The following is a 103,088-nucleotide window of genomic DNA, read 5'->3' as shown; positions in this document are numbered from 1 at the left end:
GTGTTGCTGGCGGTGGGGCGGTGGGTTTTAGGTGGGGGGGCTTTGCTGGGTTTTTCTGCTTGCTCGGTTTGCTGATTTCGCTTGTGCCCGTTTTCTGTGCTCTATATAGAGCCCGTGCCTGGTTTCTTTGTTCTATATAGATATAGGCAGCGCCGCCATTTCGGGGGGCGCTGCCTGTATTTTTTTCGGGGGCGTATTTATTGGGGTTGTATGCCTGAGATCTTGATCCACTCCTTCCAGCGGACCGTGTCTTCCTTGACGAAGGTGTCGAAGCGGGGGGTGTCCATGGCTTCGGGGGTCAGGCCCAGGGCGCGGAGTTTGTCGGCGGTGGGGGTGTCTTTTACCGCGGCTTGAGTGGCGGCGTTCATTTTGGCGACGATGTCGGGCGGAGTGCCTGCGGGGGCGGAGATGCCTAGCCAGCCGGCGACGATGAAGTCGGGGTAGTAGGTGGACATGGTGGGGACGTCGGGCCAGGCGGGGTGGCGTTTGTCGGCGGTGACGGCCAGGGGGGCCAGGCCTTTGCCGTCGATCTGGCCCATGGCGGTCAGGTAGTCGACGAAGGCGAAGCCGATTTGCTTGCCGCGCAGGTCGGTGATGATCTGGGTGATGTTCTTGTAGCCGGCGGCGCCGATGTCGATGCCGGCGCGCTTTTTGAAGAGTTCTGCGGGGACCTGGGACGACGAGCTGTAGTAGCCGAAGAAGACTTCGCCGGGGTGCTTTTTGGCGTAGTCGACCAGTTCGGGCACGGTGCGGTAGGGGCTGTCGGGGGCGACGATGCCGACGGTGCCGAAGGTGCCGAGCATGCCGATCTGGACGAAGTCCTTCTGGGCGTCGTAGGGCAGGCTCTTGTACAGGAACTGGTTGGCGGCGTGGGTGGAGTTGGTGGACAGGAGGAACGTGTAGCCGTCGGCGGGCGCGTTCTTGGCGGCGTTGGTGCCGACGATGCCGCCGGCCCCGGGGCGGTCTTCGACGATGACGGTCTGGCCGGTTTGCTTGCCCAGGAACTGGGCGAAGGTGCGGGCGGTGAGGTCGGCGGCGCCGCCGGCGGCGGACGGGACGATAAGGGTGATGGGTTTCTCGGGCCAGCCGGCCGCGTGGGCGGCGCTGGCCAATAGCAGGGTGGCGCTGACGAGCAGGACGCGCAGGGCGGGACGATGCAGCGAATGGCGCTGCGGGGGCGCGGGGCGATGGGAAGGCGTGCGGGTCATGCTTGTCTCCTGGCGGCGCCGGCGGGCGCCGTTATTGTTTTGCCTTGGGGGGCTTTGTTGGTGAGTGCTGAGTGCGGGGGGGCTGGGTGTCCGTGCGGGGGGTCAGCCGAACCGCTTGCGGTGCCAATCCAGAATGACGCTCGCGCTGGCTCGCCAATCGTCGCCGTACATCATGCAATGGGGCTGTCCGGCCAGCACGGCGTGGTCAAAGCCGAACAGCCGGGCAATGGCGCGGTCCTGGCCGGGTGGGTGGCGGTCATGGGTGTCCAGGCCGGCCTCCAGGCACAGGCCGGGAGCGGTGATGGCCGCGGGGTCGACGGGGACGCGCAGCAGGTAGCGGTCGTTGAGCACCTGAGGGCTTTCGGGCGTGATCCGCCGCATCACGGCGCTGACGTCGCGCTCGGGCGACGTGGCCAGGAAGCGGGCGCGGATTTCGGTGTCGGCGGGGGCGCGGCGGACGGCATCTTCGGGAACCGGCGGCAGGGCAAGGGCGCCCGGCAGGTTGGCGGGCGGAGACGGCGCCATCAGGATGACGCCGGTGACGGGGCGCTGGGTGGCGGCGAGCAGGGCGGGCAAGGCGCCCATGCTGTGGCCGACCACGATGACGGGGCCGTCCAGCACGTCCAGCGCGGCGATGACGTCCTGGGCCAGGTCAGCGATGCCGGCACGGATGAAATCGGCGTGCTGCGGCAAGGGGCCGTGACCACGCACGTCGACGGCGGCGCACGCCAGGCCGGCGTGGGCGAAATAGTCCAGGTAGTGCGCGAAGCACCAGGCGCCGTGATAGGCGCCGGGGACGAACAGCAGGCCGGGGCGCGCGCAGGGGCCTGATGTGAAAGCGTCAGCGGCCTTGCCGATCAGCAGGCGGCCCTGTCCGGCGGGGCGGGTGGCAAGCCGGTCGGCCAGGCCGAAATCCAGCGGATCGATGCCGAGGGATGCGGCGGGAGCGAGAGTTGCGGTAGTCATTGCGGCCATCTTAAGTGGCGCCCTATGATGAGAAAACTTTATTTTTCCTATGAATTGATAAGTTCTTCAAATCAGACTGATCCATGCCCGCATTGCCCGAACTGTCCATCACGCACTATCGCCATTTCCTGCTGGTGGCCGAACTGCGCAGCTTTCGCGCGGCGGCGGCGCGGGCTTTCCGCTCGCAGCCGGCGCTGTCGCTGTCGATCCGCGAGATGGAGCAGCGCCTGGGCCAGCCGCTGTTCGAGCGCGGCAACGGCAATGCGCTGACGCGCTTCGGGCAGGACTGCCTGCCGCTGGCGCGCGAGCTGGTCGAGCATCACGACCGGGTGGCGGGCACGCTGTCGGGGCTGGCCAGCAATCAGGCCGGCACCCTGACGATGGCATCGGTGGCCACGGTGGCGACGCATTGGCTGCCAGAACTGGTGGCGGTGTATCGCGAGCGCTATCCGGCGGTGGCGCTGCGCCTGTTCGACGACAACTCGGAAGGCGTGGAACGCATGGTGCTGGCGGGCGAGGTGGAGCTGGGGGTATGCAGCCCGGTGCTGCGCGACCGGCGGCTGTCGTTCGAACCATTGCTGCGCGATGCGTTCGGGCTGGTCTGCCACCGCGGCCATCCGCTGGCAGGCCGCAAGTCCGTGACCTGGCGCGAGATCGCCGGGCTGCCGCTGGTGGGCACGGTGGCGCACCGCCAGCTGGCCGGCTATCCGCAGGCGGCGTTCATGATGGAGCGGCAGGTGTTCGTGTCGAACATGATGTCGCTGTTGGCCATGCTGGAGCGCGGCGTGGGCGTGACGGTGCTGGCGCGCCTGGGGGTGCCGCCGGACTCGCCGGAGCTGGCCTTCGTGCCGCTGGCGCGGCCGCGCATCGAGCGCGAACTGGGCATCACGCGATTGGCGGGCCGCAGCCTGTCTCCGGCGGCGGCGCGCATGGAAGAATTGCTGCGCGACAAAGCGATGCGGCGCGGTGGCAGTGTCGTTTGAAACCAACGCATTTTTGCGCGATTGAGCGTTAAAGCAGGCGCTTTGCGCGACGGACTGTTGCGCAATTGCACTTGGCGCGGATCGTCGTTGATTCTTCACAGGCGCCTCTTTAGAGTGCGTGATGTTTGCTGCGCGAGGGGCGTGCCGGTCTGAGCGGCGCGGCGCGTCGACAGACGTGTTGAGGAAGTCATGAGCAGTGTGTATTTGCGTACGGCGGGCGTGGTCTGCGCCGTGTTGATCCTGGGTGGCTGTGTCACCCGGAAACCCGCCAACATTACCGAGGCCCAGCCGGAAGGGCCGCCCAAGCCGATGGCCTGTGTGCCGGCCAAGAGCGGCGATCCCATGGTCGGCACCTGGTATTCGAATTCGAAGCCGCGCGGCGTCAGCGGCGATTTCCAGGCCTTGACGGTGCTGTATGCCGACGGCCGCATGGCCTATGAAACCCAGCTCAAGATCGGCCGCAAGACGCGGCCGGCGCTGCGCGAAACCGGCTGCTGGAGCGTGGTGGACGGCATCTACACGATGCAGACCACCCAATCGAACGGCGAAATCGTCGATGCCGCCGACCCGATCTACGTCAACCGCTATCGCGTCGAAAAGGTCGAGCAGGCCAAGCTGACGTTGCGCGAGCTGAAAAGCGGCGGCCAGGTCGTGACCGCGCGCCGCATGCCCCAGGGCTACCGCCTGCCTTATTGACGCGTTGCGCAGGGCGGACAGGCGCTGCATTGCGGCGTCGCCAAGCGGGCCGGGCTGCGGTAAGGTGCGGGCTTCGCCTTTCCATCCGCCGCCGGTCTTTCATGCCCGCCCTTTCCTCTGAAGCACGCGCCATCGCGCTGCTGGCCCTGGCTGCCTTCGTCAGCGCCAGCGCCTTCCGCATTTGTGATCCCATGTTGCCGCAGCTGGCGTCCGAATTCGGCGCCACGACGGGCCAGGCCGCGCGCGCAGTGACGGCGTTCGCCGTCGCTTATGGCGTGCTGCAGATGTTCTTTGGCCCCGTCGGGGACCGCTACGGCAAGTACCGGGTCGTCAGCGTAGCGACCTTTGCCTGCGCCCTGGGCAGCGCCGGCGCGGTCCTGGCCGAGACGCTGGACATGCTGGTGATCTGCCGCGCCTTGTCCGGCGCGGCGGGCGCGGGCATCGTGCCGCTGTCGATGGCCTGGATCGGCGACACCGTTCCCTACGAGCGCCGGCAGGCCACGCTGGCGCGCTTCCTGACCGGCACCATCCTGGGCATGGCGGCGGGCCAGCTGGCCGGCGGCCTGTTCGCCGACACGCTGGGCTGGCGCTGGGCCTTCGCCGCGCTGGTCTGCGGCTATCTGATCGTCGGGGTGCTGCTGCACCAGGAAGTGCGCCGTCAGCGCCGCTTGGGCCTGGGCGTGGTGGATCCGAACGCGCCGCGCCAGGGCTTCGTGGCGCAGGCGCGGCAGGTGCTGGGCACGCCGTGGGCGCGGGTGGTGCTGGCCACCGTGTTCATCGAGGGCCTGCTGGTGTTCGGCGCGCTGGCCTTCGCGCCGTCCTATCTGCACGAGCGCTTCGATATCTCGCTGACCGCCGCCGGCGCGCTGGTGGCGGTGTATGCCGTGGGCGGGCTGCTTTACACCGTGGTGGCGGGCCGGATCTTGAAGCGCCTGGGCGAACGCGGCCTGGCGGTGGCAGGCGGGCTGGTGCTGGGCGTGGCCTTCCTGTCGTACCTGCTAGGGCCGGTGTGGCTCTGGAGCCTGTTGGCCAGCGTGTTGGCCGGGTTTGGCTACTACCTGCTGCATGCGACGTTGCAGACCAATGCCACCCAGATGGTGCCGTCGGCGCGCGGCACGGCGGTGGCGTGGTTCGCGTCCTGCCTGTTCATGGGCCAGGCGGCCGGCGTGGCGCTGGCCGGCGCGGTGGTGGACGAGGCCGGGGCGGCGGTGCTGTTCGGCGGCTCGGCGGTGTTGCTGCCGTTGCTGGGTGCGTTCTTCTCGCGCGCGCTGAAGTTCCGCCCGGCCGCCGCCTAGCCTCTTTTTCCGAACGCGGCGCGCCATGGCGGCGCGGGCCGCCAAAAACCTGCCCCGGCGCGGCGCAGCGCCGGATGCCGTAAAAAAAGCCCCAGCCGGCGTTGCCGGATGGGGCTTTGCTTTGCGGGGCCGGGCGCGGGCCCCGCAGGCCAGGATCAGATCGCGGCCAGGCGCTTTTGCACGGTGTCCTTGCCCAGCAGCGCCAGCACGGCGTCCACTGCCGGCGTCTGGGTCTGGCCGGTCACGGCTACGCGCAGCGGAATCGCCAGTTGCGGCATCTTCAGGCCGCGGTCGGCCAGCACGGCCTTGATCAGCGCCGAGATGGCGTCGCGGGTCCAGTCGGTGCCAGCGGCGCGCTGGGCGAAATCGGCCAGGGCTTCGCGGGCGGGGGCGGTCAGGTGTTGCTCGACCAGTTCCGGCGCGGCCGGCTTGAACTCGCCGCAGAACAGCATGGCGCCGTCAGCCAGTTGCTCGAGCGTTTCGGCGCGGTCTTTCAAGAGGCCCATGACGCCCGGCAGGTCGATCTTTTCCGGGTGGCCGCCGCGGTTGGCCACGCGCGGGGCCACGCGTTCGGCCAGCTCGGCATTGTCCATCTGCTTGATGTAGTGGGCGTTGACCCAGTTCAGCTTCTTGGGATCCCATTGCGAGGCGGACTTGGACAGGTGGCGGGTGTCGAACCACTGCACCAGCTGTTCGCGGCTGAAGAGCTCGTCGTCACCGTGGCTCCAGCCCAGGCGGGCCAGGTAGTTGATCATGGCCTCGGGCAGGTAGCCCTCGTTGTCGTATTCCATGACGTTGACCGCGCCGTGGCGCTTGGACAGCTTTTCGCCGTCCGGGCCCAGGATCATGGGCACGTGGCCGTATTCGGGCAGGGTGGCGCCCAGCGCGCGCAGGATGTTGATCTGGCGCGGGGTGTTGTTGACGTGGTCATCGCCGCGCAGCACGTGGGTGATGCCCATGTCCCAGTCGTCGACCACGACGCAGAAGTTATAGGTCGGGGTGCCGTCCGGGCGCGCGATGATCAGGTCGTCCAGTTCGGTGTTGTCGAAGCTGATCGTGCCCTTGACCATGTCGTTCCAGGACGTCGCGCCTTCCTGGGGGTTCTTGAAGCGCACCACGGGTTGGCGGCCGGCGGGGATGGCGGGCAGCGTCTTGCCGGGCTCCGGGCGCCAGGTGCCGTCGTAGCGCGGCTTGTCGCCGCGGGCGCGGGCGGCTTCGCGCATGGCTTCCACTTCCTCGGGCGAGCTGTAGCAATGGTAGGCGGTGCCGGCGGCCAGCATCTGCGCAACCACTTCGCGGTAGCGGTCCATGCGCTGCATCTGGTAGAAGGGGCCTTCGTCCGGCTGCATGCCCAGCCAGTCCATGCTGTCCAGGATGGCCTGCACCGCTTCCGGCGTGGAGCGTTCGACGTCCGTGTCTTCGATGCGCAGGACGAACGTGCCCTGGTGGTGGCGCGCGAAGGCCCAGGAGAACAGCGCGGTGCGGGCGCCGCCCAGGTGCAGGAAGCCCGTGGGCGAAGGCGCGAAGCGGGTACGGATGGGGGTAGAGGCGTTGGAAGTCATAGGTGGCAATGATAGCGGCTGCGGCGCCACAAAGCGGCGTCAGGCAGGGTCCACGTCAAGCGGACGGCGGGGTTGTCTTGTTACGATGAACGGTATTTTAGATTAGCGCCCGCCCACGACATGCTGCGACACGCACTTGCCCCGATGTTCGAACCCAGTTCGCTGGTGATCGTTGCCGACCGGCCCCTGCCGGCGGCGGGCTCCCTGTCGCCGGCGCTCAAGGCCCGCACCACGGTGGTGGCCTGCGAAGTCGGCGCCGCACCCGACTTGCCCGAGACCTTGCAGGGCCTGGCCGCCGGTGAACGGCCTGATCTGGCCCTGGTTTGCGTGTCGCCCGCCGTGCTGCCCGAAACGCTGCGCCGGCTGTCGCCGCTGGCGCCGCGTTCGGTCATCCTGTTGCCGCATCCGCTGCCCGATCCCTATCCGCGCGGCACGCTGGCGCTGTGCCGGGCCTGGGCCGAGGAAAACCGCTGTGAATTGCTGGGCCCGCGCTCGTTCGGCGCCCAGCGGCCCCATGCCGGCCTGAATTTCAGCCAGCATCCGGTGCTGGCGCGCGCCGGCCGCGTGGCGCTCCTGGCGCAGTCGCGCTCGATCATGGCCGCCGTGATGGACTGGGCCGAAGACGTGCATATCGGCTTTTCCACCGCGGTGTCGCTGGGCGACGAGGCGGTGGTGGGCCTGTCCAAGGTGCTGGACTACCTGGCGAGCGACCCCCGCACCGACAGCATCGTGCTGTACCTGGAAGACGTCGGCCCGGCGCGCGAATTCATGAGCACGCTGCGGGCCGCGGCCAGCGTCAAGCCGGTGATCGTGCTCAAGGCGGGACGGGCGGATACCGACAGCGCCGACGCGATCTTCGATGCCGCCCTGCGCCGCGCCGGCGCGGTGCGGGTGCGCTACTTCGTGCAGCTGTTCTCGGCCGTGAAGGTGCTGGGCTACACCCGCCGCCCCAAGGGCCGGCGGGTGGCGCTGATCTCCAACGGCAGCGGGCCGCCGCAGCTGGCCATGGACCTGATCGGTCCGGACGCCGCCGTGCTGCGCGCCGAGCTGGCGCCGGCCACTCAGCGCGCCTTGGCGGCGATGCTGGAGCCCGACGCGGCCACGGTCAACCCGGTCATCACCTATACGCCGCTGACGCCCGAGCGCATCCGCACCATGCTGGACGCGGTGCTGGACGATACCGGCGTGGACGGGGTGCTGGTGCTGCTGGCGCCCGACGCGTTGGCCGACATGCCGGCCGTGGCCCGCGAGCTGGCGCTGATCGCGCCCAAGGCCAAGAAGCCCGTGGTCACCTGCTTCATGGGCGATGCCGGCATGCGGCCGTTGCGGCGCATGCTGGACGACGCCGGCACGTCCGCGTTCCGCACGCCCGAATCCGCCGCGGATGCCTTCGGCGTGCTGGCCTCGCACCACTACAACCAGCAACTGCTGCTGCAGACCCAGCCGCCCGAGCCCGCCACCCACGTGCCCGACCTGGCCACCGCGCGCGAGATTCTGGCGCGGGTGCGGGCCGATTGCCGGCGCGAACTCAATACGTCTGAAATCCGCGCGTTGCTGGCGCTGTTCTATGTGCCGCTGCGCGACATGCCGGTGGACGTGGCCCTGGGCGAGCCCGAATCCCGTCCCATGGCGATCCGGGTGCGGCGCGACCCGCAGTTCGGCCCGGTCGTCCGTTTTGGCGCGGGTGGCCCCGACGCGGTGCTGTCGCAGTCTGACCGCGGCATCGACCTGCCGCCGCTGAACGGCTTCCTGGCCCGGCAACTGATCGAACGCAGCCGGCTGTGGCGCCGGGTGCTGGCGCCGCGCGTCGGCCATCTGGCCGCCGAGGCGCTGCAGCAGGCGCTGGTGCTGGTGTCCGAGCTGGTCTCGGAACTGCCCGACATCGAAACGCTGGACATCGACCCGCTCTACGCCGGCGAAACCCATCTGCGCGCCGGCGGCCTGCGCATGACGCTGACCGAAACGCCGGGCTGCGAATCGCCGCAGACCGCCGGCTATCCGCACATGGCGATCCATCCGTACCCGGCGCGCCTGGTGCAGGTGCGCCGCTTTGCCGACGGCATCCCCTGGGTGCTGCGGCCGATCCGCCCCGAAGACGCGCAGCCGCTGCAGGAATTCATCCGCGGCTTGTCGGAACGTTCGCGCTACATGCGCTTCGTGTCGATGATGCGCGAGCTGACGCCGCGCATGGTGTCGCGCTACACGCAGGTGGACTACCACCGCGAGCTGGCCCTGGTAGCCGCCACCCAGGTGCCCAATCCGGCCAATCGCGGCCATCCGCGCGAGGTCCTGGTCGGCTTCGCGCATTATTTGCGCAATCCGGACGGGCGCGGCGCGGAATACGCGCTGGTGATCGGCGACGACTGGCAGCGGCGCGGCCTGGGCCGTCAGCTGATGTCGGCGCTGATCGACGCGGCGCGCGAGCAGGGGCTGGAATACATCGACGGGCTGGTACTGTCGACCAACCGGCCGATGCTGTCGCTGATGACCAGCCTGGGCTTCACCAACGACGCGGACCCCGAAGACCCGACCATGCGCCGGGTCTGGCTGAACCTGGGCTGACGCGGGCGGCCGGTGCCGCGGCGCGCCGGCCCGGGGCCCGCTGTCAGGCCGTCTTGCGCGCCGCCTGCGCCGGTTGCAGGCGCGCCGCCGCCTCGTCCACCGACAGCACGTCTCCAAAGAACAGCAGCCAGCCGTGCAGCGCGTGTTCGTGCTCGGTCGGGGTCACGGCGGCCAGCGCGTCGTCCACCATGATGGTGCGGAAGTCGCGCATCATCGCGTCGCGCGCGGTCGACTCGCAGCACACGTTGGTGACCGTGCCGGCGATCAGCAGCGTATCCACGCCCAGTCCGCGCAGCAGCGGCTCCAGTTCGGACGAGCCCGGCGCCATGGCGCTGTAGAAGCGCTTGACCACCCGCAGGTCGGTATCAGCGGGCCGCAGGTCCGGATGCAGCGCGAAGCCCGGCGCATCGCGCCGCAGGGTTTCCAGGCGCCGCGCGCTGCGTTCGGGCGTCAGCATCACGCCATGGTGGTGCGACCAGAAGGCGTCGGCATTGTCGGATGCCGTCTGCACCCACACCACGGTACCGCCCGCGCCCCGCACCGCATCGCAGAGCCGGTTGATGGGTTCGATGATGCCGCGCGCCGGGGCGCATTCGCCCTGGTAGCCCGGTAGGGTGAAGTACTGCTGCATGTCTATCACCACCAGGGCGCAGCGGGCGCCGGGCAGGGTGTCGTAGGGGTGCAGGCAACCTTGGCGGGCGATGACCCGGTCCTGGACCCATTGCGGGATCTGCATGGCGACTCCTTATCCGTAGCGCCGCGCCACCGCGGCTTCGATGCGGTACACCACCAGGTACATCACGCTGGAGATCAGCGCGAGCATGGTGATGGCGGTCATGACGATGTTCAGCTTGAAGACTTGGCTGCCGTTCATGATCAGAAAGCCTAGCCCCGAGTCGGCCGACTGGAATTCCCCCACGATGACGCCCACCAGCGCCAGGCCGATGTTCATCTTCACCGCCGCGATCAGGGTCGGCACGCTGCCGGGCAGCACGACCTTCACCAGCACCTGCCAGCGGCTGGCGCCGAAGGTGCGGGCCAGCTTGACCTTGTTCAGGTCAATGCCGCGAAAGCCCGCGTACACCACCATGATGGTCACGAACACCGCAATCGCCACGGCCATGCCGTACACGGCGTAGTCCGACCCCAGCCACAGGTAGAAGATCGGCACGAAGGCGATCTTGGGCATGGCGTTGGCCACCACCAGGAACGGGTCCAGCACCTTGTACAGAAAGTCCGACCACCACAGCGCGGCGGCCACCACGATGCCGATGACCATGCTCAAGGTAAAGCCCACCAGCGTGGCCGACAGGGTGGTCAGGATGTGGTGCGCCAGGTTGCCATTGGCCCACAGGTCGATGAAGGTGGGCCACAGCGCGCTGGGATAGCTGGTCAGGAGCGGGTTCACGATGTGCAGCCGCGGCAGGATCTCCCATGCGCACAGGAACACGACCAGCAGCAAGGCCTGGGCCAGGCGGATATTGCGGCGGCGGGCGCGGTCGCGCCGCAGGTAGTCCAGGTATTTCTGGCTGGGCGCGGGTACGGCGCGCAGCGGCACGGCATTGGCGACGGGTGCGTTCATGGCTCAGCCCTCCACGTGAACGTCCAGCTCGTCCCAGAGCTGTTTGAAATAGGTGTTGAATTCCGGCCGCGAGCGCGCCTGGAACGGCGTGGGGCGCGCGCCGTCGCCGTAGTGGATGCGGTATTGGCTCTTCAGGCGGCCCGGCCGGCGCGACAGTACGATGACGCGGTCGGTCATGGCGATGGCTTCGCCGATGTCGTGCGTGACCAGCACCACGGTTTTGCCCTCGCGCCGCAGGATGTCCACCACCTCGTCGGAGATCGCCAGCCGGGTCTGCGAATCCAGCGCCGAGAAGGGTTCGTCCAGCAAGATCACGTCGGGCTCGGTGGCCAACGTGCGCGCCAGCGCCGCGCGCTGGCGCATGCCGCCCGACAGTTGGCGCGGCGTGTGCGTCAGAAAGGCGCCCAGGCCGCATTTCTCGAGCAGGTGCACGGCGCGGGCCTCGCTGCGCGCATCGCGCCGGCCCTGGATTTCGGCGCCCAGCATGACGTTGTCCAGGATGGTGCGCCATTCAAACAGGTAGTCCTGCTGCAGCATGTAGCCGATGCGCGGGTTTGGCTCGGTGACGGCGTGGCCATCGATCATCACCGCGCCGGACGTCGGCGCGATCAGCCCCGCGATCAGCGACAGCAGCGTGCTCTTGCCGCAGCCGCTCTGGCCGATCAGGCTGACGAACTCGCCTGGAGCCAGCATGAACGACACTTGCGACAGGGCCTCGGTTTCGCCTTCCGGCGTGAAGTAGCTCAGGCAGACGTCGCGCAGCTCGATTTTCGCGCTGGCTGTCTCGGGCTTCAGGTTGCGGACGACGGCGCTCATCACGGCACCTTCCGGGCAAAGTCGGCGATCACCACGTCTTCGTACTTGACGCGTGCGCCTTCCTTCATGACGGCGCTGGCGATCAGCATGTCCTGCAGCTGGTTCATGGCCTCGGCCGTCACCAGGGGCGTGGTCTTCCAGATCTGGTATTGCTTGTAGCGTTCGATCGCGTCGGTCACCGCCGCCGTGTCCATGCCCGGGAAATACGTCATGATCTGCGGCGCGAGCGTGGCGGCCGGCGTGTCCTTCACGTATTTCTCGGCGCGCGCCACCACGTCGGTCCACGCCTGCACCACCTTGGGGTTGTCGCGGATGTATTTGTCGGTGGCGGTAAAGACCGTGTAGTCCACCTGGCCGACCTCATGGCCCACCGAGGCCACGATGTAGCCCTTGCCGTTGCGCACCAGTTCGCCGGCTTCGGGCTCCAGGAAAATGCCGTACTCGCCCTGGCCCGCCATCCAGGCGCCTGCGCGCGCCGGAATGCCGATGTTGTTCAGCAGCTTGACGTCCTTTTGCGGATCCAGCCCGTGTTTGCGCAGGGCGGTCTCCAGGAACACGATGGGGTTCGACCCGGGCCGGAAGCCGATCACTTCCTTGCCGCGCAGCATGCTCCAGTCGAACTTGTCGACTGGCTTGCGCGCCAGCAGGAAAAAGCCGTCGGTGGCGGTCAGCCCGGCGAAGATCTTCGGTTTGACCGGCGATTCGCTGTTGTGCACGTAGATCGACGCCTCGGGGCCGATCAGCACGATGTCGGCGCTGCCCGACAGCAGGGCGGTCATGCCCTTGTCGGTGCCCTGCGAGGTCTTCATCGAGACGTCCAGCCCCGCGTCCTTGAAGTAGCCCTGCGACAGGGCGATGTACTTGGGCACATAGAGGATGGAGCGCACCACCTCTTCGTAGCGGACCTTCACGGGGGGGGGGAGCGCTTCGCCGTGGGCGGGGAAGGGGACAAGCGCGGGCGCAAGCGCGGCGAGCAGCGCCACGGCTGCCAGGCGGGGCAATGGCAAGGGCTTCAAGGGACTTTCTCCTGCGTCTGTATGCCTCGCCGAAACCCGGCGCGACACGGCCAATGGGGATGGATCGACTGCAACAACAGGGAAGCCCGAACGCTAGCTGCCCGGGCCGATAAGGCGTGGTTTGAATACTATATTCAATACCAGGGGGCGACAAGGATTTTGGGATTGGCGTTTTTCCCTAGGAGAGGGCGCCGGTCAGCCCCGAAGAACTCGGTGCTGAAATACTACTTGGTATACCAAAAGGGGAGTGCCGGCCGCCGGGCGTCCGGCGGCCGGGCGGGCTTATCCGGCCAGCACTTCGTTCAGGAAGCGGGAGATATCCGCGACTTCTTCGGCGCAGACCGAATGCGGCATGGGGTAGGTGTGCCAGCGCACGTCGTAGCCCAGGCGTTCCAGTTCGGCCAGCGAGGCCTGGGCGCGCGGCAGCGACACGACCGGGTCGTACTGGCCGTGGGCCAGGAAGATGGGCGTGCGCTGATTGGCCGGGGCGCGTTCGCCCTCGGCGGTATCCAGCAGCGGCAGGTAGCCCGACAGGCCCATCATGCCCGCCAGTTTTTCCGGCAGGCGCAGGCCCGTATGCAGGGTCATGGCGCAGCCTTGCGAAAAACCCGCCAGGACGATGTTCGAGGTGGGGATGCCACGCGCGTTCTCACGGGCGATGAGCTTGCGGATGGCGGCTTCGGACGCGCGGATGCCCTTGGCGTCTTCGACCCGCACCAGGTCCATCACCAGGATGTCGTACCACGACCGCATCGCCATGCCGTTGTTGATGGTGACGCGCTGCACCGGGGCATTGGGGAACACGAAGCGCACCGCTGCGCCGGCCGGCAGGTCCAGTTCGGGCACGATGGGCGCGAAATCGTTGCCGTCCGCGCCCAGGCCATGCAGCCAGATCACGGCATGCGTGGGGGTGGGGGCGGTTTCGATCTCGATGCAGTCGAGCAGGTCGGTCGGTGCGTTCATGGAAAGCGGGAATCAGAGGGTAAGGGTCTTGAGCGCCTGGAACAGCGCGCGATAGTGCTTCTTTTGCGGATCCTGGCCCTGCAGCAGCGCGGCGTTGGCCGCCTTTTCCTTGCGGGCGGCGCGAATCAGGGCGCGCAATTGCTGCACATCCGCCTGCGGATTGTCGTGCAGCAGCTTGGTCAGCGCGTCGTCGTCGTCCAGCAGGCGATCGCGCACGGCCTCCAGGCGGTGCATGGCGGCGGTTTCTTCGCGCGAGCCGTTTTCCCAGACATCGAGCTGGGTGCGGATTTCGTCCGCGGGGGCGTCGCGCATCAGCTTGCCCACATAGTGGACCTGGCGGCGCAGGCCTTCGCGGCCGGTCGTGCGTTGCGCCGTGCGGATGGCCTCGTAGAGGCGTTCGGCCAGGGGCAACTGCTTGAGGCGTTCGGGGGACAGGGCGATCAACTGCTTGCCCAAGTCCAGCAGCGCGTGCATTTCGCGCTTGATCTGGGACTTGCTGGGGCGGTCGTAGCCGTTCTCGTCGTAGCCTTCGTCGACGGATTCTTCTTCGGTATGGGAATTCATGGAAAACTGCGCAATGACAGACTTAGCTATGATAACCGTCTCTGCAAATTGGACAGCAATGGTCAAATCCTCCTCCTCCTTGCCGCTGGCGGCCAATCACGCGCGTTTTTCCGAATTGGTCGAGCAAACGCTGGCCTACGCCCGCCAGATCGGTGCCTCGGACGCCGCGGCCGAAGTCTCTGAAAGCCTGGGCCTGTCGGTGTCGGTACGCAAGAACGACATCGAAACCGTCGAACAGACCCGCGACCGCTCGCTCGACCTCACGGTCTATGCCGGCCAGAGCCGCGGCTCCGCCTCGACCTCCGACTTCTCCGAAGCGGCCCTGCGCCAAACGGTGGAAGCGGCCTGGCACATCGCGCGCCATACCGCCGCCGATCCGGCCGCCGGCCTGCCCGACGCCGACCAGTTGGCCACCGAATTCCCCGACCTGGACCTGCATCGCGCCTGGCCGGTCTCCACCGAGGAAGCCGCCGAACTCGCCCTGCGCGCCGAGCGCGCGGCCCGCGATGTCGATTCCCGCATCACCAATACCGACGGCGCCACGGTGGGCACCTATGAAGGCCAGTTCGTCATGGGCAACACCCGCGGCTTCCTGGGCGGCTACCCGTATTCGCGCCACAGCCTGTCGGTGGCGCCCATCGCCGGCCGCGGCAACGGCATGCAGCGCGACTATTGGTACACCTCCGAGCGCGATCCGGCCAAGATGGCCTCGCCCGAGGCCGTGGGCCGCTACGCTGCCGAGCGCACCCTGTCGCGCCTGTCGGCCCGCCGCATCCGCACCGGCAAGTTCCCGGTCCTGTTCGAGGCGCCGTTGGCGCTGGGCCTGGTTGGCGCTCTGACGCAGGCCGCCAACGGCGGCGCGCTCTACCGCAAGGCCAGCTTCCTGCTCGACGCCCTGGGCAAGCCCATTTTCCCCGACCACATCAATCTGGCCGAAGACCCGCACATCCGCGGCGGCATGGGCAGTTCGCCGTTCGACGACGAAGGCGTGCGCACCCGCAAGCGCAGCGTGGTGACGGCCGGCGTGCTCGAAGGCTACTTCCTGTCTTCGTACACCGCCCGCAAGCTGGGCATGCAAACCACCGGCAATGCTGGCGGCTCGCACAACCTGACCTTCTCGTCCACGTTGACGCGCCGCGGTGACGACTTCGAAGCCATGCTCAAGAAAATGGGCACCGGCTTCCTCGTCACCGAACTCATCGGCCAGGGCGTGAACTATGTCACGGGCGACTACTCCCGTGGCGCGTTCGGCTACTGGGTCGAAAACGGCCAGATCCAGCACGCGGTGCAGGAAATCACCATCGCCGGCAATCTGGCGGACATGTTCCGCCAGATCGTCGCCGTGGGCGCGGACACCATTTCGCGCGGCACCAAGACCACCGGCTCGATCCTGATCGAGCAAATGGCGATCGCGGGCACCTGATCCGCCAGGCCAACACAGCGCCCGTCCGGGCGGGGCCTTCGGGCCTGTCCGGACGGGCGTTGCCGTTTGCGCGCCGGGCATTTCCGCCAGCGGGCGCGCCATGGTTTGGCGTCTTTGCAATCCTTTAACGCTGGGGAATTCCTCTAGCCGCCGAGGGCGATGCCAGCGTGTAATATCCGGCGAGTATTGCTCAAACAAGTATCGCGGTAGAGGAGCAAAGAGATGCAACGACGTTCATTCTTGAAGCAGGCCGGCCTGGGCGCCGTGGCGGCGGGCGCGGCGGTCAGCGCACCCGCCCTGGCGCAGGATTCGCCCTCTCTCAGCTGGCGCCTGGCGTCCGGCTTTCCCGCTGCCCTGGACCTGCGCGTGGGTGCCGGTGCGGCGTTCTGCAAATTCGTGTCCGACGCCACCGGCGGCAAATTCACCATCAAGCAGCTGGCCGATGGCGAGATCGCACCCGCGGCCGACCTGATGGATGCCGTTGGCGCCGCCAAGGTCGAATGCGCGCATGTGTCCTCGGGCATCTACTTCGCCAAAAACCCCGCCTTCTGCTTCGATTCGGCCGTGCCGTTCGGGCTGGACGCCACCCAGATGAACGCCTGGATGTTCGAAGGCGACGGCCTGCGCCTGACGCGCGAGCTGTTCAAGGCGCAGAAGATCGTCAACTTCCCGCTGGGCAACACCGGCCCGCAGATGGGCGGCTGGTCCAAGCGCGAAATCAAGCGCGCCACCGACCTGAAAGATCTGAAGATGCGGGTGGACGGCCTGGCCGCGCAGGTGCTGGCCCACCTGGGCGTAGCACCGCAGCAGGCCGATCTGGCCAAGCTGGCCGAGGCCTTCGAGAAGGACGGGCTGGAAGCGGTGGCGGGAACGGGCGCCGTCGAGGACGCCAAGCTCGGCCTGAACAAGGTCGCCAAGTTCTATTACGGCCCCAGCTGGTGGGCCGCCGGCGAACAGCTGTCGCTCTATATCAACGAAGAAGCCTGGGCCAAGCTGCCCAAGCACTACCAGGCGGTGGTCGAGGCTGCCGCCCTGGCCGCGCACGCCAAGGCCAGCGCCGCTTTCGACGCCCGTAACCCCGCCGCCCTGGCCCAATTGGCCGCTGCCGGCGCCCAGGTGCGCGCATTTCCGCGCTCGGTCATGGACGCCGCCTTCGAGGCCGCCCAGCAGGTCTACAAGGAATTGAACGACAAAGACCCCAAGTTCAAGGCGCTCTACGACAGTTACATGGGCTTTCGCGACAACGCGATGCCCTGGTTCCGGCTGACCGAAGGCGCCTACGACCAATATCTGGGCGTGGCGCTGTCCGCCCGCAGTTAAGGCAGTTCCGGGTGCCGAATGGCATTCGGCAGGAGGTGGGGTTTTCGCTGATAACCCCGGTTTTTTTACAAAAAAGTGGGCGGTTTTGATCCTTTTGTTGAACGGCATTCGAGTTTCCGCCTGATACAAAGGAGTAATATCCCGGGTCTTGACGCGCAAACGTGGCGCCTTTAGGCGGCATTGGACGCCAATCCGGCGGGATCACTCCAGCCCGGATAACCAACATTCCGAGACAGACTTTAAGGTGGTATCAACCATGCAATTCAAGACCAAGAAGCTGCTGGCCGCGCTGATCGTTGCCGGCGTCGCCCCGGCTGCGCACGCCGCTGACATCAAGCTGGGTGTGGCTGAAGCCCTGTCGGGCGGCGCTGCCCAGTACGGCGTGTCGATCCGCAACGGCTTTCAGCTGGCGGCCGACGAGATCAACGCCGCGGGCGGGATCAACGGCAACAAGATCGTGCTGGTGGTCGAGGACGAACAAGGCAAGAAAGAAGAAGCGATCAACGTCTTCAAGAAGCTGATCTTCAAGGACAACGTCCTGATGGTCTTCGGCCCGACGCTGTCGAACTCGGCTCAAGCCGCCGACCCGATCGCCCAGGCCGCCAAGACGGTCGCCTTCGGCACGTCCAATACCGCCGACGGCATCACCTCCATCGGCAACTACGTGTTCCGCAACTCGGTCACCGAAGCCGACGTGCTGCCGGCCACCATCTCCACCGTCAAGGCCAAGACCGGCCTGAAGAACGTGGCGGTGCTCTACGGCAACGACGACGTCTTCACCAAGAGCGGCTACGACAATTTCAAGAAGGCCCTGGAAGACCAGAAGATCCCGGTTACCACCACCGAAACCTTCGCCAAGGGCGACGTGGACTTCAAGGCCCAACTGACCAAGATCAAGGGCACCAACCCCGACGCCATCGTGCTGTCGGCGCTGTTGGCCGAAGGCGCCCCGATCATGGTGCAGGCCCGTCAACTGGGCATCAACGTGCCCGTCATCGGCGGCAACGGCATGAACTCGGTCAAGATTTTCGACCTGGCCCCTGGCGGCGCGTCGAACAATCTCTGGATCGGCAGCCCGTGGTCGATCGAGAACAAGGCCCCCGAGAACGTCAAGTTCATCGACGCCTACAAGGCCAAGTTCAACGGTTCGCCCGACCAGTTCGCGGCGCAGTCGTATGACGCCATGTACATCGTGGCCCAGGCACTGAAGAACACCAAGATCTCCGGCGAACTGACCAAGGACCGCGCAGCCCTGCGCGACGCCTTGCCCACCGTGACGTGGACCGGCGCCACCGGCGCCTTCAAGTTCCGTCAGGCCACCGACCGTGCCGGCAAGCCCGCCGGCTACGACGCCGACCAGGCGCCGATCGTCAGCGTGACCAAAGACGGCAAGTACGTCATCGAGAAGTAAGCGCTACGCATCCCCGCGCGGGGGGATGCGCCTTGCGGACGGCCTGGCCGTCCGCAGGGCGCTTTTGATTTGGAAAGTCCCATCATGTTCGAACAACAATTCGTCAATGCCTTGTCGCTGGGCTGTGTGTATGCACTGTTCGCGCTGGGCTTCACGCTGATCTTCGGCGTGCTCGGGGTGATCAACCTGGCGCATGGCGCCGTATTCATGGTTGGCGCCTACGCGGCACTGTTCGTGGTCCAGCAATTCGGCCTGCCCCTGTGGGCGGCGCTGATGGTCGCGTTCTTCGTGGCCGGCTTCACCGGGGTCATCATCGACTACCTGGTGCTCAAGCCGCTGCGTAAGCGCAACGCGCCCCACCTGATCCCCATGATCGCCACGATTGGCGTGGGCATCATCCTGAATAACGGCGCCCAGAGCATCTTCGGCGCCAGCAACCTGCGCTTCCCGCACGGCACCGTGCCCGAAGACGTCATCGAAATCGCCGGCCTGCACCTGACCGTCATCGAACTGGGCATCATCTTCCTGTCGTTCGCGCTGATGGCCGTGCTGATGTTCGTCATGCGCCGCACGCAGTTTGGCCGCGCCCTGCGCGCCATCGCCGAATCCCCCAAGGCCGCCTGGCTGCTGGGGATCAACGTCGAAAAGCTGTTCGTGACGACCTCGTTCGCCGCCGCCGCCCTGGGCGGCGTGGCCGGCGTGCTGATCGGCCTGTACTCGAACGCGCTGTTCCCGCTGATGGGCCAGCCGATGCTGCACAAGGGCATCGCGGTCATCATTCTGGGCGGCATGGGCGACATTCGCGGCGCCATGCTGGGCGGTCTCTTCCTGGGTTTCGCGGAAGTGCTGTCGGTGGCCTACATCGGCTCCACCATGCGAGACGCGGTGGCTTTCGGCCTGCTGTTCCTGATCCTGCTGGTGCGCCCGCAGGGTCTGTTCGGCAAAGTGGTTCAACGCAAGGCTTAAAGAATGAGCGGATTCGAAAACTTCTGGGCCATCTACGGCAACCTGGTGCTCACGCTGGGCACCAACGCCTTGCTGGCCCTCTCCATTTGGCTGACCCTGGCCTGCGGCATGCTGGCCATGGCCAACGCCGCCTTCATGGGCATCGGGGCGTACACCGCCGCGCTGCTCACCATGAACTACGACGTCTCGTTCCCGGTCGCGCTTGCCGGCGGCATGGCGGCGCCCGCCCTGGTGGCGGCGCTGATCGGCTTGCCGACCTTGCGCCTGTCGGGGGTCTACCTGGCCATGGCCACGCTGGGCTTCGGTGAAGTCGTCCGCGTGACCATCCTGAACACCGAGTCCCTCACCGGCGGCGCGCTGGGCCTTAACGGCATTCCGCAGCTGACCCAGTGGTGGCACGTGGTGCTGGCGGTCGTCATCGTCCTGTTCGTGCTATGGCGTGTGCGCGCCTCCAAGATCGGCCGCTCGTTCGATGCCATTCGCGGCGACGAAACGGCGGCGGGCCTGATGGGCATCGACGTGCGTGCCAACAAGATGCTGGCCTTCGTGGCCGGCGCGATGATCGCGGGCCTGGCCGGCGCCTTGAACGCGCACCTGACTTTCTTCATCGGCCCCAATGAATACGGCTTTGACCGTGGCGTGGAAATCCTGACCATGGCCATCCTGGGCGGCATCGGCGGTCTGGCCGGTCCCGTGCTGGGCAGCTTCATCATTACCGTGCTGCCTGAATTGCTGCGCGGTTTTGCGGATTTGCGCTTGATCGCGAACGGAGTGATCCTGGTGGTGATTGTGTTGTTCCTGCCGCAAGGCATCTGGGATCCGGCGCGCTTCAAGCGCTGGATGCGTCAAGGCCGCCAAGGAGGAAAGCGCCATGCTTGAACTTTCCTCCGTCTCCAAGAGCTTTGGCGGCCTGCATGTGCTGCATGACGTCAGCCTGTCCGTGCCCGAAGGCTCCATCTTCGGCCTGATCGGCCCGAACGGCGCCGGCAAGACCACGGTGTTCAACCTGATCACAGGGCTGTTGCCGCCCACCGGCGGCACCATCACGTTCAACGGCGAAAGCGTCCTGAACAGGAAGCCGCACGTCATCACCCGCATGGGCATCGCCCGCACCTTCCAGAACATCCGTCTCTTCAAAGAGATGACGCTGCTGGAAAACGTGGTGGTCGGCGCCTACCGCCACATGAACTACGGCTTCCCCAGCCTGCTGCTGGGCCTGCCGGGCTATCGCGAGCACGAAAAGCGCGCCCGCGAGCGCGCCCACGAACTCCTGACGTGGATGCGCCTGGATCACAAGGCCAATGACCTGGCCGACAACCTGTCCTACGGCGAACAGCGCCGCCTGGAGCTGGCGCGCGCGCTGGCCACCGAGCCCAAGCTGTTGCTGCTGGACGAGCCCGTGGCAGGCATGAACACCGGCGAACGCGCCGAGCTCATGCGCGAAATCCTGGCCATCCGCGACCGCGGCTACACCATCCTCATGATCGAGCACGACATGCGCTTCGTCATGGGCCTGTGCGAGCGCATCGCGGTGCTGAACTTCGGCAAGATCATCGCTTGCGGCGGACCCGAAGAGATCCGCAACAACGAGCAGGTCATCGAGGCCTACCTGGGCCGCGAAGACGAAGACGACACCGAACACGCGGAGGCCGCAAAATGAGCAGCGCAATGCTGGAAGTCCGCGGACTCGAGGTCAACTACGGCCATATCGAAGCCGTCCGCGGCATCGACCTGGACCTGGAAGCCAAGGAAATCACCGCCCTGGTCGGCGCCAACGGCGCCGGCAAGTCGACCACGCTGCTGGCCCTATCGGGCCTGTTGCCCAAGGCGCGTGGCAAGATCCTCTTCGAAGGCGAAGACATCACCAACCTGGCGCCGCACCAGCTGGTCGCGCGCGGCATTGTCCAGGTGCCGGAGGGCCGGGCCATCCTCACCACCATGACCGTGCTGGAAAACCTCGAGCTGGGCGCTTACCGCCGCGGCTTGAAGAACGTCGGCAACGATCTGGAATACGTGTTCAACCTGTTCCCGCGCCTGAAAGAACGGATCACCGGCATCGCCGGCAACCTGTCGGGCGGCGAACAGCAGATGCTGGCGATCGGCCGGGCCCTGATGGCCAAGCCGCGCCTGCTGCTGCTGGACGAGCCGTCGATGGGCCTGGCGCCCATCGTGGTACAGGAAATCTTCCGCTCGCTGCGCGCCATCAACGCTGACGGCCTGACGCTGTTCCTGGTGGAGCAGAACGTGCGCCAGGCGCTGAAGATCGCCCAGCACGGCTATGTGCTGGAAAACGGCGCCATGGCGCTGGCCGGCACCGGCCGCGGCCTGCTGGGCCACCCGAGGGTGCTGGAAGCCTACCTGGGCGCCTGACGGGCTTCTCCGGGAACAGGGGCATGAAACGGGGCCGGCAGGGCGACGTTCATGTCCCTTTTTATTTACGCAACAGCCGTTCCCTGGGGAGCGGCCGTCCCCCAGCCTGGATCGCTGTCCACTTGCCCATTTTTTGAGCATCCGTGGTAGAATTTCAGGCTTTCCCTCATTTTGACCATTGCACGGGCGGGTAATAACGCTTAGGCGGGACGTCGATAGAGGTTGCGAGATCAGGTGACTGCGCAGGTAACCCCAGCGGATTCATCTCTGTTTTTTGCAGCCTAGTTGGGGAAAAAACCTGGCCGGATAGTCCAGCCAGACATTTTTTTACTTAGGAACCATCATGAAGACCTTTGTGGCCAAGCCGCATGAAGTCCAACGTGACTGGTTTGTGATCGACGCCAAGGGCAAAGTCCTCGGTCGTGTGGCCAGCGAAGTCGCACGTCGTCTGCGTGGCAAGCACAAACCTGAATTCACGCCGCACGTTGATACCGGCGATTACATCGTCATCATCAACGCTTCCGATATCGTCGTTACCGGTACCAAGGCGAAGGACAAGAAGTACTTCCGCCACACCACGTACCCGGGCGGTATCCGCGAAACGAACTTCGAGAAAATGCAAGAGCGTTTTCCCGGTCGCGCCATTCAGAAGGCCGTCAAGGGCATGCTGCCCAAGGGTCCTCTGGGCTACGCCATGATCAAGAAGCTGAAGGTCTATGCCGGTGCCGAGCACCCGCACACCGCCCAGCAGCCCAAGACGCTGGATATCTAAGGAAACGCCATGATCGGTAACTGGAATTACGGAACCGGCCGTCGCAAAACTTCGGTGGCTCGCGTTTTCATCAAGAAGGGCACCGGCAAGATCGTCGTCAACGGCAAGCCCGTCGACGAGTTCTTCGCTCGTGAAACCGGCCGTATGGTCGTGCGCCAGCCGCTGGAACTGACCGGCCACCTGGAATCGTTTGACATCAAAGTCAACGTGCACGGCGGCGGCGAAACCGGCCAGGCCGGCGCAGTTCGTCACGGCATCACGCGTGCCCTGATCGACTACGACGCGACCCTGAAGCCCGCCCTGTCGCAAGCTGGTTTTGTGACCCGCGATGCCCGCGAAGTCGAACGCAAGAAGGTCGGCTTCCGCAAGGCGCGCCGTCGCAAGCAGTTCAGCAAGCGTTAATCGCTGCGAAAAAAGCCCGCTTCCGAGCGGGCTTTTTTTTATCTGGCCGCTTTATTCTGCGGTCACCACGAAGTTGACGCTTTCGCGCTTCAATTTATACGATGAACATCGTATAATTTAGGACGGGAGCCCAGGATGGCGCAGCCGCAGGGATTCAAGGCGGTCAAGCGGGCTGTCTTGGCCGCGCTTCACTGCGGTGATTATCACCACGAGGCTCGTAACCATATCAACATAAAGAACTTACTGGCCACGGGTGAGGTCAGCGCACAGGACGTCGCCGACGTCATTCGCCGCAGTGATGGTGCAAGTTACGTCTGCAGTCGCTTGCACGCAGATCTTGCGATCGACTGCCACGTCATACGGACCCGCGGTTGGTATGTGAAGTTCTACTTCGCGGATCCCTCCACCATATTTATCAGTGTTCACCGTTGAGCGTGTCATGAAAATCTTTCGGGAAGGCGATAAAGGCACCGCGGTCTGCCATGACTGCGCCGCACTGGTGAAGACGACATTTCTGCGCCGTGACGTGCCGTTCAGCGATGGATCCGGGTCGGCAAGGAATATCCTGGTCGGCGTGTGCGACCTTTGCGGGCGTACGGTGTCTCACCCAGCCCAATCCACGCCCGCGATCAGCAAGGCGCGCAAGCAGGCTCTGGAGTCGATCGAAACGAATCTGCCCGCGGTGTACGTGGATATCCTGGATTACGCCGTGCATACGATCGATAACCAGGCTTCGACCGATTTTCGCCGCGTGCTGCTCTCCTACTTCATGCATAAGGCTGCCCAGAGCGACAAGGCTCCTCAACTGCTGAGGGCCGCGTTCGACAAGGCTGTCGCCAGATTCCCGGAGACGCGCGGCGCCCCGCGGCGCCGCTTATCCATGAAGGTCCCCGTACGGGTAGGGGAAGCCCTGCGCCGGCTGGAGGCCAGCACTGCACTCAACAAGACAGACCTGATCAAGTCCGTCGTCCTGGATATTCAGGACAAGGTGTTGGACCAGCCCAGGCCAGGCCTGATGGAAGAATTGAGAGCACTGTCCGCCATTTCGGCGTGATCAGGCAACGCGGGGCCCACGGATCCCGATTTTTCGAGCGCGGAACTCCGCGTTCTTCGCGCGGTCGGACGTTACTTGGCAGTCGCGTTGCCTCACGAGGGCCCGACGCAGTCTAGTATTCTCTGAGCGATACAATCCACTTTCGTTCTACGAAGAGTTCATACCTATCATGGCCCAAGCATCGAACACCCGTATCAAGGTTGGTATCGTCGGCGGCACCGGTTATACCGGCGTCGAACTGCTGCGCTTGTTGTCGCAGCACCCCAATGTGGAATTGACCGCCATCACTTCCCGTAAGGAAGACGGGCTGCCCGTGGCTGATATGTATCCGAACCTGCGCGGCCACGTGAAGATCGCTTTCTCCGCGCCGGAAAAAGCCAACCTGACCGACTGCGACGTGGTGTTCTTCGCCACGCCCCATGGCGTGGCCATGGCCCAGGCCCAGGAACTGATCGCCGCCGGCACCCGCGTCATCGACCTGGCCGCGGATTTCCGCCTGCAGGACATTCCTACGTTCGAACGCTGGTACAAAATTCCCCACACCTGCCCGGACATCCTGGCGGAATCCCAGTACGGCCTGGTCGAACTGAACCGCGAAGCCATTTCCAAGGCTCGCGTCATCGGCAACCCCGGCTGCTATCCCACCACCGTGCTGCTGGGCCTGGCCCCGCTGCTTGAGGGCGGCAAGCAACTGGTCGACACGCAAACCTTGATCGCCGACTGCAAGTCGGGCGTGTCCGGTGCTGGCCGCAAAGCCGAAGTCAGCTCGCTGTTCTCGGAAGCGTCCGATAACTTCAAGGCCTACGGCGTGGCGGGTCACCGCCATCATCCGGAAATCGTCGCCCAACTCGAAAAGATCGCCGGCGGCAAGGTCGGCCTGACCTTCGTGCCGCACCTGGTGCCGATGATCCGCGGCATGTTCTCCACCATCTACGCCCGCATCCTGCCCGAGGCGCGCGACACCGACTTCCAGGCGCTCTTCGAAGCGCGTTATGCCGACGAGGCCTTCGTCGACGTCATGCCCGCCGGCAGCCTGCCCGAAACGCGCTCGGTGCGTGCCTCGAACAACCTGCGCATCGCGCTGTCGCGCCCGGGTGGCGGCGACCAGCTCATCATCCTGGTCGTGCAAGACAACCTGGTGAAGGGCGCGGCGGGCCAGGCGGTGCAGAACATGAACCTGATGTTCGGCGTCGACGAAACCGTGGGCCTGGACCAGGTCGCGATCCTGCCCTGAGGCCCTGCCGGGCTGGCGGCTTGCCGCCGGCCCGCTTCCCATGTCCAACGATTCGTCCGCAACACCTCGACTTCCTCGCGCGGGCTCCGGCCTGCGCGTCGCCGCCGGCATCGTGGCCGGGCTGCTGTTGGGCGTGGCGGCGGGTTACTTCTACGCCCGCGGCATCTACCAGCCCAAGGATGCGGTGGTGCTCAGCACCGCGCAGGTCGAGGCGCGCGACGAAGCCGTGCGCCAGCAGGCGGCCGAGCTGCGCTATCTGCGTGGCCAGCTCGACACGGCCGACGGCGAGCTGGTCATCGAGCGCTCCGCCCGCCAGGAGCTTGAAACCCAGCTGCACGCCGCCCAGGCCGAAGTCGGCCGGGTCCGCGACCAGCTGGCGTTTTTCGAACAACTGCTGCCGCCCGGGCCTGAAGGCTCGGTGGATATCCGCGGCGCCGAGATCACACGCGACGGCGCCGGACTGCGTTACAAGGTGCTGTTGATGCGCAGTGGCCGCAACGGCGCGGCCGCGTTCGCGGGCACGCTGCGGTTCCAGGCCACGGGTACGCTCAAGGGCGAAACTGTCACCGTCGACCTGGCGCCGTTGCAGGTCAAGGCCGAATCCGGGCCCGTGCCCGCCACGGGCGAAACCACCACCGCGGCGTCGCTGGCGCTGCAATTTGACCAGTATCAGCGCAGCCAGGGCGTCCTGGCCGTGCCCGAGGGATTTGTCCCCGAAAGCGTGACCATCAGTGTTCTCGAGGGCGAGACTGTCCGCGCCTCCCGCAGCGTCAAGCTCGAACTTTGAGTCTGGGCAGGGCCTGCGCTATAGTGCCTATATACGAGCGGCGACGCCGCTCACCGGAATACGGCCGTACCGGCCAGGAGTGAATCATGAATGCAGTGACCGAAACCGTCGACCTGCAGGCCGCGCCGCCTGCTCCCTTGGTGTTTACCGACTCGGCAGCCGCCAAGGTCAAGGACCTGTTGGCGGAAGAAGGCAACCCCGAGCTGAAGCTGCGCGTGTTCGTGCAAGGCGGGGGCTGTTCGGGTTTCCAGTACGGCTTCACGTTTGACGAGGTCGTCAACGAAGACGACACCGTGCTGGACAAGGCTGGCGTGCAGTTGCTGGTCGACCCCATGAGCTTCCAATACCTGGTCGGCGCCGAAATCGACTACAAGGAAGACCTGGAAGGCGCGCAGTTCGTCATCCGCAATCCCAACGCCAGCACCACCTGCGGCTGCGGTTCGTCGTTCTCGGTGTAAGCCGGCGGCGATAGCGCCTGTCTCGCGTGCGCGCGGGCCGGCGCTACGGCAGCTGCCGCAAGAAATCGTTGCGCGTGGTCATGAAAAAGCCCTTTGGTATACCGAAGGGCTTTTTGTTTGGCCAACGCCTTTGGCCGAGTCATCGGGCCGGACCGTCGGGCTGTGCCCTTGGATCGCTTCTTTGGATCGCTCTGGCGTGCCCGCTCAGGCGGGATACAGCGCGCCCAGCACACGCGGGCCGCGGGCGCCCGTGACGGCGGGTACGCCGGCCGGCCTGCGCGCCAGGAAGGCCTGCGCCAGCCAGGCAAAGGCCAGCGCTTCGACCTGTTGTGCCGGCACGCCCAGCGCATCGGTTGCGTGCACCGGACGTTGCAGGCAATACGCCAGTTCGCGCATCAGCCCGGCATTACGCGCGCCGCCGCCGCACACATAGACCTCGCGGGTGCCGGCCGCGGCTGCGTCGATGGCGTTGGCCACGGTGCGGGCCGTGAGCCGCTGCAGCGTGGCCTGTACGTCCTGCGGGGCGGGCGCCGGGCCGTCGTAGGCAGCCAGCCGGTCGTCCAGCCAGCGCATATTGAACAGGTCGCGGCCGGTGGATTTGGGCGGAGGCAGGGCGAACCAGGGTTCGCTGGCGATCAGCTGCTCGAGCAGCGGCGCCAGGACCTGGCCGGTGGCCGCCCAGCGGCCATCCATGTCGAAGGCTTGGCCCAGGTGGCGTTGGCACCAGGCGTCCAGGAACACGTTGGCCGGGCCGGTGTCGAAACCGCGCGGCGGCTGGCTGGGCGTCAGCAGTGTGACGTTGGCGATGCCGCCCAGGTTCAGCACGGCGCGGCCTTGCGGCGCGCCGAAGATGGCGGCGTGGAAGGGCGGCACCAGCGGCGCGCCCTGGCCGCCGGCCGCGACGTCGCGGCTGCGGAAGTCTGCCACCACGTCGATGCCGGTCAGTTCGGCCAGCAGGGCGGGGGCGTTCAGCTGCAGCGTATAGCCGCTGTCGGGGCGGTGGCGTACCGTCTGTCCATGGGCGCCGATGGCGGCGATGTCCCCGGCCGGGAGGCCTGACTGGCCGAGCAGGCCGGTCACGGCTTGCGCGTACAGGCGGGCCAGTTCGTTGGCGGCCAGCGCGGCGCGCGCCAGTTCGTCCTGGCCGGCCTGGTTCAGCGCCAACAGTTCGGTGCGCAGGGCGGCTGGCATGGGCAGGCTCACGCTCGCCAGCACCTGCGGCGGCTGGCCGTCCTGCAAGCGCGCCAGCACGCCGTCGACCCCGTCGACACTGGTGCCTGACATCAGCCCAATGAAATGTGACCCCCCACGCTGCCCCCGCTGCTGCGGGCTTGCTGCCCCCTGAGGGGGCTGCTCCGCCTTGGGGCGGCCCGGCGGAGTGCGCGGGCCCCCACGCTGCCCCCGCTGCTGCGGGCTTGCTGCCCCCCGAGGGGGCTGCTCCGCCTTGGGGCGGCCCGGCGGCGGAGCGGGTTCATCTGAGAGGGAGTTAGGCGCGTTTTGGTGATCGGTCATGAATAGGTCCGCCTAAGAAAAAAGCGGCCCGGCATCGAGATGCGGGCCGCTTTGCGGGTGCGCCATGCGGACGGGGCTGCTTAGCGGCTGGCCACGTTGGTCAGCGCGTCGGGCAGGGTCTGCTGGAACTCGGTCAGCAGTTGGATCTGCTGTTTGTACGGAGCCACGGCCTGGTTGAAGGCGCGGACTTCGGCGGGTTCCAGGGTGCGGGCAACGGGCAGGTCGACCGACAGCGGGTCGATGGGCTGGTTGTCGACGCGGAACTCGTAGTGCAGGTGCGGGCCAGTGGCCCAGCCGGTGGCACCGACGTAGCCGAGCAGCTGGCCCTGCGAGATCTTGGAGCCCTTGGTGATGCCTTCCGCGATACGGCTTTGGTGCGCGTACAGCGTGGAGTACTTGCCGTAGTGCTTGACGATGACCACGTTGCCGTAGCCGTTCTGCCAGCCCGAGAATTCCACCGTGCCGTCGGCCGTGGAGTGGATCGGCGTGCCCGAAGGCGCGGCGTAGTCCACGCCCTTGTGTCCCGTCCAGGTCTTGTGGATGGGGTGCATGCGCATGCCGAAGGTGGAGCTGATGCGGCTGAACTTCAGGGCGGTGCGCAGGAACGCGCCGCGCAGGCTGGTGCCGTCGAAGTCGTAATAGGAGCCGGTCTTGTTGTCGGCGCTGAACCAGACGGCGGTGTGGGTCTTGCCGCCGTTGATGAATTCCAGGGCCAGCACGCGGCCGGCGCCGGCGTAGCGGCCGTCGTGCGAACGCACTTCGTAGACCACGCGGAATTGGTCGCCCTGGCGCAGGTCGCGCAGGAAGTCGATCTTGGCGCTGAGGATGTCGGCCATCTGCATGGTGACCGAATCCGGGATGCCGGCGGCGTCGGTGGCGCCGAACAACGACGAGCGGATCGTGCCCACGGCGACGCGGGTCTGGCGATCGGTGCTTTCGGTGACTTCCTCGGCCTTGTAACCATCGCCGGTGCGCGCCACGTGCAGCATGCGGGTGACGACCTGGCCGTCAGCCTCGTTGCCGGGGGTGTGGATGTAGCGCAGCCAGATCAGGTTGCCTTCCGCGTCGGTCGCGGCCTGCACGGAGCGGCCCGGGTACAGCTTGTAGATGCTGCGGGCGCTGGCGTCGTGGGTCAGGAAGGTTTGCAGATCCGGCGAATCCAGTTCCAGGCGCTGCAGCACGGCGGCCAGCGTGTCGCCCGCGCGGATGCGGGTTTCGCTGATGTACGGCGCGGCGCTCGGCGTGCTGACTTCGACCTGTTCGGAGGTCAACGGCAGGACGCTCTGGATGATGCGGGAGGGGGGGAGTTCGCTGCGGTCGGGTTGCTGCACCATGCCCAGGGCGGCGGCGCCGGCAAACAAACCGATGGCGGTGACGAGGAGAGTGCGGCGGAAAAGTCCCGAGCGATGGGGCTTGGGTTCGACGGGCGCAAACACGGCAGCAACTTTGCGCTTGATGCTGCTCGCCAGGTCGTGGAGGCCACGATTCATCGTGAAGATACCCTCTCAGGTGGCATGAGCTCGCAGGGTGCGTGACACGAACGGCCCCCGCGCGCCACATATTTCAGGGGCAGGGGCTGGCGCGGGGCGCAACTTGTGAACAAACGGGTGGTAGACCGAAGCGCAACTGCGTATATATGACAGTTGCGTATGATTAGGGCGGTATCCTAGCTGATTCGGCTAGAATTTTCGATAGTTTTCGTCACTTTTTACACCTTTTTATCGGCTAAAGCCGTCGCGGCCCCCCTGAAAATGTCTCCCTCCGAAGCCCCCATTACCCCCGAAGTCGAAGCCGATCTGCGTATTGCCAAACGCGGATGCGATGAGCTGCTGGTCGAATCAGAGTTCGCCCGCAAGCTGGCCCGAAGCCGCGCCACCGGCGTGCCGCTGCGCATCAAGCTGGGGCTGGACCCGACCGCGCCGGACATCCACCTGGGCCACACGGTGGTGCTCAACAAGATGCGCCAGCTGCAGGACCTGGGCCACGAGGTCATCTTCCTGATCGGCGACTTCACCTCGACCATCGGCGATCCCAGCGGCCGCAACAGCACCCGCCCGCCGTTGACCCGCGAGCAGATCGAGGCCAACGCCAAGACCTACTATGCGCAGGCCAGCCTGGTGCTGGATCCGGCCCGCACCGAGATCCGTTACAACTCCGAATGGTGCGATCCGCTGGGCGCGCGCGGCATGATCCAACTGGCCTCGCGCTACACGGTGGCCCGCATGATGGAGCGCGAGGATTTCACCAAGCGCTTCAAGGGCGGCATCCCGATCTCGGTCCATGAATTCCTGTATCCGCTGATGCAGGGCTATGACTCGGTGGCGCTGAAGTCCGATCTGGAGCTGGGGGGCACCGATCAGAAGTTCAACTTGCTGGTCGGCCGCGAGCTGCAGAAGGAATACGGCCAGGAGCCGCAGTGCATCCTGACGATGCCGCTGCTGGTGGGCACCGACGGCGTAGAGAAGATGTCCAAGTCCAAGGGCAACTACATCGGCATTTCGGAGTCGCCCGATTCGATGTTCGGCAAGCTGATGTCGATCAACGATACGTTGATGTGGCGCTATTTCGAACTACTGTCGTTCCGCTCGCTGGAGGAGATCGCCGCGCTCAAGCAATCGATCGACGACGGCCGCAATCCGCGCGACGCCAAGGTCATGCTGGCCCAGGAAATCATCGCGCGCTTCCATTCGGCCAAGGCGGCCGACGACGCGCTGGCCACGTTCGAGGCGCGTTTCCGCGACGGCGCGATTCCCGAAGACATGCCCGAAGTCAGCATGGGCGGGGCGCCGGTGGGCATCCTGAAGCTGCTGCGCGAGGCTGGGCTGGTCGTGTCGGGCTCGGAAGCGCAGCGCAACGTCGAGCAGGGCGGGGTGCGCGTCAATGGCGACCGGGTGGAAGACAAGTCGCTGCAACTGCCCGCGGGCACCTACGTCGTTCAGGTGGGCAAGCGCAAGTTCGCACGTGTAACGGTGAACCCGTAATCGCGTAGGGTTGTGAACCCGTGATCGCGCAGTTTTTGATACGCTGGAGGCACGGTCAGGGGCAGGGACGCCTTTGCGGCACTTCAAGGAGCACGACATGAAACTTTCGAGTTTGTCTTTTTCCGATCACGAGTCGATCCCGGAGCGCTACGCCTTCGGCAAGATCGATGCGCAATCGCACGTCGCGCTGGCAGACAATTACAACCCGCAATTTTCCTGGGACGACGTGCCCGCGGGGACGCAGTCGTTTGCCCTGATCTGCCACGATCCGGACGTGCCCTCCAAACCCGACGACGTCAACCAGGAAGGGCGCGAGGTTTCCGCGGACCTGCCGCGCGTGGATTTCTTCCACTGGGTGCTGGTGGACCTGGCCGCCAGCATGCGTGACATCGAAGAGGGCGCCTTTTCCAACGGCATCACGCCGCGTGGCAAGGGCGGCCCGCTGGCGCCGCTGGACGCCCGCCAGGGCATCAACTCGTATTCGTCCTGGTTCGCCAATGACCACGACATGAGCGGCGACTACTTCGGCTATGACGGCCCTTGCCCGCCCTGGAACGACGCGCTGGTGCATCGCTATGTGTTCACGCTGTACGCGCTGGATGTCCCGACGCTGAACCTGCAGGGCGCCTTCACGGGTGAAGACGCGCTGCGGGCCATTCAGAAGCACGTGCTGGGCCAGGCGTCGGTGACGGGTACCTACACCCTCAATCCGAAGCTGGCGCCCAAGCAGATCGGAGCGACCTCGGCGTCCTGATCGCGACGCTCGGGTAAAAAAGGGCCACATTTAATGTGGCCCTTTTTATTGGCGGCGACGACGTAAGTGTCCATCAGCCGGTCGCGCGCTTCAGGCGCAGCAGCGCCACCCCGAAGGCGACGAACACCGAGCCCACGGCGCGATTGATCCATAGCACTGCGCGCGGCTGCTGGAACAGGCGGCGGGCGCGCCGCGCCAGCAGGCCATAGGCCAGCAGCGACGGCAGCGACATGGCCATGAAGATGCCGGTCAGGATGAAGAACTGCGGCAGCAGCGGTTCGGCGGCGTTCAGGAATTGCGGGAACAGCGCCGTGAAGAACAGAATGGGCTTGGGATTCAGGCCCGCCACGAATGTGGCTTCCAGGTACAAGGCCCAGGCGCCGCGGGGCGCACGCCCCTGGGTATCGGGCGGCGGCGCGGCTACGCTGCTGCGGCCCAGCAGGTGGCGCAGGCCCAGGTAGATCAGGTAGGCGGCGCCGGCGATCTTGAGCGCCGCGAACAGCAGCGCGGACGATTGCAGCACCACGCCCAGGCCCAGCATGGCGGCGGCGGACAGCAGGAACAGGCCGGTGACGTTGCCCAGCGAAGACGGCAGCACCGCGCGCAGTCCGCCGGCCGCGCCATTGCGCATGGCCAGGATGCTGGCGGGGCCGGGGGTGACGACGCTGACGGCGGCGACCAGGGTGTAGGCGATCAAGGTCTGGGTTTGCATGAAAGTTTCTCAAGTCGGGTTGAGTGCGTTTTCCGGCTGCGGGCGGGATGCCTGAAATTTCGGATCCTTGCCGGGAATTTTGCCGCCATTCGGGGCATTTTGGCGACAAGAGTAGCGGCGTGACGCGGTAAACTATTCGTCATTATCCGGGTTTACCCGCCCGGGCGCAGTTTCCTTTCTTCGCAGTTTCCTCTCATCCCGCTTCAGGAATCCCCCGTCATGTTTGACCGCAACCTCACCCTCTCCAAGGCTGACCCGGACGTCTGGGCCGCCATCCAGAAGGAAGACGTTCGCCAAGAGCAGCACATTGAGCTGATCGCTTCGGAGAACTACGCCAGCCCGGCCGTCATGGAAGCCCAGGGTACGCAGCTCACGAACAAGTACGCCGAAGGCTACCCGGGCAAGCGCTACTACGGCGGTTGCGAATACGTCGACGTGGTCGAACAGCTGGCCATCGACCGCCTGAAGCAGATCTTCGGCGCCGAGGCCGCCAACGTGCAGCCCAACTCGGGTTCGCAGGCCAACCAGGGCGTGTACATGGCTGTCCTCAAGCCGGGCGACACCGTGCTGGGCATGAGCCTGGCCGAAGGCGGCCACCTGACGCACGGCGCGTCGGTCAACGCCTCGGGCAAGCTGTACAACTTCATCTCGTACGGCCTGGACGAAAACGAAGTCCTGAACTACGCCCAGGTCGAGCAACTGGCCCGCGAGCACAAGCCCAAGCTGATCGTGGCCGGCGCATCCGCCTACGCCCTGCATATCGACTTCGAACGCATGGCCCGCATTGCCCATGAAAACGGTGCGCTGTTCATGGTCGACATCGCCCACTACGCGGGCCTGGTGGCCGGCGGCGCCTACCCCAACCCGGTGCCGCATGCCGACTTCGTCACCTCGACCACGCACAAGTCGCTGCGCGGCCCGCGCGGCGGCGTCATCATGATGAAGGCCGAATACGAAAAGGCCGTCAATTCGGCGATCTTCCCCGGCATCCAGGGCGGTCCGCTGATGCACGTCATCGCCGGCAAGGCCGTGGCCTTCAAGGAAGCGCTGGAACCCGAGTTCAAGGCCTACGCGCAGCAAGTCGTCAAGAACGCCAAGGTGCTGGCCGACACGCTGGTCAAGCGTGGCCTGCGCATCGTGTCGGGTCGCACCGAAAGCCACGTCATGCTGGTGGACCTGCGTTCCAAGGGCATCACGGGCAAGGAAGCCGAAGCCGTGCTGGGCCAGGCCCACATCACGGTCAACAAGAACGCCATCCCGAACGATCCGGAAAAGCCCTTCGTGACCAGCGGCATCCGCTTGGGCACCCCGGCCATGACCACCCGCGGTTTCACCGAAGCCGAAGCGGAACTGACCGCCAACCTGATCGCCGACGTGCTGGACAACCCGCGTGACGAGGCCAACATTGCTGCCGTGCGCGCCCGCGTCAACGAGCTGACCTCGCGCCTGCCGGTCTACGGCAAGAAGTAAAACGGCTCCCGGCGGCGTCAGCCGCCTGGCCCGCGCAAAGGACGGCTCCGCAACGGGCCGTCCTTTTGTTTCATCGTTACAATGTCGACGAATTATTGCCTTTTCGTGTTTTCAGGGATCACACATGCGGTGTCCATTTTGCGGCAATTCCGAAACGCAGGTCGTCGATAGCCGTGTCTCGGAAGAGGGCGACGCCATCCGCCGCCGGCGCCGCTGCCAGTCCTGTGACAAGCGGTTCACCACGTACGAGCGGGTAGAGCTGGCCTTGCCGTCGGTCGTCAAGCGCAATGGCAGCCGCAGCGACTACGATCCCGCCAAGCTGCGTGCCAGCCTGAGCCTGGCGCTGCGCAAGCGGCCGGTCAGCACCGAAGACGTGGATGCGGCCGTGGCCCGCATCGAAGAACAATTATTGGCCAGCGGCCTGCGCGAAGTGCCCACCGAGCACATCGGCGAACTGGTCATGAACGAGCTGCGCAAGCTGGACAAGGTGGCCTACGTGCGCTTTGCGTCGGTCTACAAGAGCTTCGAGGACATCGGCGAATTCGTCGAAGCGATCCGCGAGATGCAGGGTCCGCTGCTGCCGGGCAAGCTGCGCAAGGAATAAGGCCGCGGCGCCGCCGAAGCCGACGCGGGCCCGAGCGCCGTTGTGATCCACGCGGCCTTGGCCTGACCCAGGCCAGCGGCTACAGCGGTTCCGCCCGCGCCATGCTGGGCGTCTGCGGCTGGAACCGGCGCCACACGCGGCGCAGGTGCTGCGCCGAACCAAAGCCAGATTTCTCCGCCACCCTTTCCAGATTCAGCCGCGTCTCGCGCAGCATGTCGCGGGCCAGCGCCACGCGTATCTGATACAGGTAGTCCATCGGCGTGCAACCGGCATGCTCGCGGAACAGCCGCGTCAGATGGCGCGGGCTGGTGTGCGCCTGCTCGGCCAGCGATTGTGCCGACCAGGCCGCGGCCGGATCGCGCACGACCGCGTCCTGGACTCGGTGCACGCCCGGGTGCATGTGGTTGCGGTGCTCCAGCCAGGGCGACAGCGCGGAATCCGTGCCGGCGCGGCGCTGGTAGACCACCATGTCGCGCGCCACTTCGCTGGCCACGCGCGGGCCGCAATGACGCGACACCATGTGCAGGGCCAGGTCGATGCCGGCGGTGATGCCGGCGCTGCTGACCAGATTGCCGTCTTCCACGAAGATGCGGTTGTCGTGCAGCCGCGCCGTGGGGTCCATGGCGGCCAGCTGTTCCAGGCAGCTATGGTGCGTGGTGCAGTCGCGCTGGCGCGTCAGGCCGGCCGCGGCGGCGAACAGCGCGCCCGCGCAGACGGTCATCAGCGTGAAGCCGTCGGCCGGATGGCGTACGGCCAGCCAGTCGATGATGCGGCGGGCTTCGGGTTCGTCCAGGCGGGTGGGCTTGCCCACCACGCCCGACACGATCACCAGGGCTTCTGGCGGCAGCTGGTCGGGCAGCGGCTGGATGCGCGCCAGGTGCAGGCCGGGGATGCCGCTTTCGATCTCGGTGGACGGGCCGCAAAAATGCTGCGTGAACGCGTCGGGGCAGAGCTTGTTGGCCACGCGGAAGGCTTCCGCCGGGCCGGCCACGTCCAGCAGCACGATTCCCCTGGGCAGCACGAAGTGCACGGGAATCATCGCGGCCGCCTTATTGCGCGAAGGCGTCGGCGGCGCGCGCGATGCGGGCAAAGCGGCCCTGCAGCACGAGCTCGGTGCGGTCGCGGATCTCGGCCGGCGTGTAGTGCTGGCCCGAGGGGCTTTGCATGGCGAAGGTCAGCGTCGCGTCGGTCGGGAACACGACCTTGTAGCCCGCGTCGCTGGCGTGCCGGGTGGTGGTTTCGCAGCATTGTTCGGTGCGGATGCCACTGACGATCACGCCCTCGATGCCGTTGGCCGTCAGCCAGTCCTGCAGGGTCGAGCCGTCGGCGGTCTTGGCGTACAGCGAAGAATGCACGGTCTTGTGGAACACCGCGTCGGGCGAAATGCGCACTTCGGCCAGGGTCTTGACGTGGCCGGAAGCCAGCGAGAAGGGGTTGGCCGGATCGTTGGCGGCGCTGACATGGAACACCTGCAGCACCGGAATGCCACGGGCGGTGGCGGTATCGATCAGGCCTTGAATCTGGGCGACGAACGCCGGATATTCCGATTCGTCCCAAAACGGACGCTGCCGGAAGGAATCCTGGACGTCGATGACTATCAGTGCTTGTTTCATGGTTCCGGGCTCCGTGCCGTGGAATTTCAGGGTGTGTGTGACGTATTGTCATCTTGGTGCGGGCCCTCGGCGAGGCCGGCTCCAGACCAGCATCGGCCTAAAACGGACATTGATTTCGAGCGTCCCGCGACGATCATAGCGCTGTCCGGGCACGGCGTGCGCGCCGTGCCTGCCGTCCGTGGCGGACATACAATCCCAGGCATGATGCCTACCCCTGATTCCGACGACCTGACCTGGATGCGGCGCGCGCTGGCTTTGGCGCAGACCGTGATGTACACCACCTCGCCCAACCCGCGGGTGGGCTGCGTGATCGTGCGCGATGGCCGGGTGCTGGGCGAAGGCGCGACCCAGCCGCCGGGCGGGCCGCATGCCGAAGTCTGCGCCTTGCGCGATGCCCAGGCGCGGGGAGAATCGGTGGCGGGGGCCACGGTGTACGTCACGCTGGAGCCGTGCAGCCATTTCGGCCGCACGCCGCCCTGCGTGGATGCGCTGCTGGCCGCGGCGCCCGCGCGGGTAGTGGTGGCGCTGGGCGATCCGAATCCTCTGGTCAACGGCAAGGGCCTGGCGCGTCTGCGCGAGGCGGGCATTGCCGTTACGACCGGCATATGCCGCGAAGAGGCGCTGGCCATCAACGCCGGTTTCATGTCGCGCATGAGCCGCGGGTTGCCATGGGTGTGGCTCAAGATGGCCGCGTCGCTGGATGGCCGTAGCGCGCTGCATAACGGCGTGTCGCAGTGGATCACCGGCCCCGAGGCGCGGGCGGACGGCCACCGCTGGCGTGCCCGCAGCTGCGTGGTGCTGACCGGCATCGGCACCGTGCTCAAGGACGATCCGCAACTGACCGTGCGCAGCGTGCAGACGCCACGCCAGCCGCGCCGCGCGGTGGTCGACGGCCGCTTCGAGATGCCCGAAGACGCGCGCCTGATCGACGGCGGCGAGGTCATCCTGTTCACCGCCCGCGCCGATGCCGCCAAGCAGGCGCGGCTGGAGGCCAGAAACGTGCGGGTGGTGCCGTTGCCCGCCCAGGCGCCCGACCGGGTGGACCTGCCGGCGATGATGCGCTGGTTTGCCGCGCAGCAGTTCAACGAGATCCACGTCGAAGCTGGCGCGGGCCTGAGCGGCGCGCTGGTGGCGGCGGGCTGCATCGACGAGTTGCTGATCTACCAGGCGCCGATGCTGTTGGGCGACGCCGCGGGTATGGTGAAGCTGCCACGCCTGGAGCGGTTGGACGCCGCGCCGCGCTACGAGTTTGTCGACGTCGAGCGGGTGGGCGCCGACTTGCGCGTGCGGGCTCGGGTGGCGCAGCATTGGCGCGAATTGATGCGCCGGGTCGAGTTGCCGGCGCTGTCGTAGGACGCGTGACATTCACACGTCGTCGGCGCGGGCCGAGGACGTGACGGCGTTCAAGGCAAGCTTGCTTTGAACGCCGCGGCGCTTCAGCGGCGCTGGCCCTTGCCCGAGACGCCCGGCGCCGCCGAGCGCCAGGCCCGGATGCCGGCCGCAGCGGCCGCCAGTGCCAACAGTGCGCCAGCCAGCAGCAGCCACGGATGCTGATGGCGCACGCGTTCCCACGCCTTCCAGGCCTGGATGTAGTGAAAGCGCGAGGCGGATTGGAAGTCCGGCTCGGGGCATTCGCGGCCGAAGGTGGCGCTGAAGGGCACCTGGGCACCCTGATCCACATAGCGCAGATAGATGGCCGTGGCCCGTTCGGGCGTGTCGTCGATGACGTAGCGTGCGCCGCGGCACAGCACGGCGGCGAAGGCCTGTGAGCGGGTGGGCAGCTGGTCAGCGGCCTTGAGCGCGTAGTCGGCGGCGATCTGGCGGTAGTGGAAGCGCACATCCGGCTTGGCTTCGCTGGCGGCGTACCGCAGCCGTTCTTCCTGAGTCACGAAGGGGCCGGGCAGGGCGGATTCGGCGCGCTGCAGCGGCGTGTCCTGCGGCTCGCCGGCGTTTTCGCGGGCCTCGCGCCACCAGGGATTGGCGTCACGTCCGGCGCCGCCCTTGTAGTTGCCGTCATACACGGCATAGTCCGGACCTTGCTCATAGCCCATGATCCGCATGCCGTCGCGGCGCGCCAGCGTGGCGGCTGCGTACCAGGCCTGGGCGCGCGTGGTGCGGCCCCAGGCGCTGCCGGCCGCTTGCAGCGCATCGCCATATTCGGCCGCGCGCTGGCGCACGTTGGATTCCAGGATCTTCCATTCTTCGTCGCGGTATTCCAGCGCCGCGAAACGCGGATCGGAATCGGCGGGGAAATAGGGCAGTGCCTCGTCGACCCGGCCTTCACGCACCAGGCGCCGCGCCAGCAATTGGCGCAGCCGGTCGTGCACGGGCGGTTGGTGCAGGCGGCTCCATTCGTAGAACTGGTCGGTGGTGTAGCGGCTGAAGCCGGGCGGACGCGACGGCGCGGGCGATGCGGGAGCCTGGCGGTCGACATAGGCCTTGAGTTCGTCCGTGGTCAGTACGCGTTCGGCCACGTAGGCCGCGTCATTCCAGTAGGGCGACAGCGGCCAGCCTTCTTCGGGCGGGGGCGCGCCGTCCAGCGCGGCAGCGGCGCGGTACAGCTGGTCCAGCGCTTCGACATACTGGCCGCGCGACAACGACAGCACGCCTTGTTCAGCTTTCAGCAAGGCGCCGGCATCGGGCTCGACGCTGCCGTCCGCGCGCGGAAAGGCGGCCACGGCCCGCGCATAGGCCTGGGCGGCACGTTCGTTGTCGCCTTGGCGGATGGCCAGTTTGGCGCGTACCCACCAGGCCAACGCGGTGTCCAGGCGGCCAGCCAGCGCTTGCGCCAGATCGTAGCGGCCGACGCGGTAGGCCAGCGCGGCGACCCGGTCGGCATCGGCGATGCGTTGCGGGTCCTGCGTTTGCAGCGCCACCGCCAGCGATTGCAACGCGGGGTTGGGCGTGAGATCCGGGCGGCCGGTGGCGGCATCGGCCAGGGCCAGGCGGCCGGTGGCCTCGAAGGTGGCCCAGACGTCGTTGGCGCTGTCGGGATTGCCATCGACGATATCGCCCACGCGAGCCAGCCCGTAGGCTACCAGCAGGCGTTGGCCGACCGGGTCATCGATCAGTTTTGCCGCGCGGGCGGGGGCGCCCAATGCCCATTCGGCCAGCAGGCGCAGCGACTGGCGTCCGCTGACCGAACTGCGGGCGGCCTGGTCGGCGTACAGGTGCAGGGCCTGCTTCAGATCGGCCGCCGCGATGGCGTCCATGCAGGCGGTGGCGTTGATCAGATCGTCATAGGAGCAGGGACCTTGGGCGCCCGCCAGGTACAGGCGGGCCTGCTGGCCGTAGCTGGCCACCGCCAGGCCCAGCGGGTCGCTGTCGCCGCGCAGCGCCAGCTCGCGCACGCGGGCATAGGCTTGGGCATCCCGCGCGCGCCAGGCATCGGCGTCGTGGCTGCCGTCATGGGAGTGTTCGTTGGGGGCGTCGTACGCGGCTTCGCTGTCCCCCATTTCCGCCAACAGGTAGGCGGCCCAGACGCTGCGCGTCGCGGCCTGATCCGGCGGCAACACCAATATAGAGAGCAGGCGTTTGCGCGCGCGTTCCCAGCGGGTGTCGGCCTGCGCTTGCGGGGCGGTCCGATAGTCGACCGCGGCCGCCACATACAGCCGGACTGCCTCGGGCAGGCCTGCGCCTGCGGCATAGGCCAGGTCGCCGTCGGCCTTGGCGCGCATCACGCGGATCTGGTCGCGCTGGGCCGGACTGAGCGCCGGATCGAAGTCCTCCGGCATGGCGTCGGACCGGTAGCTGCCGTCCGGCAGCAGCGACGATTCATTGGCGCGCAGCGCGTCCGTGGCGGGCGCCAGGCGCGCCGCTTCGTAGGCGAACGAGTTGGCGGGCGTGCCTCGCAGCGTGGCGGCACGGTCGTCCAGCAACTGCGGCGGGAACTCTGGGCCGCAGGCGATGACGATGCCGGCGCCGGCGGCACAGGCCAGCAGCAACGCCGCGGCAAGCGATTTACGGTTGTACATGGAGGCTCGGGGTTGCGGAGTCACAGCGGATCCATCCAATGGCGCGTTCGACGCCAGCGCGCAGCAGGCCATCCTGCGCGCGGCGAAGATACCTGCCTTGGCGATCGTATTCAAGGGTGTAGCCGTTGATGCCGTCGGCCGCGCGGCAAGTGCCGTCCAGGCGAATGGCGAAGGGCAGCGGCGCATCGCTGTTGCCACGATTAGCCAGCAGTACGTCGCGCGCGCCGCCTGCGCCGGCCGCTTGCGCGGCCACGGTCACGTCGGGCGTCAAGGGCTGGCGCGCCAGCACGGCGCGCCAGGTGGGCAGGCTCCAGGCGCGCGTGTCGGCCTGCGTGGGCAGGCGGAACCAGACGATGCCGGCCAGGCCGCGCGGCGGGTCGCGGTCCAGTGTCGCGACAAATGCCGCCATGTCCGCGGGTGCGACCAGCAGCTCGGCGGAGCGGCCGCCAGGCATCAGGGCAGGCCGTTCACTTTCGATGGCGGCGATCTGGCCGCTGTCGTCCCAGGCCACGCGGCTGCCGTAACTGGGCAACGCCACCCGCCAGGGCCGTTGGGTCTGGCGGGAATAGGCATCGAGCCAGGCATGCGCGCGTTTGCCGTCGAACAAACCCAGCGTGGGGTTCTGCACGGCATGCACCTGCAGCACGGTTTCGTCCGGCACGGCCAATAGCGCAGGCAGTTCCGGGCTGTTCAGCCAGGTGGGCAAGGCGGTGATCGACAGCGGCACGCCCGGTTCCAGGCGCGCTTTCAAACCCGCCAGCATAGCGGCGTACGCGGGCAGCCGAGAGGTGGCGCAGTCGTAATCGATTTCAAGGCCGGCCAGCGTGACACCGGCGCCGCGCCAGGCCGCGAGCGTGGCGGTGGCGCGGGCGATGATCCGGTCCGGCGGCAGGTCGTTCACGCGGCCATCGAGCCGCAGCACCAGCACCACCGGCCGTTGGCTGGCGGCCAACGCGGCCAGGTCGGGCGCGGCATCGAACCAGACGCCGTCGGCGCGCATCTCCGCCGCCAGCACGCGCCACGACCGCACGGCATCGGCGCCGTCGGCCAGCGCGCGCGTCACAGCCGGGGTCCAGCGGCGTTGCCAGACATAGGCATCGTTGGGCAAAACGGTGTTCGGCGGCGGCGCGGCTGGTTCGCAGGCCGTCAGCAGAAGCAGGCTGCACAGCGCCGCCAGGCGCGGCCAATGCAACAGCGGTCTGGCGATGCGAGGCGCATGCATGGCGGGTCGCGGACGGGGCGGCATGATGCGGCGAAGAGGGGCTGAAAAAAGAAGGCGATGCGCGAGTTTGAAGATGCGTGATTCTATCCTTGATGTCGCAAGGGGTATTAGCACTCTGCATGTGTGGCTGCCAATCTTGCCAGCGATAGCCGCGGGCCATCGCTCGCATAGCCTTTGCCGGCGTGGCCTGCGGCTTGATCGCAGCAAGTTTGAGAGCGATTCGCGCACGCGGCCATCGACCTGGGCATCAGACTTGCGGACACGTTTTTTTGTGCATCCATGCAAATGAATTGCCACAAAATCGTCAAATCGGCTTAAGCTAAGACCATGACTTGGCGCTACGCGCGCATGGCTTGCTCCTTGCCTCGCAACGCGCCCTCGTCACCACGGATTCCAGTGTTGCGTACCGGCGCTTTGAACAACCGGACCGACACGTCGCTGAACAAGGTCGCACAACGCGCTGTTCAGACCGTTCGCTGCCATCGCATGGCGAACGCACCGGGCCTTACGCCCGGATCATAAGAATCCACCGGGATATCGCTCATCCCTTCAAATCATTGCTGACCATTTCATATGCGGCCGCATCATGCGCCCGTTCTACAGCGATATGCTGAAGGCGTACGAGTGAACTTATTCACGTTAGTTGCAATCCCTGACGGAACTTGTATCCGAAGGGAGCAGCCTAAACGGAAAGGGCCCGATCGTGCTCTTGGTTGATGTGTGGCGAAAGCAACATACGACCGTGCCGAAAATGCTTATGGCGAGATTATCTAGTCACGCATAAGCAGTGAGGCACACAATGGGGACACGTAGGGACGTCATGGCTTTTTCGCGTGTTGTAGGAGGTTTCCGTGCAAAACATCGTCGAAGGCTTTAAGTCGCAGTATGCAAGAGAGCAGGAGTCAGAGCTTTCCCTTGAGGAATATCTGAACCTCGCCAAACGCGATCCGATGGCGTACGCCAGCCCCGCTGAGCGCATGCTGGCGGCGATTGGCGAACCTGAAATCGTGGATACGCGCAACGACCCACGTCTTTCCCGTTTGTTTTCCAACCGGACCATCCGGCGCTATCCGGCGTTCCAGGAGTTCTACGGCATGGAGGACGTGATCGGGCAGATCGTGGCGTTCTTCAAGCATGCCGCTCAGGGGCTGGAAGAGCGCAAGCAAATTCTCTATCTGCTGGGGCCGGTCGGCGGGGGCAAGTCGTCCATCGCCGAACGCCTGAAGGTGCTGATGGAGAGCTATCCCATCTACGCGCTCAAGGGCTCGCCGGTGAACGAATCGCCGCTGGGCTTATTCCACCCCGAACGCTTTGGCGACACCCTCGAAAAGGAATACGGCATTCCGCGCCGCTACCTCACGGGCATCATGTCGCCGTGGGCAGTCAAGCGCCTGAAGGAATTCGACGGCGACATCTCGCAGTTCCGCGTGGTGCGCCTGAATCCGTCGGTGCTGCGCCAGGTGGCCATCGCCAAGACCGAGCCGGGTGACGAAAACAACCAGGACATCTCTTCGCTGGTCGGCAAGGTCGACATCCGCAAGCTCGATCGCCACTCGCAGGACGACCCGGACGCCTACAGCTATTCCGGCGGCTTGTGCCTGGCCAACCAGGGCTTGCTCGAGTTCGTCGAAATGTTCAAGGCGCCGATCAAGATGCTGCATCCGCTGCTCACGGCCACCCAGGAAGGCAACTTCAAGGGCACCGAGGGGTTCTCGGCGATTCCGTTCAACGGTTGCATCCTGGCGCACTCGAACGAATCGGAATGGCAGACCTTCCGCAACAACAAGCACAACGAGGCTTTCCTTGACCGGATCTACATCGTCAAGGTGCCTTACTGCCTGCAAGTCTCGGAAGAGGTCCGCATCTACGAAAAGCTGCTGCACCACAGCTCGCTGTCCAAGGCGCCGTGCGCGCCGGGAACGCTGGACATGATGGCGCAGTTCTCGGTGCTGACCCGCCTGAAGGAACCCGAAAATTCCAGCATCTATTCGAAGCTGCGCGTCTACGACGGCGAAAGCCTGAAGGACGTGGACCCCAAGGCCAAGGCCCTGCAAGAGTACAAGGATTACGCTGGCACCGACGAAGGCATGAACGGGGTGTCCACGCGCTTCGCGTACAAGATCCTGTCCAGCGTCTTCAATTACGACCAGACCGAAGTGGCCGCCAACCCGGTGCACCTGATGTACGTGCTGGAGCAGCGCATCGGCCGGGAAGACTATCCCGAGGAAATCCGCCGGCGCTACCTGGAATTCATCAAGGGGTTCCTGGCGCCGCGTTACGCGGAGTTCATCGGCAAGGAGATCCAGACCGCGTATCTCGAGTCGTACTCCGAGTACGGCCAGAACATCTTTGACCGCTACGTCACGTTTGCCGACTGCTGGATCCAGGACGAGGAATTCCGCGATCCTGAAACCGGCGAAAGCTTCGACCGCAGCGCCTTGAACGATGAGCTGGAAAAGATCGAGAAGCCGGCCGGCATCGCGAATCCGAAGGACTTCCGCAACGAGATCGTCAACTTCGTGCTGCGGGCGCGCGCCAACAACAACGGCCGCAACCCGACCTGGACCAGCTATGAAAAGCTGCGCGAAGTGATCGAGAAGAAGATGTTCTCGAACACGGAAGACCTGCTGCCGGTGATTTCGTTCAACGCCAAGGCGTCGGCCGAGGACAAGTCGAAACACCAGAGCTTCGTCGACCGGATGGTGGAAAAGGGCTACACGGAAAAGCAGGTCAGGCTGCTGTGCGAGTGGTACCTCCGTGTGAGGAAGTCTTCCTGAGCGAGGTGAATCATGAATTCACTGATCGATCGCCGTCTTAACGGGCGCAACAAGAGCGCCGTTAACCGGGAGCGCTTTCTTCGGCGTTACAAGGACCAGATCCGCAAGGCGGTCCACGGGATGATTCGCGACCGCTCGATCCAGGACATGGATCAGGGCGGCGAGATCAACCTGCCCGCCCGCGATATTTCCGAGCCGACGTTCCGGCACGGCGCGGGCGGCGACCGGGAAATGGTGCATCCGGGCAATCGTGAATTCGCCAGAGGCGACACCATCGACCGGCCTCAAGGAGGAGAAGGCCAAGGCGGGTCCGAGCCCGGCGAAGGCGAGGCGGTCGATCAGTTCACCTTCAGCCTGTCGCGCGCCGAGTTCCTGAACCTGTTCTTCGAAGACCTGGAACTGCCTCACCTGGCGCGTAACCAGCTGGGCGAGGTCAGCCAGAAAAAGTGGCAGCGTGCGGGCTACACCACTACCGGCTCGCCCAGCATGCTCAGCATCAGCCGCACGCTGAAGTCATCGCTGGCGCGGCGGGTGGCGCTGAGCGTGAAGGCGCGCGCCGACCTGGAAGATGCGGAAGAGCGCCTGGCCAAGGCTCTGTCGGCGGGCGCGCCCGCCGACCAGATCCGGGCGCTGGAGCAAGACGTCGAGGACTGCCGCGAGCGCCTGGCCCGCGTGCCGTTCCTGGACGACCTGGACCTGCGCTACCGCAACCGCGTGTCGGTCTCGATTCCGATGGCGCGTGCGGTCATGTTCTGCCTGATGGACGTGTCCGGTTCCATGGACGAGGGCAAGAAAGACCTGGCCAAACGCTTCTTCACGCTGCTGTACCTGTTCCTGTCGCGCAAGTACGAACACGTGGACCTGGTCTTCATCCGCCACACGGACAATGCCGAGGAAGTGGACGAGCAGACGTTCTTCTACGATCCCAAGAGCGGCGGCACCATCGTGCTGTCGGCGTTGGAGCTGATGCGCGAGATCGTCGAAAAGCGTTATCCGCCCACGGCCTGGAACGTGTACGCGGCGCAGGCCAGCGACGGCGATTCGTTCGGCGCCGACGCGGGCAAGAGCGCGCGCTTTCTGGCCGAGCACCTGTTGCCGGCCACGCGCTACTTCGCCTATATCGAGATCCCCGATTCGCAGGAGGCCCGCAAGAGCAGCCTGTGGGCGGAGTATGAACAGAAACTGGAGCCGCACTTCGTGATGCGGCGCATCTGCGAACGCGGGGAGATCTATCCCGTGTTCCATGACCTGTTCAAGAAGGAAACCGCATGAATGCCATCGTGGGCGCACTCGTGGAGCCGGAATCGGTCGGCGGCAGCCCCCGGCCATTGTCGCAAGGTTCCGAATGGACGTTCGAACTGATCCAGTCCTATGACGACGCGATCTCGCAGGTCGCGCGCGAATACGGGCTGGATACCTACCCGAACCAGATCGAGGTGATCACCTCGGAACAGATGCTGGACGCCTATGCGTCGGCCGGCCTGCCTATCGGCTATCCGCACTGGTCCTACGGCAAGGAATTCATCCGCAACGAGCAGTACTACCGTCGCGGCATGCAAGGCCTGGCGTACGAGATCGTGATCAATTCCAACCCCTGCATCGCCTACCTCATGGAAGAGAACTCCATGACGATGCAGGCGCTGGTGATCGCGCACGCCTGCTACGGACACAACTCGTTCTTCAAGGGCAATTACCTGTTTCGCCAGTGGACCGACGCCGACGGTGTGCTGGACTACCTGGTGTTCGCCCGCAAGTACGTGATGGATTGCGAAGACCGCTACGGCATCGACGCCGTGGAGGCGCTGCTGGATTCCTGCCACGCGCTGTCGCACCACGGGGTCGACCGCTACAAGCGGCCCACGCCGATCTCGTACAAGGAAGAATCCGCCCGCCAGGCCGAACGTCAGGAGCACGCCCGCCTGCAATACAACGATCTGTGGCGCACGCTGCCGCGCCTGGAAGCCGACAAGGACCCGCGCGCCGCGGCGGTGGTGTTTCCGCCCGAGCCCGAGGAAAACCTGCTTTACTTCATCGAGAAGTACTCGCCCAAGCTGGCGCCGTGGCAGAAGGAACTGGTGCGCATCGTGCGCAAGGTGGCGCAGTACTTCTATCCGCAGACGCAGACCAAGGTCATGAACGAAGGGTGGGCCACGTTCTGGCACTACACCATCCTGAACCGCCTGCACGAAAAGGGGCTGGTCAATGACGGCTTCATGATGGAGTTCCTGCAAAGCCACACCAACGTCGTCAGCCAGCGCGGCTTTGACGAGCGCGGCTATGGCGGCATCAACCCCTACGCGCTGGGTTTTGCCATGATGTCGGACATCCGCCGCATCTGCGAAAAGCCCACGCCCGAAGACCGCCGCTGGTTCCCGGACATCGCGGGCGGCGATTGGCTGAAGACGCTGGACTTCGCCATGCGCAACTTCAAGGACGAGTCCTTTATCTCGCAATACCTGTCGCCGCGCCTGATCCGTGAGTTCCGCTTCTTCGCGATCTCGGATCACCAGGCCAATCCGAAGCTGGAAGTGGCCGCCATCCACGACGACGAAGGCTATCGCGACATCCGCCGCCTGCTGGCCGCGCAGCACAATCGCGACAACCAGGTGCCGGACATCCAGGTCACCCGTTTCAACCGCGATACCGACCGCTCGCTGGTGCTGCGCCACCTGAAGAGCCGCAGCCGGCCGTTGGCGGCCGAGGACGCCGAGCAGGTCATGAAGCATCTGGCGCGCCTGTGGGGGTTCCGGGTGCGGCTGGAAGAAACGGAGCCGGACGGCACGGTCAGTTCCTACCGGGAACAGGATCCGCCGCCGGCATGACAGGGCAGGGCCGGACCCGGGGCGCCGTGTGGGGGCGTCGCCCGGGCGAGGCGCAAGGGGGCGCAGTCGCGTCCCCTTTTTTCTTTTGCCGTTCGCCGCTGCAGCTTTTTTGCCAATCTGCTAGAATCCGCGATTCGCATTTTTAGTAATGCGTACCAGATCAGGACAGGTGGCCGAGCGGTTGAAGGCGCACGCCTGGAAAGCGTGTATACGTCAAAAGCGTATCGGGGGTTCGAATCCCCCTCTGTCCGCCAAGATTCATGCAAGCATTGCCCAACAATGCCCGGAAACCCGCACCAGCGTTAGCTGTGCGGGTTTTTTCTTGCCCAGGCTTGCCAAGCAAGCACCACTAGAAGCAACCCAGAAATTCGGGTACTTTGCCGGGTATCGCGGCCCTGAGGGGCCTAATCCCGCAAAAAGTACCCGTTTTTCATAGGGCAGACATGGCCACGCTTGCCAAGCTGACAGACACCGCAATCCGCGCCGCCAAGGGCGGGCAGAAGCCCTACAAGATGGCTGATGGCGGTGGGCTGTACATCCTCGTCAAACCGGACGGCACGCGCTACTGGCGCTACAACTACCGGCACGCCGACAAGGACCGGACCATGGCCTTTGGCGTGTACCCGGAAGTGTCCGCCAAGCTGGCACGCGAGAAACACGCCGCCGCGCGCGCGCAACTGGCCGCCGGCGTCGATCCGATGGCCGAACGCAAGCAGGATAAGCACGCCATCCGGGCAGCCGCGGCTGACGATTTCGAGGGCGTGGCACGCGAAATGTGGACAAAGAAGCTCGCGCGCGGGAACGCGGCCGGGTATGTCGATGAGGTGCTTGCCAAGCTGGAAAAGGATGTGTTCCCGTGGATAGGCCGGCGAGCCATCGCAGGCATCACGGCAGCCGATATCCTGCCCATCCTAGAACGGGTCGAAGCCCGCGCGCCGGAGACGGCCCGGCGCTTACGCGGATTCACTGGCGAGGTGTTCCGCTACGCCATAGCGCGCAACAAAGCGAAGGTGGACCCCACGCAAGCGCTGCGTGGCGCAGTGATCACGCCCAAGACACAGCACTTTGCCGCCATCACGGACCCCGCCGCTTTCGGTGAGCTGCTGCGCAAGATGTTCACCTATCGGGGGGAACTGGTCACGCGCGCGCTGCTACAGTTATCGCCCCTGGTGTTCCAGCGACCTTCCGAGTTGCGAGAGGCCCGATGGGCTGAATTTGATTTGATAGGCCGCAACTGGGGCGCACCGATGTGGGAAATACCCGCAGAGCGCGACGGCGCAGAAGGTGACACGAAGATCACGCGCACGGGTTGGGAATCGCACCTGGTGCCGCTGTCGCGCCAGGCCGTCAGCGTCTTGGAAGCGCTGCGGCCGGCAACCGAGCATACCGGGTGGGTGTTCAAGTCGAACAGGAAGACGGATCGCCCGCTGTCGGAAGGGGCTGTCCTGGCCGCCTTGCGGCGTATGGGCTACGCCAAGAAAATGACCGCGCACGGCTTTCGTGCATCAGCACGCACGCTTGCAGCAGAACGCCTGAAAGCTGATGAGCGCGTGTTGGAGTTGCAGATTTCGCACAAGGTCGTCGATGCCCTTGGGCGAGCCTACAACCGGACGGCATTCATTGATGAACGAGTTGTGTTCATGCAGCAATGGGCGGACTACGTGGAAAGGCTTGCGGCGGGCGCTGCCCCGCCGCTGATGCCTAGCGTCGATTAGGTGACGGCTTGGCCGCTTCGTAGCCCGTTGGGTCGTCGATCCAGCGCAGAACCTCGGCACCTCTGTACTTGATACCTCGCGCGCCCGTGGCAACCTTGGGCGGCGCGCTACCGTCCTTGACGAGAATGCGCCACGTCTCGCGGCTGACGCGAACGAACGGTTCTATCTCGGCCCATGAATACAGTGCGCCGGCAAGGAGTTTTTCCAGCGGCTGCAACCGGCGTTGGCGCATCTTCTTTTCACGGTTCTCCGGCATTGGCGGAGGGGGTGGGGCTTTGCAATGCAGTCCGAGCTCTTTGGGGCTCGCCATCACACGCCTCCCTTTCCAAACACATCCTGGCCGCCTCGTGCGGACGCAGGCCAATCGGAGCGAAATTGCTGCTGACTGCCGGCATGCGCTACGAGGTTCCGGGTGGTGCGCAATTGGGCGCTCGACAGTGGAACAACCAGCGTTAGGGCATCTACCATTCCCATAACGCGCGAATACGTATCCAAAAGGGTTTGGTCGGTCAGCCCGTACCTATCCGTGAGCGTCGGCCGATACTTCATGGCGCGTCGAGCAATGAGGCCGGCTCCGGTGTTGGCAGACCGCTGCGCGTCTCGAGAAAATGCCGCCAGCAGGTCAACGGGGACCATCCCCAGTTGCGTACCCGCTGCCTTTGACCGATGACAAAGCTGCACGTTGACCATCCGATGCTGCAGCTCGGTGGGTAGTGAGCGCTGCGATTCGGCTACAAACAGGGCCGCTCCATGGAACCAGTAATGTCTCGTAGGCTGGCCAGATGTGTGAGCGGACACGTCATGTGGGACATTGCCCGCAAACACGTTTATCAGCTCGACGCCTTGAGCGTCAGGCTCAAGATCAATCAGCACCACCGGCCGGCTGTCGTTTTCAGCGAGATTTCGCGCGAGTGCGGAAGCCGTCATCTTGTGAGGCATCCAGCCTAGATAGCAGTCACGGCCCAGTAGTTTCCACAAGAATTCAATGAGTGTGTCCTTGCCCGTTCCCGGCGCTCCAGAGACTTGCATGAGGGGAAAGCGCGTCCATTCATGCATGAGGCCGGAGCTGCATTGCGCGCCGTACCAGTAGGCGAGGGCCGCGATGCCTTCGGGGCCGAAGGCATCCCAAAACAGATTGGCGCAGATAGCGGGGTAATGATCTTTCTTGGTGTGCATGGTTTTACTCGTCTGTATCTGCCGCACTTGCGCGCTTATAGTCGCGGGGCAGCGTAGTGTAGGGGGTACGATCAGCGACGGGGCGCTGCGGCGGTGCCGCAGGTGGTGGCCGAAATTCACCAGCACGCGGGAGGGCGAGAACCTGCGCGGTGATTTCCAGGCATCGGGCCAGCAGAGGCGAGCGCATGGCGTCGGCCAGCGTGCCGCGCAGACCAGCTGCATCATGGGCCTGGGCGAGCAGTGCGGGGGTCGGTTTCAGCATCGCTATGCGCCCTTCTTGAAGACCCAGCAATGCACTGTGCTGGCGCGAGCGCTACCGGCCTGACTCGCGTTCTGGCGAATGCGGCTCTTCACCGTCTTAACACCCAGGAACTTGTGCAGGCGGCTTGTGCGCAACACTTTCTTTAGTTCGTGCAGTGCCGGGACTTGCTGACGATGCGTTGCTGCCGCTTCGACAAAGTGGTTCAGGTTGACGGCAATCTCGTCGTCATTGCAGGAATGGTTCAGAGCGGGGGCCTGCTCGTCATCTCCATTGAGATATGAGTAGGAATCCCAGAAGTCCTGCACCATCGGATGGTCAGTGCCAATCACCTGCTGCCGGTTCGCTGCCAATTGGGGTAGCAGTTCGATGGTGGCGCCATGTTGCTCATCGCTCATGTTGACGACAAGGCGCAACGCATCTACAGCGGCCATGACCTGCGCGTGGCACTCAGCGATGCGGGTCATCTTGATGTCTGATCGTTGTAGCAGTGCCGCAAGGTGGTGCGCAGTATGCTCGCGTATCGCGTGTGTGATATCTGCCTCACGTTTGCTCGCCTCCAGTACGAACCAGGACACATCCTCCATCGGAATTGTGCTGAGTGCCTTGGCTGCCCTAAACGTGGCCGGGCTTTGCCCCGCTCGGTCGAAGAACAGATGCACGATGCGCGACAGAATCGCCTCGCTGGCATTCACCGGGGCATTCTGAGAGATGACGATGGCCCCCCTAAACGGCGGCTCGTAGGTGTCATTGCCACCGTTGGCTACCCCGCGCGCACGAATGCCGCGGCCGTTGTACATGGGCTTTAACTCATCCCAGTCGAACGCCTTGGCGTGACTGCCTTTGTCATCGCCAATCCGTTCGCGGTCGGATTCGATCAGCACGACGGGCATGCCACTGGTGCGGGCGAAGTTGCGGGCGCGCGCGGCAGGGGTGGCCTTCGCCGGATCGAAGCCCTCGTAGTCGCGGCCAAAGAGTTTCCACAGGAATTCAATCAGTGTGGTTTTGCCCGCGTTTGCTTCGCCGACCACCTCAAGGAATGGGAAGCTCCGTTGTTCGGCGCGGATTTGCTCGGCGAACAACGATGCAAACCAGTACGCCAGGGCGACGATGCCCCGTGCGCCGAAGGCGTCCCATAGGTGCGTGAACCACTCGGGCTTGTAATCATGCCGGTTGGTGTTGATGTTCATGTCGCTGTTGGCCAACGACTTCACCGCGAGCGTACCCAGGTCGAAGTAGTCCTCTTCGTTAACGGGGTGAATCGCGCCTTCCTGCACCGCCACGTCGCCGAAGATGTAGCAACGATGCTCCTTGCTGTATCCAATGAAATCAACGGTTTCCACGCGCTTGATGTTGTACAAGCGGCGCTCCATCATCCGATCAAGGTGTTGGCTAGAGCCGGAAAACATGGCGCCAGGTGCGATGGCCAGCAGACGTTTTTTGAATTCGCTGCCGGTCGATACCTGTGAGGCGGTGAAAGTATTTTTTACTGGCGGACCATCGTGCGGGAATTCGACACGGAAGTAGTACCAGCTCTCGTCCGTGATCCGGTTTTCTTGGAAGTACAGTGGTTGGGGGTAGCAATTGGAGATTGGCCGGATTCCGCCAGACTCCCGAAGCGCGCGCTCGCGTAGCATGGTTTGCGTCATGTCGGCCGCACCGGCTTCTTCCGCAATGCGGTCCATGGCTTTGTGGAATGCATTTAGGTCGATACTGAACCAGTACAGGCGCTTGCCAAACTCGAAATCAAATTCGGTGCGACTGTTGTCGTGCTCGTACATGAGCATGGCTTTCTCGGTGGCGTTTTGCGCCAGCAGAATGGAGCCGTGATACAGGTATAGCCTGCGGCCCTCGGCGGACAAGCGCTGCAAGGCGCTTTCCTGGCCGTGCTGGTCCAGCAGATAGAGGTCGTTCCAATCGCGCTTGACGCGGCCGTTTTGCGGGATGTAGGCCGCCCGGCATTGCCAGCCATCCGCCCGTGCGCGGGCGGCGTGTTTACGGATGTAGCTACGCCCGGCTTTGTCGCCGTCGTAGGCCCAGACTAGGTGCGGCAGGTTCTCGGGCCGTGCCTCTTTGATGGCGCGTAGCGCATCGCCCGGATAGTTGCTGCAAGACAACGATGCGACGGCACACACGCCATTCATCCAAAGTGAGATGGCGTCGAATATGCCTTCAACGATCCAAATCTCTACGGCCTTGGTGATATCGAATCCTGGCGGTGTCCACCATTGCCCCTGATATGTGCCGCCGGGCTTGAAGCGGGCCTTCTGCTTCCCGAAGCGCGAAGGTTCATCAATCAGGCGTTCCCAGTACGTCGAGCCAACCGCGAAGCGGACGGTCGCGGAACCAATGCGGCGCTCACGGTCGTAGTAGTTCTCTTGGGTGTAGCTGCCAGCGATGCGCGACAGGTCAAAGCCGCGTGCATGCGCCAAATAGGCGTCCGCCGCCGCATTCGGGTTGGTCTTGGTTTCTTCGGCATACCGTTTTGACCAGTGGTCGAAGATATCCGAATAGAGCTCTTTGACGTGCCCCTCCCAGCCGCAGTGATTTAGGCGGCCGCAGCGAAGCACCCAGGGATGCTCTGCGTTCGTGTACAGCTCTTTCTTTCTGCACTCTGGGCATCGTCCCTGGCGCAGCCAACCGCCTTGCTGCTTGAACTCGAAAGCATCAAGGCGGCCCAGCACTTCGCGGAGAATGTCCGGTTTCATAGGTCAGGCCGTCAGGTTGCGTTCACGAAGGGCGCGGGCGGACGCATCGTGCCAGTCACATACAGCTCTGATCATGTGGCCCCACAAGGCGGCGTCACCCTGGGAAGCGTCCTGGAACAGCGATTGTTCGCCGTTGTAGGCTGCTAGGACGATATGGCGGGTCAGCTGGTGAATGGCTTTCAGCTCGTCGTCGGAAAACGTGCATTCCAGGCGGGCATAGACAGGAATAGCGGGCATGGTTCAGTTCCTTACGAAAACAGTTGTCCGCAACGGGCGCAGTGGCGCCCGTCGGCAAGGTGGTAGTGCGTGGGGTTGGGTAGAGCTAGATCGCCAGTGCGGCGACCTCTTTTACGCTCAGGAGATGGGCGACTTCGATAGACGAAAGGACACGGGTGTGGCCCGTCGCACGATCGACGATAAACAGGGCGTGGCTGGTGCTGCGGTCCATGTCAAAGTTGATGGGGCTGGAATGGCTACCGACTTCGGCGATGGCCTTCGCTGCTTCGGTTTCGGCGGTGCGTTGTGAGCAGTTCGCCACTGCCATCAGATGCGCGGTGCAGCGCTCAAGAAGATGGTTGTCACGCGGGCCAGGCATGGTCGCGCCGTTGTCACGTTCGACGGCCAGGAACATATGCGCTTGGTCGGCCAGGAAAGGGCGGCTCCAGTTGGTGGGTCCGTTCACAAGGGAATAAGGCTGACTATTCATCATGGTCAAGGCTCAGTTGGCGAGGGTCTGCGGATGCCGCGACACGCTGGCGGATGATCTCGGCCTTTGTCGAAAGCGGCAGGTGTACTAGCGGATTGGGAAGAGACGCTGGAGATACGGTGCGTACCGCTTCCAGATGTGAAACCCATGTATGGCCGCACGTCATGTCGCGGCATTGAAAATACAGAACACGCATAGTGGCCGACACGGTTTCGCTGGTGCGAACCGTCGCAAATGCGTTGCAGTGCGGGCAGTGCTGCCCAAGCACGTTCATTTGGTACTGCCCTGGCGGCGTGCCTTCGGCAAGGCACCGTTTTCGCGCTGGTAGTCGATTAACCCGCGTCGATACATCATCAACGCAAACGCAGCGGCGGAACGGTTGTCAGCAGCCGCGTATCGCTTGCAATCATTGAGTTCAGGAGGGTCCATTCGGAGCCCAATCATTTTGCGTGAGGCCCCTTTGGACCCGCTCGCCGTGCTGGATGGTGTATGTTTCATGGTGTGACACTGTGATTTGGCTAGTGACGGTGTGATTATGGGTTCATTTGGGCCCAATGTCAATAAATCAAAGGTCCATATGAACCCAATTGGCGATCGGCTCCGCGAAGAGCGTGTGCGACTAGGAATGAATCAAGATGAGTTCGCGGAGGCCGGCGGTGTGCAGCGCCGCGCGCAGGGCAACTACGAGCGGGGCGAGCGCGCGCCAGACGCTGACTATCTGGCACGGATTGCGGGGCGTGGCGCTGACGTGCTGTACATCGTCACTGGTGCTCGGTCGCTATCGGACGAGAACCTCGCCGCAGACTTGAAGCGCTATGGCGATGCCTGGGAAACGTTGGAATTGGCGTTGGAAAAGGTCAAACGCACGATGCCGCCAGCAAGAAAGCGCAAGGCGGCCGAAGCCCTGTATCGAGCAAGCAAGGCGCAGATGGCTGGCGTTACCCAAGAACAGCTAACCGCACTCGTCCTAGATTTGGCCGCTTAAGGAAAAGGCATGTCCAGATACGATGATCCGAACGTTCTCAACTTCTCCGGCCGTCAACCTGATCCAGCACCAGCCGGTGGCAACGCGATAAACCAAAGCGCTGATGTGCTGGCGGAGCTAAAAAGCGCGCTGGTTGACGCCGACCCGCATGGCGCAGGCGAAGCCGCTCAGAATGCATCGCGGTCAAGGTCTCAGTCCATTGTCGGTGCCGGCAACATGCAGGCGGGGCGAGACCTGCATGTCCACGAAGATCGGCAAGCTCCCCGACTGTCCGAATACATCGTGTGTCCCGCGTGTGGTTCACATATTCCGCCGCTTGCGGATATCTGCTGGAACTGCAACAACAACGTCTCGCGACACTTTGCAATTGAGCGTCAACGCATCGTGAAGCAGCGGGCTATGGTGGCCGCGACGGTCTGCTTTTGCGTATTCGGTCTTGCGTTGGGCGCATTGGAACTCGACTTGGTTCCTCAGGCCTGGCGTACGGGAGCGGGGATTATTTCCGGCGCTGCCGCCATTAGTGCGCTCATGATCGCCAGAGATATTTTGTAGGCTTGCTCTTCCACGTAGCCTGCGGCTCAGCCCCTAACAAACCGGCTGGGGCCGTGGGCGGCCGGCACCTTGACCGCCCGCGCGGCGTCGGTGTCAGCACAGAAGGAAGACAAGATGTACGAACCCGAGATTCACGTATCCAACGTTTATCACCTCAACCGCGCCAAACTTGAGAGGCCGCCTACCGATGATGTGATGGGCGTGTTGTTGCGCGAGCTATCTGATGCGCGGCCGCCCGATCAAAGGGACGGAATGCCCATCGCAGAGTGCAGCGGTGTAAGTTCCAAACCGCCCGGGCAAGTGCAGCAGGCAGAGGGGCAAGGGAACCTTCAAATCGGCACGCAAGACGGTGGCACGCAGATCGCGCACGGCAATCACAATGTGCAGATCGCGGACTTCCAGTTGATTGTGCAATTGGGGTTGAAGCCGCCGCCGCCCACGGGGCTACGCGGGGTCGCCTTCAGATTCAGGCACGTCGCCATGGTCGGCCTCTTGATCATCGCGTTCCTGTGCTGATTCAATCGTTTCCGCTTCAAAGCTGGTGGTTAATCCGCTGCCTTCAAGCTTGTGCGTAGCCTGCGAAATCAACCAGGTGATTTCCCCCATCGGAGCCTTCATCGTTGGGAAGATCACCTTTGTTTGCGGTGCCAGGTCTGGGCGGCCGTAGGCCAAATTAAACGTCAGCGTAGCGATGCCGCGTTGCAACCGTTGCCATTCGGCACGGGCGTTGTCTAGCGCGTCTTGTTCGCTGGCAAAGAGTTCTCGCATTCGTTTCGCGTTACCCACGACACCGGCCAAGACGCTACGGCGCTTGCCGCCGGTCTTGTCTTGCCAAAATGCGCGCACACCCGTGTAGGTGTCGCGATTGGAGACGTGAAACCGGAATTCGTCGCCGTCGCCACGGGACAGGGTGAGCGTGGGCATTTCCTGGCCCGTTGCCGTCCGGCCCCGCTCAATGGGCACCAACAGCAGCTTGCCGTCTTTGATAGTCGCCACGGCGTCGTAGCGCTTGCCGATGCGGTTCAGGAAGGCCACATCGCTTTCATTGGTCTGATCGATATGCGCGATCTTCACCGCCTTCATGCCGGACCCTACAACCGGTTCTAGCCCGTGGGCCTTGCCGATTGTCTGGACGATCTCCCCGATGGTGGTCTTGTGAAAGCTTCTGTCGTTGCGAGTACGCAGGGGCGATGTCAAATCCGCGCTACGGGCGCGTAGCGTTATTTGATCGGGCGGCCCGCTGTATTCCACCTCGTCCACCAGAAACGTGCCCTTGTCGATGAGACCCGTGTCTTGCCAACCCAGCAGCACGCGCAACCGGGCATTGCGCGCCGGCACCTGCAAGCGCCCGTCGTGATCATCCAGGGTGATGTCGAGTTTGTCCGCCTCACCGCCCCGGCATTCGGTGATGGACAGACTGATCAAGCGAGGCGCAAAGCGGGCGCTAATGTCTTCGCCCGCCAGCGTTACGCGCCAAGCCGGCACGGGGTAGATGTAGCCCGTCACGACAGGCCCCAATCGGCCACAGACCCATCCATGATGCCGATGGGCAACTGCAAATCGCCCAGCAGCGTACGGGCCCGGCTCGCATCCACGCGGCGCAGGTTGATCGTGAATTCCACGCGGCGGGCTTGGCCGGTGACGTAGAACAGGCTTTGATCTTCGCCTATATCCAACAGTACATAAGCGCCATAGACCGTGCCCGAGCCGTCTACCAGCATGTAGGCCTTGCCGGTTTCAGCCATGCGGCGCAGCAGTTCCAATGAGCCGGTAGAGCCGATCAGTTCCGGAGCAACCCAGCCCGATAGGGTGATGGTGTCATCGCCCGGGCCGACATATTGGTACGCAGGGGCGGCCCCCATGCGAGCATTGGAGGCGTGCCGCCAGTCAGTCTGGCGGCGCAGCGATTGATAGGCCACCGTGGGCAGGCTGAAAACGAACATTCCAAAGGCCATCATCATGGCGCAGGCTTCCTTTAATCGTCTCGGTATTGCGAACGCGCCCGGGCTTCTTTCTCGCGGTCGCGCCGGCGCAATGCCTCTTCAACCGCACGTGCCAATTGATCCGTGGACATGCCGGGCGCGGCGGTGAGGTTGATATTGATGGTGTCGCCTTGAACAACGATTTGACGGCCGCCAGGCACGGCCGATAGCGGCGCGCGGGTGTCAAAGCGCGTCTGTGCGATGAGTTGACCCCGGCTTACCTCGCCAAACGCGTCAGAATCGGCCAGGGCGGGCGAAATCGGGGCCAGGGCACCACCGATAGCCACCGATGCGGCAAGCGCCTGGGCGGCCTTTACGGCGGCGGGCTGGCCGTTGGTGATGCCTTCGGCCGCGCCTTCGGAGACGAATTCACCCATGCCCATCATGACGCGGCTAGGTGAGCGGATACCCAACTTCTCCTTGAACCAATCCACCATGCCGCCGCCGATGCCGGTGATTGCGTCCTTGATGGCGCTGCCCATGCTGGTGATACCGTTGATCAGCCCTTGCATCAACATCGTGCCGAATTCAGAGAATTTTCCGGGTAGCTCGATGCCCAGCGTCGACAGCGCGGCGGTGATGCCCTGGTACAGCAGGCCCAGGGGCGACCAGTCCATTAGCAACGTGCCCACGCCAGCCAGGCCACCGACAAAGGCGGCGTTGACCTGATCCCACATTCCGATGAACCACGTACCCAGATCGCCCCAGGCCTGCGACAGCCAAGGCATGGGGTTGATGGCTTCCAACGCCGCCATGATCGCAGTGCCCGCAGTGGAAAATGCCAACTGCACGCCCTGCCAAAGCGGAGAGAAAAACGCCTTGATGGGCTCCCAGTATCGATAGATGGCGTAGGCGCCCAGAGCAATCGCTGTGACGGCCAAGCCGATGGGATTCATCAGCAGGGTGCGCCCCAAGAAGCCCAGCGCCCGGCCCACTGCCGGCAAGGCATTGCGCGCAAGGTTCCCCAGGGCCCCGCTAAGGCCGCCGGCTTTGATGCCCAGCATCTGCAAGCCAAAGCGCACGACGACGAACGGGCCTAGGATAGCGGCTAAGGTGAGGGTTAGCGCACCCAGGCCGGCCACCACGACGGCCAGGACGGCGGCAATCCGGACAAGAGTGCTGGCAAGGGCAGGATTCTCGGCTGCCCAGCGCGACACGCCATTGACCATGCCGGTCAGGCTTTTGGTGAGCCCGCGCAGGGCCCCGTCTTGCTGCGTTTCGACTTGGATACCCAGGTCTTCCCAGGCGCTGCTAAGTTCGTCCAGATCGCCGCGCAAGTTATCGGCCATCGTGCCGGCGGTCTTGTCCGCCTCGCCCGTGGTCTGCTCGCGCAGGGTGGCGATGAACTTTTGCAGTTCGCCGTTGCCCGCCTGGCCCACAAGCACCTGTAGACCGCTGAATGCTTCCTCGCCGGCGATGTGTTTGAAGATACCCGACCGCTCGGCATTCCCCATCTGCTTGGTCTTCTCGTAAAGCTCCTGCAGGACCGCAGGCATATCCCGAAGATTGCCTTGCGCGTCGGCGGTTTTGATACCCAACTGCTCCAGCGCGTCGGCTGCGGCCTTGGGCGGGGCGGCCAGGCGGCCAAGGATCGCGCGTAGGGCCGTACCGCCCATGCTGCCCTGGATACCAGCATCCCCGAGCTTGCCGGCCATCGCGGCGACCGTCTCGATGTCCTGACCGACACCGGCGGCAACAGGCGCGACGTACTTCATTGTGTCGCCCAGCATCTGCAAGTCGGTGTTGGACCGCGTGAATGCGCCGACCAGGACATCACCAACGCGGCTCATCTTGGAGGCTTCCAAGTTAAAGCCGGTCAGGATGTTGGAGGCGATGTCGGCGGTTTGGGCCAGGTCGGTACCGCCGGCTTTGGCAAGCGACAACATGCCCGGCATCGCGTCCATGATGGCCGTGGGTTTAAAGCCTGCCATTGCAAGAAAGCCTTGCGCATCGGCGGCTTGGCCTGCGGTGAACTGCGTAGCGGCACCCAACTGACGGGCTTGCGCCCGTAGCGCCTGCATTTCGGGGCTCTCTTTGTCGAGCCGTGCCAGTGCCTGAACTTTGCTCATACTCGCATCAAAGTCCAGGCCGGGGGCCAGCATCTTGGCTCCAGCGTAGAGCGCGCCGCCGCCAGCGGCCAGGCCACCCGCACCCATACCCGCCATGCTGCCTGCGAGCGAGCGGCCACGGTTGTAGGCGTCCTTTGCGTGCGCGGCGCGCTGTTGCTGCGCGGCTACCGCCTTCAGCCGTGCGGCTTGCTGCTGCAAAGCCGAATTGGTCTGAGAGATTGACGAGCGCAACCGCCGCTCATCTTCAGACAGATTTCCAGTGGATATCCCGGCGGCGGATAGGCGACTGCGAAGCGTCTGCAACTTGTTCGCCTGATCGCTGACTTCGGATTTCAACCGACCGGCGGACGTGCGGGCCCGGTCGAAATCTCGTTGCATCTGACGCGTAGGAGTCTCTGTAGAGCGCAATGCCTGTGCAAGCTGCGCAACGCGCTGTTGCGCTGCTGCCAGTTCACCCCGCGAATTGCGAAGGCCTGCGGACAGATTGCGGAAATCTCCTACGTCGCGCTGCGCGGCATTCAAGCTGCGAAGCCGCTCGCGCAGAATTGCCAGCTCTTGGCCGGACTTGCCCGCCTGGCCCTGGATGCGCGACAGCGGCCCCGACAGCTTGTCTTGCAGGGCCGCTTGCACGCGCAGGGTAAGCGTCTTGTCCATTCCTAATCTTTGTCCGGTTGATAGCGAACGCGGGCGCGCTCGCGCCACGCGGACAGTTCGTAGGGTTCAAGGCCATCCATGTCGGCCGGTCGCCAGTGAAAGACCAGCGCTATATCGGCCATGGCTTCTTCCACTAGATCAGGTATTTGGCCCTGTCTGCCTTGGTCAACAAAAAAGAGGCTACCGCCGTGCCCAATGCCATCAGGTCAGCCGGATCAAGCCGGGCAAGTTCCAGCGGCGTGAGCATCGGCGTGCTGACGCGCGGCAGGACGGTTTGCAGTGCGATCACGTCGATCTGACCCAGGGCGATCAGCGAAACACCGCGCAGCGCGCCGGAATCGGGCTTGCGGATGGTGATGTGAGTGATCTTCTCGTCGCCGCGTTGCAGCGGTTCATCCAGCGGAACGACGCGCAGACGCGGATTTTCGAGGGGCGACGTGGTGTCGTCGGCGGCAGAGTCAGGGGTTTGGCTGGTGGTCATGGTGGTTCCGATAGAAATTAAGGGAGGAGGCGGGCGGCGTCACATGCCCAGGGCGCGGCGGAATGCCTCGCTTGTGTCCACGCCGCCGATCATGCTGATCAGGTTGAAAACATCGTGCTCGACCAGCACTTCGCCATTGATCGTTTCCTTGTAGTAAACGCAGTTCGTGGAAATCTTCCATTCGGTGTCTTCACCGACCTTGGCTTCACCACGATCAATCTCGCTGTGCCGACCACGGATCACGATTTCCACGCTATCCACTTCGCCCGTGTTGTCCCGCTGATATGCGCCCATGAAACGCAGTTGCACGCCGTCCACGGTGCTTGCACCGAGTTGCTTCAGAATTTCTTTGACGTAGCCACCGCACGTCCATTCGACTTTCAGCGCGTCATCGTCTAGACCGAAGTCGATGTGCGCCGCACCACCCATGCCACCGGCGCGGAAGGCTTCCATCTTGCGGGTGAGCTTCGGCTGGGTCAGTGACGTGGCGATGCCGGCCATCGTGTCGCCGTCCAGAAAAATATTCAGGTTCTTGAGTTTTGAGGGCATGCCCATGATGGGAACTCCAATTCAGAAAGGGAAAGGGCGGCCGTGATAGCAGACCGCCATCCGGATCAACCCGGGTCAGGCATTCACGCTTGCGGCGAATTCCATCAGGTAGCGATCCGTGATGCGCTGGTTGAAGATGATGTTCTCGGCGGGCGGCGTGGGCGTGTAGTCATAGTCAAGAGTGATTTGTCCGCTCTTGAGTGTTTCCTTGGTGTTGAAGTCCGCGTCGTACCAGGCCTTGCCGTCGATGAGGTAGCCAAGGTTCTTCCACAGGCGGAACTTGCTATTGATGCCTTCGAGGATGTCTTTCACGAGCGACGGGCTCATCGGCTTGTCCACGGCCCACATGTGAGCAAGCGCCATGGTGTCGGCGATTACCTGCGCGGTGCGCGTGTAGTTCTCAAACGGGAACAGACTTTGCGGGCCGGCGCACGTGCGGCTACCCCAGAAGCGATGGCCGGTGCTTTGAATGAGGGTGGTGATGTCCTTGGCGTTCAGATAGCCGGCATCGGTGGACGGCTCTTGCAAATCCCAATACACGTCTTTGCTGATGCCGGAAACGCCGTTGACCGCGACGTTGGACAGCGTCTTGTGCCAACCAATCTGGTTGTCGATCTTGGCGCGCAGACCCAGGGCGGCGGCCGATGCCCAAATGCGGGCCTCGGCGTTCTTGGCGGTGTCCCAGGAAACGAAATCGGGCCAAATCAACATGAGTTCGCGGGCGCTGAAGGTCTCGCGGTAGGCGGCCACGTCTTCTTTGGTCTCGCAGTTCCAGGCACCGGCGTAGGCAAAGCCGCGCAGCTTCTGCGCGATGATCGCCAGTTCCGCTGTCACGGCGGCGGTTTCCAGGCCAGGCGCACCCAAGATGCGCGGCTTGACCATGGGGCCGCTGGATTGGGCCGCAAGCAGGGCTTGCAGGCCGGTGTAGCGGCCGCCTACCGTGCCGCCAATCACATTGGACGTGGTTTCCGCTTCGGTTGCCCCTTCGGCCACGCGCACGATCACGGTTGCGGCGTTGGCCTGGTCGGCAATGGCCTTGAGCGACCGCGCCAAGGTGCCCTTGATCCCGGCTTTGTCCAGCGCGCGTTGGACGTTGGTCAGCAACACCGGGCGATTCAACGGGAACGCCACGGGGTCGGCATCCTCTGCGGTCCCGACCATGCCAATAATGGCGGTGTCGATGGTACGGATAGGGCGTGTGCCGTCATCAAGTTCGAAGACGCGCACGCCGTGATGATAGGAATCGGCGGCCATAGGAATACCCTCAGAAGGTGGTCAAGTTGCCCGCGTTCTTCTTGCGGGGAATAGACCAAAGTCTGAGGGTTTGACATCGCGCGCGCACGGGCTTGATGTTGTGCATGGCGCATGCACAACATAGCGATGGTGAGCGGCCCCGGTTACGAAGTGCCGGCCATCGTCAATATCTGAAGCGTCTCCGGCATCGCGTCAAGAACCAACTGAAGTTCAGGATCAACACGCATGCCTTGGTGCGCCGCCACGAAGGTTCCGTCTTCTTCGTATATCCAGCCCTCGCGGGGCTGCGGCGCGGTGTCTGTCACATCAACCAACACCACGCCGGGTCCAAGGTTGGGCATTACGTCGCATTGAAATTTCCAATGCACCACACCGCCGACAATTTGCACAAGGGTTTTCATCCGATCAGCTCCAATACGATTTTTCCCGATGCACCAGCCGCGCCAACGGCAAACCCGTTGGTAGGGCCATTGGCACCACCGCCACCACCGCCACCGCCACCCGAATTGGGCGTTGGGTTGCCGCCGGGGTTCCCTGCGGATAGCCGCTGACCGGAGCGCGCGCCGCCCACGCCGCCGCCGCCAAAAGGTGTGCTTCCTCCTGTGCCGCCGTTTGCCGCGATGGCATTGACGGCTAGCGAAGTGCCCGCGTAGATTTCGCCGGTGCCTGCCCCGCCGGCCGACGCCCCTAGACCGCCTCCTGCACCACCAAACCCGCGCGCTTGTGGGTTCGTTCCCCCGGCGCCTTGTCCACCGCCGCCGCCATTGGCGGATGCCAGATCACCGAGAGAGGTGATTCCGCCAGCGCTGCCGGATGCCGCGACATTACCGCTAAATGTGGTCCCGCCAGCGCCACCAGCGCCGACAATGCAGTTAAGCGTCGCAGCGAGCGGCAAGACTATCTCGCCCGTCTTGTATTCGCCGGCACCACCGCCACCACCACCACCGCCAGAGAAGTCGGGATTCTGATAGCTCTGCGAGCCGCCGCCAGTCGAGCCCGCACCGCCGCCGCCGCCACCGCCAACGATTTGGAACTTCACCAGCTTGCCCCGCCATTCGGGTGGAATCGGCACTGCGCCAGTTTGGGTTATGACGATGGAAGAGGCGCGCACTCGCACATTCAGAAGTTCGCGCACCGCTTCGACGGTCAAGGCCTTAACCGGATTGTCGCCATCACCGACAACAAAGCAGTTCGGCGAGATTGCCTTTATCTTGAGGTCGATGTCCGTACGGCCGTCGAACAAAACGGCATCGGCCTGCATCGGCCCCGTCACCCTGATCTTGCGACCCGGGGACAGCATAGCCGCCGCCTTGGCGGTGTCGTCTTTGCCAAGACGTGTCAGCAAACCTTCGTCAACATACTTGCGTGTCGCCAGCACAACGGCCGGGTCAATTTTGGGCGTGAAAGCGGCGGTACTTGCGACCATGATGACCATGCGAACCACCTGCGTGCGGCCCGACCCTTCGGCCAACAGCGGCTTGTAAGTCGGCGGGCAGTTGGATACGGCCACCATGTCGCCGTCATCGTCGTACAGGCCCCATTCGCGAATCCACTTGCCGCCTTCCGTCTCCGGAATGACTTGTTCCGCAACAAGATAGTTGGGGTTGTCCGAATGCACATACAGTTGGTTTAACGGGGCACGCCGCCATTCGCCGATCAGGCGAGATTGTTCACGGTCGGGGGTAGGGGTGATGCCGCCGCCGTCACCAACGGCCAGATGCGTAAGCTTCAAAGTGCCGCCCAACGCCATGGCATTGGCCTGCTTGGCTTCGCCGACTTTAGTGAGAATTCCGAAATAGGTTGCGCTCATGGGTATACCGTCATGGTGTCAATAAGGTGCTCGCGCACGCCGTAGGGGATCACGGTCTGCACGTCGATGCGTTCGGGTTGGTAGGGGTATACGGTCAATTCGTCGCCGTCATAGGCGGCGATGGCGTGATTCAGTTCTGCGCGCACTTCCAGACTGATGGCTAGACCCGTCATGTGCTGACTCAGGCGCTTGGCGTCATCGATGAGGCGCTCCAGTTCGGCATACATGGCCTCGGTGATGCCCGTGTCGAGTACACCAATGGAGAGCATGAACGTGCCACGTTGGCCCTCGGGCTTCATCTGCCACCACTCGATGACCTCTAGCAGATAGCCCAGCGGTTCCACCACGCGCCGCAATGCGCCTATCGTTCCCTTGCGCTTGTGAACAAAGAACGCGTTCGCGATGGCCCGCCGCTTGGCGGCCTCCGTCCAGTTGTCGTTCCAGCGATCTACGGAGCGCTCCCAGGCCAGCCAGGTCAAGAGGTGTTGTGGGCACGTCGATGCGCGCCGCAGACGCCGGACCGGGACAGGCACATCCTCGACATCCGCGCACGCTACGGCCAGGCGGCGTTCTAGCGGCGTCGCGTTGGCGGGCAACAGGTCGCGTTTGTCAGCCATCTAGAGGATCACCCGCAATGGATACGGTAAGGTCCAGACACGTCGCGGCCTGGGTCGCATCCAACAAGATGTCATCGGCCGGTTCCAGCAAGTCAAGGTGATCGACGCCTTCCACATGCAAGGCGTGAATAATGGCGGATCGCCATACAGACTTTCCTTGACGGCGGGAGCGATGAACGTAGGCATTACCGCCTTTCATTGACGTCTCAAGCGCGACGGCGCCGCCTGGGCCATCGCCCTTAAGGTGCAGCACAGCCCGAACGCTATAGGTGACGATCTTCGATGATTGCACCGCAAGACGGTCTCCCATTGGGCGAACGTCTTCATCGTTGAGCGCAGCGGTTACAGCAGAGAGAATTTCGGCGCTGGCTTGGCCGTGCCCCTCGCGAGACAGGACGGACACCACGATGTCGCAAGGTTGAGGACTGATCGCCGACACGTCCGCGACCTGGCCGTGAGCGGATCGGGCATGGAATTGATATGCGCCACGGGGGCCCGCAGTCGATAGCCCTTCCCAGGCAAGCTGCGCGCGAAACCGAAGGTCTTCATCGTCTTCCACGACAGCGGCCACAGGCGGCACCGCCAGCGGGTCGGCCGGTCGGATGATGAGCCGATAGACGCCGTACTCAGCCGCGACGTGTTCAAGGTCCGCGCCCCGCGCGAATGCCAGCAGCACGGCGCGTGCCCCTTCGTTGACGCGCTGGCGGAATGTGATTTCACGCTCTGCATTTTCTTGCAACAGAATCGTCATTGGCTCTGATTCGAGCGCTAACGCCTTGGCTACGGCGTCACGGTCTTCGGTGGCAAACAGGGAGATCAAGCGGGCCTTACGCGTCTCCAACACCCGCTCATAGTTCAGCGGTTCCACCACGTCAGGGGGAGGCAGCAAGGAAAGATCGATGGGTTGGGATACGGCGTTCACGCGCTACGCTCCAAGGGACGTATTGACGGTGACGGGGCGCAGATTGCCATCGTCAGACAGTTCGTCGGCTTCGATGGTGATTTCAAGGCCGCCCAAGGCATCGGTCAGGATGCGCGCAGATACGCGGCGCACGACAAGGCGCGGCTCCCACGCGGCCAATGCGGTAGCCGCGGCGGCGTATAGCTGCACCAGCGCCATCGGATTGCTGGGCGCGTCCACCAGGCTCGGGCCGACGCTGCCAAAAGGGCGACGGCGTAGACGCGTGCCGATAGCGGTGGTCAGAATCTTGCCAACCGATTGGCGAAGGTGCTGGCGCGAGGTGATGCGCGACCCTGTGGCGGCGTCCATCCCAAGATAGGTCATTTCAACGGCTCCGAAGTCGGGGCATTCAAGCCTTCGGTGCGGTGCTTGTGCAGGTCAAGAATCACGCCGTTGGAAGACAGCTCGCCGTTCTTGTGGCGGAAATCTCCCTCGATGCTGGTGTTGTTGCCTCGGCCGTTCGTGCCTGCCATGCCGCCCTGATAGGTCAGCAAATCCTCGATCACCACCTTGCCTTTGAAGACCGTCAGGGGGCACGTCCATTCAGTCATTTCCGTGACTGTCAGTCGGGCGGTCTTGATGCCCGTGGCGTTCAACGCGCCGGCGGCGTGGTCATAGACGATACGCGCACCATCGGGATATACGGTGACGTGTTCATTCGGGCTGGTGCTAGGGGCCGGGTTGCTGCGGCTGTTCAGGCCGGCCAGGGCGTAGCCGGCGGCCGTGTCTCCGCCAAGGCAGAAGGCAATGACCTGCTCGCCGGGCGTGGGCGGGTTCCACGTTTTGGTGGTGCCTGCCCGCAGTTCGATCCATTGCATCCAGCCCGATTCCCAGGCCCCATCCCGAACACGCACGCATGGCGTGTCGGCGGTCAGGTCCACGGCGAATACCGTGCCCGTGCGGATGAGGTTGGCGATAAGGCGAAGGGCTTCAGCGACGTTTTCCATGCCGCCTATGTTGGCGGCTTACCCTCGCGCGCGCACGGGCAGAATGTTGTGCAAGCCGCTACGACAAGGAAGGCCCGGCCAGGTGTTCAGCCAGGGTGTCGCGGATTAGTTCGATATCCGGCTGGGTGAATCCCAATAGCTCGCGTTGCGCATACCGCACGTCGGCCATGCCAGCGGCAGGACGATCATTTAGCCCGCGCTGGTGGACGCGGGCGATGCGGGCCACGCGTCCGAAGAATCCAACGGTCACGCCGTCTGCGGCCGCCTGCACGCGCAAATGCCGTGTAGTGCGAAGCTTCGTGAACATGGCGCGGCGCTTGATACGCCCTTTCTTGCCTCGCAAGTTCTTGCGCACGCGGCGCGGCGCGTACGCGGTCCCATCTGGGTTGCGCTGCGCCGCAATGCGCTGCATCTGGTTGCGGCGTAAGGCCTGGCCCACTTTGGCGTTTACCTTGCGTTGCTCGGCTGGCGACAGGCGAGCCAACAGCGCCGCCGCCCAGTCTTCGACTTGGGTGAGGGGATCAGACATCAGGCGTTGCCTACGGGATAGGCCAACGTGGCGATTTGCTGATCTTCCAGATAGACCGGCAGGCGCGGACCTTCTGCCGGCAGGAAGTTATGCGGTGGCTCCTTTAGATGTTCGACGGTCAAGCGCTGCCCGGGAACTTCGTGCACGATGACACGTTCAGTCAACTGCACGTTGATCTCGATATCGACAGTTTCGTTGTTGTTTAGGTCGACTTCAAAGACGATGGCCTCTTCGCGCCGTTGCGTGTTCTCGAATAGCTCGGGCTGGTTTACGCGCAACCAGGCGAGCAACGGAAGAAGGATGGCATCGGCCTGGCCCGCATAGTCCGTCACGATCATGGTGAGCGTGAAACGGTATTCATGCGATAGGCCGGGGGTGCCGCTGGCGACAATGCGGCCCTTGTCGATGAACACGTGCAGGCGGTCGGGCTCGGCCCGTAGAAAGTCATTGGCCGTGAATAGGAATTCACGCAATTCAGTGGCCTTGCGCATTACGGTCCTCTTCTTGGCAACGAATGATGGCATCCACCTTGGCGGCGCAGAGTGCCCAGGCGCCTTCAAGGCGCTCGATCACCAGATTCAGATCGCCGTTCCATTGCGGGCGTTCGGCCGGCAGGGTGCAAGGTGCCACGGCCGGACACGTAGTCGGCGTACTCGTCAGCACCAGTGATGGCCGGGCGGGCGCGCATCCCTGCAATGTCAGTAGGCAACAAAGTACGAGCCCAATCACGAATTTCCGACACTTCATTTTGCAACGCTCCTATCTCAATTTCGCGCGCGCTAAGTCCTGCACGAAGTTCGTCTTGCTTGGTCTGTAGATTGATCGTGCTGACGGCCACTTTCGCGGCAGCATCGGCAGCCAGGCGTGCACTAGCCGCCGCTTGATCGGCGACGGACTTGTAGCCGTTGATCGCCTCTTTGTAGGCCGTTACCGTTCCTTGTTGGATCCACAGAATCGCCAGTAGGACGAGGCAAGTAATCAGCGGGGCGAAGCGAGCTAGCCAGGCGTTCATGCAGTCACCTTGTTTTCTTGGGTGTGACGTTCGTAGGCGCGCGCCAGCTTCACGTCATACAGGTTGTCGGCATAGGCGGGGCCGTTGTAGCCACGGGCGAAGGCCGCCCACTTGCGAGCCGCCAGCGCCTTGTGCAGTGCTGGGTCTGCCAAGACAAAGCGCGTGAAGGCTTCCAGATGGTCCCCTTCGCTGCGCCGCATGCACGCTACGAAATCATCGACAGAGGGATATCCCAGGTATTGCCAGTGGTAGCCCATGACCTGAAACGCTCCCCAACTGGCCGATTCCAACGCGGCCGGCGCGCTGATTTCCGTTGCGGTGGCCAGGCGTCGATACTCGGCTGCGCCGCCGGCATAACCGCCGCGCGTCCGGTTGACGATGCCGGGAAGGCGTAAGGCCAGGGGGGCTGCGTCGATTCCGTGTTGTTCCAGTTGGCGATAGAACACGTGGCGCTCGAAAAGAATGACCGGGCGACCATCGGGCAAGAATCCTGGGCCGTTGGCCTCGACTTCGTTGACGGCTTTGATGGTCGCGACCGACACGCCAAGCAGACCGGCGGCACGGGTCAGATCGGCTTCTTTTAGGAGACGGCTCAAATCCAGGCCGGCCAGGGCGGCGGCGGTCTTTGGGCCGTAGATGCCATCTTCGACCAGGCGCGCGGCGCGCTGCACTGCCGTGACGGCTTGGCGGGTTGCGTCGTCGTAGACGTGGGTACGCGGTACGGCGTGGCCTTTGGCGGCAAGCATCGTTTGAAGGTCGGCAACGCCTTGGCCGCGTGCGCCAATTCTCAGGATTTCAGCCATTTTTTCAACCTCGAAAGAACTGCGCGATGTTGCCGCGAGCGGCCCAAATCGCAGCGCAGATGAGCAGGGTAAGGATCAGTTCTGACACTGCCGGCGCGCTGCTCATCAGCAACAAGTCGAGCGCGCGACAGGCCAGCACACCGACAAGCAGGCACGCAACGAGGGACACGGCAGGCCGGTGCCGCGCGCCGTTGGGTCTGTACCAAAGGATGCGGCCGGCGGATGCCGCGTACAGAATCGCGCAGAGCATGGCCACGGGCGAAAGCGCGGGAAAGTGTTCAGCGGGAATCATTGCGGCCCCCAAGAAGCTTGAGTAGTCCTGCGCGTAGTTGGGACGGGTCGAAGTCCGGTGCCATGGCGATGACCTTCAGCGCCACAGGGACGATAACCAGCGCAACGAAGAGCGCCGGAAAGAAGGATTCCTTGGCCCACTCGCGAGCGATGAATTCGCCCGCGCCACCGTAGCCGCACAGGGCAGAGAAGATGAACGACAGGAACCGCTTCCAGGCGGAAATGTCCTTTTTGGTGCTTGCCACCAGCGCCGCGCCCATGACGGCGCCAAAAGCCGCATTGGCGTCAACCAGCGGCAACAGCGTCGCGAGCGCCAAGCCGGATGCCAGTGTTGTACCTGCGGCGGTGATGGTCGATGGTTCGGCCATGATGTTCAGTCCCATAGTTTGAGGGTGGGTGTAGGGGCCGGCGTGCGGGCGACATCGGGCAGTTCGACCAGCAGCCCATGCGGCAATATCGGGCCGTTGTCAGCCAGGCCGGGATTCAGTTCCAGGGTTTGTTCAACCACATCGCGCGTAGCCTTCAAGTGCCGCCAGCACAGCGCGTCTACCGTGTCATGTTGTTCGGCGCGAACTTTCATCAGACAAGATCCACCGTGCAGCGCGAACGTCCCACCAGCGCGGCAATCGCCCAGGCGGCATTGCGGCGCTGTTCGTCCGGCGTGGCGTCCAGCCATTCGGCCTTTTTTTGGCCCGCGCCCGTAAGGTCGAAATCAGCCATCCTTTCGACCAAATCGGCTTTGGTGTAGGCATATACGGCGCGTAAGTAGGAATGCTCGGCCACGCTCGCGCCGTCCACCTTCGGCCCAGGCACTGCGGAAAGCGTGGCGAAGCCTTCGGCCTGGCGGAGCAGTCGCCAGGCTGTAACGTCGCGCGCGACTTCGATGATCGCGGCGATCAGCGCATGTCGAACGCGCTCATCTGTGACGGTGCCGTCCAATCGCAGCGTCTTGCGGGCGGCAGACACCTTCACGTCGGGCCAGAATCCATCGTTGGTGATGGTGTCGTTTGCGGCGACAGGGGCGGGCTGATTGGCAATGAAGGACATGGCGGTACTCATGAATCGGCGGTGGGCGGGCTTCGGGTTGGGCCAATGGCCGCCGTCAGCCCGCGCCGCCGTGCGCTTTGGGGGCACTCGGTTAGCCGGCGGCGGTTGCCTCGGCCTTTTTGATCGTTCGTTCGAGCTGTTCAATGTCCTTCTTCGCGCCAACCTTGTCGTGCAGCGATACCGCGCGCTTAAGTTGTGCCAGCGCCGCGCGCACCATTTCCAACCGTTGACCGATCGGATCGGGGCCCGCCAGCGCCGCCAGGGTGTCGCCCATGGCGCGGTGCAGCTTGGCGCGGGCCTGATCGGGGGCATCCTGGCCTTCGACCAGTACGGCCAGCATTTGCAGCGCGCCTAACGTGGTCACGTCGTGCGGCACGCGGCCGGCCAGCACCGCATCGCCCACCTCGTCAAGCAGTAGCGTGCCAACCGTGCGGTTGTATCGCTCGGGCAGAGCCAACCCGTGCTTGATGACATAGCCCGCCAGTTCCAGGCCGCGCGCAAGTTCGCACACGTCCAGGTGCCATACCATCAGCGTGGTGACGATCTCGTCCTGGCCGCCCGCATCGGCCGCCAAGACGCCATCCAGATAGTCGCGGTACTTGGGCAGCATTTCAGCTTTGGCGCTGATCTTGCGTTCCAAGGACTGGATATCTTTCAGGCGGCGCATGTCATCCACCAGGGCGGACATCATGAGGCCGTACACGCCTGCCGCCGGGCTGGGTTCGGCGCTGTGGTAGGCGCTGGCGGCAGTGGCGGCCAGCACCGTCATGCGGTGACGCTGTGCGGGGCTGGGCATGGTTATTCGCCTTGGGCGGATTGCGCCTTGGGTTCGGGATCGGGCAGCAGTTCGATGTTTTCGAGCAGCGCCGCGCAACCGAAATCCTCGATCACATAGGCGTCATTGCTCGATTCGTAGAACTCCACGCGGTCGCGCTCCGGTGCCTCTTTGACGTGACGGCGGCGGCCGCCTTCCTGCGGGTAGATCGACAGGTTGTCGTAGCGCGTCAGCAGCACCGTGCCGACAGGCATGTACGGCACCGCGACCGCCTGCACGTTGCCCAGCCGCTTCTGGCTGACGATGATGTCCGTTGCCAATTTTTCGGTCGGTTTGTCGTTGCCATTGACCAGCGGGAAATACTTGTCATGCAGCGTATCGCGGCTGACCAACGCGACCAGTTGCGTATCGCCATGGAACCAGGGGTCAAGCAGCGTCCCCAGATCGAACACGGCGGCATCAAGGTTGCGGTAGTCGCCGCCGACGCCGATCTTGACGGTGCCACCGTCCTTGCCTTTGTTCAGCACGCGTTCAGGCGCACGCTCGCGAAGCTGCTGCAGCCAGCCCTTGTTCACGTCCTGCAACAGGGGGTTGGTGTTGATATCGGTGTCGGCCGCAGCGCTGACACCGTTGAAGCCGATCATGATGCGGTCAAGCGCCTGGCGCTGAATGATCGCATTGCGAATGCGCAGCTGGAAGTCCTTGAAGCGTGCCCAGGCATCCAACATGGCGAATTTGATGTGCGAATCGAAGTTCGTTTGGATGCACTGGTAGCCGTTGGGGTCAAGCTTGGTCAGATCGCGCGTTTGACGCGCTTTCGTCTCGGTGTTGGTGCGCCCGGCAGACGGGCCGGAAACGCCCAAGCCCATTTTCTGGCCGATCTGATCCGTGACCGGCAGGATGTTGATGAGTTTCAGGAAAGCAGAGCTTTCTTGAATCTTGGTTTCCATGGTGATCTGCACGGGCAGCGACACGTTGAACGACTTGCTTGCGTCTTGGGTGCCGTTCAACTTGGCGATGTCGCCCATATAGCCGGTGAAGAGTGTGCGGGTGTGTTCGCGCATGTTGGTTCCTGGTATCCGTTGATTTGTCGTGGTTTAGCAGTCGGTGCGCAGTTGGCCGTCGCCACCGGTCGCGGGCGCGCGGTGTGCGCCGCCGGCGTCGGAGAACTCCAGCTTGTCGGCGAGCTTCTTGAATTCGTCGGCGGTGACGTGCGATGCGCCGAAGCTGTCGAGCTTGGTGTTCAGCTTGGCGATTTCTTCCATAAGGCCGGTGGTCGTCTTCGCGTAGCCATCGGCGAAAGCGGAGAAGGCCTCGCCCAGTTCGGCCAGCTTTTCGGGCTGGTTCTTGGTGGTCATGGCGGTGAACATGTCTTTGATCTTGGTGAGCAGCCGGGCATCGGTCGGCGCTGCGGTCGGTTCCGAGAAATCCAGATCGACGGGCAGGGCGGACGAGAACGCATTTTCCGGGCGGTGCTTGCGGTTGGCGAACGGATGCTTTTCTTCGGGATGCTGGGCGCAGAACGACAGCACGTCAGTGCCCAGGCTTGCGGGGTTGTCGGTGACGCCCAGGCCCCGCAGATAGGCCTTTCCGGTGCCGGCGAAATCCGGATCGACTTCAATGGACGAATAGATCTTTTGACGATCTTTGGTCGTCATCGCGACCAGGGAGGCAGTAGGGTCAAGCTGGGCTTGCAGTTGCAGCTTGCCGTCTGCGCCTTCTTGCGTGCGCACGGCCAACACGTCGCCTTGGGCCTTGAAGGGGCTGTCGGGCAGGGTGCCGCGTAAGTGTTCAATCCAGATGCGCGCGCCGAACGTGTTGCGGTCGTAGGTGGCGGCGATTTGTTCCAGCCATTCACGCGTGATGTTGCGTTGATCGGTGGTTTGCCCTTCGGTGGCGACGGTGAACCATTTTTTGGTCATGTCGGTTACTCGCAAGTTGATGTTCAGGGGTGGGTTCAAGTGTTGCCATGTTGGCCCCCGTACGCCTGACGCTCAATCGCTTGTCCTTGTCGCTGCCCGTTAGACAACAGGCAGTTTCGCGCGCGCGTGAGAATGCCGGGCACGATGGCGGCTATGTTGGAAATAGCCTCAGAAATCGACCCTCGGATGATCGCGCGATCCCTGTATTGGCAGGGCTGGCGCGTGTCGTCTATCGCCCTGAAGCTGGGCGAGAAGCGCACGACAATTCATAGCTGGAAGACGCGCGATAAGTGGGATGCCGCCTCGCCCGTGCAGAAGATCGAGCACCATCTAGAAACGCGTATGGCGGTGCTGATTGCCAAGCCCGAAAAGGACGGTCGCGATTTCAAAGAGATTGACCTATTGGGGCGGCAGCTGGAACGCACCGCACGGGTGCGCCGCTTTGACGATGGCGGCACAGAGTCGGAGCTAAACCCCAACCTTGAGCGGCGCAATGCGACCCCGAAGCGAAAGCCGGAGCGCAATGCGATCAGCGAAGAGCAGGTAGCCAAGCTGCTGGCGGCGTTCCAAGAATCGCTATTTGGATATCAGAAGGTCTGGTATCGCAACGGCGATCAACGCACTCGGATGATCCTCAAAAGTCGCCAGATCGGCGCGACGTGGTACTTCGCCCGCGAGGCCTTTATCGATGCCATTACGACCGGAAGGGATCAGATTTTCCTGTCCGCGTCCAAAGCCCAGGCGCAAGTATTCCGGCAATACATCGTGCAGTTCGCGCGGGACGTGGCGGATGTCGATTTGAAGGGTGATCCCATCGTCTTGCCCAACGGCGCGCATCTGCGCTTTCTGGGCACGAATGCGCGTACCGCGCAGGGCTATCACGGCAATTTCTATTTCGATGAAATTTTCTGGGTGCCTCGGTTTGCCGAAATCAATAAGGTCGCCAGCGGCATGGCGATGCACAAGAAGTGGCGCAAGACGTATTTCTCTACGCCGTCCAGCATGGCACACGAAGCCTACCCGCTTTGGACGGGCGATCAGTTCAACCGACGCCGCGCCAAGCGTGAGCAAGCCAAGTTTGATGTGTCGCATGCCGCGCTTGCTGGTGGCCGGCTCTGTGATGACAAGATATGGCGTCAGATCGTCACGATCATGGATGCGGAGGCCGGCGGCTGCAACCTTTTCGACATCGACGAGTTGCGCAACTACGAGTACAGCCCTGATCAGTTCGAGAACTTGCTTATGTGCAAGTTCATCGATGATACGGCGTCCATCTTTCCCCTCTCGATGCTGCAACCGTGCATGGTTGACGCGATGGTTGATTGGGTGGACGTGCAGTATTTCGGGTTGCGCCGCTACGGGCATTTCCCGGTGGCCATCGGCTATGACCCGTCGCATACGGGGGATTCGGCCGGATGCGTGGTGGTGGCGCTACCGCGCACGCCGGGCGGCAAGTTCCGCATCCTTGAGCGTCATCAATGGCGTGGAATGGACTTTGCCAAGCAGGCAGAGAAGATCAAAGACTTGATGCAGCACTATGCCGTGGTCGATATCGCGATTGATGCCACGGGGTTAGGGCAGGGCGTTTTTCAGTTGGTAAAGCAGTTCTTTCCCGCTGCCCGGCAGATCAACTATTCGCCCGAAGTGAAAACCCGCCTGGTGTTGAAAGCACAGGACGTGATCCGCAACAAGCGCCTGGAATGGGATGCGGGATGGACCGACATTGCGCAGTCCTTCATGGCGATCCGAAAGACGATTACCGCGAGCGGTAGCCGGGTCACGTATGACGCTGGCCGCTCCGAAGAAACAGGGCATGCAGACCTGGCGTGGGCTTGCATGCACGCCCTTGACTATGAACCGCTGGAAGGCGCCAACGGCGCGCGCCGCAGCACTGTGGAGATATACGAATGACAAGCCTTGTTGATACGAGCGGAAAGCCGTTGGAGTACGGCACCGCAGCGCGGGGCGAGGCGGCCGGCGTAGAAGCGTTCACCTTCGGCGACCCTACCCCCGTGCTTGATCGGCGCGACATCCTCGATTACATCGAATGCCTAGACAACGGGCGATGGTATGAGCCGCCCGTTAGCTTCCAGGGCCTGGCCAAATCGTTCCGGGCCAGCACGCACCATAGTTCCGCCATCTTCTTCAAAGCCAATGTGTTGGCGTCTACGTTGGTACCGAATCCGCTGGTATCGGCCCAGTTGGTCAAGGAATTGGCGATCAACTACCAGACCTTTGGAAACTGCTACGTCGAAGCGCGCCGCAGTCGCACGGGCCGCACGGTTGGGCTGCGGCACTCACCAGCCAAGTACACGCGCTGCGGCAAAGAGCCGGATCAGTTCTTTTTCGTGCCAGGTTTGAACGATGAGCATGAGTTCGCGCGCGGCTCGATCTTTCACCTGAAAAGCCCTGACATCAATCAGGAGGTGTACGGACTGCCTGAATATCTCAGCACGCTGCAATCGGCCTGGCTCAATGAATCGGCCACGCTGTTTCGTCGGCGCTATTACAACAACGGCAGTCACGCAGGCTTCGTGATGTATCTGTCAGACGCGGGGATGAATGATGAGGACGTGGGCAAGCTGCGCCAGGCGCTGCACAGCGCCAAGGGGCCGGGCAACTTCCGAAACCTATTCTTGCATTCGCCGCAGGGAAAGAAGGATGGCATCCAGATTATCCCCATCAGCGAGGTCGCGGCGCGCGATGACTTCTTCAACATCAAGAACGTCACGCGTGACGACATTCTGGCGGCGCACCGGGTGCCGCCGCAGCTAATGGGCATCGTGCCAGGGGCAACGGGGGGCTTTGGTGCGGTGCTGCCGGCGGCGCAGGTCTTCGCCCGCAATGAGATCGAACCGCTGCAAAAGCTGTTCAGCGAGATCAACAATTGGCTCGGCACCAACGCCGTGAGGTTCGAGCCCTACCGCGTCAACCTGGGCGAGAAGACTGCCGCCTGATTCGAGCTGTCGCCCGTTCTAGGCCCCGCCATCGTGCGGGGCCTTTGCATTGCCGTTGCTCAACGGCAAGCGCGCGTTCAGCGCCCTAGTGCCCAAGCTGCCTCTATCGCACTAAACGTCATTGCCCTGACGTTGGAGTCGCCGAAATCTACCGGCTCGTCGGTGTGGGGATAGCCCATCCAGGGTGAAGCCGTCACCATGCGCAGCATCACGGGATCGTATCGGCCCGTGGCGGCCAGCGTATGCATGAGCTCGCCTTCTATCTGGTGTATGAGCCGCCAAGTCAACTGCCCGGCCACGCGGTGGCGCGCGATGATTGCCGGCAGGGTGGCATCGACTGCGAGCTTGATGTCTTCCAGGGTGTCTAGCATGGGGTGTCCCCTTTTCCATAAACCACTGTATGAATAAACAGTAGTCTAGCTGATTTCGGCCTTTGGCGCGCGGTCATCCCCCCTCCTCGCCCGCGCGCTAAATGTGTAGAAAAAGACTCACCCCTTAGTTACCCCTTGGCGCAAGGCCTTAAGCGCCTCAGCGGGGCGATTTGGTGCCTTGCCGGGTGACGCAAAACGACGCAGCACGGACGCGGATTTGCTCGTGTACGTGCGACACGCCGTGCCTTTGCTCAATTTCTACGCAGATTGGGGGAGGGGCTGGGAAAAGCCTAACCTTCCTAACCAGGCCTGAAATTGATATGTAAGGCGTTGATTTATATAAATAATATTGGTTAGGTTTAAAACCTAACCTGACCTAACCTGAAACCTAACCTCGTCGTAAGTAGTTGATTTATATAGATATCTATTTTTTATAAGGTTAGGGTATAGAAACCTAACCGGGTTAGGCTTTGGTTAGAAAAAAGTTAGGTTTTGCGAAAGGGCCGAAAGCCGCATGAATAAAGGCTTTGCGGGCGATTGGCCATCTGCGGTTAGGAAGGTTAGGTTTTTCCCAGCCCCTCCCGAAATTTTGAAACTCCTCCTTTGTCTCACCGGCTTCTGGTGCGCTCGCCTTCGTCGCCTTGGATCCTCGATCGCGTTGCGGCCGGCGGCGGCGCGCTGGCCAGGTGCTGGTGCTGCAGGTGGCGGTGGACGTGGCCAGCAGCACGTGGTGGCCGCCGGCAGCGTGCTGGCCAGGCGTCGGCGCTGCAGGCCGTGGCAGACGTGGCCACCAGCTCGTGGTGGCCGGCGGCTGCGCGCTGGCCAGGTGCCGGTGCTGCAGGTCGCGGTGGATGCGGCCACCAGCTCGTGGTGGCCGCCGACGGGGCGTTGGCCAGGTGCTGGTGCTGCAGGCGGCGGTGGACGTGGCCAGCAGCTCGTGGCGGCCGCCGGCGGCGCGCTGGCCAAGTGCCGGCGCTGCAGGTGGCGGTGGATGTGGCCAACAGCTTGTGGTGGCCGCCGGCGGCGTGCTTACCAGGTGCCGGTGCTGCAGGTGGAGGTGGACGTGGCCAGCAGCTCGCGGTGGTCGCCGGCGGCGTGCTGGCCAGGTGCTGGTGCTGCAGCTCGCGGCGGCGGTCGGTGATCCGCCCGTCCATGTTTGGGGTATTAAATCAGGTACTTCTAATTTTCGAACTTGGAAAGCCTAGATTTCAAGCCAGTTTCCAAGCAATGTCTGGATGACCCTCTGTCCGCCAAGAATTTCCGCCATCGCCCCAGGTGATGCGCAAGCAAGCTGTAAAAAAAACCCGCAAGCCTTGATGGCCTCGCGGGTTTTTTTACGTCGGGTCCCGCCATCCCCCCCGTTACCCTGATTGATATTTCGATCGGTTGCAACACAGTGACCCGTATTTCTGCCGGTTGCAACGGCGTCCCCCTCGCAAACGCCGCCCCTACACTCCGCCTGATTTCTCCAGATTCGATAGGCGGGGCGCACCATGTTCGAGTGGTTTCAACGCAAGTTTTTCGCATGGTCGCCGGAGCACAGGCGGGTGGTGGCGAGTTTTCCGGCGCGGCAGGCGCCGATGGATGGGGCGGCCGGCGCCATCGCCACGGGAATGACCGTGGCCTTCTACACGCAGGACAGCATCTACGAGACGGAAAAGACCCGCCTGCTGCGTTCCGCCGAGAGGCTGGGGTTGCCGGTCGATGCGCAGGCGATCGATTCCGCCGGGTCATGGGTGCGCAATGCGTCTATGAAACCTGGGGTGCTGGTCGCCATGCGCAAGAAGCACGTCGGTCCGTTGCTGTACGTGGATGTGGATGCCGTGTTTCACCGCGACCCGTGGCCCGCGCTGGCCAAGTTGGACTGCGACATCGCCGCGTATTTTGAGCCCGATGGCCATCTGCTGAGCGGCACGCTGTTCATCAACCACACGCCGGGCGCGGCGGCGCTGCTGCAAGCCTGGGCCGATGCGTGCGCGGCATCGCCGGAGGAGTGGGATCAGTTAGTGCTGGAGCGCCTGATCGCCGACGACGCGGCGTCGGGATCGCCGCGTTACCGGATCGGGGTGCTGCCAGTGTCCTATTGCTGGATCTTCGACAAGACGGATAACGCGCTGGGCGACGCGGTGTTCATCGAGCACCTGCAAGCCAGCCGCGAGGCCAAGCAACAGAAACGCGCGTTTGGCCGTGCCGGCCGTGCCGTCAGGCGCCGCCGGGACCGGGTGCGTGCGATCGAGAAGATCCTGTTCGGGCGGGTACAAGTCGGGTAGACGGCTCGCGCGGTCAGTCAGGCGCCGGTCAAGACGAATGAACCCCTGGCGCATCCAGGGCTTTTTCAGCCCCGCAGGCCGCTTTGATCTACGCTGGATGCTTGTTCTCGGAGATTTTCATGTCCAAAGTCACTATCGATTTCGTGTCCGACGTTGCCTGCCCCTGGTGTGCGGTGGGCCTGGGCGGCTTGCTGACCGCGCTGGAGCGGGTCAAGGGCGAGGCCGATGTCGAATTGCATTTCCGGCCGTTCGAACTGAATCCCGATATGCCCAAGGGCGGGCAGAACACCATCGAGCGGCTGATGGCCAAGTACGGCTACGACCGCGAGCAGGTGCAGGCCAATCGCAAGGTGATCAGCGAGCGCGCGGCCGCGGTCGGCATGCGCATGCGCATGGGCGAGGACAACCGCTCGTTCAACACTTTTGACGCGCATCGTCTGCTGCATTGGGCCGGGCTGCAGGGCCAGGCCAGCCAGACGGCGCTGAAGAAGCGCTTGCTGGAGACCTATCACTACGACAACCAGGACACCGCCGATGCCGACGTGCTGGCGCGCGCGGCGGCCGATGCGGGGCTGGATGAGGCCGAGGCGCGCGAGGTGCTGGCGTCCGGCCGCTATACGGACGAAGTGCGCGCCGAAGAGGCCGAGTGGCGCGATCGCGGGATCACGTCGGTGCCGTCGGTGATTCTGAATGGCAAGTACCTGGTGTCGGGCGGCCAGCCAGCGGATGTGTTCGAGCAGGCGCTGCGGCAGGTGGCGCAGGAAGGCTAGCGTTCAAGCAGCCTGGCGCCGGGCAGCCGATCATTGGGCGCGCAGCGCGCCAGCGCATCGTCCATCAGATAAAAGCGGGGCTGCCTTGAGCGGCCCCGCCTGTTTTCAGCCCTTCACGACCGGCCCGACGTCCAGCACATACATCTGGCGTTCGCCTTCGTGCACGGAGTCGATGCAGACCTGGGTGCCGTCGCGGCTCCAGCGCGGGTGCAGGTCGCAGCGGTTTTCCTTGGACAGGCCGGGGTCGGCGTAGAAGCTGCCCAGATCGTGGCGCTGGCCCGTGCGCATGTCGTAGAGGAACAGGATGCGCTCGTGCGTGACGGGATCGGGATAGGTGTCGCTGAGCAGCCAGCGGGTGTCCACCGGCGAGAAGGTCATGTGGCCGTTCTCGGTCAGCACGCCATCGCCGACCACTTGCACCTGGCCGCCGGGGGCGTCTTCATACAGGTGATAGTGGATGCTGCCCTCGTGCGGCCCCCAGACGATGATCGAGCGGTCGTCGCGCCAGAGCGGATGCGAGATCTGGTATTCGGACTTTTCGTAGTCGAAGGTGCCGACCGCGCTGGGATCGAAGTCGGCGGCCAGTTGCGGCAGCGGGTGGTCGGAGCATTCCAGCAGGCGCATGTCGCTGCCGTCCGGGTTCATGGTGATCAGCCGGTGCAGGAAGCAGGTTTCGTCTTTGACGCGTTCGGTCCAGCGGTGCAGGAACAGGATGCGGGTGGACGAGGGGTTGACCTCGATGTGGCTGACCCAGTGGATGGCGCGCTCCATCGAGGCGCGCGGATGGAAGGCGGCCAGGTCCGCGTAGCTGACCAGCAGGCGGTGTGCGCCGCTGTCCAGATCCATCGAATGAATGCCGTCGTCGGCCGGCGCCAGGGCGACCGGGTCGGGCGCGTGTTCGCTGTAGCCGATGGTCTGGTGCGTGATGTACAGGCGCCGGTAGTCGACGCACAGGGCGTAGCGGCTGCTCGGCGCGGCGACGTAGATGGGCAGCGGCAGATAGCGGGTTTCGCCGGTGGCGACGTTGTGCACGGCCGAACGGAAACCCGGGTAGAAGCCGCTGCCGTCTGGGCGGCGGCAGTTGTAGATCATCTGCGGTTCGGCCTTGCCGTCCAGCCATTGCAACTGGCAGCCCATCTGCCAGTTCCACGCGGTGGTGGCGCCAACCGCGTGGTAACGGTCGCCGTCGTGCAGGTCGAAATAGCCGACCTCGGCGCGCAGCTCGGGCGTGAGCACCGCGTCCTTGACCGGCGTGCGGTTGGCCAGCAGATAGCGGCCGCGGCGATGCCAGACGGTCTTGTTGTAGTAGCCGAAGAAATGGTGGCCCGGCGGGGCTCCCAGGCGGCGGCAGGCGATAAGAGGAGTCGTCATGCGGTTCATCAAAGACAGAAAGTGGGGATAGGCTTAGCCTGCGCTGATGTGTTCGGTCTCGATGACCTTGTTCCAGCGGGCACGCTCGCGTTCGACGAACTCGCGCGCGTCGGCGGGGCTGTTGCCTACCGGCGTCATGCCCAGGCGTTCCAGGCCGGCGCGAAAAGCGGGGTCGGCATAGACGCGGCGCAGGTCGGCGCTGATCTTGTCGATCAGGGCATCGGGCACGTCCTTGCTGGCGGCCAGCGTGGTCCACGAGGTGACGGTCAGGCCGGGCAGGCCGGCTTCGGTCGCGGTGGGCACGTTGGGCAGCGCCGGCGAGCGGGTGGCGCCGGTGATGGCCAGGGCACGGAGCTTGCCGGTCTGGATGTAGCCGATGGTGGTGGGCACGTTTTCGAACAGCAGCTGGATCTGGCCGCCGAGCAGGTCGTTGGTGGCGGCTGAACTGCCGCGGTAGGGGATGTGCACGATCGGGGCCTGGGCGGCCATCTTGTAAAGTTCGCCTACCATATGCACCGAGGATCCCACGCCGGCCGAGCCGAAGTGGATGGAGTCGGGCTTGGCTTTGGCCTGCGCGGTCAGTTCCGACAGGGTGTTGGCTTCGAGCGCCGGGTTGGCCACCACGACGTGTGGCATTTCGGCGACGATGGTGATGACCTTGAGGTCGTCGGCGGGACGGTAATTCAGGGTCTTGTAGACGCCGTAGGTGGCGTGCAAGCCGATGGAGCCGAGCAGCAGGGTGTAGCCGTCGGGGCCCGAATCGGCCACGTATTTGCCGCCGATGTGGCCGCCGGCGCCGGGACGGTTTTCGACGACGACGGATTGGCCGTAAAGTTTGCCCAGGTGTTCAGCCAGCAAGCGCCCCTGGATGTCCGAACTGCCACCCGCGGTGAAGGGCACGATGATTCGCAACGGACGGTCCGGATAATTGGCCGGGTTTTGGGTTTGAGCTTGGACGGCGAACGGCAGGACAGCGCCGGCGAGGGTCAAGCACAGGGTCTGCAAAACGCGGCGGCGCAAGGGACGGCATGAACGCATGGTATTTCCCTACAGCAGTTGGATTTGAAGGGAGCGCCGTGAGCCGGCGCCCTGGGAGCCAAGAGTGTAGGAGCCGAAGAGTATTTGAAAAAATTCTTTTTTCGGCATAGCCTATGCAGGTTTGCTATACCCTGTGATCCCATGAGCCGACCGCTGAATTTCCGTCAGATCGAAGCCTTCCACGCGGTAATGCTGGCCGGTACCACGACCGGCGCGGCGCAAATGCTGCGTACCACGCAACCGTCGATCAGCCGTTTGCTGTCGCAAGCCCAGCAGGCCAGCGGCCTGAAGCTGTTCGACATGGAACGCGGCCGCCTGCGCCCGACGCGCGAGGCCAAGGACCTGTTCGATACCGTCAAGCGCCATTTCGTCGGGCTCGAGCGCATCGAGGACCGCGTGGCGGCCATGCGCCGCAGCGGCAGCGGGGTGCTGCGGCTGGCTTGCACGCCGGCACTGGGCCTGGGCATGCTGCCGGGGGCGGTCGAAGAGTTCGCCCAGCGCTACCCGGACGTGCACATCAACATGCAGACGGTGGGCAGCCAATATCTGCGCGAAGGGCTGCTGCACGGCACTTACGACGTGGTGGTGACGACGGTGCCGCTGGACGGTGCGCACCTGTCGCTGGAAAGCCTGCACGAGAGCGCGGCGGTCTGCGTGATGCGGCCGGATCATCCGCTGGCCGCGTTGCCGTCGATCGGCATTGCCGATCTGAACGAACGCCGGCTGCTGGTGCTGAACGCGGATGACGACGTCTACTTGCAACTGCGCGGCGCGATGCTGGCCCATCAGGTGCAGCCCGTGTCGGAAATCGAGACTACGTATTCTTCGACGATCTGCGCGCTGGCGGCCGCCGGTACCGGCCTGGGCATCGTCAATCCCTATATCGCGGACGTGTTCTCGCAGCAGTTGGCGATCCGTCCGTTCACGCCCAAATTGCCGGTGCGGGTCTGCATGGCCTATCCCGCGCAGACGGCGCCTTCGGTCGTGACCGAGGCTTTCGTTGATATCCTGACGCGGCGTTTCGGCAGCATGCCCGAACTCGCCTGAAACCGTCCGCCGGGAACGGCGGCGGCATTGCCGTTACTCATGCAGCGTGATTCGTATAACAACAAGGAGACCGTTGTGATGGTGGCGGGGCAGACGTTGGGGCTGGAAATGGAAATGGCGGTGGCGCACCGGGATACCGGCGCCAGCCATCCGGTGGCGAGCTATTTCGAGGCGCTGGCGGCCATCAAGGCTGCCCGTGACGAGGCGCCGGACATGGTGCGCATCAACGGGCAGGCGGTGGGCGTATCGGTCGAGGCGGGAGAAAGCGGCCTGGACAATGGCTTCAATCTGCTCGAGACCGCGTTCGCGCCGGTGTCGGAAGCGCAAGGCGGCCTGAACGAACTGGCGCGGCGCGTGACGCGGGAACTGCATGACGCCAGCACGGCGCTGGCGGCGGAAGACGCGGTGGTGATGAATGCCTCCGAGCATCCGCAGTGCACGCTGGACCCGACCTGGTATGCCTCCGTGTATGTGCCGCGGCCGATCTACCGCGAACTGGTGGGGCATCGCGACTGGCTGCATCGCGTCGGCATCGACGCCAAGGCGCAGAACAGCCCCTGCACGTCGGTGGACGTGGCGCAGGCGGCGCGCGCGCTGAACGTGGTGCTGGCGCTGACGCCGGCCAGCATCGCGCTCTTTGCTAACAGTCCGCTGGAAAACGGCCGGGTCACGGGCCTGAAGGAAAACCGGCTGACGGTGTGGGACCGCATGTTCCGCCATTCGCGCTATGCCGGCGATCACTATCTGCAACGCCTGCCTGAGCGTCCTTTCGTGGACCTGGGTGACTATTTCCGCTGGATGTTCGCGCCGGGTACCGTCAGCCGCTGCCTGCCGCTGGCGGTGGACGATGGCTACAAGTCGGCCACCGGCGTGCACCTGGATGGCGCGCCGTCGCTGTCGGCGTTCCTGGCGTCGGATGGCTGGCCGGGCCGGCGCACAGATACCGGCGAGGCGGTGACGATCGCGCCGCAGGGCGGCCACTTCGAGTATTCGCAGTTCGCGCATTTCCTGGATGCGCGCTGGCGCTACCGGCTGGCGGCGCACCCATCCCTGGACGAGTTGCGCGCGGCCTGGCGGCAGCCGGGCGGCATCGAAGCGCTGTACGCCCGGTTGGGCGCTAGCGGCTATATCGAAGGCCGCGGCCCGGGCGCGGGCTTTGCTGACGCGCAACTGATCGGCGAGGCCGGGCAGGCAGTGGCGGCGACGCTGGTGATGGCGCCGTCGGCGCTGCAGCTGGGCCTGATGCGCAACCTGGGGCAAGCCGAAGACCTGCTGCGCGCATGGGGCTGGTTGCGGCTGCGCGCGATGCGCGCCGATGCCATGCGTGATGCCTTGCATGATGACGCCGTGCGGGCGCTGGCGAACGACGTGCTGGCGGTGGCTGAGGGCGGCCTGGCGCCGGACGAGCGGCACTGGCTGGACTACGCGCGCTATGCGATCGATGCGCGCGACACCGGCGCGGATCGATTGCTGCGCCTGTGGCACAGCCTGGAAGGCGATCCGCGGCGGCTGGCCAAGGTGGGGCGCGAGCGGGCGGCCGTGCCACTCTGACACCGCGCCGCGGTGCCCGTCCAGGCAGTGGCCCAAGCGCGCTCAGGGGCCTGGGCGCGCCACGCAACGAGTGCCATAATGGCGCCTCTTACATCTCCCGCATTTCGGGTGGCCGCGACAACCTGGCGGCGCCCGGCATTGCAGAACCGTCATCGTGCCAGATCCCCACTTCGCCCGGATACTCTCCGACCTCGGACTCGCGTTGGGCATTCCCGCGCTGGCGGCGGCTGACGGCGGCCTGTGTCAATTGGCGTTCGACGGCCGCCATCTGGTGCAGCTGATGGCGCACGGCGCGCGCGGGCAGGTCCTGCTGTCGTGCGCGGTGGGCGCGGGCAAGATGGACGGCTCCCAGGCGTTGCTGGCCGCGCAGGGCAATTTCCTGCAGGCAGGCGGCGGCGTGGTGGCCTGTGCGGCGCCCGACGGACGCATGCACCTGCAGCTAGGCGTGCCGCGCGAACAATGCGGCGCGGACGCGCTGCTGGCCGCGATCGAGGCGCTGCTGAACCAGGTCGAATCCTGGGAAAAACGCAGCGCGCGCGCCGAACCCGACGTCAACGCGCTGCGGCGCGATCCCGCCTTCATGATGCGGTCGGTCTAGGCCCGCCGCGACACCCGTAAAGGCAGGCCCTAGCTGGCCTTCTGGATCACGCCCTTGAGCGAATCCGCGATCTGCTTGGTAATCGTGCTTTGAATTTCGATCAGCATGGTCCATTGCTGCACCTGCTGCTGCATCTTCAGCATGTCTGCCTGCGAGACGCTGCCGTCGGCGTTGGTGCGCATATTGGACAGCGTGGTCTGCAGGTTGCTCTCCTGCGAGCGGATGCTGTCGTAGATCGTGCTGTTTACGCTGTTGAAATTCAGGCCGGACGAGCCGGTCAATCCGTTCAGTGCCATGGTGCGTCTCCTAGCGGGTCAAGGGAGGGAAGGCGGGCGGCGCAACGGCGCCGGCCTGGTGGGGGTCTAGCGGTAGTTCGGCAAGCACCTCGCGCGCAGCCGCCGCGGCTTGGGCCACGGCCTGGCATTGCTGGAATGCGACGGGTACCAGACCGGTATCCAGGCGCGCGCGGGCGGACTGCTCCAGCGCGGCCAGGCGTTGCGTCAGCGTCGCGCGCAGGTCGCCGCCGCCGGGGGCGGCCAGGCGTTGTTCCAGTTCGGTCAGGGCGGTCGGGTCGTTCATGCGGGCGGTGGCGTCGGAGGTTCAGGGAATCAACGGGTGACGATGGCCGTGCGCGGGCCTTCGAAGATGATGCGGGTGTTTTCCACGGCAACCAGGCGGTACTTGCGGTAGACGCCGCCCACCAGCAACTTGCTGCCGTCTTCCAGCACCACGAAGGGCTGGGGGCCGCCCACCACACTGCGGATCACGAATGGCACGCTGTCGGCCGCCGGCGCGGCGCTGGCCGCAGCCAGCTTGGCCACGCCCAGGTAGCTCTTGTTGAAGTCGTCCACCAGCTCCTGCAGGCGGGTCTGCTGGTCGTCGTCCAGCGCGCCGGGCGCGATCTCCAGGTGATCGGGTTTCCAGGCCAGCGTTACGCCCGACAGGCCGGCGTCCACCAGCTGGCTGGACAGCGTGTCGCTCAGTTGTTGCGTCAGCGCGATGTCATTGCCCAGCACGGTCATGCCGGGCAGCTGGGCGCGCAGGGCATCCAGCGCGGACGCGCGCTCGCGCGCGCTGCTGGCGATGCCGGCGATGTTCAGGCGGCCATCGCCTTCGTAGCGCGGTTCATAGCGCACGTTGAAGGCGCGCAGGGCGCCACGCGCGGTGCGCACGACGTCGTCTTCGTTGCTGACGCGCATGGCCGGCATGGGCCAGATCTGCGACAGCGCCGATGCCACCGCGTCCTGCTCGGCGGCGTTGCGGACCCAGCCCGACACCGTGACCATGCCGTCGCGCGACATCGATACGTGCAGCCGCGAGGCCAGGCCCATGCGGTCGAACACGGCGGAGATCTGGCCCACGGATTTTTCCGCCGCGGCCAGGCGCGGATCGACCTGCGGGGCGCGCGTGGCGGAGGACGGCGGCATCAGCGCCAGCGCGATGGCGACGATGATGGTCAGCACCACGGCGGCCAGGCCCAGCGCCATGGGCCAGGAATCGCGCTTGCGGCGCCGGCCCTGTGCGGGCGGCAAGGGCAGGCGGCGTTCCAGCTGGCGGTCTTCGTCGATGGCGGGCGCAGCGGCGGCAGGCGCCGCCCCCCGCCGTGGTCTCGACCATCGCGGCACCCGGCGCCGCCTCTGCCGCGGCCTGCGCCGACGCATCATTGGCTGCATCTGGCGCGTTCGTCCAAGGGTCGTCGCGCCGGGCGACCGTGATCCACACCGGGCCCAACGGCACCGGACGGTTGAACGGCGTGCCGGGCGTGCTGTCGGCGGTAGCGCCGGTCTGGCCGTTGTCCATCGCCAGGTCCCAGCCGGCCGCGCCGATGCGCACCCGGGCTGCGCGCGGCCCCATGCCGTCGTCGGCCAGCACGATGTCGCAGGCCGGATCGGCGCCCAGCACCGAGCCGTCTTCGACCAGGCAGCGGGCGTCGCGATGCAGGCCTGACAGCACGCGCAGTTCCAGCGCTTCGCTCATGTCGGGGCTCCGGTTGCGCGCGGTCTCACAGGTCCACCCTGGCCAGCGGCTGCACGTTGATTTCCTGCGTCAGCTCTTGGTAGGACAGCACTGGCAGTTCGTACAGGTCCTGCTCGATCATCTTGCGCAGATAGCGGCGGATGTCCATCGAGGTCAGCAGCACGGGCTTTTGCGCCGCGGCCGTCAGGTCGCCGGTGGCGCGCTTGATGTTGTCCACCAGCTTTTTGGAAGCGCCCGGGTCCAGCGCCAGGTAGCTGCCCGCTGACGTCTGGCGGATGGCGCCGCGCACGGTTTCTTCCACGTTCGGCGCCAGCAGGTAGGCCGGCAGGATGTTCTGGCCGCTGGAATACTTGTAGCTGATGTGGCGCTTGAGCGAGACCCGCACGTATTCCGTCAGCAGCACTGAGTCCTTTTCCTTCTGGCCCCATTCGATCAGCGCCTCCAGTACGGCGCGCAGGTTGCGCACCGAGATGTCCTCGGACACCAGCCGCTGCAGGATCTCGGCGATCTTCTGCACCGGCATCACCCGCAGCGCTTCCTTGACCAGGTCGGGGAAGCGGTCTTCCATGGCCGTCAGCAGGAACCGGGTTTCCTGGATGCCGATGAAGTCCGACGAGTATTTCTTCAGCACGAATGCCAGGTGCCAGGTCAGCACCTGGTGCGGATCCAGGAACGGAATGCCGGCTGCCGACAGGGTGGGCGCGAACGCGGCGTCGACCCAGATGGTGGGGATGTTCGGCAGGAAGCGCTTGTCCGTGTCGTAGGGCACCTGCAGCGCCTGCAGGTTCTGCTCCGTGTCGCGCACCAGCACCGCGCCGGGGCGCAGCTTGCCCTGCGACACCGGCACTTCGGACAGCAGGATGTTGTAGGTGTCCGCCGGCAGCGCATCGTTAAAGCGCAGCTGGATGCCGGGAAACGGCACGCCCAGGTCGAAGTACAGCGCGCGGCGGATCTTGAGCAGCTCGTCGTTCAGCTCGTCGGCATTGAAGCTGCGTTGCAGCGCGGCAGCCACATCGATCATCAGCGGCAGGGTAGGGGCGAACTCGGCGCTGCCGTCGGCGCGCGGTTTGGCCTGCGGCTTCTGGCCGTCGGCCGCCAGCGCCGGGATCTCGGTGATCTCGCCGGTCTTCTCGTCCACCACCTTGCGTGTGCCGCGCAGCAGCACGAAGCCGATGGTGCCGACCACGGCGGCCAGTGCCAGGAAGGTCAGGGTGGGCATGCCCGGGATCAGGCCCATGCCGACCGCAATGGCGGCGGCGATAAGCAGGGCGCGAGGCTGGGCCAGCACTTGCGCGCCGATGTCCTTGCCGACGTTGGACGGACCGTCACCGGTCTGCACCCGGGTCACGATGATGCCGGCGCAGATGGCGATGAACAGCGCCGGGATCTGCGCGATCAGGCCGTCGCCGATGGTTAGGATCGAATACACCTGCACCGCTTCGCCAGCGGTCAGGCCGCGCTGCATGGTGCCGATGAGGATGCCGCCCAGCAGGTTGACCGCCACGATGATCAGCCCGGCGATGGCATCGCCCTTGACGAACTTCATGGCGCCGTCCATGGCGCCGTACAGCTGGCTTTCCTTTTCCACTATCGAGCGGCGCTTGCGGGCCTCGTCCATGTCGATGGTGCCGGCGCGCAGGTCCGCGTCGATCGACATCTGCTTGCCCGGCATGGCATCCAGCGAAAAGCGCGCCGCCACTTCGGCCACGCGCTCGGCGCCCTTGGTGATGACGACGAACTGGACGATGGTGAGGATCAGGAACACCACCAGGCCCACGATCAGGTTGCCGCCCACCACGAAATTGCCGAAGGTCTCGATGATGTGGCCGGCATCGCCCTGCAGCAGGATGAGGCGGGTGGTGGCGATGGAAATGCCCAGGCGGAACAGCGTGGTGACCAGCAGCACCGAGGGGAACGATGAGAAGGCCAGCGGCGACGGCAGGTACATGGCCACCATCAGCAGGATCGCCGATAGCGTCATGTTGGCGCCGATCAGCACATCGACCAGCGTCGTGGGCAGCGGCAGGATCATCATGAAGATGATCGAGACGATCAGCACCGCCAGGACGATGTCGTTGCGGCTGGTGGCGACGGCGACGGCGCGGTTAAGGGCTTGCATGGGGCGGCTCAAATCGTTTCCGTCTCGGTGGGCGCGGGCGCCGTGTTGGGCCGCAGAGCGACATAGGCGCGCATGGCCGCGGCGGCCTCGTCGCGGCGCTCCAGGGCCAGCAAAGCCTGGGAGCGGATCAGGTGGAACGGCGCATCGACGCCGCCTTGCATGGCCAGCAGGTCTAGTGTCGACAGGGCGGTTTCCGGCTTGCCGGCGCGCAGCTGGGCCAGCGCCAGGGTGGCCAGCTGACGGGCGTCGGCCAGCCCCAGCGTCTGCAGGGCGCGCAGCACTACCGCGGTCTTCTCCGGCCGGTTGTTTTCCAGATAGACGTAGGCCAGCAGACTGAGCAGTTCGCGGGCGTCGGGCGTCAGGGGCATGGCGGCGGTCATCCCTGGTACAGCGCGCTGCGGTACATGCTGACCAGTTCGCGCAGGCCGGCTTCGTCCTTGAGCAGCCGCACCGCGCGGTTCAGCGCGCGGGCGTCGTCGGGGTTGCTGTCCTGGGCCCGCTCGGCCGCCGTGGCCAGGCCATCCAGGGCGGATTGCAGCGCCTGCCCGAATTTGCCGGGCAGCAGCAGGTCGCGATTGGCCAGCGGCGGGCGCAGCTGGCTGTCCAGGTAGCGGTCGGTGCCGGGGGTGTCCAGCAATTGGGCCAGCTGGGCCTTGATGCCTTCGGCGGGCGGGGCCATTTCCTGGCGGTCCGGCAGTTGCTGCCCGCTGGTTTCGCGGCCGGCGTAGGAAATGCCGTCCAGGCCCCGGTCGAAGGCGTAGCCGCTGATGCGCATATCGGACATGGTGTGAGGGGTCTCCGTCCAGGGTTCAGGCCGCGCGGGCGTCGTCGAGCCAGCGCGACAGCGCGTCCACCGCCAGCTTGAGCGCCGGCGCGCCGGCCTGGCCGGCAGGCAGCCGGGTCACGGCCAACAGACGCGGCAGGCCGTCCTGCTCGCGCAGCGCGGCCTGCACGGGATAGCCCTCCAGGCGGGAATGGTGGGCCCGCTTCCAGGCTTGCAGCAGGCGTTGCGGGGCGTCATAGGGCACAGGGTCCGACACATACACCAGCACCTCGTCGCCGGCGGCCTCGATGGCGACACGGCGGCCCGATTCCAGCTGCAACGCGAGGTTGCCGCGCGGCCCCAGGGCCAGCCCGTCCATGCCGATCTGTTCGCCGAAGGCGCCCAAGGCGCGGTCCAGGCTGTTCATTCGTATTCCTCGTCGATGGCCGCGTCCAGGGCCAGTTGCGCCGCGTTCAGCACCGACTGCCGCGCGTCCAGGTCGGGAAACATGGGCACGGGCAGGTCCTTCAGTACCGCGCGCACCCCGCCCAGGAAGGTGATGCGCGCGCCGACGGTGTCGACGCCATGGCTGGCCGCCAGCGCCGAGAAGCGCGACTCGGAAACCCATTTCTCGTTGCTGACGTTGACCAGGTCCTGCATCAGCCGGTCGGCCGCCAGTGGTTTGCCATGTTCCCCGGCCAGCTTCTGGCCCAGTTCACCGCAGCCGTCCAGCACGGTCACCGCCACGCCTAATTGATATAGGTCCTGCATCAGCGCCTGCAGCCGGTCCGCGCTGGTGGACGGGCGCGCCGCGGCCAGATCCTGGCCCAGTGCCTGGATCAGCTGTTGCAGCCCGCGGGCCACGTCCTTGCCGCCGAAGCGTTCCAGTGCCAGGGCCAGGGTCTTTGCCAGCGATGACTCGCCCAGCACCACGTCCTGGTAGGTACGCTGGAAGTCGGCCACGCCGCGGGCGTCATCGGCATAGCCGGCCGCCGCGCCGATGGTGTTCAGGCTGGCGCGTATCTGGGGGCCGCTTTCCAGTTCCAGGTCGGCCAGCGCCTCGCGCAAGCCGTCCAGCACCTCCTCGGAAGCGCCTTCGCGTTCGCCCTGGCGCAGCGCGTATTGCAGGCCGAGGTACTGGCGGGCGGCGTCGCCGAACGCCTGGGCCGCGGCCTGGCGCGGGTCGGCCTGGCCGGCCAGCAGGTGGCGGGTCAGTTCGATCAGCTTTTCCTGGGCGTCGGCCTCATGGGCCTCGGCCAGGAAGGCCACGATGGCTTCGGCGCTGAGCAGCTGCAAGGGCGCCTCGCGGCCGATCTTGCGTTCGGCGTGGTGCTTGTCCTCGGCCTTCTCGGCCATGTGCAGGCTGAGCTCTTCGGCAGAGTCCGCCAGCGAGATCTCGCCGTCCACCGTCATTGCGGCCTGGCCCAGCATCGTGCCGACCTGCTGCTGGCCGGACTGGATGTCGGTATGCAGGGTCGTGGACGAGAAAGCGGGGGCGGGCTGGCCGGTGTCGATACGGTTCATGGGGACGCGGGTAGGCGGCGGGCGAGAGCCGCGCATGGTCTGGGGTAGTAACGGTTGGGCCGGGAAAGTTCCATCCTTTTTGCTGGGAACCAAGCCGCGGCATCGGTTACGTACACGGGGCAGGCCGAGGCTTCTTCGGAACCGGTGCTGCGACGCTGAATTTAAGGGTTAACCCGTGATGGTTCAGGTGCGTACCGCAGGCTGCGGGCGGCCGGTAAAGGAGAAAGGAATGTCGACGGTTTCCGGAATGGGAGTAAGCGGCCTGGCGGGCATGGATTTGTCCAGCATGGATTTGGAAACCGCTTTGATGGCGGTCCAGACCCAGCGCTCGCAACTGCTGGAAGATGCCTTGCGCCAGCAGTTGGACTCGGTCAATGGCCGCAATGCGCAGATGGCGGGCTTGAACGAGGCGATGAACGCCAAGACGGCCGACAACCTGAAGCTGGAATCGTCCAATGTCAGTCTGCAGGGCGAAATCGACCAATTGAAGGATCTGCAAGGCCGCCTGTCGGCCAGCAAGTGCCCCAACCCCGAAGGCTGGTACGGGCTGTCGTGGGGGCAAGGCGACGACAAGCAGCTCTCGCATGACACGCTGGCCCAGATCAAAGCGGCGGGGCTGAACATCCCCACCGGTGACGACGCGCCGCGGGACGTCGACCGCAACGGCACCATGGACGCCAAGGGCCGGGTGGTGCAGAACTTCGTGGACCAACTGAGCGGCAAGATCTCGGCGCTGCAGGCCAAGATCGCCGACAACGGCAAAGCGATCGACGCCAACAAGCAGGCCGTCACGGAGATCAAGAGTTCGCTGGACAACCTGAGCAATACCCAGCAGATGGAAATGCTGCGACTGCAAAGCATGACCGGCAAGCGCAACGAAGCCTTCGATGTCATGACCAATTTCCTGAAGAAGATGCAGGAGAGCCGCTCTTCGATCATCGGCAACATGCGCTGAGCCCTGGGTACGGATAAACGGGGGCGGATTATGAGCGGACCGGTAGGCGGCAGCCAGCCCGTGCTGGGCGGGGTGGGCCTGGAGAGTTCCAGCGGGGTGCGCGGCGCGGACCTGGTGGGCGCTGACCAGGAAACGGCCATGCTCAGCGTGCAAGGCGAGCGCAGCCGGCTGCTGGACAAGCAGATCGAGACGCAGATCCAGGAACTGCGCGCTCTGAACCGCCGGCTGGAATTGCTGAACACTGTGCAGGCGGGCCTGAAGGCGGTGCAGGCCCAGTTCAAGGCCGGCGCCAAATACGACAAGGAATGGCACGACGCCGGCGGCTGGAGTTTCCGCCGGGCCGACGAGATCAACCGGGCGGCGGCCGAGGCCGGGCTGAACCTGGGGTTCTCTTCCGACAGCAATACCTGGCGCCTCTTCGGCCACATGAGCGACATGAAGGAATTCGCCAACGCCTACCTGCCGCCCGACCAGGCCCGACAGTTGGCCAAGTGGCGCGACGACGGCGACCTGCGCGGCCATTTCCTGGCGGGCGCCCTGGTCAAGCAGATGGCGGGCAGCGACGGTTTTATGACGCCTGATTACCCGGGCCAGACGCTGAACCGTTGCCCGGGCGGCATTCGCTACGACTCGGACTATGGCGAATTGCGCCAGGCCGTGCAGCGGGTGCAGGGTGCCATCGACGAGGCGTCGAACCAGCAGCAGGACCAGATGCTGCGTCTGCAGGCCCTGACAAACCGCCGCAATGAGTCGGCGGACATGCTCAGCAACTACATCAGGAAGATGCAGGACAGCAAGATGGCGATTTCCGAGAAGATTCGTGGAACCTGAACCCGGGTTCCGTTACTTACGCTGCATAGTCGCTCAACCTTACATCGAAGCCGGGCGGTCGGCCCGGGCCAGGAGCTCATCTTGAACATGAACGTGAACAGCGCCAACGTCGGCGGCATCGCCATGACCGACATTGCCGGCATGGACATCGAAACCGCCTTGATGATGGTGCAGTCCGAGCGCACCAAGCTGCTGGACAGCCAGCTCAAGAGCCAGATCGAGGAAGTGCAGAAGCGCAACGAGTTGACCGGCGCCCTGAACGATATGCAGGCCAAGCTGAATGGCATGAAGGGCTCGCTCGATTCCAAAGACGCCAAGCCCGGCGACGAGGTCAAGGCCGATGCGGGCACGCCCAGCAATAGGACGCTGGCGACGGAGTACGCCACCCAGGCCCTGAAGCTGGGCATGGACCCGGCGCCGGTCAAGGCTACGGCAATCAAGGACGCGCAGGGCAACGTGATCGGCGCGAATGTTACCGGCATGCCGACCCGTGAAGGCCTGGAAAAGGCGATTCCCGATCTCAAGAGCAAGCTGGACGCCGCCAGCAACAGCCAGCAGATGGACATGCTGCGGTTGCAGAGCTTGTCGAACAAGCGCAACGAAGCCTTCGACACGATGACCAACTTCGTCAAGAAGATGCAGGACAGCCGTTCGTCGATCATCGGCAACATGCGCTGATCCGACGCTACTCATTCCGCCCCACCCACGGAGAACGGCAATGGCCGACACGCAAGAACAGAACATCCAGGACATCATCGAGCGCGCCGAGGCCGCCGTGCGCGACGCCCAGCGGTCCATCGAAGAATCCGACGACAAGCTGCGCAAGCTGGGGCTGGACCCGGAAAAGGTCCGGTCGACGTTGCAGGCGCAGCCTCTGGACGAGCGCCAGCGCGATGAGGCGCAAGCCCTGTTCCGCCAGGACATGGACGCCGTGGACCGCGAGGTCGAGCAAGAGGCCGCCTATGCCCGCCAGCGCAGCGCCCCGCGCGCGCCGGGCGCTGCGGTCAAGCGTCCGCGCACGATGGTCTGACCCCGACGCACCAGGAGCCGTCCGATGACTACCGCCCAGGCGCCTATGACCGGCGAAGAATACGCAGCGCTGCACGACCAGATCGTCGGCCAGTTGGCCCGAGGCGGCAGCCTGGGCCAGCTCAAGGGCATGACCGCCGACGAATGCGAGGCGCTCTACAGCCTGGGCTACGGTCTCTATGAAAAGGCGCGCTATGCCGATGCGCTGAAGGTGCTGGCCTATCTGGTAACGCTGGACCACACCGAGCACCGCTACCTGGTGGCGCTGGGCGCCACCGCCCAGGCCATGGGCAAGCATGCCGATGCCCTGCAGCAGTACATGGCCGCGACCCTGCTGGATCCGCTGGAGCCGGCGCCTGTGTTCTACGCCGCCCAGTGCCTGCTGGACCTGGGCCAGCCCGACGCCGCGTTGCAGTCCTGCGACCTGGCGCTGGCCATGTGCAAACCCGACCGCCACGCCGTGCTGGCCGAACGCGCGCAAGCCCTGCGCACCCTGCTGGCGGCGCGCGGCGCCAAGGAGAATTGAAATGATCAACGTCAACAACGGCGGCATCAATCCGGCGCTGCTCAATCCCCTGGCCGGCGCCGATGGCGCACAGGCGCCCGCTACGACGCCGGGATACACCGCGCTGGACGCTGCCCTGTACGTGGGCAAGGACGCCGCGGCCGACAAGCTGTCCTTGCTGGGCCTGCCGCCGCCCACCGGCGGCGACGCCGCGGGCGTGGCGCAGGCGCTGGCCAAGCTGATGGGTTCCGCCGACACCGACATGTATGCGGTCATGGCGCTTTTGCAGAAGATCTCGCAAGAGCAGCGCAATGCCGCGCGAGCAGACCGGGCCGCCTCGATGGATGCGCAGGTCCAGGCCCTGCACTCGGCGGCGGACAAGATCAAGGAAGCAGCCGAAGAGCGCTTCAAGGGCGCATTGGCCCAGGGCATCAGCCAGATCGTCGGTGGCGCCATGCAGGTCGGCGTGGGCGCAGGCGGCATAGCCGCCACGGCGGCCTCGGCGCGCATGACGGCGACCTCCAGCCCGCTGAGCGCGCAGCAGTCCATCACCCAGGCCAAGCTGGACGGCTTCGCCACCAATTCGTCGGGCATCGGCCAGGGCCTGAGCGGCATGGCGGGCGGCGTGGGCGGCATCGTGCAGGCGGCCTATGACCGCAAGGCCGGTGAAGCGGACGCGGCCCGGTCGCACCTGGAGGCGGATGCCAAGGTGTTCGAGTCCGGTGTGCAGCATGCCAACGATCTGATGCAACAGATGATGGATGTCATCCGCGACGTGCGCGACAAGCTCGGCGCGATCGAGCAGAGCCGTAGCGAAACCACCCGCGGCATCGCCCGCAACCTTTAAGCGTTCGCCAGGGGAGCCAAGATTATGGATATCCGGCCATCTACCGGCAACGCCGGCCTGACGCCCGCGTTGGATCCGTCGGGTGCCGGCGCGGTCGCGGGGGCGGCGGCGCAAGCCGCCCTGCAAGCGGCCAGCGGCCTGGACCTGGCGGCGCTGGCTTCGCAGTGGGCCTCGAGCGTGGCGCAGGCCCGTAACAGCGGCGGCGACGGCGTCACCAACGCCAATGGCAAGCCAGCCATCGCGCCGCCGGCGCGCGAGTTCTCCGCCTCGGAAATGGTGGATCTGCTGCGTACGCTGCAAGGCAAGACGCAGGACGCACAGCTGCGCACCGCCAAGGAAAGCATCGAGAACAACCGCATCGAGCAGGCCAAGAACAACGAAGAACAGTTGCGCAAGGTCGACGAGTGGATCCAGAAGAGCAAGGAGGCGGAAAAGGGCGGCATCCTGGGCAAGATCTTCGGCTGGATCGGCGCCATCGTGGCCCTGATCGCCGCGGCGTTGATGGTGGTGGCGGCCGTGGCGGCCACCGCCGTGACCGGCGGCGCGGCTGGCCCGGTGATGGTCACGCTGGCCGCCATTGCGGTGGCGGGGGCGGTCAGCATGCTGGCCAATCAGATCTCTGCCGAGTGCGGCGGCCCCGAGATCAGTATCAGCAACCTGGTCACGCAGGCGGTGAGCAAGTTGCTGCAAGCCTTTGGCGTGGAGCCTGAAATGGCCGAGAAGATCGGCAACATCGTGGCCGGCGCCTCCATGCTGATGACGGGCGCAATCCTGATCGAACCGGGCGCGCTGGGCAAGATGGCCGGCGCCATTGCGGTGCTGGCGGGGGCGGATCCGCAGACCGCCGGCTATATCGCCATGGCGGTGGGTCTGGCTGCCACGATCACCGTGGGCATCATCATGGCGGTTGCCTCGTTCGGCGCGGGCGCCGTGTCCGCGGGCGCCAACGCCGCGGCCAACGTCGGCTCGCAGACCGCGCGCACCGTGGCCGACTCCGTCAAGACCGCGGGGCAGGTGGCGTCAGGGGCGGCCGCGGTGGTCAAGGGTACGGGGCAGATCATCACCGGCGCCGAGACCATCAAATCGGCCCAGGCGCAAGAGGCCGCCGACAAGGTGCTGGCCGACAAGAAGGCGCTGGAAGCTCTGTTGGTCAAGCTGCAGGCCTCGATGGAAGAAGATCGCGAAATGATCAAAAGCGTGATGCAGGCGATGGACGAGTCCATGCAGATGGTCAGCAAAATGATCAATGCCGCCGCCGACAGCATGAGCCAGGTCACCGCCAATATCGGCAAACGCGCGATGGTCTGACCCGCGCCATTATCGGAGCCAACACTGTGTCCCAATCTTCATCTGCGATTTCGCGCAGCGCCTTCGGGCAACAATTGTATGACGGCCTGGCGGCGCTGCCCGGCAGCCAACGGCTGACCGCCAGCCAGCTCGAAGTGATCTACGCGATGGCCTATGCGCATGTGGCCCAGGCCCAGTACGCACAGGCCTTGCCGCTGTTCGCCTTCCTGTCGCAATACGGCCCGACCCGCAAGCATTACCTGGCCGGACTGGCGCTGTGCCTGCAGATGCAGGCCCGCTTCGAAGAAGCGATCCGCATCCAGTCGCTGATCGGCTTGCTGTTCCCATTGTCGCCGGAGGCAACGCTGCGCGTGGCCGAGTGCCAGTTGGCGCTGGCGCAGTCCGAGGCCGCGCGCGAATCGTTGCGGCTGGTGGTGGCCGCCGCCGAGTCCGATAGCGCTTATGCCCAGCTGGGCGCGCGCGCCGCCACGCTATTGGCGCTGGCTGAAAAGGAGGTCCGCCCATGAGCCGGAAGCACCATGAACGATAGGGTGGGCGCAGGCTCCGCAATGGCCGTCTCGGGTGAGACGGCTTTTGTACTTGAAGCGGACGACGCGCGTTGTCTGGCCGAGGTCGGTTTTCTGGCTGCGGGCCGCGGCGACGTTGCGCGCGCCGACGCCATTTTCAACGCGCTGCGCGCGCTGCGGCCCGGCCGCGCCTACCCCTGGCTGGGGCTGGCGGTGGCGCGTCTGAACGCAGGCCGCGCCGACGAGGCCGTGCGGCTGCTGGAGCAGGGCGAAGCCAGCGCCGCGGCCGAACGCGGGCTGCTTTCCGCCTGGCGCGGACTGGCCCTGCAACTGGCCGGGCGCAACGCCGAAAGCGTGCGCCTGCTGCAAGCCTGCGCCGATGCCGGCGCCGGCGGTGAGGGCGCCGTGCTGGCGCGTTCGCTGCTGGGTATGCCAACCGATCAACGCTAGGAAAATCATGGAAATCACCGCGCTTTCCGCCGCTTTGGCACCCGTGCTGGACACGGTAACGGCCGCACCGGCCGCCACGCCGTCCGCGCTGGCCACCGAACGCTTCACTCAGTTGATGGCCGCACCCGATGTCGGCGCGCCGGCGCTGACCGGCCTGCAATCGGCCCTGCAATCGGCTTTCACGCCCGGCGTCGACGCCACGCCCGCCACGCTGGGCAACCAGATCCTGTCCAGCCTGCGCAGCACCACGACCGAGTATTCCGAGAAGTGGCAGAACATCTCCGGCCGACTGGACGCCATGTCCACCGAGCCGTCCATCGCCGACATGCTGCGCCTGCAGGCCGATCTGGTGCAGATCTCGGTGCAGTACGAAATGGTCGGCAAGGCTGTTTCGCGCACCACGCAAAACATCGATACGCTCGTCAGGATGTCCTAATGCACGCCGTTTCCACGCTGTCCTTCCCCTTTGCCGGCGGCGCCCGCGGTGTGCCGCTGCGGCAGCGCCTGCGCTGGCTGCTGCTGGCGTTGACCCTGCTGCTTGCCGCCTGCGGCTCGCGGGTGGAACTGTTTTCCGCCGCCAACGAAAGCGAGGCCAACGAGGTGTTGTCGGTGCTGCTCGATGCCGGCATCTCGGCGCAGAAGGCCAGCACCAAGACCGGCGTGGCCGTGTCGGTGGACGGCCAGCAGGTGGCCCGCGCGCTCGACATCCTGCGCGCCCGGGGCCTGCCGCGCGAACGCTTCGACGGCATGGGACAGATCTTCCGCAAGGAAGGGCTGGTGTCGTCGCCGCTGGAAGAACGCGCCCGCTACATCTATGCCTTGTCGCAGGAGTTGACCAACACGCTGTCGCAGATGGACGGCGTGCTGGCGGCCCGGGTACACGTCGTCCTGCCGGAGCGCGGTGGCGTGGGCGAGAACACCACGCCGTCCACCGCCGCCGTGTTCATCAAGCATCAGACGGGCTACAACCTGGATGCCTTGCAGCCGCAGATCCGCAAGTTGGTCACGCATGCCATTCCCGGCCTGACCGAAGACCGGGTGTCGATCGCGCTGGTATCGGCGCAGCCGGCCGCCTCGGCCTCGGCGGCCGGCAATCCGACGCGTCAGGTGATGGGCATCGAAGTGGGCGCAGGCTCGTCGACCGCGCTGACCGCTTGGCTGGTGGCGCTGATCGTGCTGGTGCTGGCGCTGGCCGGCGCCATGGGCTACCTGTTGTGGCGCTATGGCATGCCGGGCCGCGCCCGGCCCGAGCGCCGCGAACCCGTGTCCGAAGGGCGCTAGCCATGACGGCGCGCGCCGCGCTGGACCGCCGGCTGGTTGAATTCAACCAGTTGCCCAGCCGCACCCTGCATCCCAGCCGCCACGCAGCCTATGCGCCGCCCGCCGCGCTGGCGGCGATCGCGGCCGCGCCCGCGCTGGCGCCGGCCTGGCATCGCCATTGGTCGCGTGACATTCTCGATGTGCTGGGACTGGAGCAACGCCCGGTCACCGACCCGGAGCGGCCTGAACTGGCCCTGGCGCTGCTGCCGCCGGACGCACTGGCGCAATGCGCGCGCAGGCTCGGCGCCGTGCTGTGCGGTCCCAGGCTGCGCCGCGCGATCGCGGGCGACGAAGTGCGTACGCTGATCGCCCATCTGGGCGCCGACCTGCTGGACTTTACGCGCCGCACGGCCGGGGCGCTGCATGGCGGCGTGGCCGCCAGCGCGGCCTGGACGCTCTCGGAGACCACGGCCGCGGTGGACACACTGGGACTGAACGCGCTGCGCGCGGCGCTGTCCGGCGGCGGTCCCGAACTCGCGTTGCGCGCCGAATTGAAACTGCCCGACCTGCCTGCCGCCGACGCGCCGCTGCCCGCCGCCCAGGCGCTGTCGCTGGGCCTGTCGCTATTGAAGAAAACGGATCCCTCATGGCTTTCCTCATTCCCCGCGATCCGCTGACGCCCCGCGCCGCCGCCGGCCGCATCGACCCCGCCGCCCGCGTGCTACGCGCCGCCGAGAACGCGGCCTGGGCCGACGCCGAACAGTTGCTGGCGCAAGCGCGGGCGCAGGCCGAGGCCATCGTCGGCAGCGCGCAGGCGGCTTTCGAGGCCGAGCGCGAGCGCGGCTACCAGGAGGGTCGCGAATCGGCGCTGCTGGACCAGGCGGAAAAGATGATCGAGACGGTCGGCCGCACGGTGGAGTATTTCGCCGGCGTGGAGAACGAAATGGTCGAGCTGGTCATGTCGGCTGTGCGCAAGGTGGTCGATGGCTTTGACGACCGCGAGAAGGTCATGGTGGTGGTACGCAACGCCCTGGCGGTGGTGCGCAACCAAAAGCAGATGACCCTGCGGCTGAACCCGGCGGAAGTGGACACGGTGCGCGAGCAGATCAACGACCTGCTGGCCGCCTATCCCGGCGTGGGCTACCTGGACATTTTGGCCGACGGCCGGCTGGCGCGCGGCGCCTGCATCCTGGAAAGCGAGATCGGCATGGTCGAAGCCAGCCTTGAAGGCCAGATCCAGGCATTGCGCCAGGCCTTCCAGCGCACTCTGGGCAGCCGGGTCTGACGATGCGTCAATTCGACTACATCTCCGAAATGATGTCTCTGGCGCTGCAGGACACGCCGACGCTGCGCATCAAGGGCCGTGTCACGCAGGTGATCGGCACCATCATCAAGGCGGTGGTGCCTTCGGTGAAGGTGGGCGAGGTCTGCATCCTGCGCAACCCGGGCGAGAACTTCGAGATGAAGGGCGAGGTGGTGGGCTTTGCCCGCGACGCCGCGCTGCTCACGCCGATCGGCGACATGTACGGCATTTCCACGGCCACCGAAGTCATTCCCACCGGGCGTGCCCACATGGTGCCCGTGGGGCCCGGCCTGCTGGGGCGCGTGCTGGACGGCCTGGGCCGGCCGTTGGACGAAGCCGAGTTGGGACCGTTGGAAGCCAGCAAGTTCTATCCGGTGTTCGCGGAAGCGCCGGACCCGCTCAAGCGCCGCATCATCTCCGAGCCGCTGGAACTGGGCGTGCGCGCGCTGGACAGCGTGCTGACCTGCGGCGAAGGCCAGCGCATGGGCATCTTCGCTGCGGCGGGCGGGGGCAAGTCGACGTTGATGGGCATGCTGGTCAAGGGCGCCGACGTGGACGTGACCGTGGTGGCCCTGATCGGCGAACGTGGCCGCGAGGTACGTGAATTCCTGGAGCACGAACTGGGCCGCGAAGGCCGGCGCAAGAGCGTGATCGTCTGTGCCACCAGCGACAAGTCGTCGATGGAACGGGCCAAGGCCGCCTATGTGGCGACCGCCATCGCCGAGTATTTCCGCGACCAGGGCAAGCGCGTGCTGTTTCTGATGGATTCGGTGACGCGTTTTGCGCGCGCTCAGCGCGAGATCGGCCTGGCGGCCGGCGAACCGCCCACCCGCCGGGGCTATCCGCCGTCGGTGTTTGCCACGCTGCCCAAGTTGATGGAGCGCGCCGGCATGAACGAGCACGGTTCCATCACCGCGCTCTACACCGTGCTGGTGGAAGGCGACGACATGACCGAGCCCATCGCTGATGAGACCCGCTCCATCCTGGACGGGCACATCGTGCTGTCGCGCAAGCTGGGCGCCGCCAACCACTATCCGGCCATCGACGTGCTGGCGTCGGCCAGCCGCGTCATGAACGCGGTCATCACGCCCGAGCACAAGCAAGCCGCCGGCCGGCTGCGCGAGCTGATGGCCAAGTATCAGGAGGTGGAGCTGCTGGTGAAGATCGGCGAGTACAAGCGCGGCGGCGACGCGGTGACGGACGAGGCCATCGACAAGATCGGCGCGATCAACCAGTTCCTGCGCCAGCGCACGGACGAGCGCGCGACCCTGGCCGATGCGTTGGCGCAGATGAGCGCCATTGTGGGGACGCGATGAACGTGTTCGATGAACTGCTGGCCATCAAGCGCTTCCGCGAAGGCCAGGCCGAGATCGCGGTGTCGCGCCAACGCCTGCGCCAGGCCGAGGCGGATGCCGCCCGCCAGGCATCGGAACAGGCGCTGGCCGACTTCCGCGACGCCGCCGAGCGGCGCGAGCGCGACATGTACCGCGACCTGTGCAGCCGCGTGGTGCGGGTGCGCGAGATCGAAAACGTGTTGCAGGGGGTGGCAGGGCTGCGCGAAGGCGAGCGCCAATGCGAAGCCGCGGTCGAGCGGGCCGCCCAGCGCCTGCAGGAAGAAAGCCAGGCCTTGGCCGACAGCCGCGCCCGCCATCAACAGGCCGTGCGCCTGACCGGCAAATTCGTCGAGCTGGCCAGCATCCACCTGGCCGAACACCTGAAGGCGGCGGAGCACAAGGAAGACATGGAAATGGAAGAGGCGGCGACACTGTCGCGCGACCGCGAAGATTGGGAACAGCACGAGGAGTTCGAGCCGGCATGAGCATCGATCGACGCATCGGCCTGGATACCGCCATCGCCCAGGGCTCGGGCCTGGCTCAATCCGACGGCCAAGCCATGGGCCGCCAGGCCAGCGACGCGGACCGGCGGGCCTTCGAGCAGGCGCTGGCGCAAGGCCAGGACACGGACGCGCAAGAACCCGCGCCGCCCGCCGCAGCCACGCCGTTCTCGCTGTTCGGGGGCGCCGCTGCCGCCGCCGCGCCGCGCGCCGACGGGCCATCGCAGGCCCTGACCGAGGCCCTGCAAGGCAGCGCCGAGCAACTGCTGGTGGCCGACGGCAGCCAGGGGCGGCGCCAGGTGCGCGTGGAATTGAAGGACGACGTGCTGCCTGGCGTGAGCGTGTCGGTATACGAAGAAGCGGGGCGCGTGGTTGCCGATTTCGTCTGCGCCAATGAGGCCTCGCGTGAACGCCTGGCCGTCATGGCGCGGCCATTGGCCGAGCAGTTGGCGGGCAGCCTGGGCCGCGACGCGTGCGTGCGCGTCAGCACCGACGATCCCGAAGACCCTTGCCTGGCCGAGACCGACGCTTCGGCGCCGGCCCGCTGATCCCTGGACCCCATGACCGCAAGTACGCAACATTCCTTGTCCGCCCCGTTGCCGCGCCTGTCCGGCAACGAGGCGCGCGCCCGCTCGCTGATCGCGCGCCACGGCGCCGACCTCCCGGTGACACTGACGCCCCTGGCCGGCGCCGACGCGGAACCCTCCCATTGGCGCCTGGGCTTCACGCCCGGCGTACCGGACGCCTTGCGTCAGTCGGCCCCCCTGTCCGCCGACCTGGAATGGGCCGGCGCGCGCTTGCGGCTGGGCCTGCCGGCCAGCGCCGCCGATGCCTGGCTGGCGGCGCGCCTGCCGGGCATGGAGGCCGGCGCGCTGCCGCCTGCCCTGGTGTCCGCCGCGATCGAGACCCTGCTGGCCGAAGTGGTGGCGGGCTTGAGCGATGCCTCGCCCGGCGGCCCGCTGCGGGTGGTCCGCCGCGACGGTCCGGCACCTGTCCTGGCACAAGGCTGGACGGTCGCTGCCCGCCACCCCGCCAGCGGCGCCACGGTGTACGCCACGCTGGAAACCGACGGCCTGGGCCTGATGCTGCTGGCCGGCTTGATCGGCCGCGCCGCGCCCACCGCCAACGAGATCGACGCCGACGCCGTGCCGATACGCATCGCCGCCTGCCTGGGCTGGGCCGACCTGCCGGCAGCCGAACTGCGCAGCCTGGCGCCGCGCGACACCATTTTCCTGCACCACTGCCTGGT

Annotated in this window: 111 protein-coding genes and 1 tRNA gene (1 of these 112 cut by a window edge); 55 read left to right on the top strand and 57 right to left on the bottom strand. The window is 65.0% G+C overall.

Going from position 1 to position 103,088, the window contains the following annotated elements; genetic code table 11:
• Window positions 1-197: 197 nt before the first annotated feature.
• Window positions 198-1,208 (bottom strand): tripartite tricarboxylate transporter substrate binding protein, encoded by a 1,011-nt coding sequence (locus A9974_RS08440; RefSeq protein WP_255468081.1) that lies wholly within the window; start codon window positions 1,206-1,208, stop codon window positions 198-200.
• Window positions 1,209-1,310: 102 nt separating this feature from the next.
• Window positions 1,311-2,174 carry an alpha/beta fold hydrolase gene (locus A9974_RS08435; protein ID WP_255468080.1) on the bottom strand — a complete coding sequence of 288 codons (864 nt, stop codon included), beginning with the start codon at window positions 2,172-2,174 and terminating at the stop codon, window positions 1,311-1,313.
• A gap of 83 nt (window positions 2,175-2,257) precedes the next feature.
• Between A9974_RS08435 and A9974_RS08430 the strand changes: the two genes are divergently transcribed.
• The 3 genes from A9974_RS08430 (at window position 2,258) to A9974_RS08420 (ending at window position 5,148) form a co-directional block, all read left to right on the top strand.
• Window positions 2,258-3,157, top strand: a complete 900-nt coding sequence (locus A9974_RS08430; protein ID WP_183003629.1) for a LysR family transcriptional regulator — start codon at window positions 2,258-2,260, stop codon at window positions 3,155-3,157.
• A 189-nt stretch (window positions 3,158-3,346) separates the two neighbouring features.
• On the top strand, window positions 3,347-3,853 hold the full coding sequence (locus tag A9974_RS08425; RefSeq protein ID WP_183003628.1) for a hypothetical protein: 507 nt from the start codon (window positions 3,347-3,349) through the stop codon (window positions 3,851-3,853).
• Window positions 3,854-3,954: 101 nt separating this feature from the next.
• On the top strand, window positions 3,955-5,148 hold the full coding sequence (locus A9974_RS08420; RefSeq protein ID WP_183003627.1) for an MFS transporter: 1,194 nt from the start codon (window positions 3,955-3,957) through the stop codon (window positions 5,146-5,148).
• 155 nt (window positions 5,149-5,303) lie between these two features.
• On the opposite strand, the gene gltX is transcribed toward A9974_RS08420, so the two are convergent.
• Window positions 5,304-6,710 carry a glutamate--tRNA ligase gene (gene gltX, locus A9974_RS08415; protein WP_183003626.1) on the bottom strand — a complete coding sequence of 469 codons (1,407 nt, stop codon included), beginning with the start codon at window positions 6,708-6,710 and terminating at the stop codon, window positions 5,304-5,306.
• A gap of 120 nt (window positions 6,711-6,830) precedes the next feature.
• On the opposite strand from gltX, the gene A9974_RS08410 reads away from it, so the two are divergent.
• Window positions 6,831-9,272, top strand: a complete 2,442-nt coding sequence (locus A9974_RS08410) for a GNAT family N-acetyltransferase (RefSeq protein WP_183003625.1) — start codon at window positions 6,831-6,833, stop codon at window positions 9,270-9,272.
• 43 nt (window positions 9,273-9,315) lie between these two features.
• On the opposite strand, the gene A9974_RS08405 is transcribed toward A9974_RS08410, so the two are convergent.
• The 6 genes from A9974_RS08405 to yjgA all read right to left on the bottom strand — a co-directional run bounded on the left by A9974_RS08405 (window position 9,316) and on the right by yjgA (window position 14,213).
• Complete coding sequence (locus A9974_RS08405; RefSeq protein ID WP_183003624.1) at window positions 9,316-10,008, bottom strand: isochorismatase family cysteine hydrolase; 693 nt, start codon at window positions 10,006-10,008, stop codon at window positions 9,316-9,318.
• 9 nt (window positions 10,009-10,017) lie between these two features.
• Entirely contained in the window at window positions 10,018-10,854 is an 837-nt protein-coding gene (locus A9974_RS08400) for an ABC transporter permease (RefSeq protein ID WP_183003623.1), read from the bottom strand.
• 3 nt (window positions 10,855-10,857) lie between these two features.
• Window positions 10,858-11,670, bottom strand: coding sequence for an ABC transporter ATP-binding protein (locus A9974_RS08395; RefSeq protein ID WP_183003622.1), 813 nt, complete (start codon window positions 11,668-11,670; stop codon window positions 10,858-10,860).
• Entirely contained in the window at window positions 11,670-12,686 is a 1,017-nt protein-coding gene (locus A9974_RS08390; RefSeq protein ID WP_183003621.1) for an ABC transporter substrate-binding protein, read from the bottom strand. Before A9974_RS08390 ends, A9974_RS08395 begins: the two co-directional genes overlap by 1 nt.
• A 282-nt stretch (window positions 12,687-12,968) precedes the next feature.
• Window positions 12,969-13,649: an alpha/beta hydrolase gene (locus A9974_RS08385; protein WP_183003620.1), complete on the bottom strand. Its 681-nt coding sequence runs from the start codon at window positions 13,647-13,649 to the stop codon at window positions 12,969-12,971.
• Window positions 13,650-13,661: 12 nt separating this feature from the next.
• Window positions 13,662-14,213, bottom strand: a complete 552-nt coding sequence (gene yjgA, locus A9974_RS08380; RefSeq protein ID WP_183003619.1) for a ribosome biogenesis factor YjgA — start codon at window positions 14,211-14,213, stop codon at window positions 13,662-13,664.
• 58 nt (window positions 14,214-14,271) lie between these two features.
• Here yjgA and pmbA point away from each other — a divergent pair, with 58 nt between their 5' ends.
• From pmbA to erpA, 14 genes are all read left to right on the top strand, one after another.
• Window positions 14,272-15,636 carry a metalloprotease PmbA gene (gene pmbA, locus A9974_RS08375; protein ID WP_183003618.1) on the top strand — a complete coding sequence of 455 codons (1,365 nt, stop codon included), beginning with the start codon at window positions 14,272-14,274 and terminating at the stop codon, window positions 15,634-15,636.
• Between the two features lie 222 nt (window positions 15,637-15,858).
• Window positions 15,859-16,956 (top strand): twin-arginine translocation signal domain-containing protein, encoded by a 1,098-nt coding sequence (locus tag A9974_RS08370; RefSeq protein ID WP_183003617.1) that lies wholly within the window; start codon window positions 15,859-15,861, stop codon window positions 16,954-16,956.
• Between the two features lie 256 nt (window positions 16,957-17,212).
• Window positions 17,213-18,367 (top strand): ABC transporter substrate-binding protein, encoded by a 1,155-nt coding sequence (locus A9974_RS08365; RefSeq protein WP_183003616.1) that lies wholly within the window; start codon window positions 17,213-17,215, stop codon window positions 18,365-18,367.
• 84 nt (window positions 18,368-18,451) lie between these two features.
• Window positions 18,452-19,333 carry a branched-chain amino acid ABC transporter permease gene (locus A9974_RS08360; protein ID WP_025137594.1) on the top strand — a complete coding sequence of 294 codons (882 nt, stop codon included), beginning with the start codon at window positions 18,452-18,454 and terminating at the stop codon, window positions 19,331-19,333.
• A gap of 3 nt (window positions 19,334-19,336) precedes the next feature.
• The gene (locus A9974_RS08355) at window positions 19,337-20,212 is read left to right on the top strand and encodes a branched-chain amino acid ABC transporter permease (RefSeq protein ID WP_183003615.1); all 876 of its coding nucleotides are present in this window, start codon (window positions 19,337-19,339) and stop codon (window positions 20,210-20,212) included.
• A complete protein-coding gene (locus tag A9974_RS08350) occupies window positions 20,205-20,993 on the top strand; it encodes an ABC transporter ATP-binding protein (protein WP_183003614.1) in 789 nt (262 codons plus the stop codon). The genes A9974_RS08355 and A9974_RS08350 overlap by 8 nt, the downstream gene beginning before the upstream one ends.
• Window positions 20,990-21,703, top strand: coding sequence for an ABC transporter ATP-binding protein (locus tag A9974_RS08345; protein WP_025137591.1), 714 nt, complete (start codon window positions 20,990-20,992; stop codon window positions 21,701-21,703). Before A9974_RS08350 ends, A9974_RS08345 begins: the two co-directional genes overlap by 4 nt.
• Window positions 21,704-22,046: 343 nt before the next feature.
• Window positions 22,047-22,475: a 50S ribosomal protein L13 gene (rplM, locus tag A9974_RS08340; RefSeq protein ID WP_006217309.1), complete on the top strand. Its 429-nt coding sequence runs from the start codon at window positions 22,047-22,049 to the stop codon at window positions 22,473-22,475.
• Between the two features lie 9 nt (window positions 22,476-22,484).
• Window positions 22,485-22,877, top strand: coding sequence for a 30S ribosomal protein S9 (gene rpsI / locus A9974_RS08335; RefSeq protein WP_006388641.1), 393 nt, complete (start codon window positions 22,485-22,487; stop codon window positions 22,875-22,877).
• A 135-nt stretch (window positions 22,878-23,012) separates the two neighbouring features.
• Complete coding sequence (locus tag A9974_RS08330) at window positions 23,013-23,309, top strand: hypothetical protein (protein WP_183003613.1); 297 nt, start codon at window positions 23,013-23,015, stop codon at window positions 23,307-23,309.
• A gap of 7 nt (window positions 23,310-23,316) precedes the next feature.
• The gene (locus tag A9974_RS08325; RefSeq protein WP_183003612.1) at window positions 23,317-23,931 is read left to right on the top strand and encodes a hypothetical protein; all 615 of its coding nucleotides are present in this window, start codon (window positions 23,317-23,319) and stop codon (window positions 23,929-23,931) included.
• A 169-nt stretch (window positions 23,932-24,100) separates the two neighbouring features.
• Entirely contained in the window at window positions 24,101-25,165 is a 1,065-nt protein-coding gene (gene argC / locus A9974_RS08320; protein WP_183003611.1) for an N-acetyl-gamma-glutamyl-phosphate reductase, read from the top strand.
• Window positions 25,166-25,205: 40 nt separating this feature from the next.
• The gene (locus tag A9974_RS08315) at window positions 25,206-25,952 is read left to right on the top strand and encodes a DUF6776 family protein (protein WP_183003610.1); all 747 of its coding nucleotides are present in this window, start codon (window positions 25,206-25,208) and stop codon (window positions 25,950-25,952) included.
• Window positions 25,953-26,038: 86 nt separating this feature from the next.
• A complete protein-coding gene (gene erpA / locus A9974_RS08310) occupies window positions 26,039-26,410 on the top strand; it encodes an iron-sulfur cluster insertion protein ErpA (RefSeq protein ID WP_006388644.1) in 372 nt (123 codons plus the stop codon).
• A gap of 204 nt (window positions 26,411-26,614) precedes the next feature.
• Here the strand turns inward: erpA and A9974_RS08305 are convergent, their stop codons facing one another.
• Window positions 26,615-27,703 carry an anhydro-N-acetylmuramic acid kinase gene (locus A9974_RS08305; RefSeq protein ID WP_370539600.1) on the bottom strand — a complete coding sequence of 363 codons (1,089 nt, stop codon included), beginning with the start codon at window positions 27,701-27,703 and terminating at the stop codon, window positions 26,615-26,617.
• A gap of 299 nt (window positions 27,704-28,002) precedes the next feature.
• Entirely contained in the window at window positions 28,003-29,412 is a 1,410-nt protein-coding gene (locus A9974_RS08300) for a peptidoglycan DD-metalloendopeptidase family protein (protein ID WP_183003608.1), read from the bottom strand.
• A gap of 261 nt (window positions 29,413-29,673) precedes the next feature.
• On the opposite strand from A9974_RS08300, the gene tyrS reads away from it, so the two are divergent.
• Entirely contained in the window at window positions 29,674-30,903 is a 1,230-nt protein-coding gene (gene tyrS / locus A9974_RS08295) for a tyrosine--tRNA ligase (RefSeq protein WP_183003607.1), read from the top strand.
• A gap of 97 nt (window positions 30,904-31,000) precedes the next feature.
• Complete coding sequence (locus A9974_RS08290) at window positions 31,001-31,657, top strand: YbhB/YbcL family Raf kinase inhibitor-like protein (protein ID WP_183003606.1); 657 nt, start codon at window positions 31,001-31,003, stop codon at window positions 31,655-31,657.
• Window positions 31,658-31,730: 73 nt separating this feature from the next.
• Here A9974_RS08290 and A9974_RS08285 read toward each other — a convergent pair whose 3' ends face one another.
• Window positions 31,731-32,369: a LysE family translocator gene (locus A9974_RS08285; RefSeq protein ID WP_183003605.1), complete on the bottom strand. Its 639-nt coding sequence runs from the start codon at window positions 32,367-32,369 to the stop codon at window positions 31,731-31,733.
• Window positions 32,370-32,588: 219 nt separating this feature from the next.
• Here A9974_RS08285 and glyA point away from each other — a divergent pair, with 219 nt between their 5' ends.
• Together glyA and nrdR are read left to right on the top strand one after the other, a co-directional pair.
• Window positions 32,589-33,839 carry a serine hydroxymethyltransferase gene (gene glyA, locus A9974_RS08280; RefSeq protein WP_183003604.1) on the top strand — a complete coding sequence of 417 codons (1,251 nt, stop codon included), beginning with the start codon at window positions 32,589-32,591 and terminating at the stop codon, window positions 33,837-33,839.
• Window positions 33,840-33,963: 124 nt separating this feature from the next.
• A complete protein-coding gene (nrdR, locus tag A9974_RS08275; protein ID WP_183003603.1) occupies window positions 33,964-34,443 on the top strand; it encodes a transcriptional regulator NrdR in 480 nt (159 codons plus the stop codon).
• Between the two features lie 79 nt (window positions 34,444-34,522).
• Here nrdR and A9974_RS08270 read toward each other — a convergent pair whose 3' ends face one another.
• Together A9974_RS08270 and A9974_RS08265 are read right to left on the bottom strand one after the other, a co-directional pair.
• Window positions 34,523-35,482 (bottom strand): GlxA family transcriptional regulator, encoded by a 960-nt coding sequence (locus A9974_RS08270; RefSeq protein ID WP_183003602.1) that lies wholly within the window; start codon window positions 35,480-35,482, stop codon window positions 34,523-34,525.
• A 10-nt stretch (window positions 35,483-35,492) separates the two neighbouring features.
• On the bottom strand, window positions 35,493-36,056 hold the full coding sequence (locus A9974_RS08265; protein ID WP_183003601.1) for a cysteine hydrolase family protein: 564 nt from the start codon (window positions 36,054-36,056) through the stop codon (window positions 35,493-35,495).
• 201 nt (window positions 36,057-36,257) lie between these two features.
• On the opposite strand from A9974_RS08265, the gene ribD reads away from it, so the two are divergent.
• Window positions 36,258-37,409, top strand: coding sequence for a bifunctional diaminohydroxyphosphoribosylaminopyrimidine deaminase/5-amino-6-(5-phosphoribosylamino)uracil reductase RibD (gene ribD, locus A9974_RS08260; RefSeq protein ID WP_255468079.1), 1,152 nt, complete (start codon window positions 36,258-36,260; stop codon window positions 37,407-37,409).
• A gap of 83 nt (window positions 37,410-37,492) precedes the next feature.
• Here ribD and A9974_RS08255 read toward each other — a convergent pair whose 3' ends face one another.
• Together A9974_RS08255 and A9974_RS08250 are read right to left on the bottom strand one after the other, a co-directional pair.
• Window positions 37,493-40,030, bottom strand: a complete 2,538-nt coding sequence (locus tag A9974_RS08255) for a hypothetical protein (RefSeq protein ID WP_183003600.1) — start codon at window positions 40,028-40,030, stop codon at window positions 37,493-37,495.
• On the bottom strand, window positions 40,017-41,252 hold the full coding sequence (locus A9974_RS08250; protein WP_183003599.1) for a DUF3142 domain-containing protein: 1,236 nt from the start codon (window positions 41,250-41,252) through the stop codon (window positions 40,017-40,019). Before A9974_RS08250 ends, A9974_RS08255 begins: the two co-directional genes overlap by 14 nt.
• A gap of 860 nt (window positions 41,253-42,112) precedes the next feature.
• Between A9974_RS08250 and A9974_RS08245 the strand changes: the two genes are divergently transcribed.
• The 5 genes from A9974_RS08245 to A9974_RS08225 all read left to right on the top strand — a co-directional run bounded on the left by A9974_RS08245 (window position 42,113) and on the right by A9974_RS08225 (window position 48,566).
• The gene (locus A9974_RS08245; RefSeq protein WP_370539599.1) at window positions 42,113-44,029 is read left to right on the top strand and encodes a PrkA family serine protein kinase; all 1,917 of its coding nucleotides are present in this window, start codon (window positions 42,113-42,115) and stop codon (window positions 44,027-44,029) included.
• 12 nt (window positions 44,030-44,041) lie between these two features.
• Entirely contained in the window at window positions 44,042-45,301 is a 1,260-nt protein-coding gene (locus tag A9974_RS08240; protein ID WP_183003597.1) for a YeaH/YhbH family protein, read from the top strand.
• A complete protein-coding gene (locus A9974_RS08235; RefSeq protein ID WP_183003596.1) occupies window positions 45,298-46,851 on the top strand; it encodes a SpoVR family protein in 1,554 nt (517 codons plus the stop codon). Before A9974_RS08240 ends, A9974_RS08235 begins: the two co-directional genes overlap by 4 nt.
• A gap of 163 nt (window positions 46,852-47,014) precedes the next feature.
• Window positions 47,015-47,105: transfer RNA gene (locus A9974_RS08230), tRNA-Ser, on the top strand.
• A 189-nt stretch (window positions 47,106-47,294) separates the two neighbouring features.
• On the top strand, window positions 47,295-48,566 hold the full coding sequence (locus tag A9974_RS08225; RefSeq protein WP_183003595.1) for an integrase arm-type DNA-binding domain-containing protein: 1,272 nt from the start codon (window positions 47,295-47,297) through the stop codon (window positions 48,564-48,566).
• Here A9974_RS08225 and A9974_RS29435 read toward each other — a convergent pair.
• The 6 genes from A9974_RS29435 to A9974_RS08195 all read right to left on the bottom strand — a co-directional run bounded on the left by A9974_RS29435 (window position 48,553) and on the right by A9974_RS08195 (window position 53,689).
• The gene (locus tag A9974_RS29435) at window positions 48,553-48,876 is read right to left on the bottom strand and encodes an AlpA family transcriptional regulator (RefSeq protein ID WP_255468078.1); all 324 of its coding nucleotides are present in this window, start codon (window positions 48,874-48,876) and stop codon (window positions 48,553-48,555) included. The two genes, A9974_RS08225 and A9974_RS29435, sit on opposite strands and share 14 nt — an antisense overlap.
• On the bottom strand, window positions 48,876-49,742 hold the full coding sequence (locus A9974_RS08215; RefSeq protein WP_183003594.1) for a hypothetical protein: 867 nt from the start codon (window positions 49,740-49,742) through the stop codon (window positions 48,876-48,878). Before A9974_RS08215 ends, A9974_RS29435 begins: the two co-directional genes overlap by 1 nt.
• 264 nt (window positions 49,743-50,006) lie before the next feature.
• Window positions 50,007-52,709 carry a toprim domain-containing protein gene (locus A9974_RS08210; RefSeq protein WP_183003593.1) on the bottom strand — a complete coding sequence of 901 codons (2,703 nt, stop codon included), beginning with the start codon at window positions 52,707-52,709 and terminating at the stop codon, window positions 50,007-50,009.
• Between the two features lie 3 nt (window positions 52,710-52,712).
• Window positions 52,713-52,946: a hypothetical protein gene (locus A9974_RS08205; RefSeq protein ID WP_183003592.1), complete on the bottom strand. Its 234-nt coding sequence runs from the start codon at window positions 52,944-52,946 to the stop codon at window positions 52,713-52,715.
• An 85-nt stretch (window positions 52,947-53,031) separates the two neighbouring features.
• Complete coding sequence (locus A9974_RS08200) at window positions 53,032-53,418, bottom strand: hypothetical protein (protein ID WP_183003591.1); 387 nt, start codon at window positions 53,416-53,418, stop codon at window positions 53,032-53,034.
• A complete protein-coding gene (locus tag A9974_RS08195; RefSeq protein ID WP_183003590.1) occupies window positions 53,408-53,689 on the bottom strand; it encodes an ogr/Delta-like zinc finger family protein in 282 nt (93 codons plus the stop codon). The genes A9974_RS08200 and A9974_RS08195 overlap by 11 nt, the downstream gene beginning before the upstream one ends.
• A 261-nt stretch (window positions 53,690-53,950) precedes the next feature.
• Here A9974_RS08195 and A9974_RS08190 point away from each other — a divergent pair, with 261 nt between their 5' ends.
• From A9974_RS08190 to A9974_RS08180, 3 genes are all read left to right on the top strand, one after another.
• Window positions 53,951-54,400, top strand: a complete 450-nt coding sequence (locus A9974_RS08190; RefSeq protein ID WP_370539597.1) for a helix-turn-helix domain-containing protein — start codon at window positions 53,951-53,953, stop codon at window positions 54,398-54,400.
• Between the two features lie 9 nt (window positions 54,401-54,409).
• On the top strand, window positions 54,410-54,952 hold the full coding sequence (locus tag A9974_RS08185) for a hypothetical protein (RefSeq protein WP_183003588.1): 543 nt from the start codon (window positions 54,410-54,412) through the stop codon (window positions 54,950-54,952).
• A gap of 114 nt (window positions 54,953-55,066) precedes the next feature.
• Window positions 55,067-55,468, top strand: coding sequence for a hypothetical protein (locus tag A9974_RS08180; protein ID WP_183003587.1), 402 nt, complete (start codon window positions 55,067-55,069; stop codon window positions 55,466-55,468).
• On the opposite strand, the gene A9974_RS08175 is transcribed toward A9974_RS08180, so the two are convergent.
• The 24 genes from A9974_RS08175 to A9974_RS08060 all read right to left on the bottom strand — a co-directional run bounded on the left by A9974_RS08175 (window position 55,397) and on the right by A9974_RS08060 (window position 72,655).
• Window positions 55,397-56,458 (bottom strand): contractile injection system protein, VgrG/Pvc8 family, encoded by a 1,062-nt coding sequence (locus A9974_RS08175; protein ID WP_370539596.1) that lies wholly within the window; start codon window positions 56,456-56,458, stop codon window positions 55,397-55,399. The genes A9974_RS08180 and A9974_RS08175 overlap by 72 nt on opposite strands.
• Complete coding sequence (locus A9974_RS08170) at window positions 56,455-56,895, bottom strand: phage tail protein (RefSeq protein ID WP_255468077.1); 441 nt, start codon at window positions 56,893-56,895, stop codon at window positions 56,455-56,457. The genes A9974_RS08175 and A9974_RS08170 overlap by 4 nt, the downstream gene beginning before the upstream one ends.
• A gap of 32 nt (window positions 56,896-56,927) precedes the next feature.
• Window positions 56,928-59,657 carry a phage tail tape measure protein gene (locus A9974_RS08165; protein WP_183003585.1) on the bottom strand — a complete coding sequence of 910 codons (2,730 nt, stop codon included), beginning with the start codon at window positions 59,655-59,657 and terminating at the stop codon, window positions 56,928-56,930.
• Between the two features lie 2 nt (window positions 59,658-59,659).
• Window positions 59,660-59,779: a GpE family phage tail protein gene (locus A9974_RS08160; RefSeq protein ID WP_183003584.1), complete on the bottom strand. Its 120-nt coding sequence runs from the start codon at window positions 59,777-59,779 to the stop codon at window positions 59,660-59,662.
• Window positions 59,780-59,790: 11 nt separating this feature from the next.
• Window positions 59,791-60,138, bottom strand: coding sequence for a phage tail assembly protein (locus tag A9974_RS08155; RefSeq protein WP_183003583.1), 348 nt, complete (start codon window positions 60,136-60,138; stop codon window positions 59,791-59,793).
• A gap of 39 nt (window positions 60,139-60,177) precedes the next feature.
• Entirely contained in the window at window positions 60,178-60,693 is a 516-nt protein-coding gene (locus A9974_RS08150; protein WP_183003582.1) for a phage major tail tube protein, read from the bottom strand.
• Window positions 60,694-60,762: 69 nt separating this feature from the next.
• Window positions 60,763-61,941: a phage tail sheath protein gene (locus A9974_RS08145; RefSeq protein WP_183003581.1), complete on the bottom strand. Its 1,179-nt coding sequence runs from the start codon at window positions 61,939-61,941 to the stop codon at window positions 60,763-60,765.
• Between the two features lie 143 nt (window positions 61,942-62,084).
• The gene (locus tag A9974_RS08140; protein WP_183003580.1) at window positions 62,085-62,342 is read right to left on the bottom strand and encodes a hypothetical protein; all 258 of its coding nucleotides are present in this window, start codon (window positions 62,340-62,342) and stop codon (window positions 62,085-62,087) included.
• Window positions 62,339-63,751 (bottom strand): phage tail protein, encoded by a 1,413-nt coding sequence (locus A9974_RS29430; protein WP_255468076.1) that lies wholly within the window; start codon window positions 63,749-63,751, stop codon window positions 62,339-62,341. Before A9974_RS29430 ends, A9974_RS08140 begins: the two co-directional genes overlap by 4 nt.
• The gene (locus A9974_RS08130) at window positions 63,748-64,368 is read right to left on the bottom strand and encodes a phage tail protein I (RefSeq protein WP_183003579.1); all 621 of its coding nucleotides are present in this window, start codon (window positions 64,366-64,368) and stop codon (window positions 63,748-63,750) included. The genes A9974_RS29430 and A9974_RS08130 overlap by 4 nt, the downstream gene beginning before the upstream one ends.
• Window positions 64,361-65,290: a baseplate J/gp47 family protein gene (locus A9974_RS08125; RefSeq protein ID WP_183003578.1), complete on the bottom strand. Its 930-nt coding sequence runs from the start codon at window positions 65,288-65,290 to the stop codon at window positions 64,361-64,363. The genes A9974_RS08130 and A9974_RS08125 overlap by 8 nt, the downstream gene beginning before the upstream one ends.
• A gap of 3 nt (window positions 65,291-65,293) precedes the next feature.
• The gene (locus A9974_RS08120) at window positions 65,294-65,653 is read right to left on the bottom strand and encodes a GPW/gp25 family protein (protein ID WP_255468075.1); all 360 of its coding nucleotides are present in this window, start codon (window positions 65,651-65,653) and stop codon (window positions 65,294-65,296) included.
• A complete protein-coding gene (locus A9974_RS08115) occupies window positions 65,650-66,276 on the bottom strand; it encodes a phage baseplate assembly protein V (protein WP_220805875.1) in 627 nt (208 codons plus the stop codon). Before A9974_RS08115 ends, A9974_RS08120 begins: the two co-directional genes overlap by 4 nt.
• A 58-nt stretch (window positions 66,277-66,334) precedes the next feature.
• Window positions 66,335-66,805 carry a phage virion morphogenesis protein gene (locus tag A9974_RS08110; protein WP_183003577.1) on the bottom strand — a complete coding sequence of 157 codons (471 nt, stop codon included), beginning with the start codon at window positions 66,803-66,805 and terminating at the stop codon, window positions 66,335-66,337.
• Window positions 66,805-67,296 (bottom strand): phage tail protein, encoded by a 492-nt coding sequence (locus A9974_RS08105; RefSeq protein WP_183003576.1) that lies wholly within the window; start codon window positions 67,294-67,296, stop codon window positions 66,805-66,807. Before A9974_RS08105 ends, A9974_RS08110 begins: the two co-directional genes overlap by 1 nt.
• On the bottom strand, window positions 67,280-67,552 hold the full coding sequence (lysC, locus tag A9974_RS29645; protein ID WP_220805874.1) for an Rz1-like lysis system protein LysC: 273 nt from the start codon (window positions 67,550-67,552) through the stop codon (window positions 67,280-67,282). The genes A9974_RS08105 and lysC overlap by 17 nt, the downstream gene beginning before the upstream one ends.
• A gap of 261 nt (window positions 67,553-67,813) precedes the next feature.
• On the bottom strand, window positions 67,814-68,620 hold the full coding sequence (locus tag A9974_RS08095) for an N-acetylmuramidase family protein (RefSeq protein ID WP_183003574.1): 807 nt from the start codon (window positions 68,618-68,620) through the stop codon (window positions 67,814-67,816).
• A gap of 4 nt (window positions 68,621-68,624) precedes the next feature.
• A complete protein-coding gene (locus tag A9974_RS08090; RefSeq protein ID WP_183003573.1) occupies window positions 68,625-68,912 on the bottom strand; it encodes a phage holin family protein in 288 nt (95 codons plus the stop codon).
• Window positions 68,899-69,279 carry a putative holin gene (locus A9974_RS08085; protein WP_183003572.1) on the bottom strand — a complete coding sequence of 127 codons (381 nt, stop codon included), beginning with the start codon at window positions 69,277-69,279 and terminating at the stop codon, window positions 68,899-68,901. The genes A9974_RS08090 and A9974_RS08085 overlap by 14 nt, the downstream gene beginning before the upstream one ends.
• A gap of 5 nt (window positions 69,280-69,284) precedes the next feature.
• A complete protein-coding gene (locus A9974_RS08080; protein WP_183003571.1) occupies window positions 69,285-69,491 on the bottom strand; it encodes a tail protein X in 207 nt (68 codons plus the stop codon).
• The gene (locus A9974_RS08075) at window positions 69,491-69,958 is read right to left on the bottom strand and encodes a head completion/stabilization protein (RefSeq protein ID WP_183003570.1); all 468 of its coding nucleotides are present in this window, start codon (window positions 69,956-69,958) and stop codon (window positions 69,491-69,493) included. The genes A9974_RS08080 and A9974_RS08075 overlap by 1 nt, the downstream gene beginning before the upstream one ends.
• Before the next feature lie 91 nt (window positions 69,959-70,049).
• Window positions 70,050-70,754 (bottom strand): phage terminase small subunit, encoded by a 705-nt coding sequence (gene gpM, locus A9974_RS08070; protein WP_183003569.1) that lies wholly within the window; start codon window positions 70,752-70,754, stop codon window positions 70,050-70,052.
• Between the two features lie 2 nt (window positions 70,755-70,756).
• Window positions 70,757-71,797 carry a phage major capsid protein, P2 family gene (locus A9974_RS08065; RefSeq protein ID WP_183003568.1) on the bottom strand — a complete coding sequence of 347 codons (1,041 nt, stop codon included), beginning with the start codon at window positions 71,795-71,797 and terminating at the stop codon, window positions 70,757-70,759.
• Window positions 71,798-71,830: 33 nt separating this feature from the next.
• Complete coding sequence (locus tag A9974_RS08060) at window positions 71,831-72,655, bottom strand: GPO family capsid scaffolding protein (RefSeq protein ID WP_183003567.1); 825 nt, start codon at window positions 72,653-72,655, stop codon at window positions 71,831-71,833.
• A 153-nt stretch (window positions 72,656-72,808) separates the two neighbouring features.
• Here A9974_RS08060 and A9974_RS08055 point away from each other — a divergent pair, with 153 nt between their 5' ends.
• Window positions 72,809-74,566, top strand: coding sequence for a terminase ATPase subunit family protein (locus A9974_RS08055; protein ID WP_183003566.1), 1,758 nt, complete (start codon window positions 72,809-72,811; stop codon window positions 74,564-74,566).
• Window positions 74,563-75,612 (top strand): phage portal protein, encoded by a 1,050-nt coding sequence (locus tag A9974_RS08050; protein ID WP_183003565.1) that lies wholly within the window; start codon window positions 74,563-74,565, stop codon window positions 75,610-75,612. The genes A9974_RS08055 and A9974_RS08050 overlap by 4 nt, the downstream gene beginning before the upstream one ends.
• 77 nt (window positions 75,613-75,689) lie before the next feature.
• On the opposite strand, the gene A9974_RS08045 is transcribed toward A9974_RS08050, so the two are convergent.
• Window positions 75,690-75,983 (bottom strand): DUF2471 family protein, encoded by a 294-nt coding sequence (locus tag A9974_RS08045; RefSeq protein ID WP_183003564.1) that lies wholly within the window; start codon window positions 75,981-75,983, stop codon window positions 75,690-75,692.
• A 1,493-nt stretch (window positions 75,984-77,476) separates the two neighbouring features.
• Here A9974_RS08045 and A9974_RS08040 point away from each other — a divergent pair.
• Window positions 77,477-78,253 carry a putative nucleotide-diphospho-sugar transferase gene (locus A9974_RS08040; protein WP_255468074.1) on the top strand — a complete coding sequence of 259 codons (777 nt, stop codon included), beginning with the start codon at window positions 77,477-77,479 and terminating at the stop codon, window positions 78,251-78,253.
• Between the two features lie 119 nt (window positions 78,254-78,372).
• The gene (locus A9974_RS08035) at window positions 78,373-79,023 is read left to right on the top strand and encodes a DsbA family oxidoreductase (RefSeq protein WP_183003563.1); all 651 of its coding nucleotides are present in this window, start codon (window positions 78,373-78,375) and stop codon (window positions 79,021-79,023) included.
• A 105-nt stretch (window positions 79,024-79,128) separates the two neighbouring features.
• On the opposite strand, the gene A9974_RS08030 is transcribed toward A9974_RS08035, so the two are convergent.
• The gene (locus A9974_RS08030; RefSeq protein WP_183003562.1) at window positions 79,129-80,403 is read right to left on the bottom strand and encodes a hypothetical protein; all 1,275 of its coding nucleotides are present in this window, start codon (window positions 80,401-80,403) and stop codon (window positions 79,129-79,131) included.
• A gap of 24 nt (window positions 80,404-80,427) precedes the next feature.
• Complete coding sequence (locus A9974_RS08025) at window positions 80,428-81,432, bottom strand: tripartite tricarboxylate transporter substrate binding protein (protein WP_183003561.1); 1,005 nt, start codon at window positions 81,430-81,432, stop codon at window positions 80,428-80,430.
• A 141-nt stretch (window positions 81,433-81,573) separates the two neighbouring features.
• Between A9974_RS08025 and A9974_RS08020 the strand changes: the two genes are divergently transcribed.
• The 3 genes from A9974_RS08020 to A9974_RS08010 all read left to right on the top strand — a co-directional run bounded on the left by A9974_RS08020 (window position 81,574) and on the right by A9974_RS08010 (window position 84,628).
• A complete protein-coding gene (locus tag A9974_RS08020) occupies window positions 81,574-82,479 on the top strand; it encodes a LysR substrate-binding domain-containing protein (RefSeq protein ID WP_183003560.1) in 906 nt (301 codons plus the stop codon).
• A gap of 78 nt (window positions 82,480-82,557) precedes the next feature.
• On the top strand, window positions 82,558-84,030 hold the full coding sequence (locus A9974_RS08015; protein WP_183003661.1) for a glutamate-cysteine ligase family protein: 1,473 nt from the start codon (window positions 82,558-82,560) through the stop codon (window positions 84,028-84,030).
• 154 nt (window positions 84,031-84,184) lie between these two features.
• Window positions 84,185-84,628 carry a CesT family type III secretion system chaperone gene (locus tag A9974_RS08010; protein ID WP_370539595.1) on the top strand — a complete coding sequence of 148 codons (444 nt, stop codon included), beginning with the start codon at window positions 84,185-84,187 and terminating at the stop codon, window positions 84,626-84,628.
• Between the two features lie 29 nt (window positions 84,629-84,657).
• Here the strand turns inward: A9974_RS08010 and A9974_RS08005 are convergent, their stop codons facing one another.
• The 8 genes from A9974_RS08005 to sctW form a co-directional block, all read right to left on the bottom strand.
• Window positions 84,658-84,924 (bottom strand): EscF/YscF/HrpA family type III secretion system needle major subunit, encoded by a 267-nt coding sequence (locus A9974_RS08005; RefSeq protein ID WP_183003559.1) that lies wholly within the window; start codon window positions 84,922-84,924, stop codon window positions 84,658-84,660.
• Between the two features lie 10 nt (window positions 84,925-84,934).
• Window positions 84,935-85,207 carry a hypothetical protein gene (locus A9974_RS08000; protein WP_183003558.1) on the bottom strand — a complete coding sequence of 91 codons (273 nt, stop codon included), beginning with the start codon at window positions 85,205-85,207 and terminating at the stop codon, window positions 84,935-84,937.
• Window positions 85,208-85,236: 29 nt separating this feature from the next.
• Complete coding sequence (sctD, locus tag A9974_RS07995) at window positions 85,237-86,253, bottom strand: type III secretion system inner membrane ring subunit SctD (protein WP_183003557.1); 1,017 nt, start codon at window positions 86,251-86,253, stop codon at window positions 85,237-85,239.
• Between the two features lie 377 nt (window positions 86,254-86,630).
• Window positions 86,631-88,724: a type III secretion system export apparatus subunit SctV gene (gene sctV, locus A9974_RS07990; RefSeq protein ID WP_183003556.1), complete on the bottom strand. Its 2,094-nt coding sequence runs from the start codon at window positions 88,722-88,724 to the stop codon at window positions 86,631-86,633.
• A gap of 8 nt (window positions 88,725-88,732) precedes the next feature.
• Window positions 88,733-89,092: a M48 family metallopeptidase gene (locus A9974_RS07985; protein ID WP_183003555.1), complete on the bottom strand. Its 360-nt coding sequence runs from the start codon at window positions 89,090-89,092 to the stop codon at window positions 88,733-88,735.
• An 8-nt stretch (window positions 89,093-89,100) separates the two neighbouring features.
• Window positions 89,101-89,508, bottom strand: coding sequence for a hypothetical protein (locus A9974_RS07980; RefSeq protein WP_183003554.1), 408 nt, complete (start codon window positions 89,506-89,508; stop codon window positions 89,101-89,103).
• A gap of 25 nt (window positions 89,509-89,533) precedes the next feature.
• A complete protein-coding gene (locus tag A9974_RS07975) occupies window positions 89,534-89,914 on the bottom strand; it encodes a hypothetical protein (protein ID WP_183003553.1) in 381 nt (126 codons plus the stop codon).
• Window positions 89,911-91,011: a type III secretion system gatekeeper subunit SctW gene (sctW, locus tag A9974_RS07970; RefSeq protein ID WP_183003552.1), complete on the bottom strand. Its 1,101-nt coding sequence runs from the start codon at window positions 91,009-91,011 to the stop codon at window positions 89,911-89,913. Before sctW ends, A9974_RS07975 begins: the two co-directional genes overlap by 4 nt.
• 286 nt (window positions 91,012-91,297) lie before the next feature.
• Here sctW and A9974_RS07965 point away from each other — a divergent pair, with 286 nt between their 5' ends.
• The 17 genes from A9974_RS07965 to sctQ all read left to right on the top strand — a co-directional run.
• On the top strand, window positions 91,298-91,966 hold the full coding sequence (locus tag A9974_RS07965; protein ID WP_255468072.1) for a hypothetical protein: 669 nt from the start codon (window positions 91,298-91,300) through the stop codon (window positions 91,964-91,966).
• A 30-nt stretch (window positions 91,967-91,996) separates the two neighbouring features.
• Entirely contained in the window at window positions 91,997-92,797 is an 801-nt protein-coding gene (locus A9974_RS07960) for a hypothetical protein (RefSeq protein ID WP_183003551.1), read from the top strand.
• 81 nt (window positions 92,798-92,878) lie between these two features.
• Window positions 92,879-93,475: a hypothetical protein gene (locus A9974_RS07955; protein ID WP_183003669.1), complete on the top strand. Its 597-nt coding sequence runs from the start codon at window positions 92,879-92,881 to the stop codon at window positions 93,473-93,475.
• A gap of 40 nt (window positions 93,476-93,515) precedes the next feature.
• Window positions 93,516-93,827, top strand: coding sequence for a hypothetical protein (locus tag A9974_RS07950; protein WP_183003550.1), 312 nt, complete (start codon window positions 93,516-93,518; stop codon window positions 93,825-93,827).
• A gap of 24 nt (window positions 93,828-93,851) precedes the next feature.
• Window positions 93,852-94,352 carry a SycD/LcrH family type III secretion system chaperone gene (locus A9974_RS07945; RefSeq protein ID WP_183003549.1) on the top strand — a complete coding sequence of 167 codons (501 nt, stop codon included), beginning with the start codon at window positions 93,852-93,854 and terminating at the stop codon, window positions 94,350-94,352.
• 1 nt (window position 94,353) lies between these two features.
• Window positions 94,354-95,178, top strand: a complete 825-nt coding sequence (gene sctB / locus A9974_RS07940) for a type III secretion system translocon subunit SctB (RefSeq protein ID WP_183003548.1) — start codon at window positions 94,354-94,356, stop codon at window positions 95,176-95,178.
• A gap of 24 nt (window positions 95,179-95,202) precedes the next feature.
• Window positions 95,203-96,486 (top strand): type III secretion system translocon subunit SctE, encoded by a 1,284-nt coding sequence (gene sctE / locus A9974_RS07935; RefSeq protein ID WP_183003547.1) that lies wholly within the window; start codon window positions 95,203-95,205, stop codon window positions 96,484-96,486.
• A 26-nt stretch (window positions 96,487-96,512) separates the two neighbouring features.
• Window positions 96,513-96,992: a CesD/SycD/LcrH family type III secretion system chaperone gene (locus A9974_RS07930; RefSeq protein ID WP_370539594.1), complete on the top strand. Its 480-nt coding sequence runs from the start codon at window positions 96,513-96,515 to the stop codon at window positions 96,990-96,992.
• Window positions 96,993-97,004: 12 nt separating this feature from the next.
• Window positions 97,005-97,442: a tetratricopeptide repeat protein gene (locus A9974_RS07925; protein WP_255468071.1), complete on the top strand. Its 438-nt coding sequence runs from the start codon at window positions 97,005-97,007 to the stop codon at window positions 97,440-97,442.
• Between the two features lie 7 nt (window positions 97,443-97,449).
• Window positions 97,450-97,878 (top strand): type III secretion system inner rod subunit SctI, encoded by a 429-nt coding sequence (sctI, locus tag A9974_RS07920; protein ID WP_183003546.1) that lies wholly within the window; start codon window positions 97,450-97,452, stop codon window positions 97,876-97,878.
• The gene (sctJ, locus tag A9974_RS07915; protein WP_183003545.1) at window positions 97,878-98,723 is read left to right on the top strand and encodes a type III secretion system inner membrane ring lipoprotein SctJ; all 846 of its coding nucleotides are present in this window, start codon (window positions 97,878-97,880) and stop codon (window positions 98,721-98,723) included. Before sctI ends, sctJ begins: the two co-directional genes overlap by 1 nt.
• 2 nt (window positions 98,724-98,725) lie before the next feature.
• Window positions 98,726-99,379: a SctK family type III secretion system sorting platform protein gene (locus A9974_RS07910; protein ID WP_183003544.1), complete on the top strand. Its 654-nt coding sequence runs from the start codon at window positions 98,726-98,728 to the stop codon at window positions 99,377-99,379.
• Window positions 99,349-99,987 carry an HrpE/YscL family type III secretion apparatus protein gene (locus A9974_RS07905; RefSeq protein ID WP_183003543.1) on the top strand — a complete coding sequence of 213 codons (639 nt, stop codon included), beginning with the start codon at window positions 99,349-99,351 and terminating at the stop codon, window positions 99,985-99,987. Before A9974_RS07910 ends, A9974_RS07905 begins: the two co-directional genes overlap by 31 nt.
• A gap of 2 nt (window positions 99,988-99,989) precedes the next feature.
• Window positions 99,990-101,321, top strand: coding sequence for a type III secretion system ATPase SctN (sctN, locus tag A9974_RS07900; protein WP_025137543.1), 1,332 nt, complete (start codon window positions 99,990-99,992; stop codon window positions 101,319-101,321).
• The gene (locus A9974_RS07895; protein WP_183003542.1) at window positions 101,318-101,824 is read left to right on the top strand and encodes a YscO family type III secretion system apparatus protein; all 507 of its coding nucleotides are present in this window, start codon (window positions 101,318-101,320) and stop codon (window positions 101,822-101,824) included. Before sctN ends, A9974_RS07895 begins: the two co-directional genes overlap by 4 nt.
• Window positions 101,821-102,387, top strand: coding sequence for a hypothetical protein (locus A9974_RS07890; protein ID WP_183003541.1), 567 nt, complete (start codon window positions 101,821-101,823; stop codon window positions 102,385-102,387). The genes A9974_RS07895 and A9974_RS07890 overlap by 4 nt, the downstream gene beginning before the upstream one ends.
• A 36-nt stretch (window positions 102,388-102,423) precedes the next feature.
• Window positions 102,424-103,088: the 5' portion of a type III secretion system cytoplasmic ring protein SctQ gene (sctQ, locus tag A9974_RS07885; protein ID WP_255468070.1), read on the top strand. 403 nt of this gene lie beyond the right edge of the window; the window shows 665 of its 1,068 coding nt (coding positions 1-665); it begins with the start codon at window positions 102,424-102,426; the stop codon falls past the right edge of the window.

Origin of the sequence: Achromobacter sp. UMC71, assembly GCF_014170305.1 — a bacterium.
Lineage (GTDB): Bacteria > Pseudomonadota > Gammaproteobacteria > Burkholderiales > Burkholderiaceae_B > Achromobacter.
Note: the sequence above shows the minus strand (reverse complement) of the source record. Positions and strands in the feature narration are given on the sequence as shown.

Excerpts from the sequence above, each read along its gene's own strand:
- A9974_RS07980 (WP_183003554.1), bottom strand. The coding sequence starts at position 89,508 with ATGTCCGATATGCGCATCAGCGGCTACGCCTTCGACCGGGGCCTGGAC.
- A9974_RS08105 (WP_183003576.1), bottom strand. The coding sequence starts at position 67,296 with ATGCGCAAGGCCACTGAATTGCGTGAATTCCTATTCACGGCCAATGAC.
- A9974_RS08440 (WP_255468081.1), bottom strand. The coding sequence starts at position 1,208 with ATGACCCGCACGCCTTCCCATCGCCCCGCGCCCCCGCAGCGCCATTCG.
- A9974_RS08235 (WP_183003596.1), top strand. The coding sequence starts at position 45,298 with ATGAATGCCATCGTGGGCGCACTCGTGGAGCCGGAATCGGTCGGCGGC.
- A9974_RS08045 (WP_183003564.1), bottom strand. The coding sequence starts at position 75,983 with ATGCTAGACACCCTGGAAGACATCAAGCTCGCAGTCGATGCCACCCTG.
- A9974_RS08400 (WP_183003623.1), bottom strand. The coding sequence starts at position 10,854 with ATGAACGCACCCGTCGCCAATGCCGTGCCGCTGCGCGCCGTACCCGCG.
- A9974_RS08430 (WP_183003629.1), top strand. The coding sequence starts at position 2,258 with ATGCCCGCATTGCCCGAACTGTCCATCACGCACTATCGCCATTTCCTG.
- A9974_RS08110 (WP_183003577.1), bottom strand. The coding sequence starts at position 66,805 with ATGTCTGATCCCCTCACCCAAGTCGAAGACTGGGCGGCGGCGCTGTTG.
- sctE (WP_183003547.1), top strand. The coding sequence starts at position 95,203 with ATGGATATCCGGCCATCTACCGGCAACGCCGGCCTGACGCCCGCGTTG.
- A9974_RS08155 (WP_183003583.1), bottom strand. The coding sequence starts at position 60,138 with ATGACCACCAGCCAAACCCCTGACTCTGCCGCCGACGACACCACGTCG.
- A9974_RS08425 (WP_183003628.1), top strand. The coding sequence starts at position 3,347 with ATGAGCAGTGTGTATTTGCGTACGGCGGGCGTGGTCTGCGCCGTGTTG.
- A9974_RS08270 (WP_183003602.1), bottom strand. The coding sequence starts at position 35,482 with ATGATTCCCGTGCACTTCGTGCTGCCCAGGGGAATCGTGCTGCTGGAC.
- sctW (WP_183003552.1), bottom strand. The coding sequence starts at position 91,011 with ATGAACCGTATCGACACCGGCCAGCCCGCCCCCGCTTTCTCGTCCACG.
- A9974_RS08115 (WP_220805875.1), bottom strand. The coding sequence starts at position 66,276 with ATGGAAAACGTCGCTGAAGCCCTTCGCCTTATCGCCAACCTCATCCGC.
- A9974_RS08240 (WP_183003597.1), top strand. The coding sequence starts at position 44,042 with ATGAATTCACTGATCGATCGCCGTCTTAACGGGCGCAACAAGAGCGCC.
- A9974_RS08365 (WP_183003616.1), top strand. The coding sequence starts at position 17,213 with ATGCAATTCAAGACCAAGAAGCTGCTGGCCGCGCTGATCGTTGCCGGC.
- A9974_RS07895 (WP_183003542.1), top strand. The coding sequence starts at position 101,318 with ATGAACGTGTTCGATGAACTGCTGGCCATCAAGCGCTTCCGCGAAGGC.
- argC (WP_183003611.1), top strand. The coding sequence starts at position 24,101 with ATGGCCCAAGCATCGAACACCCGTATCAAGGTTGGTATCGTCGGCGGC.
- A9974_RS08405 (WP_183003624.1), bottom strand. The coding sequence starts at position 10,008 with ATGCAGATCCCGCAATGGGTCCAGGACCGGGTCATCGCCCGCCAAGGT.
- A9974_RS08250 (WP_183003599.1), bottom strand. The coding sequence starts at position 41,252 with ATGCATGCGCCTCGCATCGCCAGACCGCTGTTGCATTGGCCGCGCCTG.
- A9974_RS07985 (WP_183003555.1), bottom strand. The coding sequence starts at position 89,092 with ATGCCCCTGACGCCCGACGCCCGCGAACTGCTCAGTCTGCTGGCCTAC.
- A9974_RS08140 (WP_183003580.1), bottom strand. The coding sequence starts at position 62,342 with ATGAAAACCCTTGTGCAAATTGTCGGCGGTGTGGTGCATTGGAAATTT.
- A9974_RS08395 (WP_183003622.1), bottom strand. The coding sequence starts at position 11,670 with ATGAGCGCCGTCGTCCGCAACCTGAAGCCCGAGACAGCCAGCGCGAAA.
- A9974_RS08145 (WP_183003581.1), bottom strand. The coding sequence starts at position 61,941 with ATGGCCGCCGATTCCTATCATCACGGCGTGCGCGTCTTCGAACTTGAT.
- A9974_RS08150 (WP_183003582.1), bottom strand. The coding sequence starts at position 60,693 with ATGGGCATGCCCTCAAAACTCAAGAACCTGAATATTTTTCTGGACGGC.
- A9974_RS08025 (WP_183003561.1), bottom strand. The coding sequence starts at position 81,432 with ATGCGTTCATGCCGTCCCTTGCGCCGCCGCGTTTTGCAGACCCTGTGC.
- A9974_RS07975 (WP_183003553.1), bottom strand. The coding sequence starts at position 89,914 with ATGAACAGCCTGGACCGCGCCTTGGGCGCCTTCGGCGAACAGATCGGC.
- A9974_RS08055 (WP_183003566.1), top strand. The coding sequence starts at position 72,809 with ATGTTGGAAATAGCCTCAGAAATCGACCCTCGGATGATCGCGCGATCC.
- A9974_RS08005 (WP_183003559.1), bottom strand. The coding sequence starts at position 84,924 with ATGGCACTGAACGGATTGACCGGCTCGTCCGGCCTGAATTTCAACAGC.
- A9974_RS08345 (WP_025137591.1), top strand. The coding sequence starts at position 20,990 with ATGAGCAGCGCAATGCTGGAAGTCCGCGGACTCGAGGTCAACTACGGC.
- A9974_RS08095 (WP_183003574.1), bottom strand. The coding sequence starts at position 68,620 with ATGGCTGAAATCCTGAGAATTGGCGCACGCGGCCAAGGCGTTGCCGAC.
- A9974_RS08205 (WP_183003592.1), bottom strand. The coding sequence starts at position 52,946 with ATGCCCGCTATTCCTGTCTATGCCCGCCTGGAATGCACGTTTTCCGAC.
- gltX (WP_183003626.1), bottom strand. The coding sequence starts at position 6,710 with ATGACTTCCAACGCCTCTACCCCCATCCGTACCCGCTTCGCGCCTTCG.
- sctJ (WP_183003545.1), top strand. The coding sequence starts at position 97,878 with ATGCACGCCGTTTCCACGCTGTCCTTCCCCTTTGCCGGCGGCGCCCGC.
- A9974_RS08355 (WP_183003615.1), top strand. The coding sequence starts at position 19,337 with ATGAGCGGATTCGAAAACTTCTGGGCCATCTACGGCAACCTGGTGCTC.
- A9974_RS08065 (WP_183003568.1), bottom strand. The coding sequence starts at position 71,797 with ATGCGCGAACACACCCGCACACTCTTCACCGGCTATATGGGCGACATC.
- rpsI (WP_006388641.1), top strand. The coding sequence starts at position 22,485 with ATGATCGGTAACTGGAATTACGGAACCGGCCGTCGCAAAACTTCGGTG.
- A9974_RS08060 (WP_183003567.1), bottom strand. The coding sequence starts at position 72,655 with ATGACCAAAAAATGGTTCACCGTCGCCACCGAAGGGCAAACCACCGAT.
- rplM (WP_006217309.1), top strand. The coding sequence starts at position 22,047 with ATGAAGACCTTTGTGGCCAAGCCGCATGAAGTCCAACGTGACTGGTTT.
- A9974_RS08165 (WP_183003585.1), bottom strand. The coding sequence starts at position 59,657 with ATGGACAAGACGCTTACCCTGCGCGTGCAAGCGGCCCTGCAAGACAAG.
- A9974_RS08195 (WP_183003590.1), bottom strand. The coding sequence starts at position 53,689 with ATGAACGTGCTTGGGCAGCACTGCCCGCACTGCAACGCATTTGCGACG.
- sctV (WP_183003556.1), bottom strand. The coding sequence starts at position 88,724 with ATGCAAGCCCTTAACCGCGCCGTCGCCGTCGCCACCAGCCGCAACGAC.
- sctN (WP_025137543.1), top strand. The coding sequence starts at position 99,990 with ATGCGTCAATTCGACTACATCTCCGAAATGATGTCTCTGGCGCTGCAG.
- A9974_RS08130 (WP_183003579.1), bottom strand. The coding sequence starts at position 64,368 with ATGGCTGACAAACGCGACCTGTTGCCCGCCAACGCGACGCCGCTAGAA.
- pmbA (WP_183003618.1), top strand. The coding sequence starts at position 14,272 with ATGGTCAAATCCTCCTCCTCCTTGCCGCTGGCGGCCAATCACGCGCGT.
- A9974_RS08255 (WP_183003600.1), bottom strand. The coding sequence starts at position 40,030 with ATGTACAACCGTAAATCGCTTGCCGCGGCGTTGCTGCTGGCCTGTGCC.
- A9974_RS08190 (WP_370539597.1), top strand. The coding sequence starts at position 53,951 with ATGGGTTCATTTGGGCCCAATGTCAATAAATCAAAGGTCCATATGAAC.
- sctB (WP_183003548.1), top strand. The coding sequence starts at position 94,354 with ATGATCAACGTCAACAACGGCGGCATCAATCCGGCGCTGCTCAATCCC.
- A9974_RS08350 (WP_183003614.1), top strand. The coding sequence starts at position 20,205 with ATGCTTGAACTTTCCTCCGTCTCCAAGAGCTTTGGCGGCCTGCATGTG.
- A9974_RS08040 (WP_255468074.1), top strand. The coding sequence starts at position 77,477 with ATGTTCGAGTGGTTTCAACGCAAGTTTTTCGCATGGTCGCCGGAGCAC.
- A9974_RS07905 (WP_183003543.1), top strand. The coding sequence starts at position 99,349 with ATGGCTTTCCTCATTCCCCGCGATCCGCTGACGCCCCGCGCCGCCGCC.
- A9974_RS08170 (WP_255468077.1), bottom strand. The coding sequence starts at position 56,895 with ATGTTCGTTTTCAGCCTGCCCACGGTGGCCTATCAATCGCTGCGCCGC.
- A9974_RS08420 (WP_183003627.1), top strand. The coding sequence starts at position 3,955 with ATGCCCGCCCTTTCCTCTGAAGCACGCGCCATCGCGCTGCTGGCCCTG.
- A9974_RS08185 (WP_183003588.1), top strand. The coding sequence starts at position 54,410 with ATGTCCAGATACGATGATCCGAACGTTCTCAACTTCTCCGGCCGTCAA.
- A9974_RS08370 (WP_183003617.1), top strand. The coding sequence starts at position 15,859 with ATGCAACGACGTTCATTCTTGAAGCAGGCCGGCCTGGGCGCCGTGGCG.
- A9974_RS08180 (WP_183003587.1), top strand. The coding sequence starts at position 55,067 with ATGTACGAACCCGAGATTCACGTATCCAACGTTTATCACCTCAACCGC.
- A9974_RS08030 (WP_183003562.1), bottom strand. The coding sequence starts at position 80,403 with ATGAACCGCATGACGACTCCTCTTATCGCCTGCCGCCGCCTGGGAGCC.
- A9974_RS08200 (WP_183003591.1), bottom strand. The coding sequence starts at position 53,418 with ATGATGAATAGTCAGCCTTATTCCCTTGTGAACGGACCCACCAACTGG.
- A9974_RS08020 (WP_183003560.1), top strand. The coding sequence starts at position 81,574 with ATGAGCCGACCGCTGAATTTCCGTCAGATCGAAGCCTTCCACGCGGTA.
- A9974_RS07950 (WP_183003550.1), top strand. The coding sequence starts at position 93,516 with ATGGCCGACACGCAAGAACAGAACATCCAGGACATCATCGAGCGCGCC.
- A9974_RS07960 (WP_183003551.1), top strand. The coding sequence starts at position 91,997 with ATGAGCGGACCGGTAGGCGGCAGCCAGCCCGTGCTGGGCGGGGTGGGC.
- gpM (WP_183003569.1), bottom strand. The coding sequence starts at position 70,754 with ATGCCCAGCCCCGCACAGCGTCACCGCATGACGGTGCTGGCCGCCACT.
- erpA (WP_006388644.1), top strand. The coding sequence starts at position 26,039 with ATGAATGCAGTGACCGAAACCGTCGACCTGCAGGCCGCGCCGCCTGCT.
- glyA (WP_183003604.1), top strand. The coding sequence starts at position 32,589 with ATGTTTGACCGCAACCTCACCCTCTCCAAGGCTGACCCGGACGTCTGG.
- lysC (WP_220805874.1), bottom strand. The coding sequence starts at position 67,552 with ATGAAGTGTCGGAAATTCGTGATTGGGCTCGTACTTTGTTGCCTACTG.
- A9974_RS08435 (WP_255468080.1), bottom strand. The coding sequence starts at position 2,174 with ATGACTACCGCAACTCTCGCTCCCGCCGCATCCCTCGGCATCGATCCG.
- A9974_RS08000 (WP_183003558.1), bottom strand. The coding sequence starts at position 85,207 with ATGAACGACCCGACCGCCCTGACCGAACTGGAACAACGCCTGGCCGCC.
- A9974_RS08360 (WP_025137594.1), top strand. The coding sequence starts at position 18,452 with ATGTTCGAACAACAATTCGTCAATGCCTTGTCGCTGGGCTGTGTGTAT.
- A9974_RS08225 (WP_183003595.1), top strand. The coding sequence starts at position 47,295 with ATGGCCACGCTTGCCAAGCTGACAGACACCGCAATCCGCGCCGCCAAG.
- A9974_RS08120 (WP_255468075.1), bottom strand. The coding sequence starts at position 65,653 with ATGACCTATCTTGGGATGGACGCCGCCACAGGGTCGCGCATCACCTCG.
- A9974_RS29430 (WP_255468076.1), bottom strand. The coding sequence starts at position 63,751 with ATGAGCGCAACCTATTTCGGAATTCTCACTAAAGTCGGCGAAGCCAAG.
- A9974_RS07945 (WP_183003549.1), top strand. The coding sequence starts at position 93,852 with ATGACTACCGCCCAGGCGCCTATGACCGGCGAAGAATACGCAGCGCTG.
- A9974_RS07890 (WP_183003541.1), top strand. The coding sequence starts at position 101,821 with ATGAGCATCGATCGACGCATCGGCCTGGATACCGCCATCGCCCAGGGC.
- A9974_RS08085 (WP_183003572.1), bottom strand. The coding sequence starts at position 69,279 with ATGGCCGAACCATCGACCATCACCGCCGCAGGTACAACACTGGCATCC.
- ribD (WP_255468079.1), top strand. The coding sequence starts at position 36,258 with ATGATGCCTACCCCTGATTCCGACGACCTGACCTGGATGCGGCGCGCG.
- A9974_RS07965 (WP_255468072.1), top strand. The coding sequence starts at position 91,298 with ATGGATTTGGAAACCGCTTTGATGGCGGTCCAGACCCAGCGCTCGCAA.
- tyrS (WP_183003607.1), top strand. The coding sequence starts at position 29,674 with ATGTCTCCCTCCGAAGCCCCCATTACCCCCGAAGTCGAAGCCGATCTG.
- A9974_RS08330 (WP_183003613.1), top strand. The coding sequence starts at position 23,013 with ATGGCGCAGCCGCAGGGATTCAAGGCGGTCAAGCGGGCTGTCTTGGCC.
- A9974_RS08300 (WP_183003608.1), bottom strand. The coding sequence starts at position 29,412 with ATGAATCGTGGCCTCCACGACCTGGCGAGCAGCATCAAGCGCAAAGTT.
- sctI (WP_183003546.1), top strand. The coding sequence starts at position 97,450 with ATGGAAATCACCGCGCTTTCCGCCGCTTTGGCACCCGTGCTGGACACG.
- A9974_RS08090 (WP_183003573.1), bottom strand. The coding sequence starts at position 68,912 with ATGATTCCCGCTGAACACTTTCCCGCGCTTTCGCCCGTGGCCATGCTC.
- A9974_RS08215 (WP_183003594.1), bottom strand. The coding sequence starts at position 49,742 with ATGCACACCAAGAAAGATCATTACCCCGCTATCTGCGCCAATCTGTTT.
- A9974_RS08410 (WP_183003625.1), top strand. The coding sequence starts at position 6,831 with ATGCTGCGACACGCACTTGCCCCGATGTTCGAACCCAGTTCGCTGGTG.
- A9974_RS08285 (WP_183003605.1), bottom strand. The coding sequence starts at position 32,369 with ATGCAAACCCAGACCTTGATCGCCTACACCCTGGTCGCCGCCGTCAGC.
- A9974_RS08015 (WP_183003661.1), top strand. The coding sequence starts at position 82,558 with ATGGTGGCGGGGCAGACGTTGGGGCTGGAAATGGAAATGGCGGTGGCG.
- nrdR (WP_183003603.1), top strand. The coding sequence starts at position 33,964 with ATGCGGTGTCCATTTTGCGGCAATTCCGAAACGCAGGTCGTCGATAGC.
- A9974_RS08325 (WP_183003612.1), top strand. The coding sequence starts at position 23,317 with ATGAAAATCTTTCGGGAAGGCGATAAAGGCACCGCGGTCTGCCATGAC.
- yjgA (WP_183003619.1), bottom strand. The coding sequence starts at position 14,213 with ATGAATTCCCATACCGAAGAAGAATCCGTCGACGAAGGCTACGACGAG.
- A9974_RS08315 (WP_183003610.1), top strand. The coding sequence starts at position 25,206 with ATGTCCAACGATTCGTCCGCAACACCTCGACTTCCTCGCGCGGGCTCC.
- A9974_RS07910 (WP_183003544.1), top strand. The coding sequence starts at position 98,726 with ATGACGGCGCGCGCCGCGCTGGACCGCCGGCTGGTTGAATTCAACCAG.
- A9974_RS08075 (WP_183003570.1), bottom strand. The coding sequence starts at position 69,958 with ATGTCCTTCATTGCCAATCAGCCCGCCCCTGTCGCCGCAAACGACACC.
- A9974_RS07925 (WP_255468071.1), top strand. The coding sequence starts at position 97,005 with ATGAACGATAGGGTGGGCGCAGGCTCCGCAATGGCCGTCTCGGGTGAG.
- A9974_RS08080 (WP_183003571.1), bottom strand. The coding sequence starts at position 69,491 with ATGAAAGTTCGCGCCGAACAACATGACACGGTAGACGCGCTGTGCTGG.
- A9974_RS29435 (WP_255468078.1), bottom strand. The coding sequence starts at position 48,876 with ATGGCGAGCCCCAAAGAGCTCGGACTGCATTGCAAAGCCCCACCCCCT.
- A9974_RS08035 (WP_183003563.1), top strand. The coding sequence starts at position 78,373 with ATGTCCAAAGTCACTATCGATTTCGTGTCCGACGTTGCCTGCCCCTGG.
- A9974_RS08290 (WP_183003606.1), top strand. The coding sequence starts at position 31,001 with ATGAAACTTTCGAGTTTGTCTTTTTCCGATCACGAGTCGATCCCGGAG.
- A9974_RS08210 (WP_183003593.1), bottom strand. The coding sequence starts at position 52,709 with ATGAAACCGGACATTCTCCGCGAAGTGCTGGGCCGCCTTGATGCTTTC.
- A9974_RS08160 (WP_183003584.1), bottom strand. The coding sequence starts at position 59,779 with ATGGCCGATATAGCGCTGGTCTTTCACTGGCGACCGGCCGACATGGAT.
- A9974_RS08385 (WP_183003620.1), bottom strand. The coding sequence starts at position 13,649 with ATGAACGCACCGACCGACCTGCTCGACTGCATCGAGATCGAAACCGCC.
- A9974_RS08265 (WP_183003601.1), bottom strand. The coding sequence starts at position 36,056 with ATGAAACAAGCACTGATAGTCATCGACGTCCAGGATTCCTTCCGGCAG.
- A9974_RS08050 (WP_183003565.1), top strand. The coding sequence starts at position 74,563 with ATGACAAGCCTTGTTGATACGAGCGGAAAGCCGTTGGAGTACGGCACC.